Source organism: Pedobacter sp. Bi126, from assembly GCF_918698245.1.
Taxonomy (GTDB): Bacteria; Bacteroidota; Bacteroidia; order Sphingobacteriales; family Sphingobacteriaceae; genus Pedobacter.
This window is the reverse complement of sequence record NZ_CAKKMS010000003.1, coordinates 576,716-692,058: the sequence shown is the minus strand read 5'-3', so window position 1 is coordinate 692,058 and position 115,343 is coordinate 576,716. Positions and strand designations below refer to the sequence as shown.

100 protein-coding genes and 1 pseudogene (2 of these 101 running past the window's edge) are annotated in these 115,343 nt (G+C 38.1%); 53 read left to right on the top strand and 48 right to left on the bottom strand.

The genetic code is table 11. The annotated features are described in order from the left end of the window. Nucleotides 1–374: the 5' portion of a dicarboxylate/amino acid:cation symporter gene (locus LQ201_RS13100; protein WP_230142972.1), read on the bottom strand. Its footprint begins 856 nt before the window's first position; 374 of the gene's 1,230 nt are visible here — the first part of the coding sequence; its start codon is at nt 372–374; its stop codon lies beyond the left edge, outside the window. A 75-nt stretch (nt 375–449) separates the two neighbouring features. After that, nucleotides 450–1,448 (bottom strand): quinolinate synthase NadA, encoded by a 999-nt coding sequence (nadA, locus tag LQ201_RS13095; protein WP_230142970.1) that lies wholly within the window; start codon nt 1,446–1,448, stop codon nt 450–452. 450 nt (nt 1,449–1,898) lie between these two features. Here nadA and nadB point away from each other — a divergent pair, with 450 nt between their 5' ends. Together nadB and LQ201_RS13085 are read left to right on the top strand one after the other, a co-directional pair. Further along, on the top strand, nt 1,899–3,485 hold the full coding sequence (nadB, locus tag LQ201_RS13090) for an L-aspartate oxidase (RefSeq protein ID WP_230142969.1): 1,587 nt from the start codon (nt 1,899–1,901) through the stop codon (nt 3,483–3,485). Between the two features lie 99 nt (nt 3,486–3,584). Further along, a complete protein-coding gene (locus LQ201_RS13085; RefSeq protein ID WP_230142968.1) occupies nt 3,585–4,097 on the top strand; it encodes a gamma carbonic anhydrase family protein in 513 nt (170 codons plus the stop codon). A gap of 93 nt (nt 4,098–4,190) precedes the next feature. Here LQ201_RS13085 and LQ201_RS13080 read toward each other — a convergent pair whose 3' ends face one another. From LQ201_RS13080 to LQ201_RS13060, 5 genes are all read right to left on the bottom strand, one after another. Continuing rightward, nucleotides 4,191–5,831, bottom strand: coding sequence for an Ig-like domain-containing protein (locus LQ201_RS13080; RefSeq protein ID WP_230142967.1), 1,641 nt, complete (start codon nt 5,829–5,831; stop codon nt 4,191–4,193). A 121-nt stretch (nt 5,832–5,952) separates the two neighbouring features. Continuing rightward, nucleotides 5,953–7,815: a tRNA uridine-5-carboxymethylaminomethyl(34) synthesis enzyme MnmG gene (mnmG, locus tag LQ201_RS13075; RefSeq protein WP_230142966.1), complete on the bottom strand. Its 1,863-nt coding sequence runs from the start codon at nt 7,813–7,815 to the stop codon at nt 5,953–5,955. 146 nt (nt 7,816–7,961) lie between these two features. Then, complete coding sequence (locus tag LQ201_RS13070) at nt 7,962–9,824, bottom strand: ABC-F family ATP-binding cassette domain-containing protein (protein ID WP_230142965.1); 1,863 nt, start codon at nt 9,822–9,824, stop codon at nt 7,962–7,964. Between the two features lie 751 nt (nt 9,825–10,575). Further along, nucleotides 10,576–11,013 (bottom strand): rRNA maturation RNase YbeY, encoded by a 438-nt coding sequence (gene ybeY, locus LQ201_RS13065; protein WP_230142964.1) that lies wholly within the window; start codon nt 11,011–11,013, stop codon nt 10,576–10,578. A gap of 188 nt (nt 11,014–11,201) precedes the next feature. Then, nucleotides 11,202–14,519 (bottom strand): DUF4175 family protein, encoded by a 3,318-nt coding sequence (locus LQ201_RS13060; RefSeq protein WP_230142963.1) that lies wholly within the window; start codon nt 14,517–14,519, stop codon nt 11,202–11,204. Nucleotides 14,520–14,829: 310 nt separating this feature from the next. On the opposite strand from LQ201_RS13060, the gene LQ201_RS13055 reads away from it, so the two are divergent. From LQ201_RS13055 to LQ201_RS12960, 20 genes are all read left to right on the top strand, one after another. After that, a complete protein-coding gene (locus LQ201_RS13055; protein WP_230142962.1) occupies nt 14,830–15,216 on the top strand; it encodes an RNA polymerase sigma factor in 387 nt (128 codons plus the stop codon). Further along, complete coding sequence (locus tag LQ201_RS13050) at nt 15,213–15,374, top strand: sigma factor-like helix-turn-helix DNA-binding protein (RefSeq protein ID WP_230142960.1); 162 nt, start codon at nt 15,213–15,215, stop codon at nt 15,372–15,374. The genes LQ201_RS13055 and LQ201_RS13050 overlap by 4 nt, the downstream gene beginning before the upstream one ends. A 103-nt stretch (nt 15,375–15,477) precedes the next feature. Continuing rightward, nucleotides 15,478–16,536: a FecR family protein gene (locus LQ201_RS13045; RefSeq protein ID WP_230142958.1), complete on the top strand. Its 1,059-nt coding sequence runs from the start codon at nt 15,478–15,480 to the stop codon at nt 16,534–16,536. 34 nt (nt 16,537–16,570) lie between these two features. Next, a complete protein-coding gene (locus tag LQ201_RS13040) occupies nt 16,571–19,654 on the top strand; it encodes a SusC/RagA family TonB-linked outer membrane protein (RefSeq protein ID WP_230142956.1) in 3,084 nt (1,027 codons plus the stop codon). Between the two features lie 11 nt (nt 19,655–19,665). Then, nucleotides 19,666–21,099, top strand: a complete 1,434-nt coding sequence (locus tag LQ201_RS13035; RefSeq protein WP_230142954.1) for a RagB/SusD family nutrient uptake outer membrane protein — start codon at nt 19,666–19,668, stop codon at nt 21,097–21,099. Nucleotides 21,100–21,116: 17 nt separating this feature from the next. Continuing rightward, complete coding sequence (locus LQ201_RS13030) at nt 21,117–21,878, top strand: DUF4843 domain-containing protein (RefSeq protein ID WP_230142952.1); 762 nt, start codon at nt 21,117–21,119, stop codon at nt 21,876–21,878. Between the two features lie 24 nt (nt 21,879–21,902). After that, the gene (locus tag LQ201_RS13025; protein WP_230142950.1) at nt 21,903–23,426 is read left to right on the top strand and encodes a PKD-like family lipoprotein; all 1,524 of its coding nucleotides are present in this window, start codon (nt 21,903–21,905) and stop codon (nt 23,424–23,426) included. A gap of 37 nt (nt 23,427–23,463) precedes the next feature. After that, nucleotides 23,464–24,846 (top strand): TlpA disulfide reductase family protein, encoded by a 1,383-nt coding sequence (locus tag LQ201_RS13020; RefSeq protein WP_230142947.1) that lies wholly within the window; start codon nt 23,464–23,466, stop codon nt 24,844–24,846. Nucleotides 24,847–24,899: 53 nt separating this feature from the next. Next, on the top strand, nt 24,900–26,081 hold the full coding sequence (locus LQ201_RS13015; RefSeq protein ID WP_230142945.1) for a TlpA disulfide reductase family protein: 1,182 nt from the start codon (nt 24,900–24,902) through the stop codon (nt 26,079–26,081). Continuing rightward, complete coding sequence (locus LQ201_RS13010) at nt 26,071–27,597, top strand: retropepsin-like aspartic protease (protein ID WP_230146645.1); 1,527 nt, start codon at nt 26,071–26,073, stop codon at nt 27,595–27,597. The genes LQ201_RS13015 and LQ201_RS13010 overlap by 11 nt, the downstream gene beginning before the upstream one ends. Before the next feature lie 4 nt (nt 27,598–27,601). After that, a complete protein-coding gene (locus LQ201_RS13005) occupies nt 27,602–28,735 on the top strand; it encodes a thioredoxin family protein (protein ID WP_230142942.1) in 1,134 nt (377 codons plus the stop codon). 220 nt (nt 28,736–28,955) lie between these two features. After that, entirely contained in the window at nt 28,956–30,461 is a 1,506-nt protein-coding gene (locus LQ201_RS13000) for a glycerophosphodiester phosphodiesterase family protein (protein ID WP_230142940.1), read from the top strand. Between the two features lie 169 nt (nt 30,462–30,630). After that, entirely contained in the window at nt 30,631–33,000 is a 2,370-nt protein-coding gene (locus tag LQ201_RS12995; protein WP_230142938.1) for a phosphocholine-specific phospholipase C, read from the top strand. Nucleotides 33,001–33,114: 114 nt separating this feature from the next. Beyond that, nucleotides 33,115–35,979: a two-component regulator propeller domain-containing protein gene (locus tag LQ201_RS12990; protein ID WP_230142936.1), complete on the top strand. Its 2,865-nt coding sequence runs from the start codon at nt 33,115–33,117 to the stop codon at nt 35,977–35,979. 34 nt (nt 35,980–36,013) lie between these two features. Further along, the gene (locus LQ201_RS12985) at nt 36,014–36,640 is read left to right on the top strand and encodes a response regulator transcription factor (RefSeq protein ID WP_215165074.1); all 627 of its coding nucleotides are present in this window, start codon (nt 36,014–36,016) and stop codon (nt 36,638–36,640) included. Between the two features lie 105 nt (nt 36,641–36,745). Continuing rightward, entirely contained in the window at nt 36,746–37,111 is a 366-nt protein-coding gene (locus LQ201_RS12980; protein ID WP_230142935.1) for a VOC family protein, read from the top strand. Nucleotides 37,112–37,115: 4 nt separating this feature from the next. Beyond that, entirely contained in the window at nt 37,116–37,982 is an 867-nt protein-coding gene (locus LQ201_RS12975) for a helix-turn-helix transcriptional regulator (RefSeq protein WP_230142933.1), read from the top strand. Between the two features lie 286 nt (nt 37,983–38,268). Next, nucleotides 38,269–41,382 carry a TonB-dependent receptor gene (locus LQ201_RS12970; RefSeq protein ID WP_230142931.1) on the top strand — a complete coding sequence of 1,038 codons (3,114 nt, stop codon included), beginning with the start codon at nt 38,269–38,271 and terminating at the stop codon, nt 41,380–41,382. A gap of 11 nt (nt 41,383–41,393) precedes the next feature. Further along, the gene (locus LQ201_RS12965) at nt 41,394–42,851 is read left to right on the top strand and encodes a RagB/SusD family nutrient uptake outer membrane protein (protein WP_230142929.1); all 1,458 of its coding nucleotides are present in this window, start codon (nt 41,394–41,396) and stop codon (nt 42,849–42,851) included. Nucleotides 42,852–43,014: 163 nt separating this feature from the next. Continuing rightward, nucleotides 43,015–43,479, top strand: a complete 465-nt coding sequence (locus LQ201_RS12960) for a nuclear transport factor 2 family protein (protein WP_230142927.1) — start codon at nt 43,015–43,017, stop codon at nt 43,477–43,479. A gap of 194 nt (nt 43,480–43,673) precedes the next feature. On the opposite strand, the gene LQ201_RS12955 is transcribed toward LQ201_RS12960, so the two are convergent. The 3 genes from LQ201_RS12955 to LQ201_RS12945 form a co-directional block, all read right to left on the bottom strand. Continuing rightward, nucleotides 43,674–44,243 carry a DUF2911 domain-containing protein gene (locus LQ201_RS12955; protein WP_230142925.1) on the bottom strand — a complete coding sequence of 190 codons (570 nt, stop codon included), beginning with the start codon at nt 44,241–44,243 and terminating at the stop codon, nt 43,674–43,676. Nucleotides 44,244–44,378: 135 nt separating this feature from the next. Then, the gene (locus LQ201_RS12950; protein ID WP_025141696.1) at nt 44,379–44,564 is read right to left on the bottom strand and encodes a hypothetical protein; all 186 of its coding nucleotides are present in this window, start codon (nt 44,562–44,564) and stop codon (nt 44,379–44,381) included. A 73-nt stretch (nt 44,565–44,637) separates the two neighbouring features. Then, nucleotides 44,638–47,142, bottom strand: a complete 2,505-nt coding sequence (locus LQ201_RS12945) for a glycoside hydrolase family 9 protein (RefSeq protein WP_230142923.1) — start codon at nt 47,140–47,142, stop codon at nt 44,638–44,640. A 116-nt stretch (nt 47,143–47,258) separates the two neighbouring features. On the opposite strand from LQ201_RS12945, the gene LQ201_RS12940 reads away from it, so the two are divergent. The 5 genes from LQ201_RS12940 to LQ201_RS12920 all read left to right on the top strand — a co-directional run bounded on the left by LQ201_RS12940 (nt 47,259) and on the right by LQ201_RS12920 (nt 54,692). After that, a complete protein-coding gene (locus tag LQ201_RS12940) occupies nt 47,259–47,885 on the top strand; it encodes a TetR/AcrR family transcriptional regulator (RefSeq protein ID WP_230142921.1) in 627 nt (208 codons plus the stop codon). Next, nucleotides 47,882–49,201 carry a TolC family protein gene (locus LQ201_RS12935; protein WP_230142918.1) on the top strand — a complete coding sequence of 440 codons (1,320 nt, stop codon included), beginning with the start codon at nt 47,882–47,884 and terminating at the stop codon, nt 49,199–49,201. Before LQ201_RS12940 ends, LQ201_RS12935 begins: the two co-directional genes overlap by 4 nt. A gap of 8 nt (nt 49,202–49,209) precedes the next feature. Further along, nucleotides 49,210–50,289 (top strand): HlyD family secretion protein, encoded by a 1,080-nt coding sequence (locus tag LQ201_RS12930; RefSeq protein ID WP_230142916.1) that lies wholly within the window; start codon nt 49,210–49,212, stop codon nt 50,287–50,289. Nucleotides 50,290–50,296: 7 nt separating this feature from the next. After that, nucleotides 50,297–51,844: a DHA2 family efflux MFS transporter permease subunit gene (locus LQ201_RS12925; RefSeq protein ID WP_230142915.1), complete on the top strand. Its 1,548-nt coding sequence runs from the start codon at nt 50,297–50,299 to the stop codon at nt 51,842–51,844. A 262-nt stretch (nt 51,845–52,106) separates the two neighbouring features. Continuing rightward, nucleotides 52,107–54,692 carry a phosphoenolpyruvate carboxylase gene (locus LQ201_RS12920; protein WP_230142913.1) on the top strand — a complete coding sequence of 862 codons (2,586 nt, stop codon included), beginning with the start codon at nt 52,107–52,109 and terminating at the stop codon, nt 54,690–54,692. 122 nt (nt 54,693–54,814) lie between these two features. On the opposite strand, the gene LQ201_RS12915 is transcribed toward LQ201_RS12920, so the two are convergent. From LQ201_RS12915 to LQ201_RS12890, 6 genes are all read right to left on the bottom strand, one after another. After that, complete coding sequence (locus LQ201_RS12915) at nt 54,815–55,267, bottom strand: hypothetical protein (protein ID WP_230142912.1); 453 nt, start codon at nt 55,265–55,267, stop codon at nt 54,815–54,817. A gap of 155 nt (nt 55,268–55,422) precedes the next feature. Next, on the bottom strand, nt 55,423–55,671 hold the full coding sequence (locus tag LQ201_RS12910; protein ID WP_010599336.1) for a hypothetical protein: 249 nt from the start codon (nt 55,669–55,671) through the stop codon (nt 55,423–55,425). Next, nucleotides 55,671–55,979, bottom strand: coding sequence for a co-chaperone YbbN (locus LQ201_RS12905; protein WP_025141703.1), 309 nt, complete (start codon nt 55,977–55,979; stop codon nt 55,671–55,673). The genes LQ201_RS12910 and LQ201_RS12905 overlap by 1 nt, the downstream gene beginning before the upstream one ends. 14 nt (nt 55,980–55,993) lie before the next feature. Further along, nucleotides 55,994–56,626 (bottom strand): peroxiredoxin, encoded by a 633-nt coding sequence (locus tag LQ201_RS12900; RefSeq protein WP_025141704.1) that lies wholly within the window; start codon nt 56,624–56,626, stop codon nt 55,994–55,996. Between the two features lie 346 nt (nt 56,627–56,972). Beyond that, nucleotides 56,973–59,357 carry an alpha/beta fold hydrolase gene (locus LQ201_RS12895; protein ID WP_230142910.1) on the bottom strand — a complete coding sequence of 795 codons (2,385 nt, stop codon included), beginning with the start codon at nt 59,355–59,357 and terminating at the stop codon, nt 56,973–56,975. Between the two features lie 150 nt (nt 59,358–59,507). Further along, complete coding sequence (locus LQ201_RS12890) at nt 59,508–60,695, bottom strand: hypothetical protein (RefSeq protein WP_230142908.1); 1,188 nt, start codon at nt 60,693–60,695, stop codon at nt 59,508–59,510. A 188-nt stretch (nt 60,696–60,883) separates the two neighbouring features. Here LQ201_RS12890 and LQ201_RS12885 point away from each other — a divergent pair, with 188 nt between their 5' ends. From LQ201_RS12885 to LQ201_RS12870, 4 genes are all read left to right on the top strand, one after another. Beyond that, nucleotides 60,884–62,281, top strand: coding sequence for an aldehyde dehydrogenase family protein (locus LQ201_RS12885; protein ID WP_230142907.1), 1,398 nt, complete (start codon nt 60,884–60,886; stop codon nt 62,279–62,281). Nucleotides 62,282–62,415: 134 nt separating this feature from the next. Further along, nucleotides 62,416–62,940 carry a YfiT family bacillithiol transferase gene (locus tag LQ201_RS12880; protein WP_230142905.1) on the top strand — a complete coding sequence of 175 codons (525 nt, stop codon included), beginning with the start codon at nt 62,416–62,418 and terminating at the stop codon, nt 62,938–62,940. Beyond that, nucleotides 62,937–63,413: a DUF6265 family protein gene (locus LQ201_RS12875; protein ID WP_230142903.1), complete on the top strand. Its 477-nt coding sequence runs from the start codon at nt 62,937–62,939 to the stop codon at nt 63,411–63,413. Before LQ201_RS12880 ends, LQ201_RS12875 begins: the two co-directional genes overlap by 4 nt. A gap of 234 nt (nt 63,414–63,647) precedes the next feature. Further along, a complete protein-coding gene (locus tag LQ201_RS12870; RefSeq protein ID WP_230142901.1) occupies nt 63,648–63,836 on the top strand; it encodes a hypothetical protein in 189 nt (62 codons plus the stop codon). A gap of 43 nt (nt 63,837–63,879) precedes the next feature. Here LQ201_RS12870 and LQ201_RS12865 read toward each other — a convergent pair whose 3' ends face one another. From LQ201_RS12865 to LQ201_RS12830, 8 genes are all read right to left on the bottom strand, one after another. Continuing rightward, nucleotides 63,880–64,599 (bottom strand): heavy-metal-associated domain-containing protein, encoded by a 720-nt coding sequence (locus tag LQ201_RS12865; protein ID WP_230142899.1) that lies wholly within the window; start codon nt 64,597–64,599, stop codon nt 63,880–63,882. 279 nt (nt 64,600–64,878) lie between these two features. After that, a complete protein-coding gene (gene ygiD, locus LQ201_RS12860; RefSeq protein ID WP_230142898.1) occupies nt 64,879–65,703 on the bottom strand; it encodes a 4,5-DOPA dioxygenase extradiol in 825 nt (274 codons plus the stop codon). A 107-nt stretch (nt 65,704–65,810) separates the two neighbouring features. Next, entirely contained in the window at nt 65,811–66,383 is a 573-nt protein-coding gene (locus tag LQ201_RS12855) for a YceI family protein (protein WP_230142897.1), read from the bottom strand. 199 nt (nt 66,384–66,582) lie between these two features. Further along, nucleotides 66,583–67,146 (bottom strand): AraC family transcriptional regulator, encoded by a 564-nt coding sequence (locus LQ201_RS12850; protein WP_230142896.1) that lies wholly within the window; start codon nt 67,144–67,146, stop codon nt 66,583–66,585. Continuing rightward, nucleotides 67,146–67,649 (bottom strand): DUF3347 domain-containing protein, encoded by a 504-nt coding sequence (locus tag LQ201_RS12845; RefSeq protein WP_230142895.1) that lies wholly within the window; start codon nt 67,647–67,649, stop codon nt 67,146–67,148. Before LQ201_RS12845 ends, LQ201_RS12850 begins: the two co-directional genes overlap by 1 nt. 8 nt (nt 67,650–67,657) lie before the next feature. Further along, a complete protein-coding gene (locus LQ201_RS12840) occupies nt 67,658–68,470 on the bottom strand; it encodes a hypothetical protein (protein ID WP_230142894.1) in 813 nt (270 codons plus the stop codon). A 1-nt stretch (nt 68,471) separates the two neighbouring features. Further along, entirely contained in the window at nt 68,472–69,008 is a 537-nt protein-coding gene (locus LQ201_RS12835; protein WP_230142893.1) for a heavy-metal-associated domain-containing protein, read from the bottom strand. Between the two features lie 87 nt (nt 69,009–69,095). Further along, a complete protein-coding gene (locus LQ201_RS12830) occupies nt 69,096–69,497 on the bottom strand; it encodes a hypothetical protein (protein ID WP_230142891.1) in 402 nt (133 codons plus the stop codon). 94 nt (nt 69,498–69,591) lie between these two features. Between LQ201_RS12830 and LQ201_RS12825 the strand changes: the two genes are divergently transcribed. The 4 genes from LQ201_RS12825 (at nt 69,592) to LQ201_RS12810 (ending at nt 73,564) form a co-directional block, all read left to right on the top strand. Next, complete coding sequence (locus LQ201_RS12825) at nt 69,592–70,290, top strand: peptidylprolyl isomerase (RefSeq protein ID WP_230142889.1); 699 nt, start codon at nt 69,592–69,594, stop codon at nt 70,288–70,290. 213 nt (nt 70,291–70,503) lie between these two features. Then, complete coding sequence (locus LQ201_RS12820; protein ID WP_230142887.1) at nt 70,504–71,271, top strand: exodeoxyribonuclease III; 768 nt, start codon at nt 70,504–70,506, stop codon at nt 71,269–71,271. Between the two features lie 99 nt (nt 71,272–71,370). Continuing rightward, nucleotides 71,371–72,612: an imidazolonepropionase gene (hutI, locus tag LQ201_RS12815; protein ID WP_230142885.1), complete on the top strand. Its 1,242-nt coding sequence runs from the start codon at nt 71,371–71,373 to the stop codon at nt 72,610–72,612. Further along, nucleotides 72,605–73,564: a formimidoylglutamase gene (locus LQ201_RS12810; protein ID WP_230142884.1), complete on the top strand. Its 960-nt coding sequence runs from the start codon at nt 72,605–72,607 to the stop codon at nt 73,562–73,564. The genes hutI and LQ201_RS12810 overlap by 8 nt, the downstream gene beginning before the upstream one ends. Nucleotides 73,565–73,798: 234 nt before the next feature. On the opposite strand, the gene LQ201_RS12805 is transcribed toward LQ201_RS12810, so the two are convergent. From LQ201_RS12805 to LQ201_RS12760, 10 genes and pseudogenes are all read right to left on the bottom strand, one after another. Then, complete coding sequence (locus tag LQ201_RS12805; protein ID WP_157255332.1) at nt 73,799–73,957, bottom strand: hypothetical protein; 159 nt, start codon at nt 73,955–73,957, stop codon at nt 73,799–73,801. A 10-nt stretch (nt 73,958–73,967) separates the two neighbouring features. After that, complete coding sequence (locus LQ201_RS12800; RefSeq protein WP_230146644.1) at nt 73,968–74,552, bottom strand: 5-formyltetrahydrofolate cyclo-ligase; 585 nt, start codon at nt 74,550–74,552, stop codon at nt 73,968–73,970. A 303-nt stretch (nt 74,553–74,855) separates the two neighbouring features. Then, entirely contained in the window at nt 74,856–75,416 is a 561-nt protein-coding gene (gene efp / locus LQ201_RS12795; protein WP_029274299.1) for an elongation factor P, read from the bottom strand. Between the two features lie 131 nt (nt 75,417–75,547). Beyond that, nucleotides 75,548–76,108: an elongation factor P gene (efp, locus tag LQ201_RS12790; RefSeq protein WP_029274298.1), complete on the bottom strand. Its 561-nt coding sequence runs from the start codon at nt 76,106–76,108 to the stop codon at nt 75,548–75,550. 461 nt (nt 76,109–76,569) lie between these two features. Beyond that, nucleotides 76,570–77,184, bottom strand: coding sequence for an ABC transporter ATP-binding protein (locus LQ201_RS12785; RefSeq protein WP_230142881.1), 615 nt, complete (start codon nt 77,182–77,184; stop codon nt 76,570–76,572). Nucleotides 77,185–77,189: 5 nt separating this feature from the next. Further along, the gene (locus LQ201_RS12780; protein WP_230142879.1) at nt 77,190–77,672 is read right to left on the bottom strand and encodes a GNAT family N-acetyltransferase; all 483 of its coding nucleotides are present in this window, start codon (nt 77,670–77,672) and stop codon (nt 77,190–77,192) included. Nucleotides 77,673–77,715: 43 nt separating this feature from the next. Next, the gene (gene lpxA / locus LQ201_RS12775) at nt 77,716–78,501 is read right to left on the bottom strand and encodes an acyl-ACP--UDP-N-acetylglucosamine O-acyltransferase (RefSeq protein WP_029274294.1); all 786 of its coding nucleotides are present in this window, start codon (nt 78,499–78,501) and stop codon (nt 77,716–77,718) included. Next, on the bottom strand, nt 78,501–79,913 hold the full coding sequence (locus LQ201_RS12770; protein ID WP_108197090.1) for a bifunctional UDP-3-O-[3-hydroxymyristoyl] N-acetylglucosamine deacetylase/3-hydroxyacyl-ACP dehydratase: 1,413 nt from the start codon (nt 79,911–79,913) through the stop codon (nt 78,501–78,503). Before LQ201_RS12770 ends, lpxA begins: the two co-directional genes overlap by 1 nt. After that, entirely contained in the window at nt 79,903–80,979 is a 1,077-nt protein-coding gene (lpxD, locus tag LQ201_RS12765) for a UDP-3-O-(3-hydroxymyristoyl)glucosamine N-acyltransferase (RefSeq protein WP_029274292.1), read from the bottom strand. Before lpxD ends, LQ201_RS12770 begins: the two co-directional genes overlap by 11 nt. A 122-nt stretch (nt 80,980–81,101) precedes the next feature. Then, nucleotides 81,102–82,324, bottom strand: a pseudogene (locus LQ201_RS12760) (HD domain-containing protein). A gap of 111 nt (nt 82,325–82,435) precedes the next feature. Here LQ201_RS12760 and LQ201_RS12755 point away from each other — a divergent pair. The 4 genes from LQ201_RS12755 (at nt 82,436) to LQ201_RS12740 (ending at nt 86,745) form a co-directional block, all read left to right on the top strand. Beyond that, complete coding sequence (locus LQ201_RS12755; protein ID WP_057931049.1) at nt 82,436–83,989, top strand: PglZ domain-containing protein; 1,554 nt, start codon at nt 82,436–82,438, stop codon at nt 83,987–83,989. 185 nt (nt 83,990–84,174) lie between these two features. After that, nucleotides 84,175–84,591, top strand: coding sequence for a tRNA (adenosine(37)-N6)-threonylcarbamoyltransferase complex ATPase subunit type 1 TsaE (gene tsaE, locus LQ201_RS12750; RefSeq protein ID WP_230142877.1), 417 nt, complete (start codon nt 84,175–84,177; stop codon nt 84,589–84,591). A gap of 74 nt (nt 84,592–84,665) precedes the next feature. After that, complete coding sequence (locus LQ201_RS12745; RefSeq protein WP_230142875.1) at nt 84,666–85,892, top strand: alanine dehydrogenase; 1,227 nt, start codon at nt 84,666–84,668, stop codon at nt 85,890–85,892. A 169-nt stretch (nt 85,893–86,061) separates the two neighbouring features. Then, nucleotides 86,062–86,745: a M15 family metallopeptidase gene (locus tag LQ201_RS12740; protein WP_230142873.1), complete on the top strand. Its 684-nt coding sequence runs from the start codon at nt 86,062–86,064 to the stop codon at nt 86,743–86,745. 166 nt (nt 86,746–86,911) lie between these two features. Here the strand turns inward: LQ201_RS12740 and LQ201_RS12735 are convergent, their stop codons facing one another. Genes LQ201_RS12735 through LQ201_RS12720 form a run of 4 tightly spaced genes read right to left on the bottom strand, consistent with a single transcriptional unit; the run spans nt 86,912 to nt 90,883 of the window. After that, nucleotides 86,912–87,412 (bottom strand): histidine phosphatase family protein, encoded by a 501-nt coding sequence (locus LQ201_RS12735; RefSeq protein WP_230142871.1) that lies wholly within the window; start codon nt 87,410–87,412, stop codon nt 86,912–86,914. 38 nt (nt 87,413–87,450) lie between these two features. Beyond that, on the bottom strand, nt 87,451–88,497 hold the full coding sequence (locus LQ201_RS12730; RefSeq protein WP_230142870.1) for an aminotransferase class I/II-fold pyridoxal phosphate-dependent enzyme: 1,047 nt from the start codon (nt 88,495–88,497) through the stop codon (nt 87,451–87,453). A 1-nt stretch (nt 88,498) separates the two neighbouring features. After that, nucleotides 88,499–89,524, bottom strand: a complete 1,026-nt coding sequence (locus tag LQ201_RS12725) for a glycoside hydrolase family 18 protein (RefSeq protein WP_230142869.1) — start codon at nt 89,522–89,524, stop codon at nt 88,499–88,501. 30 nt (nt 89,525–89,554) lie between these two features. Beyond that, the gene (locus LQ201_RS12720) at nt 89,555–90,883 is read right to left on the bottom strand and encodes a D-alanyl-D-alanine carboxypeptidase (RefSeq protein WP_230142868.1); all 1,329 of its coding nucleotides are present in this window, start codon (nt 90,881–90,883) and stop codon (nt 89,555–89,557) included. A gap of 51 nt (nt 90,884–90,934) precedes the next feature. Here LQ201_RS12720 and LQ201_RS12715 point away from each other — a divergent pair, with 51 nt between their 5' ends. The 5 genes from LQ201_RS12715 (at nt 90,935) to LQ201_RS12695 (ending at nt 97,221) form a co-directional block, all read left to right on the top strand. Then, nucleotides 90,935–92,182 (top strand): aspartyl protease family protein, encoded by a 1,248-nt coding sequence (locus LQ201_RS12715; protein ID WP_230146643.1) that lies wholly within the window; start codon nt 90,935–90,937, stop codon nt 92,180–92,182. Between the two features lie 92 nt (nt 92,183–92,274). Then, the gene (locus tag LQ201_RS12710; protein ID WP_230142866.1) at nt 92,275–94,791 is read left to right on the top strand and encodes a zinc-dependent metalloprotease; all 2,517 of its coding nucleotides are present in this window, start codon (nt 92,275–92,277) and stop codon (nt 94,789–94,791) included. A gap of 262 nt (nt 94,792–95,053) precedes the next feature. Continuing rightward, complete coding sequence (locus LQ201_RS12705) at nt 95,054–95,929, top strand: phosphodiester glycosidase family protein (protein WP_230142865.1); 876 nt, start codon at nt 95,054–95,056, stop codon at nt 95,927–95,929. 69 nt (nt 95,930–95,998) lie between these two features. Then, on the top strand, nt 95,999–96,925 hold the full coding sequence (locus tag LQ201_RS12700) for a hypothetical protein (RefSeq protein WP_230142864.1): 927 nt from the start codon (nt 95,999–96,001) through the stop codon (nt 96,923–96,925). Between the two features lie 104 nt (nt 96,926–97,029). Beyond that, the gene (locus LQ201_RS12695; protein ID WP_025141747.1) at nt 97,030–97,221 is read left to right on the top strand and encodes a cold-shock protein; all 192 of its coding nucleotides are present in this window, start codon (nt 97,030–97,032) and stop codon (nt 97,219–97,221) included. A 222-nt stretch (nt 97,222–97,443) separates the two neighbouring features. On the opposite strand, the gene LQ201_RS12690 is transcribed toward LQ201_RS12695, so the two are convergent. The 4 genes from LQ201_RS12690 to LQ201_RS12675 all read right to left on the bottom strand — a co-directional run bounded on the left by LQ201_RS12690 (nt 97,444) and on the right by LQ201_RS12675 (nt 99,889). After that, nucleotides 97,444–97,926 carry an anti-sigma factor gene (locus tag LQ201_RS12690; RefSeq protein ID WP_230142862.1) on the bottom strand — a complete coding sequence of 161 codons (483 nt, stop codon included), beginning with the start codon at nt 97,924–97,926 and terminating at the stop codon, nt 97,444–97,446. Then, complete coding sequence (locus LQ201_RS12685) at nt 97,923–98,504, bottom strand: RNA polymerase sigma factor (RefSeq protein WP_230142859.1); 582 nt, start codon at nt 98,502–98,504, stop codon at nt 97,923–97,925. Before LQ201_RS12685 ends, LQ201_RS12690 begins: the two co-directional genes overlap by 4 nt. A 428-nt stretch (nt 98,505–98,932) precedes the next feature. Further along, entirely contained in the window at nt 98,933–99,253 is a 321-nt protein-coding gene (locus LQ201_RS12680; protein ID WP_057931064.1) for a multidrug efflux SMR transporter, read from the bottom strand. 69 nt (nt 99,254–99,322) lie between these two features. Continuing rightward, on the bottom strand, nt 99,323–99,889 hold the full coding sequence (locus LQ201_RS12675; protein ID WP_230142858.1) for a Crp/Fnr family transcriptional regulator: 567 nt from the start codon (nt 99,887–99,889) through the stop codon (nt 99,323–99,325). A 136-nt stretch (nt 99,890–100,025) separates the two neighbouring features. Between LQ201_RS12675 and LQ201_RS12670 the strand changes: the two genes are divergently transcribed. Next, on the top strand, nt 100,026–100,391 hold the full coding sequence (locus LQ201_RS12670) for a DUF6249 domain-containing protein (protein WP_230142856.1): 366 nt from the start codon (nt 100,026–100,028) through the stop codon (nt 100,389–100,391). Nucleotides 100,392–100,522: 131 nt separating this feature from the next. Here LQ201_RS12670 and LQ201_RS12665 read toward each other — a convergent pair whose 3' ends face one another. From LQ201_RS12665 to LQ201_RS12655, 3 genes are read right to left on the bottom strand one after another with little or no spacing between them, the layout of a single operon-like run. Further along, entirely contained in the window at nt 100,523–100,945 is a 423-nt protein-coding gene (locus LQ201_RS12665; protein ID WP_086548540.1) for a hotdog fold thioesterase, read from the bottom strand. Continuing rightward, entirely contained in the window at nt 100,935–101,444 is a 510-nt protein-coding gene (locus tag LQ201_RS12660) for a DinB family protein (RefSeq protein ID WP_230142854.1), read from the bottom strand. The genes LQ201_RS12665 and LQ201_RS12660 overlap by 11 nt, the downstream gene beginning before the upstream one ends. Then, the gene (locus LQ201_RS12655; protein WP_230142852.1) at nt 101,425–102,633 is read right to left on the bottom strand and encodes a HAMP domain-containing sensor histidine kinase; all 1,209 of its coding nucleotides are present in this window, start codon (nt 102,631–102,633) and stop codon (nt 101,425–101,427) included. Before LQ201_RS12655 ends, LQ201_RS12660 begins: the two co-directional genes overlap by 20 nt. A 222-nt stretch (nt 102,634–102,855) precedes the next feature. Between LQ201_RS12655 and gltX the strand changes: the two genes are divergently transcribed. From gltX to LQ201_RS12615, 8 genes are all read left to right on the top strand, one after another. Then, a complete protein-coding gene (gene gltX, locus LQ201_RS12650) occupies nt 102,856–104,364 on the top strand; it encodes a glutamate--tRNA ligase (RefSeq protein ID WP_230142850.1) in 1,509 nt (502 codons plus the stop codon). A 165-nt stretch (nt 104,365–104,529) separates the two neighbouring features. Further along, nucleotides 104,530–105,372, top strand: coding sequence for a neutral zinc metallopeptidase (locus tag LQ201_RS12645; protein ID WP_230142848.1), 843 nt, complete (start codon nt 104,530–104,532; stop codon nt 105,370–105,372). 104 nt (nt 105,373–105,476) lie between these two features. Next, on the top strand, nt 105,477–106,610 hold the full coding sequence (locus tag LQ201_RS12640) for a hybrid sensor histidine kinase/response regulator (RefSeq protein ID WP_230142846.1): 1,134 nt from the start codon (nt 105,477–105,479) through the stop codon (nt 106,608–106,610). 18 nt (nt 106,611–106,628) lie between these two features. Beyond that, on the top strand, nt 106,629–110,213 hold the full coding sequence (locus LQ201_RS12635; protein WP_230142844.1) for a response regulator: 3,585 nt from the start codon (nt 106,629–106,631) through the stop codon (nt 110,211–110,213). A gap of 16 nt (nt 110,214–110,229) precedes the next feature. Next, nucleotides 110,230–110,601: a two-component system response regulator gene (locus tag LQ201_RS12630; protein ID WP_131030583.1), complete on the top strand. Its 372-nt coding sequence runs from the start codon at nt 110,230–110,232 to the stop codon at nt 110,599–110,601. A gap of 3 nt (nt 110,602–110,604) precedes the next feature. Continuing rightward, nucleotides 110,605–111,423, top strand: coding sequence for a protein-glutamate O-methyltransferase CheR (locus LQ201_RS12625; RefSeq protein WP_230142842.1), 819 nt, complete (start codon nt 110,605–110,607; stop codon nt 111,421–111,423). Continuing rightward, nucleotides 111,408–111,992, top strand: a complete 585-nt coding sequence (locus LQ201_RS12620) for a chemotaxis protein CheB (protein WP_230142840.1) — start codon at nt 111,408–111,410, stop codon at nt 111,990–111,992. Before LQ201_RS12625 ends, LQ201_RS12620 begins: the two co-directional genes overlap by 16 nt. Nucleotides 111,993–112,011: 19 nt before the next feature. Beyond that, complete coding sequence (locus LQ201_RS12615; RefSeq protein WP_029274261.1) at nt 112,012–112,377, top strand: response regulator; 366 nt, start codon at nt 112,012–112,014, stop codon at nt 112,375–112,377. A 206-nt stretch (nt 112,378–112,583) separates the two neighbouring features. On the opposite strand, the gene LQ201_RS12610 is transcribed toward LQ201_RS12615, so the two are convergent. The 3 genes in view from LQ201_RS12610 to LQ201_RS12600 are tightly spaced (at most 50 nt apart) and all read right to left on the bottom strand, a layout consistent with a single transcriptional unit that may run on beyond the window. Further along, nucleotides 112,584–113,540, bottom strand: a complete 957-nt coding sequence (locus LQ201_RS12610) for a DUF3137 domain-containing protein (protein ID WP_230142838.1) — start codon at nt 113,538–113,540, stop codon at nt 112,584–112,586. Continuing rightward, nucleotides 113,540–114,097, bottom strand: a complete 558-nt coding sequence (locus LQ201_RS12605; protein WP_230142836.1) for a LemA family protein — start codon at nt 114,095–114,097, stop codon at nt 113,540–113,542. Before LQ201_RS12605 ends, LQ201_RS12610 begins: the two co-directional genes overlap by 1 nt. 50 nt (nt 114,098–114,147) lie before the next feature. After that, nucleotides 114,148–115,343, bottom strand: the 3' portion of a protein-coding gene (locus LQ201_RS12600; protein WP_230142834.1) for a hypothetical protein. Its footprint extends 619 nt past the window's final position; the window shows 1,196 of its 1,815 coding nt (coding positions 620–1,815); its start codon lies beyond the right edge, outside the window; its stop codon occupies nt 114,148–114,150.

Sequence of the window (115,343 nt, the reverse complement as noted above, 5' to 3'; positions counted from 1 at the left end):
TCGCCAAACGACTGTATTTTTTCAGGTTCAGTTGGTAAAGGTGTATTTCCTAATTGTTGATGGATAGGAAAAATCCATGTAGCAACCAAGGTTAAAACCGCAGAAATTAATACTGTAGAAAGAAAAACCAAAACCATAATGGTTAATAATCTTCCCAATTTTTTTGTCCGATCGATATTCGCAATTGCTGAGGAAACCGCAAAAAATACCAATGGAATAACAGCTGTAAACAACAGGTTTAAAAATATATCGCCCAATGGTTTTATACTTTCAACGCTTTTCCCAAAAATTAAGCCCACAATACTTCCAACAGTTATTCCTGCCAAAAGCCATAATAAGCCTGAGTAATTTTTAAGGATGTTGTTTTTTTCCATAAATGTTAAATTAGACATCCAAAGTTTTGCTGGCCATAAGCCCTTGTAAACTTCGGATGTCTTTTACACTATCTTTTACAAGCCCAATTCTGCAGAAATATCAAGCATGCGCTGTATCGGTTTACGGGCAAGTTCAATAATATGCTCAGGTACAGTAACTTCAGGCAGACCATTTTTAATACATAAATATAGTTTTTCTAAAGTATTTCTTTTCATGTATGGGCAATCGTTACAAGCACAGCTGTTATTCGGCGGCGCCGGAATAAATGTTTTTGTTGGATTTGCCTTTTCCATCTGGTGGATAATTCCACTTTCGGTAGCTACAATAAATTCTGTAGCTGGACTGGTAATCGTATATTTTAAAAGTCCGGTTGTTGAACCGATATAATCGGCCATTTTCAAAACCACTTCTTCACATTCCGGATGCGCAATAAATTTAGCGTTCGGATGGCGTTCTTTTAGTTTTGTAATTTTCTCCTGCGAAAAAATCTCATGTACCATACAGGCACCATTCCACAATACTAAGTCCCGTCCTGTTTTCTTTGCTACATAAGCACCTAAATTTCGATCGGGACCGAAGATTATTTTTTGGTCTTTAGGTAAACTCTCTACAATTTGAACGGCATTTGTACTGGTACAAACAATGTCACTTAAAGCTTTTAGTTCAGCAGTACAGTTTACATACGTGATGACCAGGTGATCTGGATATTTTTCTTTAAACTTTCTAAACAGATGGGGCGGACAACTATCTGCTAATGAGCATCCTGCTTTTACATCTGGTAATAAAACGGTTTTATTGGGCGATAAAATCTTTGCTGTTTCGGCCATAAAATGCACACCAGCAAACACAATTACATCAGCATCTGTTTTTGCAGCTTCTTGAGATAGGCCTAAACTATCGCCAATATAATCTGCAATATCCTGAATGTCAGGTTCTTGATAGTAATGTGCAAGAATAATGGCATTCTTTTCCTTCTTTAATTTCTCAATCTCAGCAAAAAGATCGAGTGTAGGATCAATTTCTTCTTCTGCGAAACCTTTTTTATTGATTTCTTCTAAGACATCTATGTTCATTTTAAAATTTTCCTTTTTTGAATTTTGACGTTGGCCAAAGATAAAGCTTTCAACGTCTCAATAATTAATAAGTATTTTTAAATAAATAAATCTTGTTTGTTTATTAGTGTGTTAGTATTGTTGGCAAGTTTCGAAAAAAAGTTCTTTTATATAAGTTGTTAATCGTTTACTAACATTTAGATTACATTTCTCTAATATCATGAGTTTGATTTTCAGCACTATCGAAAAGTCGCTCAATTTTTATCAATACCCGAATGTTAATTGTTTATAAGTGGGTAAAAAGTTAATTACTTGTACAAAGGTGCTCAAAAATTACTTAAAAGATTGTGGCAAATTGTCTTTTTAGAGTAGCTTTAAACATTCAAATTTATTTGTTAGGATAATTTAGACACAGAGTTAACATTTATCAACTAGTTGTTAACATCGTGGATAAAGTAAATGTTTTTATTAATGAGGAAAGTAGATTTTCTGGTAATTGGTTCAGGTATAGCGGGTTTGAGTTTTGCACTTAAGGCAGCGAAGTTTGGTAAGGTTTTAATCGTTACTAAGTCGAACGAAGACGAATCGAATACAAAATACGCTCAGGGCGGTGTTGCGGTTGTAGTAGATAAAGGTGATTCTTTTGAGAAACATATCGATGATACTTTGATTGCCGGCGATGGATTATGTGATGAAAAAATTGTGGAAATCGTTGTAAAAGAGGGGCCTCAGCGTATTCAGGAGATCATTGATTATGGTATAAACTTCGATAAGGATAACTCCGGTTTCTATGATTTAGCCAAGGAGGGAGGACACTCCGAACACCGTGTTTTGCACTACAAAGACATCACCGGATACGAGATTGAACGGGTATTGCTGAATGAAATTCATGAGAATAACAACATAGAGATATTAACACATTACTTTGCGTTGGAGTTAATTACCCAGCATCACCTGGGTGAGTTTGTTGATAAACGTACCGAAGATATTAACTGTTATGGTGTATATGCCTTTAACACAGAGCTTAACGATGTGGAAAAGATTGTGGCAAATGTGACTGTGATGGCTTCGGGTGGTGCCGGACATGTGTATTCGGCCACAACAAATCCGGTTATTGCAACAGGCGATGGTATGGCAATGGTTTACCGTGCAAAAGGAAAAGTAAGGAATATGGAGTTTATTCAGTTCCATCCAACTGCTTTGTATCATCCTGGAGAGTACCCATCGTTCTTAATATCAGAAGCTGTTAGGGGTTTTGGTGGTGTGTTAAGACGGAAGAATGGTGAGGAATTTATGCATGAGTATGACGAGCGTAAATCTTTAGCACCACGTGATATAGTAGCCCGTGCGGTAGATAATGAAATGAAGAAATCAGGCGATGACTTTGTTTACCTTGATATTACCATGCGCAAGAAAGCAGATATTCTGAAACACTTTCCTAATATATATGCCAAATGTTTATCAATAGGGATTGATATGACGAAAGATTATATACCTGTTACACCTGCATCTCATTATATGTGTGGTGGCATTCTGGTTGATGAATATGGTCGCTCTTCAATTAAAAATTTATATGCCTGTGGCGAATGTTCTTCAACAGGCTTGCATGGGGCTAACCGTTTGGCTTCCAATTCGTTATTAGAAGCCACGGTTTTTGCACACCGTATTTACCAGGATGCTATTGAAAACTTCAGAAATAATATTATTCCAGATCACATTCCTGAATGGGATTCGAAAGGTGTTACACAAAGTAATGAGGACGTATTGGTAACACATAACCTGAGGGAGCTGCAAAAGATTATGGGCGATTATGTAGGTATTGTCCGTTCTGATTTCCGTTTGGAAAGAGCACATCGTCGTTTATTTTTAATCTACCAGGAAACAGAAGAATTTTATAAAAAGAATAAAGTTTCAGTTAAACTTTGTGAATTAAGAAATGTAATTCAAACGGCTTATCTGGTGATCAAATCTGCCATGCAACGCAAAGAGAGCAGGGGATTACATTATACTACTGATTATCCTGAACATGCGAAGGAATTGGTAGATACTGTTTTTTAAGGTGGATCGTCATGCTGAATTTAGTTCAGCATCTATATACCAGATACACAATACTAAAAAAGACCCTGAAATAAATTCAGGGTGACGCAAAATAGAGTTATGCCTTTAATACTACCCGTAAAAGATAAATACCCTGAAATTGGAAAAGACAATTTTATTGCAGAGAATGCCACAATAGTTGGCGATGTAATAATAGGTGATAAATGTTCAGTATGGTTTAATGCCGTGATTAGAGGTGATGTAAATGCCATTACAATCGGAAATGAATCAAACATACAAGATGGTGCAGTAATTCATGCAACGTACTTAAAAGCTTCTACACACATCGGTAACCGGGTATCTGTGGGGCACAATGCCATAGTACATGGGTGTACGGTCCAGGATAATGTTTTAATCGGCATGGGTGCCATTGTAATGGATCATGCTGTTATAGAAGAGTATTGTATTATTGCTGCTGGATCTGTGGTATTGGAAAATACCATTTGTGAAACGGGTTATTTATATGCGGGTACGCCTGCTAAAAAAATAAAGCCCATTACTGATGAGCAAAGGGCTTTATTGAATAAACTGCCTGATAATTATATCATGTATTCGGGTTGGTTTACGAGTTAGGTTTGTCATTTCGACTGAAGTGAAACTGAATGGAGAAATCTTTCTCGAGATAGATCTCTCCGTTCCACTGCGTTACAGTCGAGATGACGATTTCTACGGTGTTGGCGGAGGGATAACCAATGGATCTTCACGTTCCCAGTTCGGTTTTAAATCCATTAAAGCCTTTAAATACCAAACTTTTTCGGGTTGATATCCTTCTTTTACATTTCCTGTATCCCAGATTCCATTTTTATTCTCATCATAAATTACCCTGAGCATATACTTGCCAGCTGGATATTTAGAAAAAGTAACTTTTGAGTTTTTGCTGACGGGAAAAGATTTTATGATGTCCTTTTTTTCGTTTAGAAACTGCACAACGTATCTTTTAGCGGTATCTGGAACAGTTACATTTAATACCAGGGTAGTATAAGCGTCCGAACTTTCGAGTGAAAAACGTTTGGTTACATCTTTGTTTTTAGCGTTAAATATAGCAGTAAAAGCACCGGCAGCTAGCTTTAAATCATAAGTCCTTTTATTTTTCCAGGGATATTTAATGTAATATTTAAGAAAATCTACACTGTCTTTCACCACCTCAAAAGTTGTCCGTTTTACTGAGTCTTCTAAAAGTGTGATTTTTGATGGATCTGCAGCAGCCATTGGAAACGGAAAGGTTAGCGTTAGCTGTTGGAAAGGGTTTAACTTGCCGCCCAATAAGTTATCAGAAACAGTAACCTCGCGTGTATAGGTGTCTTTTTTACCCCTGGTAAAGTTTAAGGTCTGTAAAACTTTACCTTGATCTTGTATGGCAACTTTAACCGAATCGAAACTCAAATCCTTCAACCATATTTTCGCAGTATCATTATTTTTAGAAAAATGGACAAACTTACCCACGTCAACAGCTGGTGGATCTGTAATGGTTATTTTAGGGCTTTTAAGCTGTTGATTAAAGATGATTGATATACTACCGTCGTTATTTAATTTTCGGTCTAATACGCGGAATTCAGGTGCCAGTTCTTTAAATATCTGCAGATCTATGTTCTCTATATTTTTATCTATTACAATAGGTTCTTTTACAAATCCAATCTCATCCGAAATTTGCTGGTATATTTTATCGCCACCTCCGCTACTTTCTTTAATCGCATACACTTTATAAGTACCTTTTCTTAGGTTATTTAATTTGTAGGTTCCGGCACTATCGGTAGTGGTATATATTGATGGACGTTTTTTTCCAAAAATAGTATCTCTTTCTAAAGGCAGAATAAATACCGTAACTTCCTTCTCCGGTTCGTCAGTTAGTGAATTGATTACCTTGCCGCTTAATGATAACGAATCTATTTCCGGGCCGGTAGAAAAAACATAGGATAAATTTTTAACTACATTTCCTTCATTAACATCGGCTACAGATTTTCCAAAATTTAAAGTGTAGGTCGTATTTTTTTCTAAAGAATCTTTAAGATTAATTTCTAATCTTTTTTGCCGCTTTTTCAATTCTGGAAGTTTTTCCTGATCAGGCGAAATAGAAAATTCTTTAAACTCATCTTTAAGATTAAAATATTCGTCAAACTCGATTACAATTTTTTTAGCATTAAAATTCCTCGTTTGATTTTTTGGAGTCATACTTAAAACTTTTGGCGGCTTGGTATCTTTTGGCCCACCTTGCGGTGTTTGGATACTTGCACAACCAAAAAATAGGAGCAAGCTTGTTACAACCGCTAAATTTTTAAGGTTAAAATACTGAGCTTTTAAATTTGGCATATTTTAAACGTTCTGACGAATTTTTATACTTTTTGGAACCATAACATTAAAAAATCTTTTTTTTAGCTTATATCGCTTTATTTTAAGTCTGTTTTAAAATAGTTAAAGTATTGATTATCAATTACTTATTGATATAGACCATTAAAACTGATATATCTGAAGGTGAAACGCCTGAAATTCGCGACGCCTGACCTAAGGTACGTGGTTTGATCTTAAATAATTTTTCTCTGGCCTCTTTTGAAATGGAAACAATTTTATTGTAATCGAAATCTGGTTTAATTTCCTTGTCTTCCATCTTCAGCATTTTGGCTACAATTTCATTTTCCTTTTCAAAATAACTTTCATATTTAATTTTGATTTCAGCTTGCTCAATGGTTTCATTGTCTAAATCTTTTGTTGCTTCTGCAAGCGCTTTACTTACTTTAATCAGATCGGGTAAACCAACATGAGGCCTGCCAACCAAACTGTGTATTTTTACATTTTGATTTAAGACACTCGATCCTAAACTTTCGAGCATTGGATTTGCATCGCTCATTTCGATACCTTGGTTTCTGGTGAATTTAACCAAAGCATCAGCATTTGCAATTTTCTGATTCACCTTCTCTAAACGTTCATCGGAAATTAAACCCAGTTCGTGCCCGATAGGGGATAAACGGATATCGGCATTATCTTGTCTTAATAACAAACGATGTTCAGCTCTCGATGTAAACATACGATAAGGTTCTTCCGTTCCTTTTGTTACCAGGTCATCAATTAAGACACCAATATAGCTGTCAGATCTTTTCATGATCAGTTCATGTTTATCAGTGATTTTTTGGTGTGCATTTATACCAGCCATGAAACCCTGACAAGCTGCTTCTTCATATCCTGTAGTTCCATTTATTTGTCCTGCTAAAAATAAATTGCTGATCAATTTAGTTTCTAAAGTTAAAGACAATTGGGTGGGTGGGAAGAAATCGTATTCGATAGCATAACCTGGTCTGAACATTTTTGCCTGTTCGAAACCTGGTATTAACCTTAGGGCTTTAAATTGTACATCTTCCGGAAGGGAAGTTGAAAATCCGTTTACATAAATTTCACAAGTATTCCATCCTTCAGGTTCAACGAAAATCTGATGTCTGTCACGCTCTGCAAAACGGTTAATTTTATCTTCAATTGATGGACAGTATCTCGGGCCTAAACCTTTAATTCTTCCAGTAAACATTGGTGACTTTTCGAAACCTTCTTTTAGTGTTTCATGAACATCTCCATTGGTATAAGTGATCCAGCAACAACGTTGGTCTGTCGAAACTTCGGTATCCGTATAGGAGAATTTACCTGGGTTTTCGTCTCCCCATTGTTCTTCCATTTTGGTGTAATCCAAACTTCTTCCGTCCACGCGTGGGGGAGTACCAGTTTTCATTCGGCCTGCTTCCATACCTAGTTCTACCAGTTGTTCGGTAATTCCTGTTGATGCTCTTTCGGCAGTCCTGCCTCCTCCAAATTTCTTTTCTCCAATATGCATTATACCGTTTAAGAAAGTTCCATTGGTCAATACTACTGCTGTACTTTCTATCTCGATACCTAAGGATGTTTTAACGCCATATACCGTATTGTCTTTTACCAACAGTCCAACTACACTGTCTTGCCATATATCAAGGTTAGGTGTTCTTTCCAATGCTAAGCGCCATTCTTCTGCAAAACGCATTCTGTCAATTTGCGCTCTTGGGCTCCACATAGCAGGTCCCTTTGATTTGTTGAGCATTCTAAATTGAATAGTCGATTTATCAGAGATAATCCCTGAATATCCGCCCATGGCATCAACCTCACGAACAATCTGTCCTTTAGCTACACCACCCATGGCAGGGTTACAACTCATCTGGGCAATAGTGCCCATATTCATTGTTATTAATAAAACAGATGATCCTAAATTGGCAGCAGCAGCAGCAGCTTCACAGCCTGCATGACCAGCACCAACAACAATCAAATCGTATTTTGAAAACATTTTATTTTATATTTCTGTAATGTTCCACGTGGAACAATTGGTTTTTATCCTAATATTACGTCGTGCTAAAAATAATTTCAGTACGGCGATTGTTTGATGTTCCACGTGAAACATAACGTGGAAAACATCTTTCAATTATACTTTGGTTATTCTGAAAGTTCGAGCCAACGCATGGTTAACTCGTCAAGTTTTGCCTGAAGCAATTCTATCTCGCTGGAAACTTCCTGAATTTTTACATAGTCGGCTGCATCAATTTTAACCAGGCTTTCGTTAAGTGAAGCTATTTTTTTTTCTGTTTCAGCGATGCCTTTTTCACTCTCTTCTAATTCTTTTTGCTCCTTGAAACTTAGTTTTTTTACTGCTTTAATAGGTGTTTGTTCTACAACAGGAGCAGGTGTTTTCTTGGTTTCTGCTTTTACTTTTGGTTGCTCTAAACTTAAACGATACTCTGAATAATTGCCGTTATAAATTTTAACTACACCTTCGCCTTCCATGATAAATAGTTGATCGCTCATTTTATCAAGCAGGTATCTGTCGTGAGAAACCAGCATTAATATACCTGGGAAGTTCTCTAAAAATTCTTCAAGAACGTTCAGGGTATCGATGTCAAGATCGTTAGTCGGCTCATCCAAAATTAAAAAGTTTGGATTTTGCATCAAGACCTTCATCAAGTTCAAACGTTTCTTTTCACCACCACTTAATTTCTCTACCATGCCATGTTGTTTCTTCGGCGGGAAGAGAAATAAGGTTAAGAGGGCAGAAGCCGTAATCACTGAACCGTCAGCCATCTTAATATATTCAGCATCCGATTTTACAATATCAATTACCCTTTCCTTTGGGTCGAAAGTTAAACCACCTTGTTTGTAATAACCAAAAACGGTTGTATCTCCAGTATCAACTTTACCAGCATCCGGCTTTAATTGACTTGTAATGATATTTAGCAAAGTAGATTTACCTGTACCATTCTTTCCTGCTAAGCCAATTCTGTCTCCTTTTTTAAAGGTATAACTAAAGTCGTTGATGATCGGACGGCCATCAAATGCTTTTTTAATATGTTCGATCTCAATAATCTTCCCGCCTTGACGAGACATCTTCATTTGGAGGTTAATACTCTGATTATCAGACTTTTTCTTTGATTTTTCCTCTAAATCGTAAAAAGCATTGATTCTGGCGTTAGATTTAGTTCCGCGGGCCTGTGGCATGCGTCTCATCCACTCCAATTCTTTCTTTAATAGCTGTTGGTTCTTATGTAAAACCGTTGCGTCTAAAGCTTCTCTTTCCGATTTCTTCTCTAAATAATAAGCGTAGTTCCCATTATAGTTGAAAATTTTTCCTCGATCTAATTCAACAATGGTATTGCAAACGTTATCCAAAAAGTACCTATCGTGGGTAACGAGTAAAATTGTTTTCTGTCCGGTAGTTAATAATTTCTCCAGCCATTCAATGGTATCGATATCCAAATGGTTGGTCGGTTCATCAAGCACCAGAATTTCTGGATCTTCAATTAAAAGCTTAGCCAGGGCCAAACGTTTCTTTTGTCCGCCAGATAGGGTAGATATTTTCTGTTGAAGATGAGTAATGCCCATTCTGTTTAAAATGGTTTTAATCTCATGTTCATATTCCCAGGCATTGTGTTCACTTAATTCTTCATATAAACGATTAAGCGTTTTTTCGTCTGGATTAGGGTCTTCAATTAATTCTTCATATTCCTTAATTAACTGTTGTTGTTTATTCTCAAGAGAGAATATGTGGTCGCTAATAGAAAAACCTTCAGTAAATTGTGGTTCCTGATCGAGAAAACCGATTTTAACAGCTTTATTTTTTACAATTTTACCTTCGAGCGGAGGGAACCTTTCTGCCAATAATTTCAAAAGTGTACTCTTACCCGCACCATTAATTCCAACCAACGCCACGCGCTGACCAGAGTTAATACCTAAGGTTAAATTTTTAAATAGCCATTCGTCATGATAACCATGACCTAAGCCTTCTGCCGCAATTAGTGTGCTCAATTTTTTTGTATTTCGGATTTATAAAGGAAAATTAGTGCAAAAGTAAGTATAAAATATTTGGAACGGCATAATCAAATTGTAAAGGGCTTCTGTATCAGCTAAAAATGGCAGAATATTGATGCATTGGGTTATCTGTTCAGTAGTTCATTTGTTATTAGTTGCATTATTTCGGTAAAAGAAAACAGCGGTCGGACTCGCTCCACCGCTGCTTCAATCATTAACTAAAACTAAACTTTATCTTGATAATGCCTGGATGTAAATTCCAGTACATTATGTAATTGTTCTTTTTTGAATATAAGACTGCGGTTGATTAGAAATGTTGCAGAGAATCTCGGTGTATTATACCAGTATAGTCTAATTGTCGACGAACGCCCGTAACTGTTAGACGAACGGGGCTAAGGGCCAGAAGGTGTGCAAAACAAATGGTAACAATAGATTTAAAATTACCTGTTAAATGTATACTGGGAAGTCTGATTGAAAGAACTGGCAAAAAATTTATGGAGAAATTAACAATTAAGACGGGTTTGGTTCGGAGTTGGTTCGGACTAAAGACGAAGTTGTGACAATGTTACCCGAACAAAGCCTGTTTAAACTCCGAGATTTATGCATTATAAAAGGCAAGCAATGGTTTACTTCAATGGAAGTTAAATATAAGGGGGTCATTTGCTGTGGTCAGTTGGTTCTGCCATGCAAAATATAAAAAGCTAGTAGATAACCTGAAAATGAATAAAATGTGTGGCTAAAGAGAAACTTAGATTAGGCCAACTTCTGCTCTATAGCTTAAATATTCATCTTCTTTCTGCGTCATGAGGCTTTTGGCAGCTTTTCCTTTGTCTTTGTAACCCAGTAAATGGAGCGTGCCATGGATCATAATGCGGCAAACCTCATCAAATTCCAGTGTTTTGAAGGTTTTGGCGTTTTCTTTAACGCGCTCAATACTGATGAAAATATCGCTTACAATCTGTTTTTCTTCTTCAGAATTATCGAAAGTAATGATATCGGTATAAGTATCATGGTTTAAATATTGTTGGTTGATGCCCAACAGGTATTCGTCACTACAGAAAATGAAATTAAGTTCCTGCAATTTAAAGCCTTCTTTTTCAATCGTAGTTTTAATCCACTTCTTTACCTTAAGTTTCTGAGGAAGACTATAGCTAACTGATTCTGTGAAAAATGATATTGCAGGCATATTGTGGTGTTTAAGGCTGCAAATTTAAGAAATATTCCAATAGTTGCCGTCATCTCGACTGGAGTGCAACGGAATTGAGAGATCTTTAATTAAAAAGATTGTAGGCAAGGTTAAAAGATTTCTCGACTCCACTGTGTTCCGCTCGAAATGACGGGTCGATTTACGTCAGGGTGACTCAACGCCTAACATCATCGTTCCATATTTAACGACTTCAAATACTCAGCGATCTTGTTTTTATAGTAATAATTTAAGCTTGGAGGCAGTTTTTGCAGCATATCATTACCGTTTTGTTGCTGTTTTTTAAACTGATCGACCATTTTTTGATAGGATGGAGGGAACTCTTTAGCTGCTTTACTTTCCCGTTTAGCGTCTTCTTCCTGATCGCGTTCGGCTTTTTCTGCTTCTAATAACTTTGTTAAAAGGTCTTTTTGCCTGTTTAAGGTTTCTTGTTGCAAACGTTTGTTAACCAGATCGCTCTCTGTCTGTTTCATTTCTTTAATGGCTTCATTTAGATTACCCATTTTACCTGTGCCATCTTTGTTCTCTTCACGGTTGATCTTTTCGAGCGCCTGACGGATCATTTGTTGTTGCTGGGCCATCTTACCAAACTCCTGGCTCATTTGTCCTTTGCCAACTTTACCTTGATTATCTCCCGATTTTTGCATTTGCTCACGAGCCTTTTGCATGCTTTTGTTTAACTGTTCCTGCATCTGCGAAAGCTGCTTCATCCCTTGTTTTTGTTTCTTTCCACTACCGCCCTTACCGTTTTTCTGCATATTTTGGAGCTGACTCAAGGCCTCACTCAACATCAAGGTTAGATTATTGATAGAAGTCATGGTAAACTGCTGAAAACGGTTAGCCTCAGGGGTTCTTCTATCACCCAAACTTTCCAAACTTTTATCCAGGTTGAAATTGATCTTGTTCATCTCCTCGTTAACTGTCGATTCTATCTGCGGAACGCGCTTGCTTAAACTGTATAAGCTATCGGCGATAGTTTTAAGGTTATCTTTAATGCTGCGCTGTTTCTGAACGTTACTGGTATAAGAAGGATCTGCCGCGGTCATTTTCTTTAAAGCAAGCATTACTTTTTCCTGATCAAAAGAAGTGGTCAATAAGTTTTCCAAGAGGTGTCGCAACTCCTTGGCGTTCAGGTTGTTTTCCATTTCTTCACCCTGCTGCTGCATATCGCTCATTTTTTTAGATAACTTTTCCATCTGCTCGCCAGCTTTTTGTTGTTTCTGGCTTGCATTTTTCGAATCCTTTTTATCTAAAGCATCTTTACTGTCCTGCTGTTCTTTTTGTATATCCTGCACATCTTTTTCAGGATTTTCGAAAGGATTGGGCCTTTCAAGCGACTGATTTTTTTCTTGCAGCTTTTTTAGATCGTCTTTCAGGTCTTTCATTTCCTTGTTAAGCGCATCCTGTTTCTGCTTTAACGATTCATTATCTTGTTTTTTGTCTTTGGTTTGTTCAGCAAGTTCCTTTTGTTCTTTAGCCAGTTCATTTAGCCGATCGATATCGGTTTGAAGGTTTTGTTCAAATTCTAATTGTTTGTAGAGTTCTAGAATCCTGTCGAGTTCATTTTTAAGGGTTTTATTGTCCAGTTGCATTTTCGAGAGCTCATTCTGCGTTTGGTCCTTATTTTTCTCATTCATCAGGTTTTGCAGCTTTTGCAAAAGTTCTTTTGTTTTTTCATCAAGCACATTATCAAACAGGTCTTTAATCTGTTTCTGTTTTTCTAGGAGCTCTTCAGTTTGCTTTTGGTCTTCCTGTTGCTGGATATTTTTATCGTTCTGCTCTTTTATTTCTTTTACAGCCTCATCAAGCTGTTTTTGTTTGTCTAAAAGGGCTTCAATCTGTTTTTTATCTTCGAAAGATATCTGTTTTTTATCGATGAGGCTTTCGGCCACCTTTTTACTTTCTTTTTCGATGGTATTGGCCAGGCGTATGGCCGATTGCATTTTTTGTTTTAAAGCCTGGTTGCTTGCATTTACCTGTTCGGCAGTTTCTTTTTTAGTAGGCTGTTTAAAGGTTTTGATTTCAGATCGGGTAACTTTTGCGCCATTTACACCGTCGTTATCGGCTACTTCGAAATAATATTCAATTTCCTGACCAGGTTTGGCAGCCGCAGTTTTTAAATCCCAGAAATAGAAAAAGCTATTTTCTGTCGCATTGCTTTTAATGGCAATATTTTTGGTAACTGTACCCACAATGCGGTTATTTTCTTTTATATTGTATTTAAAACTTAAGCGGCTAAAACCATAATCATCAGTAACCTGACCGCTGAAATACAAGGCCTTGTTACTTACCGAATCTGATTTTTCTTCAACAGAAATACTAGGAGATTGATCTTTAACAACCGTGATTTGATGCGACAAAGAATCTCTGAGCGTAACATATTGGTTTTTAGGTGTGATGCTATATTTTGAATTATTCCTGATGGTAGTATTAAAGGCCGATTCATTGTCCTCAACTTTTAAAACATTTTCGGTCCCATTTAAAATAAACAGCAGGGAGTTGCTCTGGCCGGTTTTAAAGTTCCAGGTAACTTTTGTGCCTTCGGGTAGAAGCATATCGCCAACATTGGCAATCAGTTCTTGTTTTTTGCCCAGATAAGCAGGGTAATTTAAAGTGGCGGTTGCATTTAGTAGTTCAGGGCGTGGTTTAACCGAAATTGTAAACACAGCTGAGCTAAAGCCCCCCCCTTTAAAAATTAATTTTTTATCGCTCTGTATATTTTTGATGTTATAATTAAACTTACTGATGTTCTCTTTTTCGAGTTTATAGGTGTTTTTGCCGTCTTCAACGTAAATTTCGGCAGGAAGTTCATCACCGGCCAGTTTAACGTTTAGTGTTAAATCATCACCTTGGGTAACGGTTAAACTCTTATTCAAAACTGTGAAACTGAAAGGTGCTTTAGGTGCAATGTATTCATCGTACTTAAAAAAACTGTTTGTGCCCTCGCGCAAAATAGCAGGTGCGATAATGGCAATTAACAGAATAATAGAAAGGGGAACAAAAAGATATTTTAAATACTTCCGGTTATCGTTAATGCTAATGGCCGTGTAAAAGGGGACAGGTTTGAGCTCCAATATTTTCTGATCGATACTGGCAATAATGAGCTGATTATTATTAGGATGATTTTCAGAAAGGCGGTGAAGTTGTAAGGTGTTGAGCAATTTATCCTTAATATCGGAAAAGTGATTTCCGATGATAACCGATGCTTCGTCGAAAGTAAGGTGTTTGCCCAATTTGAGCATTGAAAGTAATGGTTTGATAATTAGAAAGCCAACAAGTAAGGCCCCAACAAGTAAATAAGCAAAAAATACAAAGGTTTTAAAACCAGCGGTTGGATTGAGGTAATAAAGACTCAAAAAAACTAGGAGATATAGGCCTAAAAGTATGGCAGCGGCATAAATACTCCCGCGCAAAATTTTATTCAGGTAAAATTTGCGGATAAACTCATCTATCTTCCGTAATAAATCGCTGTAGTTATTGCTCACCATATCACCGTAAATGTAAAAATAGTTCTAATCAATTGAAAGAAATCTGATATTAGCATAACGTGTTTATTTCAAATCGGTTATCAATTCTGATTATTTGCTGGTTTTTTATCGAAATTCCATCAAAATAATGAAAATGGTAAAAATAAGACAAACGTTTGATCAGATGCTTTGAGGCCGATTCTGTACTAAAATGCATTAAAAGATTAACAATGGGTTGATTCTTATTTAATGAAAAAATATCTTTGGCGTATCATCCGCTCCGAATAACTAGTAAAAACACCCTTTTTTATTTTCTTAGGAATGCCTATTAATGGACTATGTTGTTGATTTAACGTCGGGTTGTTTACAAACTTTTCAAACTGTTTACCGTTTGTTCAACCAAAAACTTTATGGCTATGTACTGAAAAAAACAGGTTCAGTGTACATGGCAGAAGAGGTGGTGCAGCTTACTTTTATCAGGCTTTGGGAAAAGAGGGAAAATCTATCTTCGGAATATAGTTTATCAGCCCAGATTTTCCGTATTGCGGGCACTATCCTTATCGATCAACTTAGAAAAGAGGCTGTTGGCAAAAAGCATTTAACGGTAGTCGAAAATGATTATGCCATGCAGAACGAAGTTAACCAGCCAGAAATGCATCATGCTCTTGAGCAGGCTATCGAACAAATGGCCCCTGTTAGAAAAGAGTATTTAAATTGAGTAAAGTAGAGGGGTATTCTTATAAAGAAATTGCAGAAATGCTTTCTATTTCTCCAAAAACAGTCGAAAATCACATATCGCAGGCCTTAAAACAATTAAGGGCTGCGTTTTCTTCTATTATTTCTTTAGCCGTCATCATGTCGGCCATTATTAATTAAATAATTATTGCCTTTTTTGACCATCAGGACCGCCATTTAAGAAATTACACAAAATAATTTCAATCGAATAGGGGTAAAGCACTTTCAAAAACGTAATGTAGTTATGCAAATCAACCAAAAGCTTGTTGAGAAGTTCTTTGCCGGCCAATGTACTGCCGAAGAAGCCCGCTTGGTAAGTAAATTTTTAGCAGATGGAGACAACCGCGAAATTTATTTAAACAGCGAGGAATGGGCGAATTTTGACCCGAAAGAAAAAGTTGATAGCGAAATATCAGACCGGATTTATGTAAATGTGTTAGATCATATCCATGATAGAATAGAAATCAAAAGAAGCCGGTTGCGTTATTTGGCTTATGCCGCCTCAATAGCATTGATTGCTACAATAGGATTGGTTGTTTATAAGTTTAATAGTACTCAGATTTCTAGATCAAATACTGTTGCTTTAGCTAAACACGGTGTGCCTGCAAGGGTGGCTAAGTTTGTAACCAATACATCGAACACAAAACTAATCCATACCCTTCCTGATGGAACCATTGTTGAACTTGACCCAAACAGTGAGGTAAGTTATTTTCCGTTTGACCAAGGGAAAAGAGATGTGGTTTTAATAGGACAGGCATTATTTAGGGTACATAAAGATAAGACAAAACCTTTTACGGTCTTTGCCAATAACCTCGCTACTACTGCCTTAGGTACGGTTTTTAAAATTACAGCCTTTAAAAAGGGGCTTTACACTAAAGTGCGATTAATTGAGGGAAAGGTAGTAGTTAAACCCCAGCAAAAACTTTTATCAGCAGGGGTTAAAACCGTTTATTTATTGCCAGGGAAAGTATTTACTGTAAATATGCAAACCTATGTTGCAAATGTGAAAGAGGTTAATATACTACCGGCTAAGAAGCTGGAAATTTTAGATCAAAACAAGGCTATTGTTACCGAAAATGCCATCATTTTCGATAACGAATCATTAGCTGGTGTTTTTGATGCACTTGAAACTAAATTGAACATTAAAATAAAATATTCTGCAAGTCAGTTAAACAAAAAAGTATTTACAGGGCAATATGAATTCGGACGCGATGACATTGACTCTTTCTTAAATATGCTTTGTTCTCTCAATAACTTGGCTCCAGAAAAAACAGAGGTGGGATATAACATAAAGAAGAAGTAAACGAAAAACCTAAACAACCAAACTAACTAACTTCATGATTAAAATTTTTACTAAAAGGAACGTTCCAAAACGTACCTTACTGCTACTGCTTTGCCTTTATTATGGCTTTAGTGCCTATGCGCAGGCTCCAGCTGTTAAGGGAATCGTTAAAGATGAAAAGGAGACCATTGTTGGGGCAACAATTGTCGCTCAAAATGTTCAAACGGGAGCTAGAACAACTACATCATCCGATAGGAACGGGGTATTCAGTTTTCCAAAGCTCGCAGCAGGCCCTTACAAGTTTACCATTAATTTTATTGGGTATGAATCTAAAACTGTTAATGGACTGGTTAAGGATGGAGGTACTTTTTCACTATCAGTGATTTTAAAGGAAAGCAGTACCAGCCTTGATAAAGAAGTCGTGGTAACAGGTACAGGTATTACCCGAAATAAAAACACGTTTACGGGAAGTACAGCCACATTTTCTGGTGATGCATTAAAAATGGTTGGAAATAACAACATCATTCAAAGTTTAAGAACTTTAGATCCTTCTTTTATCTTAATTGAAAATAATTTGGCAGGATCTAATCCAAATGTTTTACCGGTTATAGAAGTTCGGGGGAAAAGTAGTGTACCAAGTGCCAGTTTAAAAGACCAGTTTGGCGGCGATCCTAATCAACCACTATTTATTTTAGATGGTTTTGAATCAACCTTACAAACTATAGTGGATTTGGATATGAACAGGGTGGGTTCTATTACTATTTTAAAAGATGCGGCATCAACAGCTCTTTATGGTGCAAGGGCATCAAACGGGGTAGTAGTTATTGAAACAATCAGACCAAAATCAGGTGAACTTCAGTTTACTTATTCAAATGATTTCAGAGTAGAAACACCGGATTTATCTGCATATAATATGATGAACGCGGCCGAAAAGTTAGCATTCGAAAGGTTATCTGGAAGATATTCTGCTGGAGATGGAAGCCCAACACAACAGGTTTATTTAGATCAGCTTTATAATTCGCATTTAGCGAAAGTAAAAAGAGGTGTTGATAGCTATTGGTTAAGTGAACCTATACAAACGGGCTACAGCAACAACTCATCAGTTTTTGTACAGGGTGGAGATAATACTTTTACTTACGGCGTGGGGATGAATTATAAAACCCAAACTGGTGCAATGAAAGGCTCTGGAAGAGATAGTTATAGTGGCAGCATCAATCTTACTTACAGAAAAAAGAAGTTAAACGTTAATAATATTACCTACATCAGAGGATATTCTGCTTTTAATTCACCTTATGGCCTTTTTTCGGACTATGTAAATGCAAATCCATATTTTGAAAAGAACTACTCCGATCGATATTTAGAGATTTCGAGACAGTCGAACGGTACGGAGATTAAAGTTAGAAACCCATTGTATGATGCCACTCTTCCACAATACGACAATACTAAAAATTTAGAGGTTCAAAACAATTTAAATATCAACTACGATTTAACGCCAGATTTAAGATTAAACGGAGCTGTTCAAATTACGAAAGGCAATAAAAAAGGAAAGATTTTTAGAGCGCCAGAAAGTAGCGATTTTGAAGATGTGGCTTTATTAAGAAAGGGAACTTATCAGGATAGTAGTTCCAATAATTTATCTTATCAGGCAAATCTATTGCTAACCTACTATAAAGCAATTGCTGAAAAACATATTTTGAATGCAAATTTTAGGGCAACAGTCAACGAAAGGCAGGATGATAGTTTTATCACCCTTTTAGAAGGTTTTCCGCAAGGAAGCAATGGGAACCCCCGATTTGCTTATGGTTATGCAGAAAATGGAGTGCCTAAAGCTGCTTCCAGTATTTACAGAACGTTAAATGGAACTTTTTCTGCCAACTATGCTTACGATAATCGGTTTTTGGCTGATGCCTCGTACCGCTTAGATGGGTCTACTGCTTTTGGAAGAAATAAGCAATTTTCGCCATATTATTCTTTTGGTTTAGGTTGGAACATCCATAACGAAGAATTTTTTAAGGGAAAAAACTGGATAAACAGACTAAAGCTTTTTACCAATATTGGAGTAACTGGTAATCAGAATTATGGGAATATAACCTCTGTATCAGTTTATAATTACAATAGTAACAGCAATTACAATCAATTTGGACAAGGTATAGATTTAAGTACGCTGGGTAACCCAGATTTAGCACCACAAAAAACAAGGCTAATTAGTGGAGGGCTAGACTTTATGCTTTTCAATAGCAGGTTTACAGGTTATATCAATGCATACAATAAAACAACAGATCCATTAGTTGTAGCGGTCGACCTACCCTCATCTACAGGTGTTTATAGCTATCCTTTAAATGCAGGTACCTTAACTTATAATGGCGTAGAAGTGAAACTAAATTATTCTCCGATTTACAATACAGCAAAAAGATTTGTATTAATGCTTGGAGTAACTGGAACGATGTTTAAGAGTAAATACGCAGGCTTTGGAAACACATTGAACTCATTAAATAAACAACAAGAGTTAAATAAAAGCAAATTGAGATTTACCGATGGCTATAGTGCCGAAACCATTTGGGCTGCCAAATCTTTAGGTATTGATCCGGCAACAGGAAGGGAAGTGTTTTTAACGCCAAGCGGCCAATACTCATTTGATTATAGTGCCGCCAATATATTACCTGTGGGAAATACAACACCAACAGTTGAAGGGGTATTTACCACAAACCTCATGTTTAAGGGATTTACTTTTGGTATTAACATTAGGTATAAACTTGGTGGTGATGTATTTAATGGAGCCTTATTTGATAAGGTTGAAAACATTAGTTTTTCGAATATAAACCTTAACCAAGATAAAAGAGCACTCTACGACAGGTGGCAAAATCCTGGCGACGTAGCTCAGTTTAAATCTATATCACAGACATCGACCACACCAATTTCCTCAAGATTTGTACAAAAGGAAAATACAATAAGTGGCGAGGCGATCAATCTTGGCTATACTTTCGACAATAAGGTTTGGGTTAAAAAATTGGGTATGCGTTCTCTCGCCATTAATGCATTGGCAAACGATATTTTCAAAGCATCAACTGTTAGACAGGAGCGGGGCATTGATTACCCTTTTGCCAGAACGGTATCATTTAGTTTCAGGGCTTCATTTTAATAAATATATAGATGAAAAAGAATTATATAAAATTATTTGTAGCAGCAATTGTATTGTCACTGTTGCTGGGTGCTTGCAAAAAATTCCTTAACGTTCAGCCAGAAGATAAGGTTATAGAAAGCCAGGTATTTGCAAGTAAAGGTGGAATAAATACTGCTTTAAATGGCTTGTATATTAACCTGGCAAAATCTAATTTATACGGAGAAAATCTTACACTTTCTACAGTAGAGATTTTAGCCCAAAGATATAATGTGCCGTCAACGCATAGCTTATATAAAATTGCCTCTTATGCCTACGGGGATAAGCCAGCAACCACCAAGTTCGATGCTATTTGGACGGAAGCCTATTCTACGATTCTAAATATCAATAGTTTTTTAGAAAATCTTGAAATATATACCGGCGTATTGGATACAAAAACCGAATCTCTTTATAAGGGAGAAGCTTTGGCCATGCGGGCTTTACTTCACTTTGATCTTTTACGCCTTTATGGTCCTAAATACAGCTCAGCAGATTCGACTAAACAATCTATTCCTTATTATGAAAACAGTCAATCGAAAATTAATCCACTTTTGCCCGCCAATCAAGTAATGCAAAAGGTTTTGAGTGATCTTCAGCGTGCGGAAGAATTACTCAAAAATGATATCATCATTACGAGTTCGGGTGTTAATCCTCCGGCAGCAAATGCAGAGGTCGATTTTGTAAACAATAGTCGAAACTACCGCTTAAATTATTATGCTGTAAAGGGTTTGTTGGCAAGAGCCCACTTATACCGGGGAGATAAAGTATCTGCACTTTCGGCAGCGAAATCAGTTATACAGCAAGCCGATAAATTTAAGTGGACGACTACCACCAATGCTTTAAGCGAGAAAGTAAACCCCGATCGTGTATTTTCTACAGAGATGATATTCGGTACAATGAATACACAGCTGTACAACAATTACCTTACTTTATTTGATCCTTCAGTTACGGAGGGTAACATTTTAGCACCTGCAGCGGCAAGATTAACAACGGTTTTTGAATCTAACGAAAGCGATTATAGATATAATTTAAATTGGCAGATCCCATCAACAGGGATAAAAAGCTATAGGACCTTTTATAAGTATGCTGATATCGTAGATAAAACCAAAACATTCAGATTTACTATTCCACTTTTAAAAATTAGCGAAATGTATTTCATTGCTGCTGAATGTGAACCTGTTGCATCGGATGGTATTAACCAATTGAATGTGGTACGTCTTAACAGGGGCTTAGCGAACCTTGCTACCACCGCGAATGTAAATACAGAGCTGCAAAAAGAATATCAAAAAGAATTTTTTGGCGAAGGACAGTTGTTTTATTACTACAAACGTAGAAATGTAACCTCGGTAGGAAATGGAACGGGGAGTGGGAATATAACCATTGTTCCTGTAGTACCACTTCCATTATCAGAAACTCAATATCGTTAACCTAAAAGATTGATCCAATGAAAGAAATTAAATTTTATACTGCAGGTTTACTGATACTGATATTCGCAAATTCATGCAAAAAAAATCTGGAAACCTACAGCGGTAAGAACAATATATATTTTAATGAGGCCGGCAGGCTACCCGCGTTTAACGGTGAAGTAATAAGAGATTCTACTGTAATGTCTTTTTCTTTAGCGAAGAATACAGATTCAATAGTAAACATGGTAATTAAAACCACCGGCACAGTGAGTGATAAAGACCGTTCTTATAAATTAATAATGGATCCGGTGTCGACCGCCATAGAAGGAAAACATTATGACGCTTTACCTCAAACTTTTAGCATCAAAAAGAATAAACTTCAAGATACGGTAAAGATTAAATTTCATAAAACTGTAGATATGCAGGCTCAGAATTTTACACTGTTTTTTAAGCTGGAGGCGAATGAAAACTTTAGTACTGATATGGTAGATAAATTAATTAATGCCACAACCGGGCAAAGATTAAGCTTTATCAAATACCGGTGGTTTGTAAATGATATCATTAAAAAACCGGGGAGGTGGTTGGATGGCTATCTAGGTACTTTTACCCGAAAAAAGCTGAGTTTGATTGTTCAAGTATTGGGTATAGATCCAGCTTACATGGACACCTCTATGTCGATTGCTGAGCTTACTGCATATGGTAAATTTATGCAGCGTTATTTAAACGATCAAAAAGCAGCCGGAAAAACTATTTACGAAGACGACGGATCAGAAATGATTATGGGTGCTTCTGTTCAATAAAATCTATCCCTTAAATTATTGATTATGACTTTCAAGAAATACATATTGATCATTGCACTTTGTATTATAGGCACATTTAGCGCTTGTAAAAAGGACATAGGCAATTACAATTACAATGATATAAATGAACTATCAGCTGTTAGCGGTATCGCACCAGATTTAACCGCAGTATACAGCAAACAATTTGTTTTAAAGCCTGATTTGAAGTTTACACAAGATGCTGGAGCAGACGAATCTAAATACAGTTACGAGTGGTCTTACATCGGGCCAAATGGAGTAGGAGGCTCTAAGCTCTTTACTTTGGCCACAACAAGGAACCTCGATTTAAAAATGACAATTATTGCAGGTAGTTATCAATTTTATTATTCTGTTACTGATAAAAGTACGGGAGTAAAATTTAGGTACCCTTTTACGTTAAAGGTTGTAAATGAGATAAATGAGGGTTGGATGTTGATGTGCGATGTATCGGGAAAAGCAAGAGTAGATATGCTATCGTTAAATACAAGCAGTACGTTCGATGTAATTATAGATTTATTGGCCACAACGAGTTCAGACCTAAAACTAGACGGAAAACCTGTATTGGCTTATACCTATAACACCGGTCTTTTAGTCGGGCCCGATCAAATTAGCTATGGTGTTTATTTTGGTACCGATAAAAGTACTCAAAAGGTTGATCCTAATACATTTAAATGGACAAAAACCATGGGCCTAACTTATGAGATGTATGGAAATGTTCCTGAGGGGTTTTATGCAGATGTTATTAAACAACGTGGAGGCAGCTCCGCATATATGATCGGAAACCAGGACGCTTATTACTATGAGCGTGTACAGAACATATATTATTCTGCTCCTATAAATTACATAACAGCCGAACAAAAAGGATTTAAGGTTGCTCCTTTTGTTGGAGGAAACCCAGCTGTTGTTGCAAATGCCCACGCTATATTTTACGACATTACCAACCGTAGGTTTGTAAAACACGTAGGTTCGGCAGCAACTTGTACAACATTGCCAAACCCTCCGGATGCACAGAAATTATTCAATTTCTCAACCGGGATGGATTTAATTTATATGCAATGGGTAGCGTTTAATGGCGGCGAGGTGTTTAGTGTACTCAAAGATCCCAACTCATCAAAACGCTATCTGACCCGATTTAACAGTGGTAACAATGCACAATCTTACTATGCAGAAATTTTAGCCACAGATTTTGCAAATGCAGAATTATATGCTGTGAATCCAGATTTGGGTTATATTTTCTATACCGTTGGCAGTAAAGTTTACGAATACGATATGTCTTTAAAATCGGCCAAACTGATGCTCGATATGGGAACTAAGAGAATTTCTTTCTTACAGTTTTATGAATTTAAGAATACCACAAAATATAAAGACTCAAATAAGTTAATGGTTGCATCATATGATCCGGCATTGCCTGAGGGGCAGAACGGAAGCCTTAGCACTTATACGGTTCCACCTGTAAACGGCGATTTGGTACCATATGCCAATTATAGCGGTTTCGGAAAAATTAAGAGTTTAACCTATAGAGAACGCTAAACAAAAACACTGCATTAAAAACATACAAATTAAACCAATGAAAATTAAAGCATTATTAAGCACGCTTTTGTGCATCGCAACCATATCTGCAATGGCACAACAGCCAGTAGAGGTAAAAGGGCTCTTAAAAAAGAAAAGATCATCAGCTGTAAAACTGTTTAAAGTAAAGGATGGTAAGAGTGTAGAAATTGCCAATACAACCCCAGCTGCTACAGGCCAGTTTGGTTTTTTATTCTACCCTGAATACGAAGGTTTATACGTAATCGGTACTGGTAACGAAAACGGGCCTAATGATAACTATAAATTCTATTTTAAGGGAGGGGAACAACTATCTGTAAATCTATTGGATTCTAGTTATGTGTTAACCGGAAAACTAAACTCAAAAGAAAATGTGGTATTAACCCAGTGGCACGATTTAACTTTTCCGTTAGAGCAAAAGGCCATCAACTTTATGAAAGTGCAGAGTACTTTTGTTGATTATTTTCCGGAACAAGAAGAAATTGTGGCCAAGAGTAAAACTTTCTTAAATGGAAAGGCAACCGGCAACGTTAAATTCGATAAGGAAATTAAGGCAATAATGGTATGGGATTTAGCCAGTTATGCAACCAATTTCTTGAATACTCCCCGATCTGCCCACCCTTCGGTAGAAGAGTACAGCAATTTTTATAGCACCATAAAAGCAGAAGATTTTGCCAAAACAACCAATAAAGTTTATACTTATCCATGGGGTTTCCGTACGCTATCTGCCATCATCAGTGTAAATATGCGCCAGCAGGGAAAAGCCTATAAAAGAGGGGTTGAAGGTGTAGACCTTTTTGCTTCTTTTGTTCCGAACGATACCTTAAAAGGAGACCTGGCTTTAGATAATGCAGCAGGATATAAAACAATAGGTGATTATCAAACCTTAATGGCAAAATATGATAAATACGTGATTACCAAAGCACAAAAAGAGCGTAGCAGTAACATTATGAACCCTTTGTTAACCTATAAACCAGGTACCGATGCTTACGAATTTTCTTATGCAGATAATACCGGTAAAGTGTATAGCATGAAAGATTTTAAGGGAAAAGTGGTGTTGGTTGATACCTGGGCAACCTGGTGCGGACCTTGTAAAGCTGAAATCCCATTTCTTAAAAAACTGGAAGAAGAAATGAAAGGGACAGATGTTCAGATTATCAGCTTATCTACCGATGCAGAAAAGGATAAAGAAAAGTGGCTTAAAATGATCAAGGATGAAAATTTGGGCGGCTTACAGCTTTTTGCCGGCGGACCAGCTAATGAGTTTTCTAAATATTATAAAATTAATGCCATTCCCCGTTTTTTGGTTTTCGATAAACAGGGCAAAATTGTAACCGTTGATTCACCCCGTCCTTCTCAGCCAGAGTTAAAAGCATTATTGCAAAAAACTTTGGCCAATTAGGTCATTGCTTTGCCGCTATATCGGCGGCAAAGCTTTTTACATTTCTTACGTATATGATAACAATAAAAAAACTATTGCTGGCTACGCTTTTGCTCTTTTTTTTACCCAAAGCCTATTGCCAGAATGATAGTATACAAATTAGCGGGCAACTTAAAGGCCTGGGAAATAAATCGGTTTGGATTTCTTTTGCTGATGATGCTGGTGTATCGAGAAGTTATAGAGCAAATGCCATTAACGATATTTTTTCTTTAAAGGTACCCCGCTTGCAAAAACCAGCCATTGCCCGTTTTGATGTTTCGGTATCAAGGGGTTTAAATGCTACGAACAATGACAAAACCGTTTCGAATCCATCTCCCGTTCTTGATTTATTCGTTTTCGATAAAGGGATTAAAATAACTGGCGATGCCTTATTGGTTCAGTTTGCAAAGGTAAGCGGCGATGAAGAAAACAATGTGTTTGACAGCTATAAACAGCTGGTAAAAAAAGAGGAAATGCGTAATTACGAAATTATGCAGTTGCTTTTTAATGGAGAAAAAAACACGAATGCGGCGCAATCAAAGGCGCTTGGCGCTGAGGCTACTGCAATAAACAGAAAATTGGTTAACGTAAAGCGCGACTTTGTTAAAAACCATCGGGATGCCTTTGCTTCTGTATTTTTATTAACCCGAATGCAAAACCTGTATACCGCAGGCGATTTTATTTCCACGTGGAACAGTTTATCGTCCAAATATAAAAACCATCCTATCGCAGAGAGAATCAAGGCATACATCAAAAAAATAAGTGCTACTCCTGAAGGATCGGATGCCATTGGTTTTCAGAAAACCGACAATCATGGCAAAACCATCAATTTGGCTGATTTTAAGGGAAAGACTGTACTGCTCGATTTTTGGGGCAGCTGGTGCGGGCCTTGCCGAGCCAGTAACCCACATCTTAAGGCATTATACGCAAAATACCAATCCAAAGGTTTTGAAATTATAGCCATAGCACAAGAGCAGAAAAAATTACTTAGCGAGGCACGCACAGCCTGGCTTAAGGCTATTGAAGAAGATGGACTCACCTATATCAATGTGCTTAATAATGAGGATATGGATAAGCAGAATTTGGTAAAAGACTATAACATTGTGGCTTTTCCAACCAAGATACTGCTCAGCAGCGAGGGTAAAATAATACTCCGTATTACCTCGAGTGCTACTGATGATATTGACCAGGCCCTCGAAAAAATTTATGGATTTTAAATCCACCAACTCAGATAAAATGAAAATTAAAGCAATACTGTTTTTGAGCGTCTTGGTATCGGCGCTAAACGTGCAGGCACAAAACGCCAAAACGACAATCGAAAGCTTGAACAAAATGTTCGCTCAAAAATCTATTGACCCTGTAATGGAGAGTTTAAGCGCCAAATTTTCTGTTGCTGCTTATTCCAGACCCTCAACCGATAAGATGTTAAAAGCTATTGTGGAGCGTTACGCCTGCGATTCGCTACAATTGAAAAGTGAGGCAAAACAAAACGAAAATATTCAACTTACCGTATTTCCGTTTAACAAAGGAAAGGCAGGCAAAGAAAGCTTTATTTTTACCGACGCGCAGTACAAACTTCTCTACGCTGATATTTTCGACCAACTTTATGGCATGAACCGGTATAAAAAATCGGTATTGATTGCTAAAATCCCCTTCGAAGTACAAGATGGTTCTGTCATTTTAACAGTTAAGGTAAACAATAGCCAGCGACCGCTAAAACTGCTTTTTGATACCGGAGCAGATGGAATGGCCATTACCAAAGCCCTTGCCGATTCTGTAGGTATAAAAGCTACCCGCCAGCAAAGTACATCTGTAGTGGGCGGGAATATGCAAATATCTGTTTCAGAGGGAAACACCATCAAGCTGGATACATTCTTTTTAAAAAACCAAAGCTTTGCTATTTTCCCTGAAATGCACAAAGGAAGCGATGGCATCATTGGCAATAGTATTGCCAAAAACTACATTACCAAAGTAGATTTCGATAAAAAAGAACTTTCACTTTATAATTTTGGCGATTACGAGTACCAAGACCAGGGGAAATCGGTTCCGGTTATCGTGCCTGCCGGGTTGTTTATTATTCCGGGTGAGATAAGCATAATACCTGGCCAGGAACATGCAGGCGAATTTGTTTTCGATACCGGTGCGGCATATAATCTCATTTGTTTCAGGCCATTTGTAAAAAAGAATAAACTATTGGTAAGTGGTTTTAAACCCGAATATAATGGTACCACAACCAGCATGGGTATCAGCACACCTACCTACAGCGGCAGGGCAGCATCGTTTTCTTTTTCAAATATGCCTAAGCTAGCCGATTTTCCGGTTACCCTCATGGCCGGAGGTGGCCAGAGCGAAAACTGGAATCCGGGCTTTGATGGATCAATCGGTATCAGAACCATAGGGCGTTATAATTTCACCATTAATCTGCAGAAAAAGGAAATCCATTTCGTCCCGAACCATACGTTAAATTTCCCTAACGATTTTGTTTTGGGCGCTTATTTATTCGGCTTCGATCAGGATGGAAAATTAAAGTTGTTAAGTGTGGTTGCTCCGGTTGAAAGCGAAACATTAAAAGCGGGGCAGACAATTGAAAGTATTGATGGCGTCGCCGCATCAGTTCTGCTTAAAGACAGCAAGAAAATGCTTGCGGTTTTAGCAGCACCCTCTGGCAAAAGCTTCAAAATTGCCTACACCGCAAATGGAGAAAAACAAAATATCTCAATAACCAAAAAATAGATTTATGAAAAAAATAATCCATACTATTTGTCTGATGTTCGCTGTTATAGGCTGTCTGGCACAAAATCAATCCTTAAACAGCGTATTGAAACAAGCCAAAAAAGAAAATAAACTCATTTTTGTTGATTGTTATTTCACAGGCTGTATCCCATGTGCTCAAATGGATGAAAATGTTTTTCCAAATGTGCTTGTTAAAGCAGAAATGGACAAAAATTTCCTAATGCTCAAAGTAGATATTTTTAAGGATAAGCTTGGCGATACCTTAAAAGTGCAGCATATTTTAAATGGATTCCCAACTTTCCTGGTGTTAAACAGTGATGGAAAATTAATCAGCTCATCATCTGGCTACAAAGATCCGGGGAATTTGCTCGCATTGTTTGCCGATGCGCGCCAAAAAGCAAATCAACAGAAGTTTTTAACTGGTTTTTCTACACAATATGATGAAAAAAAATATCCGTCGTTTTATGTAGAATTCTGTAAAACCAGGAAGGGAATAACCCCAGCTATCTTAGCAACCTATAGCGATACTTTAAAAAACTTTAAGGCTGAGAATGCCTTGTTGCCTTATCTGGTTACCAGATCGGCAGATGAAAAGGCTATTGAAACCATTTTTGCCGATTATAATGGATATGCCTCACTTTATGGTGAAGAAGTTTTACAACCAGTGATAGATTACGGATTGAATCAAAGGCTGGCCAAAGCAATGAAAACAAATTTGAATGATACTGCTTTTGAAGACTTTTTAACTGGCCAGAAAAAATACTTCACAGAAAAAACATGGAAAGTATGCCTCCAAACTTTGGGCAATAAATATTTCTTAGGAATGAAAAAAGATACCGTTGGTTTTCTGAAATTCTCGATAAAAAATCCAGTTTTATATCAATACCATTTTAATGCGCTTTATAGCACTTTATTGGCTAAAAAAGGATTTAACCAAGAGGTTACCACGCTCTTCTGTAAATGGGCCGATGCCATTGTTACTGAAGACAGCGGCCTTGAATTTATGAAAACAGCTGCGGCGGTAAATAAAATAGCGCAGGATGAAGCTGGTTATAACAGGTTTATAAAAATGGCAGCTAGCTATGCCAGCAAGTATAAAATGAAAACAGAACCCATTAATGAAAGCGGTTCAAAATAAATAAGAATTACACCTTGTAGAAGGGGTGCATGTTAAATAGTTAATGATCGAAAAGCTTATCTGGATGGATAAGCTTTTTTGTTTTTATTCATATAATGGTTACATTAACTTTATTTTGTTTTCGGGCTAAAAATCTACTTTTGATCTTCCATTTTATAAAATTGTTTTCAATTGAGATGGAACGATCATGATTTCAGGTCAATCATAATAAAACCAAAATATGAAACGAGTATTTATTTCTGCACTAATGTTGTTCATTTTTACCGCCTCTTTTGCTCAAAAATTTAACTGGAACAAAAACCAGGTGATTGCCCATCGTGGGGCATGGAAGAAAAATAATTTTCCTCAAAATTCTATCGCTTCATTAAACGAAGCTGTAAAGCTGGGTTGTTATGGATCGGAATTCGATGTGTGGATGACTGCAGACAATGTTTTGGTCATTAATCACGATCCTGAATTTCAGGGTTTGGTTATCGAAAAAGTAAACTATGCTGATTTATTGACGAAAACCATGAGCAATGGCGAAAAAATTCCTACGCTTGAGGCTTATTTATTGGAAGGTAAAAAGCAAAGAACAACCAAACTGATTTTAGAGATCAAACCTTCATTAGTTAGTAAAGAACGTGGAATTGAGGTGACCAATAAATGTGTTGAAATGGTTCAGAAACTCAAGGTAGTGGAGTGGACGGAGTATATCAGTTTTGACTACGATTACTGTAAAAGGATTCTAGCGCTCTTACCAAAAGCCAAAGTGGCCTACTTAAAAGGCGAAATCAGTGCTGAGCAAATGAAAGCAGATAAATTAACCGGGGTTGATTATCATTTTAGTGTTTACCAAAAAGATGGGTGGATTGAAAATGCCCACAAGTTAGGCTTAAAGGTAAATGCCTGGACGGTAAACACTGTTCCCGAAATTCAATGGCTTTTGGCACATCAGGTTGATTATATTACCACTAATGAGCCAGAATTGACCTTCGAAGAGCTCAAAAAAACACCTGTTGCAAGGGGTTGGAAATTGAAATGGGCTGATGAATTTAACGATGCGGGATTACCATTAGCAAAAAATTGGAGTTACGATGTAGGTGGAAAAGGTTGGGGCAATAATGAGCTTCAATATTATACCGATGCAGATAGCACAAATGCAATTGTAAAAAAAGGGAGTCTGAATATTACTGCGGTAAAAGCAGACAAGGAAAACAACCATTATACTTCGGCCAGATTGGTAACGAAAAATAAATTCGATTTTAAATACGGAAGGGTAGAAGTTCGCGCCATGTTGCCAAAAGGCAGGGGCTTATGGCCTGCTATATGGGCTTTACCAACCGAAGGGAAATACGGCGGCTGGCCAAAGAGCGGCGAAATTGATATTATGGAACATGTAGGTTATGATCCGGATAGCGTTCATGGAACGGTACATACCGAAAAATTTAACCACGTAATTAAAACGCAGGTTGGCAAGGCCTTAAAGGTTGATAATCCTTATACCGAATATCATATTTATGCGGTAGAATGGTTTGCAGATAGAATAGATTTCTTTATTGATAACCAAAAATACCTCACTTTTAAAAATACCAAAAAAGGATCTGGCGATTGGCCATTCGATCAAAACTTCCATCTTATTTTAAATGTAGCTGTTGGCGGTGGTTGGGGTGGAAAAAAAGGAATAGACGAATCTATTTTTCCCGCAAGTATGAAGGTTGATTATGTAAGGGTGTTTCAGAAGTAATATTTTGTTAGTTCAATGGTTCATCGGCCATTGGTTATTAGTCGACGGTCATAATTAAATTGACTAAGAACTTCATGCTGATGAGCACCATAAATTAACTGTCTACTGAAAATTGCTAATTGGCAATTGAAATTATAACTTGCGGTATCTAAGCTATATTGTATAATTTATGGACTCACGTAGAGAATTTCTAAAAAAAGCGGCCTTGTTTGCCGGAGCCACTGGCATGGCCAATACCTTGCCCAGTTCGGTGCTAAAAGCCATGTCGATTAATCCTGAGCCGGGCAGTACATTTTACGATGCCGAACACATTGTTTTCCTGATGCAGGAGAACCGTTCTTTCGACCATATGTTTGGTAAAATGAAAGGTGTTCGCGGGTTTAACGATCCTCACCCACACATTCAACCTGATGGAAACAAAGTTTGGTTGCAAAAAGACGGTCAGGGTTATACCTATGCCCCTTTTCACGTGGATATCAACAAAACGAAAATCACCTGGCAAGGTGGTTTACCACATTCATGGAACGACCAGGTTGCGGCACGAAATGGTGGCCGTTACGATAAATGGTTGCCGGTTAAAACACCAATGACATTGGCTTATTACGATCGGAATGATATCCCTTTTTATTATGCCATGGCCGATGCTTTTACCATTTGCGATCAGCATTTTTGCTCATCGCTAACCGGAACAACACCAAACAGACTGTTCTTTTTTACAGGAACCGTTCGCGGAGAAAAAAGCGCAAACCGGGTTGCGGTGGTCAATAACGATCAGGCTGAATCGCAAAATAATGTATTTGTAGATTGGCCAACTTTTCAGGAAACATTAGAAGATAATGGTATCGATTGGCGCATTTACCAAAACGAATTATGGACCTCCAAACTTCCCGAAGGCGAAATAGATGATTGGTTGGGTAATTATGGCGATAATCCTGTAGAGTACATCAGCAGGCATAACGTTAAATTATCGGCTTACTTTAGAAAAAACGGCGATAATACCGTTAAACCGGCTCTAACCGCAAAAGAGGTTCAGGAGAAATACGATAAGTTATCACAAAAGGAAAAAAACTTAGTAGATAAAGCGTTTACCACAAACATTTCTAAAAAAGATTATCTCGATCTTGAACCATTTACTTTTAAGAACGACCAAGGTAAGTCTGAAACGATTAATGTGCCTAAAGGCGATATTTTCCATCAGTTTAGAAAAGATGTAGATAGCGGAAAATTACCAACGGTTTCGTGGTTGGTTGCGCCTCAACGTTTTTCTGATCATACCAGCTCACCATTGTATGGAACCTGGTATGTAAGCGAAGCGCTAGACATTTTAACCAAAAACCCAGAGGTTTGGAAAAAAACAATTTTTGTTTTAACCTACGATGAAAATGATGGTTACTTTGATCATCAGCCACCTTTTGTGGTGCCAAACCCTGATGATTCAACCAGCGGAAAGGTATCTGAAGGAATAAACTATACCACTGATTTTGAAGCAAGAAAGGGAAGCCCGATCGGCTTGGGCTATCGTGTACCATTGGTTATTGCCTCACCCTGGAGCAAGGGCGGTTTTGTAAACTCTCAGGTTTTCGATCATACTTCATCATTAATGTTTATGGAAAAATGGCTGGCTAAAAAAACAGGCAAAACCATTAAAAGTAATAACATTAGCGATTGGCGAAGGAATATCTGTGGCGATCTAACCTCGGTGTTCAGGCCGTACAATGGAGAAGAAATTAAATCTCCAGAGCCATTAAAACGCGATGTGGTAGTAACGAATATCGGTAATGCTAAAAATAAGCCTGCCCAGGTTGGCCCTACCGCAATGAATAAAACAGAAGTTGCAAAAATAAATAGATTCGAAGCCTTTTCTGCTGAAACATCTAATCATGCCCCTAGGCAGGAGAATGGAACGAAACATGCCTGTGCCTTGCCTTATCATTTAACCGTTGATGCAAATCTGGTTAACAATGAAATAGTACTTACTTTTCAATCGGCAAAAACCTTGTTCGGTAGCGAAACAGAAACTGTTGGTGCGCCTTTCAACATGAATACCATTGCCAAATTTAAAGGTGTTGCGGGCAAAACATGGGCCTATGCTGTTAAAGCTGGCGATGTGTTAAAAGACAGCATTAAACTGGATGATTTTGACAATGAAGTTTATGACCTTACAATAAGTGGTCCGAATGGTTTTTACAGACATTTCGTAGGCGGCAAAAAAAATCCTTCCGTTATTGTAAAAGCATATCCAGAGCAAGCTGGTTTGGTAAGCAAAAAACTTACGGGTGCCCTGGTTTTCGCTATTGAGAACAAGGGCGCGAGTTTAGTTACGCTTGAAATTGTAGATAACAAATACAAATCAGGGAGCAAAACGGTAACAATCAAGCCAAAATCGGGTACAGATATCTCGTTTAATCTGGCTAAAAATGCGAATTGGTACGATTTCAGTATTGTGCAGACGGGCAATACCACATTTAAACACCGTTATGCAGGTAAAATAGAAACCGGAGAAATTACCCAAACCGACCCATACATGGGTAACGCATAATAATGTAATATCCCCCAAAAAGGGGGATGGCTTTTGAAAGAAATTATGCTTATTTTGTATTACATGTGCAGTAAACTGTCTATAATCAAAATAAATTTCATAGTTTCTTTCATTTTGCTTTTTAGCCTTCAGCTATCGGCCCAAAGCTATAATTTTACCAATTACAGCCTAAAAGATGGCTTGCCTCAATCGCAGGTAATGGTAATTTATCAAGCAAAAGACAGGACGCTTTGGCTTGGTACTTTTGGTGGGGTAAGTAATTTCGATGGCAGGCAATTTACCTCGTACAGCAAAGCCGATGGGTTAGGTTCAAATTCAGTAAACTGTATTGCCGAGGATAACCAAAGCCAAATGCTCTTTGGTACCGAAACAGGCATCAGTATTCTTAAACGCGGAAAAATAAGCACCCTGTTTTCGGGCAAAGGGGTAAGCCATTTGCTTAAAGACAAAGAGGGTGTTATTTGGGGAATAAGTGAACATAAGCTTTTCAAAATTGAAAAGAATAAAATTGTTTTTTATTCCATTGCCAATAAAAATATTAATACCATAAACAGCGATAACGATGGAAACCTATATGCCGCTGTATCAGGAAAAGGGATTTATCAGCTAAAGAATAACAATTGGACAATCTACCAGGAGTTACCGTCAGCCATTAATACTTCATCTATCCGGAAGATTTTATTCGATAAAACAGTAAACAACAAGGCCTATCTCTTAACCGACCGTAGCGGAATTTATGAGCTGGAAAACGGAATAATTAAGCCGTTTTTTAAAAAAGAGGGCATTGATACCTATTACTCAATCGCGCAGGATCATCGTGGAAATATGTGGGTAGGCTCAGAAAAAGGAGCTTACTTGATCAATAAAAACGGGGCGATCATAAATTTTAACGGAGAAAATGGATTGAGCGATAACCAGGTTAACGAAATATTTAGCGATGCCGAAAATAATATCTGGATATCTTGTTTTAGTGATGGTATTTACAAATATGAAGGCGATGCTTTTATTCGTTACAATAGGTTTAAGGGCAAGAATCTGGCTTATCCGATAAGCGGAATAGCGGCAGATAAAAATGATAACCTCTGGTTTGGCACTTTTAATAAAGGTGTTTTTAAGTATGATGGTAAAGAGGTACAAAACGTTAATATTCCCGCCTTTAAGGATAAAAAAATCTACTTCGTTTATGCCGATAAAGCCAAAAATATTTGGTTCTCTACCTATGGTAAAGGCATTTGGAAGTACGACGGACAGAAATTTAGTCAGGTATTAAAGCCAGATAAATTTGATAACAGCTCGATAGCTGAAGACGAGGAAGGAGGGATCTGGATAAACGGTCTCATGTCATCTACTTATTTAAAGGATGGGAAAACCGAACGGATAAGCGGATTTGATGGCTATTTATCGTGTATTTACCCCTTGCGGAAGGATAGCGTGTTTCTTGGCACCTCCAACGGCGTTACACTTATCAAAAACAAAAAGATAGATAAAACATTTCGTATCAAATCGCTCACCAATGTTTACGTACTGAGCATTATAAGGCAGGGTGAAAATTTAATTTTTGCTACGCTTGGCGATGGGATCATCACCTGGAATTTAAAAACAAAAGCCATTAAACGTTATGTTGTTGCCAATGGGTTAAACTCAAATGATATTTATAGCCTTGCAACCGATAATGAAAATAATTTGTGGGCCGGAACAGGGCGGGGGATTAACAAATTAACTTTTAATAGGCAACAACAAAGTTATGAAGTTTTCAGGGATCATCCGTTAATTGTTGAGTGTAACCAAAACGCAATTATCAATTACAAAAACAGCATTTTGGTAGGTACTATAAATGGACTCATTCAATGCAAAACCAATGTACTCCCAGGGAATAAAAAAAATCCTTTTATCCATATTCAACAGGTTAGTGTTTTTCATAAAAATGATCGGGCAAAAGATCTTTCAGTAGACCTGAACGGAAAAGGCGATAAATTTTATAAACTTAACTACAGTCAAAACCACATTTCGATAAGTTTTAAAGGGGTTTATCTCACCAATCCAGAAAGTGTACTTTACCGCTACAAACTGGTCGGGGTAGATAACGATTTCAGCAAACCTGTACCCAACACAGAGATCGAATATTCGGCCATAAGACCAGGTAGTTATACTTTTCAGGTTTATGCTATCGCAAATGGCGAGCAATCAAATATCGAACAGTTTAGCTTTACCATTGTACCGCCGTATTACGATACCATTTTATTTAAGATTGGCGCATTTTTGGTGCTTATTTTCCTGATCTGGCTTATCTTTTACCTCATTTTTAAAACCAGAGAACGTAAAAAACATCAGTTCGAAAAGTTAAAATTAAAAGAGCAGGAAAAAATAAGAAAGCAAACTGCAGAAGATTTTCATGATGACATTGGCAATAAACTGACCCGGATTAATGTTTTATCCGAAATTTTGGATAAAAAGGTAGCTGGAACCGAAAAAGAGCAAAAAGAACTGATCAGGCTAATCAGAGAGAATGCCAGCCTGCTTTATACCGGAACTAAAGATATTCTTTGGGCGCTAGACCCACATAGCGATAATCTTTTTGAGATATTGATGCACATTAAAAATTTTGGAATCGATCTTTTCCAAAACACCGGCGTTACATTTAAAATGGAAGGCGTGTTAAGCAAATATCAAAAACTACACCTATCGATGGAGTTTAACCGAAACCTAACATTAATTTTTAAGGAGATGTTAAATAATGTGTTAAAACATGCCAAAGCAAGCCAGGTATTGATTATGGTTATTGAAACCGATCATGATACAGTAAACATCTTAACAACAGACGATGGCGAAGGTTTTGATCTTGAAACGGTACAGAAAGGAAGAGGATTAAACAATATTCAAACCCGCTGCAAACGTATAAAATCGACCTTTCAGATTTCTTCCATAAAAGGGAAAGGCACCACTACAACAATTTCTACCAGAATTCCTGTTACAAAATAGGACTAAAAGCGTCTTAATTAAAACCAACCACAAAATGAGCCAGAATTTACGAATTGTTCTAATCGAAGATGACGATATTTTAAGAATGGGTTATGAATCGTTATTAAGCGATGTTGAAGATTTTGTAGTCGTTAACGCTTATGCATCATACGATTTGGCCAAAAAATACTTAGAGGCCGATCATCCAGATGTGATTTTGCTCGATATCCAGATGCCAGGCACCAACGGGCTGCAGGCCTTACCTTTTATCAAAAAGGCCTTACCTAACGCGAATATTATTATCCTCACCGTTTTTGATTCGCCCGAATTGGTTTTCGAAGCCCTAACCATGGGCGCAGGTGGCTACCTCACCAAAAATTCGAGCGCCTCAAAAATTATAGATGCCGTAAGAGAAGTGAGTACTGGCGGAGGGGCCATGAGTACAAATGTAGCGCGCATTGTAATGCATTCTTTTCAAAAAAATCTGAATTCTCCTTTAACTAAACGCGAAACAGAAATATTAGATCGGATTGCAAATGGACAAACAAAATCTCAAATCGCAAACGATCTCTTTATTGATCAGGAAACCGTAAGGAGCCATGTAAAAAATATTTACATCAAACTCGATGTAAACTCCAAATCAGAAGCGATTAAAACAGCCAAAGAAAAGCGCTTTATTTAATCTATACCTATATTTTGCTAAAAAATAATGCGAAAATCACCCTTTTTGGGTGATGCTCTGGGTTCAATTTCAGTTTAATTTTACATCATACAATTAAACAAGGCAATGAACCAATCTGTAAAATTCTTTTATGTGCAAGTAAAGCAACTAAATGATGCAGATGCATTTTATGCCAACTGTTTAGGAATGCCGACAGAATCGACAATGATTTCTGAAAAGGAAAAAGGAATCATGGTTAGGGCAGATCACGAGACCAATATTTTCCTGTCAGAACAAAAGCATCAAAACCAGACCAATAAAATTGTATTAACCAGCGATGATTGTTTAGAAGATTATTGCAGGCTAAAATCGAGAGGGGTTATTTTTAAAGACAGACCAGCTTACTTAAGTGAGGGTTTAAGTATCGAATTTTCTGATCCTTATGGTAATCATTTTATCATATTGGAGCAACGTAACTACAATGAGGATTAATGTTATGAGGTACGTAAAAGAATTGAGCAATAGGAATAAAATTATAAGTGAAAGCACCTGTGAGGCCCTTTATGAGCAACAGAACGATGCTTATACCATTAAATTCGTTTTTAACGGAACCGAAAATTGCGAAATTAACAAGCGTAAGTTTAGCATTTATCCCGATACTTTCGCTGTAGTAAATGCCGGAACAAATTTTAGCAGCAAAATAGATTCGATAAGTCCGGTAAATACATTTTCAGTTTCTTTTGGCGAAAAATTTATTAAAGATTTTCACCACACTTTTTCGAACAGCAACGAAAGTTTGCTTGCCGGAAAAGAAGCTGGTGAAACACCTCCTTTTATCGAATCACTTTATCCGTTTTCTGGCGATATGCGCTTTAATGTGCTGCATTTAAAAAGTCAGCTCGATAAAGGTTTGAAAGACGAAATGCTGATTAATGAATACCTGTACCACTGCCTTTTAAACTATTATAAAATTTATGATAAAGAGGTAGCTCAGAAACTGGATAAACTCAGCTTTATCAAAACAAAAACCCGCGAAGAGGTTTTAAAAAGATTAACACTCGCTAAAGAATACATTAGCAGCAATTACAATCAAAATATAACATTAGAGCACATTGCCGAACAGGCATGTTTATCGGTTAACCATTTGCTAAGAACATTTAAAGAAGCATATGAGATTAGCCCATACCAGTTTTTAATGCAGTTAAGATTAAACAGGGCTAAAAAACTATTGCAAACTACCACTTATTCCTTAAACGAAATAGTTGGTTTAGTAGGGTTTGAATGCCCAAGTTCATTCATCAGGTTATTTAAACACACGTTCAATATTACCCCGCTAAAATATAGAAAGAGTAGGTTGAACTAATTATAAATAGTGATTTCTGCATATTTAGAATGTTAGGATGAAACTATTTTTGAAGCTCTTGCAGGACAATTTGTAGAAGTTTTTTCCTGTTTAGGTTAATAATGATTAAAAAAGCAAACTGCCAGGATTGGGGTTTGCTTTTTTGCGTTTATACCGACCGTTTCTAAAATGGTGATTTTCGCACATTTTCGAATTTCGGCAGCGCCTAAATTGCCTGTTGATTTGGTTTCATGCGTATCTGCTAAAACTAAAGAACAAATTATTTACTAACTATTTATTTCGAAACATGAAACAAAAATTACTATTGATTTTAATGGTTGCGGTTTTGTCTTATTTCAACGCCCTGGCGCAGAATAAAACAATAACCGGAAAGGTGGTTGATGCTGATGATGGTTTACCATTGCCCGGCGTATCAATAAAAGTAAAGGGTACTACACAGTTGACGCAAACCACCGGACAGGGAACCTTTTCTATTGCCATACCTTCAGATGCACAAACGCTAGTGCTAAGTTATGTGGGCTATACCGAGCAGGAAGTAAGAATAACCGGCGAAACGTTAAATATTCGCATGGTATCATCAGCTAGAAATCTTCAGGATGTTATGGTTATTGGTTATGGAACAGTAAAGAAAGAAAACTTTACGGGTTCTGCAGCGGTAGTTAAAGAGGACGTTTTCAAAGACCGTCCGGTTACTTCTTTTGAAAAGGTCTTACAGGGTGCAGCTGCAGGTGTTCAAGTTACGAGTGTATCTGGTCAGCCAGGCGCTACTTCTACTGTTAGGATTCGTGGAGTAGGTTCCTTCACAGCTTCGAGTACCCCGCTTTATGTAGTTGATGGTATTGCCATTACTAATGGCGATTTAAGTTCTGTTGCACAAACTTCTGATGTACTTTCTTCAATAAATCCCAACGATATTGCTTCGGTAACGGTATTAAAAGATGCGACCGCTGCAGCTATTTATGGTTCTAGGGCAGCAAATGGTGTGGTATTGATCACAACAAAGCAAGGAAAGGCAGGCCAAACTAAATTGAATCTAAGCTCTAGCACCGGATATTCTTACCAGGCAGTAGATAAACACGAGGTAATGGATGCCACACAATATTACAAAACATTTTGGGATGTTTATTATGCGCAGCGTTTAGCAGCGGGTTTAGCTCCTGATGCCGCAGCTACTGCTGCAAACGGATTAACTAATGCTAAATTAGTTGTAAATCCATACAACACAGTTAATCCTTACACAGCAAATGGAGTATTGGCTAATGGAGCATCATTGCTTTACGATACCGATTGGCGTGATGAAGTATTACGTAGAGGTGTAACTAAAAATATCGATTTATCAGCTAGCGGCGGTAATGACAGAAGTAAATTCTTTGTTTCTGGGGGGTACTTTGAGCAAAATGGTATTGTAATTCGCTCTGATTTTAAACGCTATTCAGGCAAGTTTAACTTCAATACCGATGTTACCGATTTCTTAAAAGTGGGTATTAACAACAGTTTGACCCGTACTGAACAAAACACCCCGGCCGGAAGTACTGGTTCTGATAACCCGGTAAACTTTGCCGATCAAACAGCCAATATTTATCCGTTATATGTACGTGATACGAACGGAAACGTAGTGTACGATGCAGTCGGAAACCCTGTCTACAACTACATTAACCCGGTTACACCAGATTTTAACCCCGTTGGTTTATCTAAACTGAATGAATACAATACCATAACCAACAGGGTTATTACCAGCCCTTATGCGGAGGTTCGGTTTTTAAAAGATTTTGTTGTTAAAACTATGGTAGGAGTTGATTATATCAACAACCGGGAGCGCCAGTTCTACAACATGGAGCATGGCGACGGGGTGAGTGTAAAAGGGCGCGCATACCGTTATTCTAAAGAGGATGTTACTGTAACGTTTCAAAATACTTTAACCTATAACAAAACTTTCAATCAGCATAATTTCGATGTTTTATTAGGCCAGGAAGCGTACCGTTCAAAGCGTGATTTTAACTACTCGCAGGTTACAGGATTCCCTTTCCCAGGTACTAATGAGCAAATAGCAGCATCAACACCATCAACAGTACAATCTTATTATACTCAACAAAGGTTTGCCTCGTATTTTTCGCGTTTGCAATATAACTATGCAGGTAAGTATTATCTATCTGGGAGTTTAAGAAGAGACGGTTCATCTGTTTTTGGAAATGACAATAAATATGGAACATTTTATTCTGTTGGTGGTGGATGGCGCATCGGCAGAGAGAATTTCTTAAAAGATGTAAACTGGATTGATGAATTAAAGTTAAGAGCCAGTTATGGTACTTCAGGTAATGACAGAATTGATCGTTATGCAGCCCAAGGTTTATATGGCCTGGGTAAAAACTACGAAGGACAATCGGGTATTAACTACGTTCAACTCGAAAATGTAAACCTGAAATGGGAACAGAATTCAACTTTAGATATTGGTGTGGAGTTCGCTTTCCTGAAAGGAAAAATTAGCGGTGAAGCCTCATATTATAAAAGAGGATCTAAAGGCTTATTGTTTGATCAGCCTCTTACAAGATTGACTGGTTTTGATAATTTGACTACAAACCTTGCCTCGATGGATAATTATGGTGTAGAGATTTTATTAAACGGAAACCCGGTTAAAACCAAAGATTTCGATTGGAATATCTCCTTTAACATTACTTCTAATAGAAACAAAATCAATGCAATGACCCAAAATGAGGTAATTGATGGTACCAAAAGATGGAAAGTGGGTGAAGATAGATATCAGTGGTATCTACGCGATTATGCAGGGGTTGATCCGGCAGATGGCCGGCCAATGTGGTATACCGACGAAATTGTAAATGGTCAGGCTACAGGCAACAGAATTACCACAAAAAACTGGTCAACCGCAACACGTTATGATGGTTTAGGTTCTTCGCTACCAAAATTCACCGGAGGTTTTAACAATACATTTAGATATAGAGAATTTGATTTAAGCGTATTCACTTATTTTTCTACAGGTGCTAAAATTTACGACACCTTATATGGTAATCTGATGCATAGTGGGGGTTCTGTAGGTAAGCAATTATCAATAGATAATTTTAACAGCTGGCAAAAACCAGGTGACATAACCGATGTGCCCCGCTTTGTAATCAATAATACTGATTTAGGAAACAACCAATCAAGCCGTTTCTTGTACGACGGATCGTTTATGCGTGTTAAAAATATCACCTTAGGCTACTCTTTAAGGAAAAACTGGTTAGAAACCGTCCATTTGTCGAATGTTAGGGTGTATTTAATGGCTGAAAATCCATTTACATGGGCTAAACATAAAGGTATGGATCCTGAATCAGCCCTTACCGGTTTAACTGATAACGATATTCCAAATGTTAAAACATTCACGTTAGGTCTTAATGTTGGATTTTAATTGATAAAGTAATGAGAAAGATAAAAACATATAAAACGGCCTTATATACCGGAGTAATGCTTCTTCTTGTTGGGGCAACATCCTGCAAGAAAGAGTTTTTGCAAGTAACCCCAACACAACAAATAAATGCTAAAGATGCTTTTTCATCAGGAGCAAAAATACAGGCAGCCATGACTGGTATTTACGATCTTACTACCTTTTCGGGCTATACTAATAACATGATATTAAGTGCCGATGTTAAGGGTAACGATGTAATGATTGTCAGCGGTGCTGGAAACTATAACCGTTTTGTAGCACAATATCAGTTTGTAGAAACAGTAAACAACGGCGATGCCTATGCCTGGTGGCAGTACAGTTATAAAGTGATTTCAAATGCAAATCAGTTTGTTGTTAATATTCCGGATGCTCCTATAAGCGATGCCCTAAAAACAGAATATTTAGCGGAAGCACGTGCATTGAGAGCTTATACTTACTTTTGGCTGGTGCGTTGGTTTGCCCAACCTTACAGCGTAAATCCTGAAGCCCTTGGTGTACCCATTTTAAGAAAACCACTTGGACCAGATGAAACATCTCCGGCAAGGGATAAAGTAAAAGATGTATACGCTTTTATTATTGATGATTTGAAATATGCGGAAACAAACTTACCAACAACAGGCAGGACCAGTATTTATAGAATGAGTGTTCCTGCTATACAAGGTATGTTAGCTCGTGTTTATTTAAACATGGGTAATTGGGCCGAAGCTAGTCGCTATGCTAAGTTAGCGCGTGCGGCCAAACCATTAAGTACGGCAGCCGCATTGTTAACAGGTTTTAATAATCCAACTTCTGAGTGGATTTACGCCATCAATGTAAGAACAGATGATAACCAGGGTTTCTTGGCAGTGTCATCTTTTTATGATCCTTATGACTCGGGCTATTCTAGTTTTAGAGTTACAGACGACTTTTTTAATTCTTTTGCAGCAAACGACGAGCGTAAAAAGCAATTTCTGGTTAAAAGTAGCCCAACGGCAGCTGCAAGTACCGCAGCATATAGAAGAAGGGGTGAGGGGTATCTGATCAATAAGTTCGACTTTACAACTACGCCTGCTAATAATCAGGTGCTAATTCGCTCTTCAGAGATGTATTTAATTGAAGCAGAGGCTGAAGCAAGACTAGGTAACGAACCCGCAGCTAAACAGGCGTTATTGGCTATTCAACAACGCGCTGGGATAGCTACAGTTGTTTCTGTGAACACAGGTAATGCTTTAATTGAAGAGATACTAACGGAGCGCAATAAAGAGTTATATGGTGAAGGACATAAGTTTTTTGATTTGTTGCGTACGAAAAAAGGTGTCGACAGAACCGGCTCTACTGTACACTGGAAAATTGTAAACTTTCCGTCTGGCGATAACAGATTGGTTTCTCCAATTCCACAAGCAGAATTAGATGCAAATCCAGTGTTGAAACCACAACAGAACCCTGGATATTAGTTCTTTTTAACAAACAAAATCTAAGCGATAGAAAGCCGTTTCAATTCATTTTGAAAGGGCTTTCTGCTTAATATCACATTTTAGTTACCTCAGCATTATGGTGTTATCGGCATATTATTTTCTTTTATTCCAGCCGACCTTTAATAAAAAAACACAGATAGTTATGAGACTAAAAGCTTTGGTGATTTTATTACTAGGTATTACAATCACAAATAATGTTTTTGCAGCTGAAAAACCAACCGCAAGCCATAAATCGGTTATCAATTATTATATGGACAGCTATATGAATTCTGACTATAAAAAGTTAAGAGCTGTTTTAAGTGAGGATGCTGTTTTTACGTCGAATAGAGATGTGAGGGTAATTAAACATAAAGCAAGTGATGTGTTAAATCAAATGAAGAAAAATGAAGGCGTAATTCAGAAAGCCTGCAACATCAGCTCTTCAATTGTTTCTGAAACCGATGCCCTGGTAATTGCACGCGTAGATATTAATTACGAATTGTTTGATGGCGCACAACAAAACTTTGTGATCATCGAGAAAGATAAAGAAGGCGAATGGAAAATTACCCAGGTTTACAAAGTATTCATCACTGGCGAAAGCGAGGCTAAAAAGCTCGTTTCAAATTAACCTTAAAGCCCTTTTTCGCGTTGGCCAGCTTCCGTAAAAAAGTAAAAGGTTTATCTCCCAATGTTCGGGACTGCGCTTCAGTCGAAATGACAACTGATTTTTATAATCTGTTTAATAGGTGCAAGAAGATAAAAAGCGATTAAAATATAAAGTCCAGGCAAAACCTGGACTTTATATTTTTCTTTCTTTTCGACTTAAAAGTTAATTGGTAATTCTACCTGCGTTCTATCCCAGCCAATAACCAGATTAGCGCCTCCAGTAATCTCTGCAAAGGTTAGGGAGAAATATTCGATCGGTTTAGCCAAGGTTTTAACCGGAACATTTACACGAACAATATCCTTAGCCTGATTGTAAGTAAAAGCACCCCATTTATCGGTTTCGCTATTTACAATAATCGTCCAGGTATCTTTGTTTGGAATAGCGAATAAGCTATAGGTACCTGCTTTGATTTTTTTACCGCCAATGCTTACTTTTTTGAAGAAACGAATCTCTGTACTTTCGTTGGCACCAAAACGCCAAACATTTCCGTACTGTTCTAAAACGCCAAAAATATCACGTCCTTTTTTCTGCGGGCGCGAATAAACAATCTTTATAACCGGTTTTGTTGGATCTCCAGCCTTTGCCTTTGGAGCATTAAGGGGAAAATAAACAATATCTGCAGGACTTGGGTCTGCAACAGGAAATTTTACTTCAGCGGTAGGGGCCTGTTGAGCCTTTGCGCTAAAACAAAGAAGAGCGAAAACAACAATGAAGATATTTTTCATTTGTAGGTTTTTGTTTTCAGTAGCGATGAGCAATCATGATTTTACAGCTATCGGTAAAATCATAACGGCCTCATGTGCTGTGGAATTAAATTTTTAATCCTTAAAAGGATCTAATTTGTATAAAAGGACTAAAAACTAGTATTTTCTTCCTTTTACGATAGCGTTTAAAAATAAGCCTGCTGTTAACAAACCTAAAACACCACCTAACAAAGCGAAAATATAGTTTTGCGTAATGATTGCTCCAGTTAAAACTCCGAAGAATAAACCTAAAGCATAATATAACCAGTTGAAATTATTGCTGCTGTTCTCTTGTACACTCATGTTTTTTTGTTATTTGGAGGCAAAGTTAATATTTATTTTAAATTTTAATTTGTCATTGTAGCCAATATTCTAATTAATTATCAATTCTAGCCAATTTATAATCAGCCTTTTTCAGATAAGTAATCAATTCTGCCAGCCTGTTATAAAATTTATCAGTTCTTCTGGCATCGGTACCGATGTGCAACAACAAGATAAAACCATTTAAACCATTGGCTTTTGTTTCGTTAAAAGTAGTAATCGACCTATATATCTCATCGCTCGACCGATAACTTTTTCCCATTTCGGGGTAGGTGTAATCAGCGTTAGCGCGTGTTCCAGGAGTGAAATTAATCAATTGTAAGCCTTGCGCTTTGGTCCAGTTGGCTATGGTTTGGTTGTACCATTCGTAAGGCGGCAAAAAATAGCCCGCCGCTTCTTTGTTAATCCCAAAACCGGCCATTGCCTGATAATTGTTGCTTAAATCGGTTTCGAAATCTGTTTTTGTAACCAAGAGGCTGTCGCGTTTATTCCAATCGCAGTACAATAAATGTTTATCAGAATGTGGACCCAGGTAATGCCCGTCGTTTTTTAGTTTTTTAATCAATGACTGGAAATTAGGATTCCGATAAAAATTTCCGGTAAGAAAAAAGGATGCTTTAACTTTCTCCTGTGCCAGCACCTTGCTTATTTTTTCGCCGCCATCTGCATATTCGTCACCTGTAAAAACCAGGTAGATTTTCTTTTGGGTAGAATCGCCCCGAATGTTCGCACCCAGGCTATAAGTTTTATGGTTGGGTAAGGGTTTAGCCTGTGCTTCTTTTGCCGCTAATAAGTAAATAAGAGATGCCGTTCCGTCCATTGTAGGTTCATTGGTGCTATAATCTCCATAATCATCGTGGTAAACGGCCAGGTCACTCTGAAAGTCAGCATATTCATCAACGTCATTGAGTTTGATCCCGATTAAACCCTTATAAATATTGGTATAAACAGGTCCATCAACCAATCCGCCGTTAATGGGGTAATTCTTTAAATGGGTAAAAGCCGAGTGCGGATCGCTTGGTGTATCTCCCCATTGAGGTAAGCCATAAACCATGCTCGTTCCCCAGGGGTTACAGCCAAAAAGCCAGTCGAAATTAGCCTGATCCAGTTCCGCATAAGTTTTATCGCCGCTTAGTGCCGAGTACCAGCTACACTGCATGGCAAAGGCAACCGTTAAGTTATTGCTGCACCAAATAAAAGGAATACCACGATAAAAGGCATTGTTTTTCGCACGGCTCCAAACTTGCGATATGCCTTGTTGATAATAGTTGATGGCTGTTTTGTCTGTTGAATCTTGCTTAGCGATTTCGTAATGACCAAGGTTGATAAAAGGATAATATTGATAATGCGCTGCGGTGTCTTTTTGTAGCCAGGGCGTGATACTTTCTTGTTGGGCGTAGCTTAAGGCCTGTGCTATTTTCTTTTGATCGATCTTTTCTCTTCCGAAATTGAATGATGTTTCGGCCAGCTCCATGTCATCAACCCAGTTGTCTTCAGCATAAATGTACGGCGATTTTACAGCGGCTGTTTGCGTTACCCCGGGTTTTTGTAATGCAAATTTATAGGCTGTTTTGGCCTTTTTAACAAGTAATTCGGCGTAATTACGATCTATATCTTTAAATAAAACGGATCCTAAATTAAAAGCACTCGTAAATTTAGCTGCAGTAGAGCTGGTACCGGTGGTGTTGTTCATAAATTTGCCCCGTTGCTGTGTCTCGCCGGTAATAAAATAGAGCGGGCGCTCAAAACCCTTTCCATATTGACTGTCTTCTTTTGGAATCCGCATATTGATGTGGTCACGGTCATCGGCCAGTTGGTTGAACATGATCTTTTTTTGTGGGTGCATTTTCAACAGCCAATCCAATCCCCATTTAGCTTCGTCCAGAACATCAGCAAGGCCGTTTTTTCCATCCAAACCATTTGCCGTTTGCCTATCGCTAAATACCTGAGGGAAGTCGCGATAGGCCATTAGTAGGTGATAGGCTGCATTTGCCGAAGTAGTTGAATATTGGAGGTAATCGCTGGCGTCGTGCCAACCACCAGAAGCATCAAAATGTGTACTGTCTTTAATGCCAGCTTTGGCGCCATATAAAACAAAGCCATCGTGGGTATGGCAGCTATCCTTTAAGTACGGATTAAAACCGCTCCGTTGCTGGCGCATATATTGTAAACAGAAATCTGCTGCACCTTTGTACACATCGTTATTGATCAACAACAGGGGAGAAACAATACCATTTGCCCTGAGGTAGAAACGCCCTGTGCTTTTAAAATCACTAAAATTTAATCGGGCAGTTTGACTAAAAGGACCATAGCTGCCGAAGTTTTTAATATTGGTCGAGGTATAAACAATTTTATTGGTTTCCTTTTCTATAATTTCAAATTGGGTAGGAATTTCGCCTGTTTTGCTTGCCCATACCGCAACTTTAATGCCCCCGGTGGGGTAACCGAGCAAATTAATTCTGATCCAACTCTGTTGGATTTTTCTCTGGCTACCAATAAATGAACAAAAGAACCATAGGGCAAATGAGAAAGTTGAGGCTAAAAAGAACTTATTTTTCATTGTGACTGATGATTATTTCATTTAAAAATAGGGTTTTATCAAGATAATGTAAAAGAAGTAGGTAAACATTTGGAAATTAATCAATCGTTTGATTAATTTTGTGCCGTCAAAAAGAAATGAAAACAGAAAAAGTAGATAAAAGACAGGCCATTCTCGAGGCAGCTGAAAAGCTGTTTTGCGAGACCGGGTACGAAGGTACTTCCACCCGCCAGATTGCCAAGGAATCTGGAGCAAACATGGCGATGATAAATTATTATTTCGGTTCTAAGGAAGGGGTTTTTGTAGAGATCATGAACGAGCGCATTGCAGGTTTTGCTTCTCAGTTAAAAATCATCAATGAAGATAAGATTTCGGCATTAGAAAAATTGCACAGGGTTATAGAGGGCTATGTAAATAGAATACTGAATAACACGGCATTTCATAAAATGATGCACAGAGAGCTTTCTTTAACCCAAAGGCCAGAAATGTACGATAAGATAAAAGACGCCATGAGCCACAACATGCAGCTTATCGATCGCATTATTACAGACGGGATTGAAGATGGGACCTTTAACAAGGTAGACGTTCGGATGGTAATCGCCACCATTATGGGCACCATAACTAACATTGTTATTGCTCCCCACAAGGTGATATCGTGCTCCAACTTCGATTTGAACAATCCGAAAGATAAAAAAATGATTAAGGAGCGGACAATTGCTCACTTACAAGATCTAACAACAGTTTATTTAACAACAAAAAAATGATACCCAGATCAATAAGATTAATGCTTGCGGCATCATTAATTCCGACAGCTTTATTTGCACAGAGCCAGAAAGAATTAAATATCAACCAGGCAATAGAACTTGGCATAGCCAATAGTAAAAACTTAAAACTTTCTCAAAACAAGATCGATCAGGCTGTTGCACAGCTGGAGGTTGTAAAAGACAATGTTTTGCCTACGGCAAACGCAAGTTTTATGTACAATCACGCTGAAATACCAACCACTACTTTTACATTACCCGGTAGCGAATCGTCTTTCCACTTGCCTAAAAGAGCCGATGCTTTTGTAGGAACGGCAGCGGTACAAGAATTGGTGTACGGTGGAGGTAAATTAAGATATGCAAAAGAATCGACCAAATTATTGGCCGATGTGGCACGTTTAGATGCGGATAAAAGCAAAGAGGAAATTACTTATGCTGTTATTAATACCTATTACGCTTTATACAAAGTATTGCAGAGCAGAAAAGTGGTTGATCAGAATATAGAATCAATTGCTGCACAGATTAAACAGGCACAACGTTTCTTCGAACAAGGCATTGTAACTAAAAACGATGTGTTGCGTTTCCAATTGCAACAGGCAAATGTTACGCTAACACAAATGGATATCGAGAGCAACCGTAAAGTGATTAATTATAACCTGGATATCTTGTTGGGTTTACCAGAAGATACTGAAGTTAAAATTGTTGACCCAACGGCTGGCTTAAAAACGCCAGGCTCGTTAAATGAATACATTAATCAAGCAATGGCTAACCGCCAGGAGTTAAAACAACTTGATGTGCAGAACAAAGTTGCCGATTTTAACATTAAAACAATCAAGGCAAATACATTGCCTACCGTTGGTGTTGGTGCAAACTTATATTACATTAATCCAAGCGGCAATTTTATCCCGCCAACCAACCAGTATTTAATGCCCATTACATTAGGCGCAACGGTTTCCTGGAATTTCGGCAACCTTTGGACAAACAAGAACAAGGTAAGCGAAGCGAAGGTTCAGAAAAGTGCAATCACCATTCAGAAAGACATTTTGTCTGATCAGGTAAAAACAGATATCAACAAAAACTTTCAAGGTTACCAGGTGGCGATGAACAAAATCCAGGTATTGGAAACTTCAATTGCACAAGCAACAGAAAATGATAAGTTATTGGCATCTAAATACAAAAACAATGTGGCTTCGGTTACCGATCGTATCGATGCTGAAACCTTATTGTACCAGGCAAAAATTAACTTAGAGATAGCTAAGGCAGACGCAGGTTTGGCTTACTATACCCTATTAAAATCAACAGGAAAAATAACGCAATAAATACAGCAATGACAACTGAAAAGAAAAAAAAGAACAAAGTAGTACCCATCATTTTAGGTGTTTTACTAGTAATAGGCATAATCTTCGGGATTACAGAATGGAATTATTATAGCAAACACGTAGATACGGATGATGCTCAGATTGATGGCGATATCAGTCCTGTTGTTGCCCGTGTTGGTGGTTATGTTGCAGCGATTAATTTTGAAGAGAATACACATGTAACCGAAGGACAGGTTTTGGTGAAGCTCGATGATAAAGACTACAAAGTTAAGTTGGAGCAGGCAGAATCTGGACAGAAAGGTGCAAGTGCGGGTGTTGGTGTTGCCGAATCGCAAATTGTAGCTACCCAGGCAAATACCGGTACTGCAAAAGCAAACGTTGATGCTGCAAAATCAAATGTTGAAGCTGCAAATGTAAAATTAAATTTAGCGCAGAAAGATTACAATCGTTACGAAAACCTGGTGAAAGACGGTTCAATCACTCAACAAGCTTTCGATCAGGCTAAGGCGAGTAAGGAATCAGCAGAAGCGGCCAGACAATCTGCTCTGGCAGCATATCGTGCGGCGCAAGATCAATATAATGCTGCGGTTAAACAAGTTGGTACTACACAATCGCAGTTGGCCGTGAGTAGCAATGTAATCAGCCAGCGTCAAAGTGATATCGATTTTGCAAAGCTTCAATTATCATATACTGATATTAAAGCCCCTGCAACCGGTATTGTATCTAAAAAGAATGTTCAAAAAGGACAACTGGTTCAGGCTGGTCAATCTTTATTCTCTATCGTGAATGACGGAAGCATTTATGTAACGGCAAACTTTAAAGAAACGCAGTTAGAGAAAATTAAAGAAGGTTCTAAAGTAGAAATTGAGGTTGATGCTTATCCAGACGAAAAAATTGAAGGCGAAGTATATAATTTCTCTCCGATTACTGGTGCAAAAGGGTCTTTATTACCTCCCGATAATGCGACTGGTAACTTCGTTAAAGTGGTACAGCGTGTTCCGGTAAAAATCAAAATCCATCCATCAAAAGAACTGTTGGCTAAGTTGCGCCCAGGAATGAGCGTTAAAGCATCAGTATCTACTAAATAATATTAAAATGGCCGAAGTAGGTTTAAAAAAGTGGATTATTACGTTTACGGTAATCACAGCTTCTTTGTTGGAGCTGATTGATACCACTATTGTAAATGTGGCAATCCCTCAAATACAGGGAAACCTGGGCGCTACCCTTGAGGATATCGCCTGGTTATCTACTGGTTATGCCGTTGCGAACGTGATCATCCTGCCTATGTCGGGCTGGTTGGGCAGTCGTTTCGGGCGTAAAAATTATTTCTTAACCTCAATTATTGTTTTTACACTCGTTTCATTTTTGTGTGGTAACGCAACTTCATTAAACGAGCTTATTTTGTTCAGGATTTTACAAGGTGTAGCCGGTGGTGGTTTAATTTCTACCGCTCAGGCAATCTTGATCGAAACCTGGCCAAGAGAAGATGTGGGTATTGCAACTGCATTATTTGGTTTAGGTGCCGTTGTTGGTCCAACCGTGGGCCCAACGATTGGCGGTTATATTTTGGAGATAGCAGATTGGCCTTGGATATTTTATGTAAATATTCCCGTCGGAATCCTCGCGGCCTACTGTACCATAACTTTTATTCGAGAGACACCGAAAGATGGAAAAGGAAAACCCGTTGATTGGTGGGGTATTGCATTATTGGCAATCTCAGTAGGCAGTTTACAAACCTTATTAGAAAAAGGTGAAAGCGAAGACTGGTTCTCTACACCTTACATTGTTGCCTTGGCTGTATTATCGGTTTTTGGATTGCTTCTGTTTATCTGGAGAGAAATAAGTACCGACCATCCAATTGTAAACCTTAAGATCATGAAGAAACGAAGTTTTTCTATCGGAATGTTTACGTCATTTATTTTAGGATTCGGACTTTATGGATCTGTATTTGTTTTTCCGGTTTTTGCCCAAAATCTTTTAGGGTTTACGCCGTTACAAACCGGAAAGCTATTTATTGCCGGAGGTATTTGTACCATTGCTATGATGCCGTTTATTGGTATAATGCTTAAGAAAGGCGTACCAGCTCAGTTTATGGCTACAGGTGGGATGTTTTTATTCTTCGTTTTCTGTTGGATGTTGAGTAAATCAACATTGGCATCTGGAACGGGCGATTTCTTCTGGCCTTTGGTAATCAGAGGGTTTGGAATGGCTTTGCTATTCGTTCCGTTAACAACATTGGCTATGCAGGATTTATCTGGCCCTGAAATTGGACAAGGTTCTGGATTAAACAATATGAGCAGACAATTAGGTGGTTCTTTCGGAATCGCTGCGTTAACCACCTTGATCCATATACGTTCAGGTTTTCACAGAAGCAATCTGTTGGCGAACATAAACGAATTCAACGCTGCATTTATGCAACGGGTAAATGGCTTAACCAGTAATTTTATGGCTAAAGGCGCTTCGTTTATGGATGCAAAATTAATGGCAATGAAAGCAATAGAGGGTGCGGTAACCAAACAAACTATGTTGCTTACTTATAACGATGCCTATTGGGTTGCAGGACTGATCATGTTGTTTTCTATACCTTTGTTGTATCTTCAGAAATTTAAGAAGAATGCAAACATTGTGACAGATGCGCACTAAAATTTGCAAAGAAATGCCCTAAAAAATGGCAAAAAACAAAAACAGCCGGTGTATTTTATTACATCGGCTGTTTTAACCCAAAAAATTAACAATCAATGCAATGCCCTTAAACATTGCAAATGTTCTTACTTAACCACATAGTGGCCAAATAAGATTCTAAAATTAAAATTTATTCTACAATTTTCCAAATTGTAAGCCTTAGAATTTTAATACCTTACGCATTTTTTGTAGTATTACGGTATACAAAACTATTGCATAAGCTATGCCTAAACTTCGTTTAACTACGCAACGAGAATCTATTTTTAATAATGAGGTAATCTCAAAATTCGAACTATTTAACAGTTTATTTCTCACCTTGCCTTTCTACAAAATTAAAGATACCGGAACATTGCTTCCGCTGTTTTTTAAGAGCTGTGAAGAAGGCATTGCAAACGGAGAAAAACCTGCACAGATTATCGAGGAATTTTTTGCCAAGTATACCAGTTATACCGACCCTAAGGATATTGTTGACCTGCTTTTCCGTTTTATCCAGTATATCGAACGGCAGGTGGTACTTTTTGATGCCGTAGAAGATGCTTCTTTTACCAAGTTAAATACAACTGATGAACAGAGTACATTGGCATTTATCTTAAAAAAGAATGCCGATAACAAACCGATGTTATCAAAAATTGAGAAGTTGATTGATGAACTTTCGCTCCGTTTGGTTTTAACCGCGCACCCAACCCAGTTTTATCCTGGAAGTGTATTGGCCATTATTACCGATTTAACTAAGGCCATTCGTGATAACGACCTTACTTCGATGAACTCCTTATTGCAGCAATTGGGTAAAACGCCGTTTTTTAATAAAAAATCGCCAACACCGGTTGATGAGGCCTTAAACCTTGCCTGGTTTTTAGAGAATACATTTTATTTTGCTGCGGCAAATATTCAGGAAGAGATAGACCAGAACCTTGATGAATACAACCTGGAGACCAAGAAAATTTTAGAGCTGGGTTTCTGGCCGGGGGGAGATAGAGATGGAAATCCGAACATTCATGCTGATACCACCTTGGAAGTTTCTAAAATGTTGCGCCAGATCCTTTTCCGTTGTTATTACCGCGATTTCAGGGTAATTAAACGCCGTATCACCTTTAGAGGTGTTGAAGAAAATATCGCAAAACTGCACGATGTACTGTATCTGAATGCTTTCGACCAGACCTGTGAACTTCATGATATTTCTGATGAACTAAGGGATAACCTGAATAAAATTAAAGAAACATTGTTAGCCGAACATGAAGGTTTGTTTGTTGACCTGGTTAACGATCTGATCCGTAAGATAGACTTATATGGTAACTACTTTGCGTCGCTAGATATTCGTCAGGACAGCCGCGTGCTCAGAAACGTGCATACTTATTGCCGCGCAAATAAGCCGATTTCTTCGCTGTATCCTGCCGATTATGATAAACTATCGGAAGCAGAGAAATTAGCTTTGATTTCTTTTAAAGAGGCAACAGTTGTTTACGCCAGTGAGCCTGATGCTTTGACAAAAGATACCATTGAAGTAATCAAAGAAATTAAAGGCATTCAAAGACGTAATGGCGAAAAAGCTTGTCACCGTTTTATCATCAGTAATTGCCAGCAAGCGAGCGATATTTTGCAATTGATTGAGCTTTTCCTTTGGAACGGCTGGAGTAAAGAATCGTTGACTATTGATTTTGTGCCGCTTTTTGAAACCGTTAACGATTTAAAGGGAGCAGCTGCAATTATGGATACGCTTTATAGTAATCCATTCTATAAGGCACATTTAGCCAGCCGTGGAAATAAACAGGATATTATGCTTGGTTATTCTGACAGCACCAAAGATGGTGGTTACTTAATGGCCAACTGGTCTATTTTTAACGGAAAAACATCATTATCTGCGGTTTCTGCAAAACACAACATTCAGCTTGCGTTTTTTGATGGCCGTGGTGGTCCGCCTGCACGCGGTGGAGGTAAAACACACCGTTTTTATGCTTCTATGGGTAAGGAAATTGCGAACAAGAACATGCAGTTAACCGTTCAGGGGCAAACCATCAGTTCTCAATATGGTTCGATAGAAAGTGCTGAATTTAATATCGAGCAATTAATCAATGCAGGACTTACTTCCGGATTAAAAGAGAAACACAATATTCTGTTAGATCCTGAGAATAAAACGCTGCTTGACGAAATGGCTGAAGAAAGCTACAAGGCTTTTGTCGACTTGCGCGAGCACCCATTATTTGTGAGTTATTTAGAGAAATTGTCTCCTTTAAAACTATTGTCGCAAGCTAACATTAGTAGCCGCCCGGTTAAAAGAAACGGTGGAGGCGAAATGAAACTCGAAGATTTAAGGGCAATCAGTTTTGTTACCGCCTGGAGTATGCTGAAACAGAATGTTCCTGGCTTCTATGGAATGGGAACAGCTTTAAAAAATCAGGAAAAAGCTGGAAATTGGGATAAAGTGCTTAAAGTTTATCAGGATTCTGATTATTTGAAAACGATTGTAGATAACTGTATGATGAGCATGAGTAAATCAGATTTTACCATTACAGCGCATTTGGCCGCAGATAAGGAGTTTGGTGCTTTTTGGACTCAATTACATAACGAATTCGAATTAGCTAAGGAGATGCTTTTAAAACTATCCGGACAGCCAACATTAATGGCTAATTATCCTGTAGATAAAAAATCAATCGCCACCCGCGAAAAAATCATCTTGCCATTGGTATTGATTCAGCATTTCGCTTTAGAAAAACTGCAACACGATCAAAACGAGAAAGATCAGCATGCTTTAGAAAAGTTGGCGGTAAGAACGGTATTCGGTATTGTAAATGCGGGTAGGAATTTGGCTTAATTAAGCGAAACCTTCAGGTTTTGAAATATAATCCAAGGTCTGTGTCCTCACGGACCTTTTTTACTGTTCTAATAATTTCATCATTGCGAGGAGGAGCTACGAAGCAATCTTACTGTGATGGGTTATGAAGATTGCGGTAAGATAGATTCTTCACTGGCTAGTTTTTCTGGGTTAAAATATTTTTTTCTAACAGGTTTTGTTAAATACAGAATTAGGGTAAAGAAGTAGAAAAATTCTGGGCTTGTTGAAATTTTAATAATCCTTCTGTATGGATATATATTAGAAAGATAAGATGGCCAAAAACCAAAATCCATACTTGTTGGACTGCTAGCAATTAAACCCCATGTAAATAAATTATATAATCCGAAAGCACATAGGGTAATCATAAACAACCACGATAGCCAATTGCGATGGAAAATTAAGAGAGTTATAAACAGCATTAGCGGAATATGTGAGTAATATAATGTCCATTTTAAGAGACTTTCATGTTGAAATGCATGTATAGTTTCTAAAACCGCAACAACTATAAAAACTGCCATCCAGTACCACTTGCCTATTTTGAGTAGCATGTTCATATCCAAAAGTATAATTAATTTAATCGTCTTCAAGTTTGCTTAGCAGATTCTTCACTGCGTTCAGAATGACAGATTGCTAACAAACAAAAATCCCTCGCTGATTTTCATCAGCGAGGGATTTTATATTATAAAAGTCAGATTAAGCTTTAAAACGATTATCGATCAATCGATCCCATTACCTTTTGGCCGAAAGCATTTAATGCGTCCTTTTCGGCAGCACCTTCGCTTACCATCTGGTGTACTTCTAAGGCACCACAGATATTGGTAATCATTTCACCTGCAACATCAACCTCGTGCTCACTAACCCCTCTAAACTCGCAAAAAGCCTCTAAAACCTCCAAAGTGGTCTCCAGTTGTGCTGGAGTGGTGTTTTGAAATAATTGTCTTATAACCGGAATCTTCATTACTTTATCTTATTAAATAGTTCAATTAAACCTTCTGCTTTGTTGGTTTGCACCTGATCTACCAAGCTACCGCCTTCAAAAGCTGCGAAAGTTGGTAAATTATCAACGTTTGCAAATTTGCGCGAGTTTGGAAGTTTTTCGGCATCAACAATCAAGAAAGCTACATCTTCATTTTCTGAAGCCAATTTTTTAAACTTCGGTTTCATGATTCTGCAGTTTCCACACCATGATGCAGCATACTGAACCATAACCTTTGAGTTATCGGCCAAATATTGTTGAAGATTATCTTCTGTTAATTCTAAAAACATAACGTTTTGTTTAATTAGTTAGCGGCTAAATATTCAGCAACGCCAGTTCTGTTCGCATTCATTGCTTCTTTTCCTTCTTCCCAGTTTGCAGGACAAACTTCACCGTGTTTTTGAACGTGAGCGTAAGCATCGATTAAACGTAAATATTCTTTAACGTTTCTACCTAATGGCATATCGTTAACACTTTCGTGGAAAACTTTACCAGTTTCGTCGATTAAATAAGTAGCTCTGAAAGAAACATTTGATCCTGAGAAAGATTCGTTTCCTTCTTCGTCATAGTTAACTTCCTGATCTAAAATATCAAGGATGCCAGATAACTGTCTGTGGGTATCAGCTAAGATTGGATAAGTAACACCTTCAATACCACCGTTATCTTTTGGTGTATTTAACCAGGCGAAGTGAACTTCGTTGGTATCACAAGATGCACCGATTACAATTGTATTTCTTTTTTCAAACTCAGGTAAAGCAGCTTGGAAAGCATGTAATTCTGTAGGGCAAACGAAAGTAAAATCTTTTGGATACCAGAACAATAACACTTTGCTATTTTTATTTACAGCCTCTTCAAATACATTGATTTTCAAGTCATCACCCATGTCTGACATTGCATCAATACTAACACTTGGGAATTTTTTGCCTACTATTGCCATAATTTTTGTCTTTAATTTTATGCCACAAAGGTAAGGCTAAAACAGGTGTTAAGCAACCCAGTTTTACTAATTGTTAATTGTATTTATTGATAACGATATAGATGAAAACTATATTGTTAGGGTGAAATATAGTTGTGTGCTATTTGGGTTCTTGGCTGCCATGCTGAGGTACGAAGCATCCTTTCGTAGGTTGAAGATGCTTTGTGGCTACCCTAGGCGATTAAATGCAATGTTGTCATTGCGAGGTAGCAAGCAATCCTAATGTAAACGCGCTAGGAGCGGTCGTTGTAAGATTGCTTCCTCGGCTGAAAAAGCCTCCTCGCAATGACGAATTATTTATGGGAGGCTACTTCTTCAACGTATTTTCATACAGCTTAAATATTCTCTTATACTCATCGGTCCAACTGCTTGGCTCGATAAAACCATGGTCTTCAACAGGATAAACGGCAAGTTCCCAATTGTTTTTGCCCAACTCTATAAAGCGTTGACTAATACGAACAATATCCTGAAAGTGAACATTCACATCAACCATTCCATGCGCCATTAAAAGGTTGCCCTTTAATTTATCGGCGAAATAAATCGGCGAGCTTCTTTTGTAAGCAATAGGATCGTTAAACGGTTCATTTAAAATGTTCGAAGTATAGCCGTGATTATAGTGCGCCCAATCGGTAACTGAACGTAATGCTGCACCACTGGCAAAAACATCCGCTTCATTGAACATTGCCATCAAAGTAATAAAGCCGCCGTACGAGCCGCCGTATAAACCGACGTCCTGAGGATTAATACCATATTTCTCTATCAAAAACTTAACGCCATCAACCTGATCGGTTAAATCTTTTCCACCCATATGGCGGTAAATGCCTGTACGGTGATCGCGACCATAACCAGAACTTCCGGTATAATCGATATCGATTACTGTGTAACCGTTATCGGCCAGTAAATTATTGAACATAAACTCACGGAAGTAGGTGCTCCAGCCGAAATGTACATTTTGAAGATAGCCTGCTCCATGAACAAAAACTACCGCAGGATGGTTAGCATGTGGATTATCAGATTTATACACCCTTGCATACACGTCTGCACCATAACGGTTTTTAAAGCTTACCATATCCGGTTGACGCCACTTGTAAGAATTAAATTCGGCAGAGGTAGATTGGGTAATTTTTTCGGCTTTGGCACCAACCTTATTTGGCTGAAGATATAATTCTCCAGGCTTATCCATAAAGGAATAATTAATGGCGATGTATTTTTCGTCAGGAGAGAGGGTGATATCATTTAAGCCTTTCATGGTGGTAATCTGAACAAGCTCACCACCGTTTACACTGATTTTAAACAAGTTTGTAATCCCTGGGTGCTCCTTATTTGTTTTAAGATAAAATGTACTTCTATCCTTTGAGAGCTGAACAGATTGTACCTCCCATTTGCCAGATGTTAGTTGTTTTTTATCGCCTGTGGCAACATTCGCTACATAAAGGTGTGAGAATCCGGTAGCTTCGCTTTGGTAATAGAAGCGGTTATTGTCTATCCATCCGGTGCTACCTTGGTAAAAGCCACTAATGCCCGGGCCACCAATCCAGGCTTCATCCCGTTGACGGTCTATTAAAGAAAACTTCCCTGTTGATGCATCTAGTTTTAAGATCCAGCGGTCTTTATTGTCGGTTGAAGTGGCAACTACAATTGCGGTACTTCCGTTACCGTTCCAAAGTGGGCCGAAGAAATTTACAGGTCTGTCTGCGTTTTTCTTTTTTAGCGTATCCAATTCTTTAGGATAATCTTTAAGGTAATCGGGTAGATCTTTAATGCCCGGTATGGTAGCAGTCTGAATGGCATAAACAGAATCTTTTTGAGTATCGTAGATAAAGCCCTGCGAAATATTTTCATTTTCCCCAACCTTTGTTCTGCCAGGAATATCTTCGGTATAGCCTGATGATGTGATATAATTCGGAACAACAGTGCTATGGTTATTTTGGGCTGGCGTGGTTAGCTTATAAGTAATAAAATGGCCATCAGGACTAATGATTACACCATTTAAAAACTTATCTTCTGTATAAAGCTCTTTTAATGGTTTTGAATCTGCAGATGTTGTGCCAGAACGGCCTCTACCACCACGGGCGCCACTTCTGGTTTCTGCATTTCTTTTTTTAATGATATCAAACAATTCGGTTTGCTGTGCCTTTAACCATTTATCCTGCTCGGTAAGCGGCTTGGTTTCTGGTCGGCCTGCTTTTTTACCTTTAACGAAATTGGTGAGTTGTTTGGTTTCGGCAGATTTTAGGTCCACTTCGAAAAGATTATCGCCCAATTGATAAACGATATTTCCGTTGGTTAAAAAAACAGGGCTGTTCTCTCGCTCTTGTGTGCTGGTTAACCGCGTTTCTTTATTGTTTTTAAAATTCTGTAAATAGATATCGCCACTTTTTTCGATTAAACCGAGCGAGCGGTCAGTGTTATAGGTATAGTTTAAACTTAAAAGCTTTTCATCTTCCTTTTCTGCCGCTTTAACGGGTTTGGTAGCTGTTGCCGAAACTTTAAATAACTCTTCTTTAGCTTTATTTTCAGGGTTCCAGTTGAAGTACAGGGTTTTGCTATCCGCAGTCCAACGGAAATTAGTCGGTGCAACGCCCATCCACTTTGGATCGCGCATTATCTTTTCGACGGTTAAAGGTGCTAATTGTTGCGCAAAAGCATATTCGCCTGTGCAAAGCAAAAGGAAAAGTAAATATTTCTTCATGAATTTTAGGTTTGGCTGCAATTTAGGGAATGGACTTGCTAATTTTAACAGGAAATGGAAATGTTACAAGTGCCGTTTTTAATTAACCACAGATAAAAAGGATGAACACAGATGAAATTTTAAATTAGATATCAGATCTGTGGTTTAGTCCTAGCGGATTACTCCTCCAGTTTTATCTACATTCACATCATCGAAAGGTTTTAGGTACTCGTTGATGATTACTGCAAATTCTCGTCTGGTTAATACTTTTTTAAGCTCGTATTTAGAAGTAAACTTGTAGTTTTTGTTCCACTTTTTTTGCAGTTCGGTTTTGATTGCCTCAACCGATTTATTGCCCACATAACAAACCATCGCAATGGTATTTTCTAAATTGATGGGAATATGCTGATGATCATCGAACCAGATCTGGGCTTTGTAATAATAATCTTTGATCGGTTGCTTAATTTCATCGTAGGTAACATCTTTTTCGGGATTGAAATATGCTTTATCCTGTTTTATTTCCGCTTTGATAATTCCCGTTATACCCACTTTTTGGATAGCCAGCCAGTTAGAATCAATCGCTTTTACATCTTCAAAAGGCATTAACGTATGTTTATAGGCTAATAACTCACCCTGGATCCTTTTTAAATTTGATAAACTGGTTTTGGTGTCGAAAAATGCAGCATAGGCTGCGATTGCACCAGCAGCAGGGCCAATTTCGAACTGATCGGCAGAAATATATAAAAGGTTTTCTTGGTTCGGAATGAGCAAGCTGTATAATGATAAAAAACTGGCCGCTTTGGACGAAACACTTGCTACTGTTGTTCTATATAAGTTTTCATTATAATTTAATTGGCTTGAAACCGCAGGGCTTAGACTAGTGATTTTTAATGCAGCCAATAATTGATCTGATTTATCGGCCAGTACAAGAATCTTGGCTTTAATGCTTTTGTTTTTTGTGAGTTTCACTTCCCAACCACTGCCTGATCGTTTGATTTCGATGTAAGGAATACCATTGATTACATTTAAAAGCTGAGTGCTATCAACTATCACTTTTAGTGGTTTCTTTTTGTCGGGCTTTGGTTTAGGTGCATCTAAGTTTTTAGCGTTTTCAATCTCCCTTTTTAAAAAGCTTTGATAAAAAAGAGTTATTTCTTTGGGCTTGCTTTCAGAAATTTTCTTAAGATCAAGCTGTTCCTTTTGCGTAAGCAGAATTGTTTTAACACCTGATTTGAATGATTGAAAAGATGCTGAATAAGCGGCATCGCCACTACCAATAACCAATACATCTGTTTTTAAGGTTTGGGCATGTATAACCATCGGAATTATGAATGCGAAAACAAAAAACAATCTTTTCATCTTGAATATTAAAATTTGCTGCAATATGCTTTAAATGAATGAATTTTTAATGAAATGGGTGCATTTTAACTAAAATTAACGCACAACGGCTAGCCAGCTCAAATAATCACTTAATTTTCATATAACCTTACGAACCTTATATTTTCTTAAATTGCTTAAACAATAAAAATTATGAGGCTTTGGTAATTATGGAAGAACAGATAAAATCAGTTTTCGCTTTACAGCAGCAACATAAATTCGGGTTGCGCAAAACGGATGCTAAAACGCGCATTGGAAAACTAAGGCAGCTTAAACAGGCGTTAGAAAATGCCGAGGAAGAAATATTTGTCGCATTGAAGCGTGACTTGCGCAAAAACCGTTTCGAAACCGCAGTAACTGAACTGTTTTTTACTTATGCCGAAATAGATCACGCCATAAAAAAGCTGCGTAGCTGGATGAAACCAAAATCGGCAGGCAGGACCATGAGCAATCTTTTTGCCAGCAATAAAATTTATTATGAACCAAAAGGTGTTTGCCTGATTATTGCACCCTGGAACTATCCACTGCAATTAATCATGAGTCCATTGATTTCTGCCATAGCAGCAGGGAATTGCGTCATCCTAAAGCCGTCTGAATTGAGTGCTGCGACGGCGGGTATAATGAACAAACTGATCTCCAATACATTTGATCCAAAAGAAATTGCCTGTTTTGAAGGTGATGCCGAAGTTTCGACAGTGCTGTTAAAACTTCCGTTTGACCATATATTTTTTACCGGAAGCACTGCAATTGGTAAAGTGGTGATGGAAGCTGCGGCAAAAAACCTGAGCTCGGTTACCTTAGAGCTTGGTGGTAAATCACCAGCTATTGTAGATGAACCCTGTGACCTAAAAAGAGCCGCAGAAAAAATCGCCTGGGGCAAATTGGTTAATGCCGGACAAACCTGTATTGCCCCGGATTATGTATTAATTAAAGAAAATAAGCTGGCCGATTTTGAAATGCACTACAAGTCTGCGGTTCAAAAAATGTTCTTTAGCGAAGCGGAAATTAACAAAAAAGATTATGCTAAAATCATCAACACAAAACAGTATCTGCGCTTAAATAAATTGATTGAAGAAGCCCTTCATGATGGTGCTGTGCTAGCCTTAGGTGGAAAATCGGATGAGCAAGATTTAACCATTACACCAACGCTTTTAACTTCGGTAGCCGAGGGCAGCAGGATTATGCAGGAAGAAATTTTTGGACCAATTTTGCCTGTAATTACTTACAACAATCTACAGGAGGCAATTGATTTTGTAAACAGGAAAGAAAAGCCTTTGGCGCTTTATATCTTCTCAGACAATAAACAGAACCAAAATAAAATTATTACTGAAACAAGTGCAGGCGGAACCTGCGTAAATGATGTATTGGTCCATATCGGTAATCCTAATTTGCCTTTTGGCGGGGTAAGCAATAGCGGCATAGGCAGTTGTCATGGTATTTTTGGTTTTAAAACCTTTTCGCACGAAAGGGCAGTCGTTTTCCAGTCGAAGTTGGGGTTAACCAAAATGATTTATCCGCCTTACGAAAAAAAAATAGGCTTGTTAAAATGGCTGAAGAAATTGATGTAGATTTAGTATCCAGCAGATGTGAGGAGATATACGCGATTTGTGTTTACAGTATGCGACCACCTCTGAGTACGCTGCGCCTTCCTCTCTGTGATCTTTGCGGTTAATAACCCAATAATTCTCCTTATTTTGGGTTCATGGATTTAGAACAGCTTAAATATCCGATCGGTCAATTTTTGATGCCCGAAATTTTCGATCAAAAACAAATCGACGTATGGATTTCCGAAATAGAGGCTTTGCCTAATCAGCTTAGGAAAGCTACCGAAAATTTGACCGAAAAAGAATTAAACCAAACTTATCGCCCGGAAGGATGGACGTTGAGGCAAGTTGTTCACCATATTCCCGATAGCCATATCAATGCTTATATCCGTTTTAAACAAGCCATTACCGAAGATGTTCCCGTAATCAGGCCTTATTACGAAGAACGCTGGGCCGAAACCGGGGAAGCAAAAAATGGTGATATCAAATTATCTGTTGATTTATTGGCTGCTTTGCACCAGCGTTGGGTTGCTTTTTTAAAAACATTAAAACCCGAAGATTATCAGCGAAAATACATTCACCCAGCTCAGGGAAAAGAACTTACATTAGCAAACATGTTGGGCATGTACGCATGGCATGGAAAACATCATTTGGCACACATTACAAATACAATAGCAAAATGAAAAGAACTCGTTTAATTTTTATGGCCTTAATTCTTATTTGCTTTTGCACTGATGTTATCGCACAAAAAAATCCTTCAAAAACCTTTGCTTTTATTATGGGCTCTTGGGAAATGCAAACCGCCAAGGGTAAAATAGTAGAGCAGTGGGTGCAAAATCCAGATAAAACACTCAGCGGCAAAAGCTATCGAATAAATGCCAAAGGTGATAGTGCGCTTACCGAAACCCTTAAGATCAAAAAGATTGGAAAAGATACTTTTTATTGTTCAACTGTAACAGGACAGAACGAAGGAAAAGAGACTTGTTTCAAACTTATTGCCACAAAAGATGAGACCTATGTTTTCGAAGACAAAATACACGATTTTCCGCAGCGGATAGTTTACCAAAATCAGGGCAAAAATGATTTGCTCGCCTGGATTGAAGGCGAGCTTAATGGTAAAAGCCGAAAATCGGAGTTTAGGTATAAACGGCAATAGTTGTGATCTTATTTTACCTGTAAATGCATATATTTATAGAGCAAGTTGAAATTAATAGTACGCTCTGAAAGAATACTATTTTAACATTTTATTTTAGGATCGTCACCCTGAATTTATTTCAGGGCCTTCATATGAGGAGATGCTGAAATAAATTCAGCATGACGACCGCCGCCTAGCGCGAACCCTAAAATGATATGTTAAAATATTAATCAGATTCATTTAATAATACTAATTATGAATATCAAGCAAACATTAACAATAAGGCCAGATAAACAGCGTTCTAAACGAGTAGAAAATAATAGGCTAGAAGAGAAATCTATTTCGTCATCGAAATTAAACGGTGTAGTGGGAGCAATTGAATTACCCAATGATTTTGACGAAGAAATAGAGCTCCGTGCTTATTTTGAAAGCAAACACTTATAGAATAAATTTAAGTACCTTCTCTGATGGGTTTTAACTAATTTGATTACATCAAAATCAGCATTGCTGCGCTCATAGCAATCATAATGGCATCTTCAACAATGGTTACGGTACTCATGGGTAGGTTAAAGACTGCCCCCAAACAGGCACATTGAATCTTTTTCTTGTTTAAAACACTTTCCAAAACACCAAGGATGCTTACCGTCATTACAATTAGCGTAACCCAGTTTACGATAACAGGAGATAAGCTTAAAGCAAAAGATAAGCCTAATCCGAGTTCGATAAAAGCATAGATATATCCCCATACGCTAAATTTTTTGGCTACAATATCGTACATGGCATAACTTTCGGCAAAAGCTTTCAGATTAAGCATTTTAAAGAAAGAGAAGGTGAGGAAGAAACCCGCCATAAAAACGCGCATGAACACCATGAAATTAATTCCGCTTGATTGCCACGAAACCACAAGCGATATGGCAGTAACATAACCGAATATCAATAAAATGGGTTTATAAGTTTCGGCCCACGATTTTGCTTCTTCAAGTGTTTCGCTATTGTGTGTGGCAGAAATTTGATATTTGCTTTCTGATCCACCCAAAGCTTGTTGGAGTGTATCTAAGCCAATATGTTTATCCATGCTAATGGTAGCAGAATTGGTATCTTTCGAAACCTCAACAGAAGTTACATCTGGTAAAACGAGCAGGTTACTTTTTACTTTATTTTCGCAACCGCCGCAAGTCATGCCGGTAAGTTGATAGGTATGTGTCATGATTAAAATCTTTATACAAATTTACCGCTTCATAGGGCCATAAGCGTTACAGAATAATCATAAAGTTTTATAGAATTTTAGGCTGCTCTTATTCTGAACGCAGGAAAGAATCTCTATCTGCTGCGGGCGGTTCTCTGTGATTGTGCGATAATTCCCTCACCGTTTAAATAGTTATCATTAAGAAATTAAGGTCATTAAGGTTTGATCAACAGTTTATAAACAAAGCAAACAAGCCACTAGACAAGTTGTTTCCCTAAACCCTAAACCCTAAACCCCTTCTTATCCCACCAAAACCGAAGTCATGGTTAACGAACCGCCAACAGCTTTGTCATTAAAGAAAGAAACTTCTTCCTTGTCGTTTTTCATTCCGAGGGTATAAATCAGGGGTAAATAGTGCTCTGGTGTAGGGATGGCCAACATCGCATCGGTACCCAGGTTACGATAGTTGATCAAAGGTTTATGGTCGCCGTTGGCAATTAAATTTTTAAACTTATCGTTCATTTCAATTGCCCAATCATAACCGCCACCATTAATCATTTCCCAGCTTAACATGCGGAGGTTGTGTACCATGTTTCCGCTGCCCAAAACCAATATCCCTTTTTTACGGAGCGCATAAATTTCTTTGGCGATTTCGTAATGCTGTTCAGGCGATTTGGTATAATCGATACTTAATTGCAAAACTGGAATATCGGCATTTGGGTACATGTGTTTTACCACTGTCCAGGTGCCATGATCCAAACCCCAGTCATGGTCTAAACCAACGGGAGTGGAGTGAATTAAATTCGGAATTTCTGCGGCCAGTTTTGGATCGCCGGGTGCCGGATATTGTACATCAAAAAGTGCTTGCGGAAAACCACCAAAATCGTGAATGGTGCTCGGGAAATCCATTGCAGTAACAAAGGTTCCATGTGTGTACCAATGCGCCGACACCACTAACACTGCTTTTGGCACTGGAATATTTTTTGCCAGCTCTGCCCAACTCTGGCTAAACTCATTATTTTCGATACCGTTCATTGGGGAGCCGTGACCAATAAAAAGTGCAGGCATCAGCTCGGTTTGAGGTAAGCGCTGAGTAAAACTTCTGAATTGAGATAGTGTAGACATGATTACTGGGTTTGCCTGATAGAAATTTAAATAATCGTCCTCCTGAACCTGTTTCAGGATCTGATGAGAAAGATTCCGGGCCAAGCCCGGAATGACGATCTCCTTAATTATTTCGCCTGAACAAATTCAAGGTTTAATTTAATGGCTACATCTTTTGCAACGCCGGCACCAGTTGGATCATATTTAATGTTATAATCTAAACGGTTTATGGTCGTTGTAGCACCAAATCCGGCTTTAGTGTTTCCTTGTTGATCTTTAGCTGTACCACCATAAACTACAGCAAATTTTACATCTTTGGTTACATCACGGATGGTTAACTTTCCACTTAACTCATAGTTGTTTCCACTTAATTTTTTGAAAGAAGTGCTTTCGAACTTCATCGTAGGGTAAGTCGCCACATTAAAAAAATCGTCAGTTTTTAAGTGTCCGTCTCTCATGTCAACACCTGTAGTAATGCTGTTTACATCAACGCTAAAGCTGATTTTAGCATCCGTCAAATCTGGTTTAGAAGCCGTAACCGTTCCGTCGAATTTTTTAAAAGAACCGTCAACGAAAGAAATACCCATGTGTTTAACCGAAAAGTTAACAAACGAGTGCATCGGATCTATTTTCCAGCTTGTTTGTGCAAATGATGCTACACTAATTGAGGTAGCGATCAGAAATAAGAATAACTTTTTCATAAGTTTATAATTTAGTTTTAACTGTGATGAAGCTATCAGATTTTTCACCGATGTGGTTTGAAAAATCATGATGGTTTCATAATAGTAAATTTATTTAGATACAAATGTAGTTGAGTATCAGCCAATCAGTCTTGACGTATGATAAGAAATTTGGGGTGAGTATATGGCGTCTTATAGACTATCGACCATGAGCGATCAACTATTTCACTTCGTCCAGTGTTTTCCTGCTATCCGTTGATGCTGCTTTATAAGCGGAGGGTGTAATTCCGGTTACTTTTTTAAACTGTGCCGATAAATGAGCAACACTACTGTAGTTTAGTTGATAGGCAATTTCGCTCAAGGTAAGTTCGCCATAAGTAAGCATCTCTTTTGCTTTTTCTATTTTTTGAGCAATGAAATACTTCTCGATAGTTTGGTCTTCCACGTCTGAAAAAATGCTGCTTAAGCTCGTGTATTCCAATTTTAACTGCTCGCTGAGATGGGCAGAAAGATTGATTTTTAATGGCTCTTGGGTATAGTGTACCAGATTAATAATGGCGGTTTTAATCTGCTCTGCAATCTGGGTTTTCCTATCCTCAAGTAATTCGAACCCAAAATGAGTCAAATTATCCGATATCTTGATTTTATCCTCTGGAGAAATGTTTTCAGCCAAGGTAACCTCGCCAAGTTCAACCAATAATGGTTTAAAGCCGAGCTTTTCCAGCTCAGCTTTAACCACCATTTTACAACGGTTGCATACCATGTTTTTGATATGCAGCTTCATTAGTTCGATTTTATGGTTTCAGAAACGTCACCGCAATCAAACATCATACTTCCATAATATGGATTTTCGATGTTCTCTTTTTCGTTTAACCAGCTTGCCTTTGCCATTGGGCAATGTTGAATGTAAACGGTCTTGCTATTAAACTTTAAACCCTTTAAGGTTTTGATCATCGCATAAGAAATTCCTTCAAAGGCTTTTCTTTGTGTTTTAATGTCATTAGAACCTGCAAGTTGAGCGGCTTTACTTTTGATGATGGCCGCTTGTTCCATAAATGTTTTATGCTGATCTGCAGGTAGATCTTTATGGTTCACCGCATTTACTTTTGCCGATAAAACCTTTACTTTTTCGATGGCTAAGTCTTTTTTGTCGGTTGCTAAAGCATTTTTCACATCGTAATAAGCTGTTAGCACCTGATTTAAAGCTAGATCTGTTTTGCTTTGTGCGTAAGTGAAAGCTGTTGTTGCGATTGTCATGATGGCAACTATTCCTAATATTTTTTTCATCTGTTATTTTATTTTAAAACGTTAAAGAAATTAAATTCTGCCCTAAGCAGGTACATATTTTTGGTATATCGGTTATCCATATTTCCAGTCGCCTGAAAACGGTAGCCCAAATCGATACGGGTTGTGCTATTTAAAATCACCTGTATGGCTGGGGCTATATCCAAGTAAGACTGGCCGCTACTTGGATCTGTTTTTCCCAATAACTCTAAATATACATTAAAGTTTGGCTGCTTGTAATCCTTGTAAACCACTGGCAAAACCAGATAACCCGATGATAAACTGTAAGAAAGCATTTTGTCAGGCTGAGGTGTATTTAATCCCAAAACCTTATCAGTAATGATGGCATCAGCGTAACCCAATGTGGCCGAAAGCGCTAGTTTGTGCAAAAGCTGCGTGAAAATTAAGCCTGTTTGCCATCCGCTGTTATCCCCCTCTAAGTTAATATCTCTCGTAAAATTAGGGCGATTACTTGAACTTATTCTCCCAAAAGCTGCAGCCCTGAAGTGGCTATGTGCTTCATCCAGTGATAAAAACCGATACTTGGCGTAAAGACTCCCACCTTCTAAACGGTATTTTCCGTCCATATCAGATAAAAAACCTTGTGCATGCATCATCAGGTTTTTATTAAAGCCAATCATTACTTCCGGAATGGTCCTGCTAACAAAATCTGGATTGTTAAACATGCCTTCATTCGTAATTCTTACACCTATTGATTTGGTAGGCATATTACTGGCAGGCTCGGTAAATACATAGAGTTCTTGTGCAAAACCATTTGTATAGGCGCCAATAATCATCAGCGCCAATACGAGTATCCTTTTCATTTTAAGAAAGAACTAAATGATAAATACGTGTTTTTTTGCCGTTAACCACTCCTGTGCCGCTCGCATAGGCATCAGAATTAGCTGTTGTGGCTTGCTTCTTAAATGCTGAACCAGAAATGAAGTTTTTATCAACAACACTGGCTTTTACAGTCCCATTAAGTGTTTTGCTTTTCGCATTTACAAAACGATATACATTGCCATCAACAACTGCCTGACCTTTATCGTCTATTTTTACCTGGTTAAAATTGAAACTTGCGGTTAGACCACCAACCGAAAAACCAGCATCCTGAACCTTTTTGCGAACCAGATCAAGATTGATATTGGCATCTTTCTTAAAAGTTAAAACGAAGATATTTTTGTTCAGATCGGGTTTTACGCTACTGATAAAGTTTAGCGTTTCTAACGATTTTTGCGTTGCGTTAGAACACATGGAACAGGTTAAACCGGTTACCTGTAAATCGGCTGTAGATATTTGTTGTGCCGAAGCCTTAACGGCAAAAAATAGCATAATGATGCTGAATATTTTTATTGTTTTCATGATTTTTTTGAATTAGAATTTAAGAAAATGTCACATTGAGCCTGTCGAAATGCAAAACGATGCATTGACGAGCCGATGTTTAAAATCCTAATTCCTAAAAATACAATTGAAAATATGCAAGGCAACCCGCGAGGAGAGTGGAGGAGCTTTATTCGATATTTTACTGAAAAACTGCGGGGTAATATTAGTAAGAAATTCTAAAACAGGTGGATGAAGAAAAAGCTGGATCGAAAACAACTTAGGTATTTGTACTTGTGCCGCTGTTTGGTGACTATCTTTAACTTTTACCGTTACCTGCGTATTTTTGCAGCAACCATCATCTTTCTTTTCTGCAGGAATGTCTTTGCAGAATTTGCAGGAAACCTCATTGCTGAAAAGTTTAACGTTTTCTAATTTGCCTCCACAGAAATGGAGACTTAAAGCCAAACCCATAACACTAACTGCATAGAATACAGCCAAAGAAAGTGCTATTTTTTGTTTTAACTTCATTAATACAAAGGTAAAGGAAAAAATATCGAATAATGCCGGTAATTATTTATTGAATTTCATTTTTTAGCTTACTTTAGCCTTAAACACCAATTAAATGAAGAAAATATTATTATTCCTCTGCACCTTTTCGATACTTTCAGCCTTTGCTGCAAAGCCCAAAAATCAATATGTACGCATTAAAACCGAATTTGGAGAATGCATTGTTAGGCTATATAATCAAACTCCTTTACACCGCGATAACTTTTTGAAATTAACCAAATCGGGATATTACAACGGTGTTTTATTTCACCGAGTGATTAAAGACTTTATGATTCAGGGCGGTGATCCGGATTCTAAAAATGCCAAGCCTGATTCTTTATTGGGTGAGGGTGGACCTAAATATACCATTCCAGCTGAGTTTAATGATAGCTTGTTCCACAAAAAAGGCGTTCTGGCTGCGGCTAGGGAAGGAGATGATGTTAATCCGGCCAAAGCATCGAGTGGTAGTCAGTTTTACCTGGTTCAGGGAAAAGTTTTTACCGACCAGCAATTGGATAATGTTGAAGAAAAACGACTTAAATTCAAAATTCCTGAATGGCAGCGTGAGGTATATAAAACGATAGGTGGCACGCCTCATTTAGATAGAAACTATACCGTTTATGGCGAAATAGTAGTTGGTTTGGATATGGTTGATAAAATAGCTGTTCTGGCAACTGATAAAAACAACCGCCCTAAACAGGATGTGAAGATGGAAGTCACGGTTTTAAAAAGAAGAGCGGCGAAAAAGTTAGAGAAACGACTATTGATGGGTTGATCAAAGATAATCGTCATTTAGATGATAATTTCCCTGGTTGGCGTCATCTCTAGCGGAGTGCAACGTAGTCGAGAGATCTATTGAGGCAGATCTCTCCATTCCACTGCGTTTCAGTCGAGATGACGGTTGCTAATAAATATCATTAATTGAATCACTAAGCATTTATTCAATTAATTTCTAAATTTACCGCCCACAACAATTGAAATTTACTGAATGAAGATTATTTCCTATAATGTTAATGGGATTAGGGCAGCAAGTACCAAAAACTTTTTTGGCTGGCTACAGGCTACGGATGCCGATATGGTCTGTCTGCAAGAAGTAAAAGCCTTGCCATTGCAGATTCCTGAAATTATTGCCCTGATTGAGCAACTTGGCTACCATCATTATTGGTTCCCTGCTGAAAAAAAGGGATATAGTGGGGTGGCAATTCTGACCAGAATTAAACCGAATCATATCGAATTTGGCTGCGGTGAAGAATGGATTGATAAAGAGGGTAGAATTTTAAGGGCAGATTTTGATGATTTTTCTTTAATGAGTCTCTATATGCCATCTGGCTCAAGCGGAGATGAACGTCAGGTTAAAAAGTACGAATTTATGCGGTTTTTTGACGTGTATATTGGGGGATTGCGCAAAGAAATCCCAAATTTAATTGTAAGTGGCGATTATAATATTTGTCATACGTCCATCGATATTCACAACCCAAAATCAAACGCCAATTCATCGGGCTTTTTGCCAGAAGAACGGGAGTGGATGCAGTTATTTTTGGACAATGGTTTTATCGATACTTTCCGTCATTTTAATAAAGACCCACATCATTATACCTGGTGGAGCTATCGTGCCGGTTCGAGAGGAAAGAATTTGGGTTGGCGGATCGATTACCATTTGGCCACCAGGCCTATGGAAAGCCGATTGAAAAATGTTAGAATCTTACCCGACGCAATACATTCAGATCATTGTCCGGTTCTTTTAGAGATCGATTAGGTCTTTGGTTAACTGGTTAATTGTTTAAATCGGTTAACTGTAACCAAAACTCAATTAACCAATTTGCACAGTTTAAACAATTAACCTTAATCTAACCAAATGCTAATCACAAATATAAAAGGCCTGGTAGGCTTACATTCTAAAGATAAATTAGTGCTGCGTGGCGGTGAATTAGATTCGTTACCAGTTCTTGAAAATGCCTGGCTTTTAATTGAAGATGATCTGATCAAGGATTTTGGTAAGATGGATTCAATCCCATCTCATATCTCAAATCTCTCCTCCCATGTCTCCGCAGAAGGCAGGTATATTTTTCCTTCATGGTGCGATAGCCATACACACATTGTTTTTGCTGCTTCGCGCGAGGAAGAATTTGCAATGAAAATCCAAGGCAAAAGCTACGAAGAAATTGCTGCGGCGGGTGGCGGGATTCTAAATTCGGCTAATAAACTCCAAAAAGCTTCGGAAGATGAATTGTTTGAAAGTGCATCTGTGCGGTTAAAGCAAATGATCCATCTGGGAACCGGCGCCGTTGAAATTAAAAGCGGATATGGATTAACCAAAGAGAGTGAAATCAAAATGCTCAGGGTGATCCGAAGGCTAAAAAATCAGTCCCCGATTCCTATAAAAGCAACTTTCTTAGCCGCTCATGCTTATCCGGCTGAATTTAAAAACAACCATCAAGGTTACATCGATTTAATTATTAATGAAATGTTACCTCAAATAGCAGAAGAAAAACTGGCTGATTATATTGATGTTTTTTGCGAAAAAGGGTTTTTCTCTGTCGAAGAAACCGATCAGGTATTAAAGGTGGGTGCAAAATATGGATTAAAACCAAAAGTACATGCCAATCAGCTTTCCGTTTCGGGGGCAGTAGAGGTTTCTGTGCAAAATAGCGCCATTTCAGTTGATCACCTCGAAGAAAGTGATGAAGAAACGATCCGAACGTTAAGAAATGCTGATACCATTGTAACATTACTCCCTTCTTGTTCGTTTTACCTGGGTATTCCTTTTGCTGATGCCAAAAGCTTTATAAGAGCAGATTTGCCGGTTGCTTTGGCTACCGATTACAATCCAGGTTCAACACCCTCAGGAAATATGAATTTTGTAGTGTCACTCGCATGCATTAAAATGAAGATGTTTCCTGAACAGGCGATAAATGCTGCAACATTAAATGGTGCGGCAGCAATGGAGATGAGTGAAGATTATGGAAGCATTACCGTTGGTAAAAAAGCGAACCTGTTTATAACCAAACCGATGCCTTCAATTGCCTATTTGCCATATAGTTTTGGTGAAACTCAAATAGAGACAGTTATTTTAAACGGTGAAATTTATAATGGATAACCTTAAAATATATTCGCAGGGCGATATCGACCGTTTAATTATTACTCGTAATGGCGAAACCAAACTGGGTGAAAAAGTTGCTGTCCTATCCTCATGGGATGAACTGGAAGGGGCAGGTGCGAAATTTGTATTGCTGGGGATTCCAGAAGACATAGGCGTGCGTGCAAACTTAGGTATTGCGGGCGCGGCCTCTATGTGGCGGCCAAGTTTGGTGGCTTTTTTAAATACCCAGAGCAACCGCTTTTTAAACGGCGAGGAGGTTTTGGTTTTAGGTCATTTGGAAATCGATGAGCCCGAAGATTCTTCTTTAAAAGGTTTAAGAAACAAAGTAGCGCAGATTGATGAGCTGGTTTATCCCCTAATTGAAAAAATTGTGGCTGCAGGCAAAATACCTATTGTAATTGGTGGTGGTCATAATAATGCCTACCCAATAATTAAGGGTACCTCCTTAGCCTGTAAAGGCCCAATTGATGTATTAAATGTAGATGCGCATGCCGATTTAAGAGAACTGGAAGGTAGGCATAGCGGGAACGGATTTTCTTATGCGTTAAAAGAAAACTACCTGAATAGTTATTTCATGTATGGCTTGCATCAAAACTATAATAATGAGGCTATTTTAAATCAAATAGATACGAACCCAAAGCTTAAGGCTGTGTTTTTTGACGATATTTTAACCGGGGCTGACTTTACTGACCTGGTGAATGAAATAGGTTCAGTTGCGGGTTTGGAAATCGATCTGGACTGCGTTCAAAATGTACTTTCCAGTGCCGAAACACCATCTGGTTTGGCAGTTAACGATATTAGAAAGCTAATTTTGACTAGCGCAAAGAAGTTTTCTTATTTGCACTTAAGTGAAGGCGCAGCCCGAATGTTGGACGGGAGGGTGAGTAGGTTAACCGCTAAACTGGTTGCTTATCTGGTGAGCGATTTTGTTAAAGCACAGAGTTCTTAGGCCTTTTATCCTTAGCCACGGAGGCACAGAACGCACGGATTATTCCTGTGGTGAGTTGTTCGCCAAAGCCGTCATTTCGAGCAGGGTGTAACGTAACCGGGAAATCTGTCTCGAGCTACTTTTGATTTAGATCTCTCCGTTCCAGTCGAGATGACGAAAAATCGGGGAAGGGTGAAGACTTTTTTATAAAGCACCCAGACCAAAAAATTAAAGGCCACTGAACTACTGAGCACCTTACAGGTGCTCAGCTTCGTACTTCTCACCAGCCTTCAGCATTAATTCAATCTGTTTCAGGTCTTCAGCGGTTAATTCCTCCTTTTCCTGTAACTCGAATACCGCAATCATATTGTCTTCGTATTGTTTTTCTGTTTTGATAACGATTTCCTGTGGCATGCTGGTAAGCTTAAAATTTTATGATTTCTGTTGGCGTAATGCAAAAATCCAACCTGATGTCGTGTTCATTTACATCATCGATTTTTTCAATAGCAGGGTACAAAGATAAGCCTATTTTTTGAGCATTTATATCCTGTAAAAAACGATCGTAAAAGCCCTTGCCATAGCCCACCCGGTAGCCTTGTTTATCGAAAGCTAAAAGCGGAATAACAACAAGATCTACTTCGCCCTCATGTAGGTTTCCTTTTTGCGGTTCCAGAATGTTATAAAGGTTTTTCCTTAAATCGCCTACACCTAAATATTCATGATTGGTCATTAAAGCGGTTTCAAAATCGGCTTTAGGTACAATGATTTTAATTTCTGGGTGATTTTTATTAAGCCATTCGATCAGTAAAAAAGTATTGGGCTCCTTTTTTTCTGTAATGGGCAAAAAGATATGGAGGGTTTTGATTTGGCTAAAATCGATCGATTTAAACTCATTTAAGAGGCTTTTGCATAGACTTTCGTATGCTGTATCGCTCAGCGATAACCTTTCTTTTAGCGCTTGCTTTCTGATTTCGGCTTTTAACATAATAACAAAGATAATGTTTTTCAAACCTCGCAGGTTTCGAAAACTCGCTAGGTTTTGTGGCCTAAGATCTAAAGGCTTTGGTTAAATAAACCCGATAGCAGCGTAAAATCCGAAGGTGAGGCACGAGCCAAGGTTTTGAAGCGAATAGCGGGACTGTCGTAGCCCAAGCGCACGAACCTTGCTTTTCTAAAAAATGACCACCTTAGTCATCCTAGTACATCTAAGAAATACTGTTATTTGACATTATGGGTTTAAACCTCACAGGTTTATAAACCAAAAAGCCTCTGAAGAATTCACTTCAAAGGCTTCGATTTATTTTGCTTAAAATTATTTTACACGCTCAACGTACTCGCCGGTACGGGTATCGATTTTAATTTTATCTCCCTGGTTTACGAACATCGGAACTTTCACCTCAACACCGTTTTCTAATGTTGCGGCTTTTAATGCGTTTGTAGACGTATCGCCTTTAACAGCTGGTTCCGAATAGGTAATTTCGAATTCAGCAAAGTTTGGCAATTGAGCCATAATCGCTTCTTCACTTTCCATAGAAACGATGATATTCATGCCTTCCTTTAAGAATTTAATAGCCGAACCGAATAGTGATTTCTCAACGTTAAACTGTTCGTAGTTGTTGTTGTCCATTACTACCAGATAATCACCTTCTTCGTATAAATATTGATAATCATTGGTTTCAACGCGGCAGATTTCTACAGCCTCGTCGGTATTCATACGTGCTTCAACGATTCTGCCCGATTTGATGTTACGGAATTTACCGGTGTAAAATGCTCCGCCTTTTCCTGGTGTACGGTGATTCCATTCGTCAACAGTAACCAGTTCGTTGTTTATGCGAAGAATGTTACCTGTTTTAATTTCTGATGCTTTTGCCATATTGTGTTATCCTAAATTGGATTTATATTTCAGTTTTTCGTGACGGCAAAGGTAAAATTATTTTGATAAAAACCTATAAAGGTTTAAGGTATAAGGCTTAGTGTTTAAGGAAATTTAAACCCTCAACTATGCTATTTTACCCGCTCCATATATTCGCCGGTTTTAGTGTCAACTTTAACCTTATCTCCCTGGTTAATAAATAGAGGCACTCTAATTTCAGCGCCGGTTTCTACAGTGGCATATTTTTGTGCACTGGTAGAGGTATCGCCTTTTACAGCGGGCTCAGAGTAGGTAATTTCTAGCTCTACACTATTAGGGAGCTGTGCAACAATCGGTTCGTCACTTTCAAAAGCGATGGTTACATTCATGCCCTCCTTTAAAAACTTAATTGAGCTTCCGAAAAGCAGCTTGGGGATATTGTACTGCTCAAAAGTATTGTTGTCCATCACCACCAAATAATCGCCGTCTTCATAAAGATATTGATAGTCGTTGGTTTCTACACGACAAATGGTCACCTCTTCATCGGTCCGGAAACGGTATTCTACAATTTTTCCGGTTTTTACATTGCGCATGCGGGCCTGATAAAAAGCCCTTAAATTTCCTGGAGTACGGTGAATGTACTCTTCTACACTTACTAACTCTCCGTTAAAACGAAGCACATTTCCGCTTTTTACTTCTGATGCCTTTGCCATTTTATAATGAAATCTAGTTTTGTTAATTTTTGAGCACCAAAGTTAAAAAAAGGAATGATGATTTTGAAAGGAAAAACCGTAGTTCATTGGTTCAGTAGCCATTAGTTCATTGGTATTGATGCATTCGCATGATGATTCAGATTTTTGTCTTATTGACTATTCACCGAAAAAAATCCCGTATAAAAGAAATGCCTTTGGGAACCACTCCAAAGGCATAATCAACCTAAACCTCAAACTAAACTATGAAAAACTCTTTGCCTTTTACGGGCTATATATTTTGATTCCGAAATACGGAAAATATGATCTTTTACTTGAAGAGATAAATTAAATAATGTTTCTCTTTTTGGTGGTGCAAAGGTAAGTATAATTAGTGAATTACAAAATGTTTCTTAAAAAATTTATTTTTAATACAAATGTATGACAAAACAGACGTTTTGTAGGGAGTGGATTTTGTGTTTAACCTACTTGTAATCAGATATTTGTATCTGATTTGTGCAAAAATCGTATTCCTGTATTTGGTTGGAGCCAATTATCGTTAGGCGGTCCTTTCCAAAATTTTCAATCAGTTCGCGGTACCAATTTATTCCCTGAACGTCTAAATTGCTCGTTGGCTCATCTAAAAATAAAATTGGTGTATCGGTACAACATGCCAAAGCTAGTTTGGTTCTTTGCTTCATTCCCGATGAAAAGTACTTGATTTCTTTGTTCGCTGCTTTTTCTAATCCCAGTATGGTGATCAGCTTTTTTGAATCAAGTCCTGAGGCAAAATTTTTGAACTTAAAATGGAAATCTATACTCTCTCTTAAGGTAAATGTTTCAACCAGTTCGAGATACGGTGCAGCCAGGCTGATGTATTTATAGATATTTTCTACAGAAATCTCTTTGATGTCTGAGAATGAAATTTCTCCTTCCGAAGGAGATAAGCTACCCGTTAAAACGCTTAATAATGTCGATTTACCAGAGCCATTGGGTCCTAATATTGCATAACTATTGCCAGAGGTGAATTCAGTACTTAAATTTCTAAAAATCCATTCCTTATTAAACCTTCTGCCAACATTTTGTAAAGTGATATTCATTTGGTTTAAGCGCTAGGCGTTTGGAGTTTGACGGTGATCGTTTTTACCATGCAAACGCTATTATCGACACCAATGTATTGTCCGTAGTTGGGCGTGATGTGATAACCCACCTTTTGGTAAAGTGCAATGGCTTCCGGCTGTTTTTTGCCTGTTTCTAAAACACATGAAGTAAAACCGAGTTCAGCAGCCCAGATTTCTAATTCATTTAAAACTTTAGCAACTATACCTTGCTTCCTATAATCCGGATGTACAAACATTCTTTTAACTTCGGCTTCTGTTGCTGAAAAAGGCTTTATAGCGCCACAGCCAACTGGGGCTCCATTTTGATAACCTACAACAACCTCTTTAATGGCATCAACCTTATTAAATTGAGCATAAAAAGAATGATCGTCACCATCTCTAACAGCTAAATCTTTATCCAATAACGCGACCAATGTTCTAAAATCGGCATTGTCTGAATCGGTTCTGATTAGCATTAAATCACTCATGAATATTTATTTTGCTTTAAGCTTTGGTCTTTCTGCTTTAAGCTTAACTGCCCATTCCAAAGCCCTTCATTACACCACGGTTAGAATTACGGATAAAATCTACAATTTCATCACGGATTTCCGTTGGTTTAAATTCGGCTTCGATCATGTCTAAAGCTTTGGTTACGTTATTGTGTTTTACAAAAAGTACACGGTAAATCTCTTGGATTTCGTCAATCTGCTCATTGGTAAAACCTCTTCTGCGCAATCCAACAGAGTTAATTCCTGCATACGAAAGTGGCTCACGGGCTGCTTTTACATAAGGGGGAACATCTTTGCGTACCAATGAACCACCAGTAACGAAAGCATAGGAACCCACTTTAACAAATTGATGTATCGCAACCAAACCTGCCAAAACCACATTGTTTCCAATGGTAATGTGGCCAGCCAAAGTAGTGCTGTTCGAGAAAATACAGTTGTTGCCAACTTCACAATCGTGCGCGATGTGTGAGTACGCCTGAATTAAACAATTGCTACCGATAGTAGTTTTCCATTTATCTTTTGTACCACGGTTAATGGTTACGCATTCGCGGATAGTCGTATTGTCGCCGATTTCTGCAGTGGTAACCTCACCTGCAAATTTTAAATCCTGTGGTTCGCCAGAAATAACAGCACCAGGAAAGATACGGCAGTTTTTGCCGATACGTGCGCCATCCATAATGGTTACGTTCGATCCGATCCAGGTTCCTTCTCCAATTACAACGTCTTTATGTATCACTACAAAGGGTTCGATTACCACGTTTTCGGCAATCTTTGCCTGGGGATGTATGTATGCTAAAGGTTGTATCATTATTGGGCGGGTTCTGCTTGTTTAACTTTTGAAATTTGAGCCATCATTTCGGCTTCGACAACGATTTTTTCGCCAACCATACCTACACCTTTCATCTGGGCAATACCCCTTCTGATTGGTTCAAGTAAATCGCAGCGGAAAACAATAGTATCGCCAGGAAGAACCTGGGCCCTAAAACGTACGTTATCTATTTTTAAGAAATAGGTTAAATAATTTCTAGGATCTGGAACGGTACTTAACACTAAAATACCACCAACCTGAGCCATAGCCTCAATTTGAATTACGCCCGGAAAAACCGGTGCACCAGGAAAGTGACCTTTAAAAAACTCTTCGTTCATGGTTACGTTTTTAACACCTACCACGTGATTTTTAGAAAGTTCTAATATTTTATCAACGAATAAAAATGGCTGGCGGTGAGGCAAAATATCCATAATCTGAACAACGTCATATAATGGTTTTGCACTTGGGTCGTAAACCTTTTGTATTTTTTTGTTTTTCTCTTTTTTAATCGCTGCTTTAATTTTTTTAGCAAAGGCAACGTTTGCTGCATGGCCTGGGCGGGCAGCCATAATATGGCCTTTTAAATGCATGCCAACCAAAGCTAAATCGCCAATCATATCTAATAATTTATGACGGGCAGGCTCATTTTGGTAACGCAATTCCATGTTGTTCAAAATTCCCTGTGGGGCAACATCGATATCTTTACGGTTAAATAATTTGGCCAAATGGCTCAATTCATCTTTGGTAACCTCTTTATCTACAATTACAATGGCGTTATTTAAATCGCCACCTTTAATTAAATTGTGCGATAACTGATATTCCAATTCGTGTAAGAAACAGAAGGTACGGCATGAAGCAATTTCTTTCTTAAACTCTGCAATGGTATTAATGCCAGCATGCTGACTGCCCAAAACAGGAGAATTATAATCGATCATACAGGTAAAACGATAGTCGTCAAGCGGCATTGCCACAATTTCTACCTTTCTATCTTCTTCGGTATAGGTAATGTTATGGGGGATAGTAAAGTACTCGCGATCTGCATTTTGCTCAACTGTACCAACTTCTTCCAGTAAATCAACAAACTGGATAGAGCTCCCGTCCATAATCGGGGTTTCGGGTCCGTCTAATTTAATCAGTACGTTATCGAGGTCCATACCCACTAACGATGCCATTACGTGCTCTACGGTGCTCACGCTGGCGCCATTTTGGGTAAGTGTTGTTCCACGCGAAGTGTCTGTAACGTTATCTGCATCGGCTTCGATAATCGGGTGGCCATCTAAATCAATACGCTGAAATTTAAAGCCATGATTTTCGGGGGCCGGGCAAAATGTTAAAGTAACATTAGCGCCTGTGTGTAAACCAACACCAGATGCTGATATTTCTTGTTTAATCGTTTTTTGTCTAACGTTCATTGTGTATTGTATTCTTTTCCAGTTCAGCTGTGAGCTTTTTCAATTCCTGTTCGAGCGCGTTTATTCTTTTTTCTACATCGGGAAGATGTTTGAAAATTACTGAGGCACGCATCCAGTTGCGTAATGGTTGCGCCGGACTGCCATGCCATTGTTTATTTTCTTCTGTAATATTAAAATTAATACCGGCCTGTGCACCAATCTGAGTGCCCTTAGCTAATGTTAAGTGCCCAGCTATACCAACTTGCCCGCCAACAACACTGTTAGGGCCAATTTTTGTACTTCCTGATATGCCCGACTGTGCGGCTAAAACCGTGTTCTCGCCAATCTCTACATTGTGCGCAATCTGGATCAGGTTATCGATTTTTGCACCTTTTTTTACAATTGTTGACCCCATTGTTGCACGATCTACAGTTGTATTTGCGCCAATTTCTACGTCATCTTCGATTATAACGTTTCCAATCTGGGGGATTTTATTGTAAGTGCCGTCTTTTTGCGGGGCAAAACCAAAACCATCGCTTCCGATAACGGTATTGGAATGAATAACAACCCTGTTGCCGATTATTGAATTGTGATAGATTTTTACACCGGGAAAAAACGTACTGTTTTCGCCGACTTTAGAGTTCGCGCCGATAAAGGTTTGCGCATTTATTTTACAGCCATCTGCAATTTCTACATTTTCGGCTACATAGGCAAAAGCATCTATAAACACGTTTTTGCCAATTTTCGCCGTAGGGTGAACAAATGCAAGTTTATCAATTCCAGATTGTGCAGTCTGGGCATTAACGGCTTCATTATATTTATCCAACAAGATTGTAAAAGCGCTATATGGATTTTCTACACGTATTAATGTACTGGTATAGGGTTGCGTAGGGGCGAAATCCTTTGATACGATAACGACTGAGGCCTGAGTGGAATACAAAAAGTTTTCGTACTTAGGGTTCGAAAGAAAAGACAAAGAGCCTTCCTTTCCGTCTTCTATTTTAGAAAGTTCGGTAACGGCTACATCAGGGTTACCATCAATGGAACCGTTTAGAAACTGACTTATCTGCGTGGCAGTAAATTGCATCGTACAAAGGTATATGTTAAATTGATATGAACAAAAAAACCTGCTCGGGTTAAAGGGTGTATATTTTACACAATAATAAGACTTAAAACGGCACTAAAAGTTAAATATTTTGTTAAATAACCTTAAATCCCTCTGGGGTAACAGAGGATATATTTCTCTACAGTTTTTTGCAGCGACTCGAGATTAGACAAATCAGACGCCTTCGCAATATCAACAATATCGTTATTTTTCATCAAAATCTTGATATTTCCAACCCCTGCGTTATATGCGCGGTTTTGAATCGAATCGGTAAAAACAAAATACCTTGCTTCTTCGGGTTTGATTTCTAATAAATTAACAGCTGCATCCTGTAAAAAATTTACGCGGTCGGGATTGGCCATTTCGTTGCCCATTTCTACCTTATAAAGATTTCTGGAAGTAAGCATTTTACATAACGTAGACAAAATTTATCGGGATGTTTGGCCCAAACCTTAACTGCTGCATAAATGTCCTGGTCATCCAGGTTGGTAAAATGCTCGAGATTTTCGTGTTGAGAGAAGAAATTGGCCTCGTTGATATCGTTTTTTAAGAAATAATTCAATGATGGTGAAGCAAATAAATCGGCTCCAGCGGCTGATAGTTCTTTTGCCCGCTCTAATAGCTTTACCAAAATCATCTCGCCAGCAATAACAGTTTTGTGCAGATAAACCTGCCAGTACATCAGCCGGCGGGCAATTAAAAATTTCTCTATAGAATAAATGCCTTTCTCCTCAATCACCAGATCATCATCGTAAACGTTAAACATTTTAATGATCCGGTCGAAACTGATTACGCCTTCGCTAACGCCTGTAAAAAAGCTGTCGCGGTTTAAATAATCCATTCTATCGAGATCTAACTGACCGGAAATCAGTTGATGAAGAAACTTTTTAGGGTAGGTGCCATTAAAAATTTCGATGGCATGGGTTAACCGCCCGTCAAAGTGCACATTTAAATCGCGCATTAGTTTTGCCGAAATATCTTCGTGCCTAATTCCAGTTACTAAAGAATGTTCTAATGCGTGAGAAAAGGGACCATGGCCGATATCGTGCAGTAAAATAGCCAAAATGGCGGCTTCTTCTTCGCCATCGGTTATGATATGTTCTTTACTTCTTAAAAGATTTATGGCCAAACTCATTAAATGCATGGCCCCTAAAGCATGGTGGAAACGTGTGTGTAATGCACCTGGATAAACCAAATGAGTCATTCCAAGCTGTTTGATGTAACGCAAACGTTGGAAATAAGGATGTGAGATCACATCGTAAACTAATTCGGACGGAATGCTGATGAAACCGTATACCGGGTCATTGATTATTTTCTTCTTGTTCAATCGTTAAAAATAGTTAAATAGATAGATACGGTACAAAAATTGCTATTTTTATTTATAGTTTGATTTACCTGCCAAAATTAAAAGGCAATACTTACCTATTTTTACAATAACATGCAAGAAACTAAAATATTATGGGCCGATGATGAAATCGACTTATTAAAACCTCATATATTATTGCTCAATGATAAAGGTTACCATGTAACTACATTTACCAATGGGAACGATGCGTTGGAGGCATTTGGAAAAGCTCATTTTGACCTGGTTTTTTTGGATGAAAATATGCCGGGGATGAGTGGGATTGAAACCTTATCGGCCATTAAAAACCTGAATCCGGATGTTCCTGTTGTGCTGATTACCAAAAGTGAAGAAGAAAATTTAATGGAGGATGCGATTGGTAGTAAGATTGACGATTATCTGATTAAACCTGTAAATCCTAAACAGGTGTTGTTAACCATTAAAAAACTAATTGATAACAAACGCCTGGTAAGCGAGAAAACTTCTATGGCTTACCAACAGGATTTCCGCCGATTGGGTATGACACTGGGCGACAGGCTGAATTACGAAGAGTGGGTGGATGTGTATAAAAAAATCGTTTTTTGGGAGCTGGAACTTGAAAAACTTGACGACCCGCAAATGCATGAAATTTTAACCATGCAGAAACAGGAAGCCAATACACAGTTTACTAAATTTATCGAAGAACATTATTTAGGTTGGATTAAAGAAAAAGATAAAGCCCCCTTGCTTTCTAATGAGCTGTTAAAGAAAAAAGCCTTCCCTCATATTAACGATACCACACCTGTCTTTTTTATTCTGATTGATAATTTACGTTACGATCAGTGGAAAATCATTAATCCGCTAATTTCTGAATATTTCAGGATCGATGAAGAAGATATGTACACGAGCATTTTGCCAACAGCAACACAATATGCCCGTAACGCCATCTTTTCGGGCATGATGCCTTTGGATATGGAGAAACGTTTTCCACAGCTGTGGCAGAACGATGATGATGAGGGTGGGAAAAACATGCACGAAGAAGCTTTTCTGGCCGATAACATTAAACGTAGTTTAAGAAAAGATTGTAAATTCAGTTATAATAAAATCCTCACTTTTGAGCAGGGGAAAGATCTTGTTGATCAGACCAATAACTTGTTGCAGAACGATTTCAATGCCATTGTATTCAACTTTGTTGATATGTTAAGTCATGCCCGTACGGATATGCAGATGATCCGCGAGCTGGCTAATGATGATGCCGCTTACCGTTCGTTAACCTTATCCTGGTTTGAGCATTCGCCACTTTGGGACTTATTGAAAAAAATCTCACAGAAAAAGGTAAAAGTGATTATTACAACCGATCACGGAACCATCCGTGTTAAAAAACCGGTTAAAGTAATAGGCGATAGAAGCACAAACACCAATTTGAGGTACAAACAAGGTAGAAACCTTAATTTTAATGCAAAAGAAGTGTTTTTGATTAAAAATCCTCATGATGCATTGTTGCCTAAAATCAACATCAGCAGCAGTTATATTTTTGCAAGAGAAGATAGCTATTTCGTTTATCCGAATAATTACAATCAGTTTGTGAATTATTATAACGAAACCTTCCAGCATGGAGGTATTTCACTCGAGGAAATGATTATTCCAGTGGTGACGTATTCGCCGAGGTAATAAAAGAGAATTGAGATACTAGATTTGAGATATGAGCCCAGTCGTTTTTAATAAGACCGTCCTCCTGAATTTATTTCAGGATCTGTTATGATGGTAGGGTCTTCGACAGGCTCAGACTGACAAATCACAAAATAATCAGGCAAAAGCAATGCAATTATGTATTACTTTTGCCTTTATTTTTTAAAATGGATATCGAAGTTAACAGTTTAGCTGATTTACCTGCTGTTGCACAACAGCTTTCAGATTTTGCCAGTGGCCAAAAAGTCTTCATTTTTGAAGGTGATATGGGTGCTGGGAAAACAACCTTCATTAAAAATTTCTGTAAACATTTAGGTGTTGATGATGTGGTTTCGAGTCCTACCTATTCTATCGTTAATGAATATGAAAGTCCTAAGGGCCCGGTTTTCCATTTCGATTTTTATAGAATAAAAGATATTCACGAAGCTTATGATTTGGGCTATGAAGAATATTTTTATGGTGGTGGAGTTTGTTTAATAGAATGGCCTGAACGAGTGGAAGAGTTACTACCCGAAAAACATATTAAAATTGAGATAAATGTGCTGGATGAAAACCGCAGATTATTCAGGTTTTCGAAGGTATAACAATTAGTTATCAATAAATTAACAGATTTTCCTTATCTTGAACAACCTAAAACTATCAAAATTTTAAATTCAACATGGCTACAGGATTACGCGAAGGAATGGCCGATATAGCTCGTCAGGGTTTACTACAAACGCAAGAGGCAAAGCTAGAAACCAGAAATAAAAAAAACAGTCTATATATAGGAATACCCAAGGAAATTTCTTTCCAGGAAAATAGAATTGCATTAACCCCTTTATCTGTTGCATTATTGGTAAACAATGGGCACCGTGTTGTGCTGGAAAGTGGCGCTGGCATTGGGGCTAATTTTTCTGATACCGAGTATGCTGAACAGGGGGCTAAAATTGCCTATAACAAAAAAGAAGTTTTCGATGCCGATATCCTGGTGAAAATTGCACCGCCCATGTTGGAAGAGATTGAGATGATGCATAAAGGGCAAACATTAATTTCTTCGTTGCAAACCGGAACGCTAAAGCAGGATTATCTGAAAGCGCTGATGCATAAAAAAATTAACGCATTATGTTTTGAGAATCTTCGCGATGAAGGTAATGTACTCAGCGTGGTACGCGCCATGAGCGAAATAGTGGGGTCGACCTCTATTTTAATTGCTGCAGAATATTTGAGCAATGTAACTGGCGGAAAAGGTTTAATGCTTGGCGGCTTTACTGGCGTTCCTCCAACAGAGATTGTAATTTTAGGCGCAGGGACGGTGGGCGAATATGCCGCCAGAACAGCTTTGGCATTAGGAGCCGAGGTTAAAGTTTTCGATAGCTCCATTTACCGCTTACGCCGCCTTCAGAATAATTTAGGAAGCAGGGTATTCACTTCGGTAATGCAACCTATTGTGTTGAATAAGGCTATTGTAACCTGCGATGTAGTAATAGGCGCCATCAGAGCTAGCCACGGGCGGAGTCCGTGCATAGTAATGGAAGAGACGGTTGCCCGGATGAAACCACATTCGGTGGTAATTGATGTAAGCATTGATCAAGGAGGCTGTTTTGAAACTTCTGAAGTGACAAACCACACCAATCCGGTATTTAGAAAATACGATGTAATCCACTATTGTGTGCCAAATATTGCTTCGCGTGTGCCAAGAACGGCATCTTACGCTTTAACGAACATTTTTGCGCCTATTTTATTGGATATCGGTGAATTTGGAGGTTTAATGAACATGGTATGGAATACGCCCGGTATCCGCGAAGCATTATATATTTATCAGGGAAACTGTACCAATAAAGATCTGGCTGATATGTTTAATCTGCCGTTTAAGGATCTTGAATTATTGGTTGTTTCGAATCAATAAAACTTTGCAGTAACGAGACTATTAATTTAGCTGATAAATCAACGAAATGTCGTCCTGAGCTTGTCGAAGGACATTTTGTTGGTTATCAAATGTAAAGGTCTTCGACAGGCTCAGACTGACAACCGTTTTGACTTAACAGCGGTAATGACCTATACCAAATACCAATTATATGAAACTCAATCTCTTTACGTTATTTTTCTTCCTCTCAGTGGTTGTTAGCGCCCAAAATAAACCTTCCGCGATAAAAAAACTGGTGGTGGTGAGTTCCTATAATCAATATCTGGCATCGGTAAAAACGGATCCGAATAACGAATTGGTTGAAATTAAAAAAGCCATTCCCAATATCAAATTAGATATCCGCTACGCCACTAAGAATAATTTTATGCAGCAGGTAATGTATAAACAGGCAAGGGCTTTTGCCCGAAAACCAGTAGTAGAATCGTTAAAAAAAATCCAAAAGGAATTAAATAAAAAAGGCTATGGCTTGAAAATATTCGATGGATACCGGCCTTACGCTATTACCATTGAGTTTTATAAAAAGGCCAGTGATAAAAACTTTGTGGCTAATCCGGCAAAGGGATCTAAACACAACAGAGGTTGTGCGGTAGATTTAACCCTGATTGATCTGAAAACAGGCAAAGAAATACCAATGCCGACACCTTACGATAGTTTTTTGGCATCTGCTGCGGCAAAATATGAGAAGGTATCGCCAGAGGCTAAAAAGAACCGCGATTTTTTAATTGCAATAATGGGTAAATATCAGATGAATGTACTGGAGAACGAATGGTGGCACTATGATTTTGCCGGTTGGAAAAAGTACGATTTAATGGATATTCCCTTCGAAAAACTTTAAGGGCTAATGGGTTCATTAGGCAGGGAGCTTGGTTGCACTCTCTCCAAGCGGTTGCCAGTCTGAGCGTAGTCGAAGACTTCTGGAGCATTTTCGTGGTGTAAGATGTTGCCATCTTACACTAAATTTAGCGTTTCAATCGTCAGGTGGTAACGCCTAACATTACAAACTACAAATGATGCGGCCTCCCGTATTGTTCCATTTTTACCTTCGCTTTATCCTCTTTTACAGCCAGTTCAAAAATGTAATCGTAATCATCATCTGTTAACTCCTCTTTAGGCTTTTTGCCGCCAAGGGCTTCAATAATCTCGAGTACGGTATTAGAATGGCCTGCTACAATAATGGTTTTGCCAACGTAATTGGTTTTAATGCTGTCTACAAGCGATTTAACGTCTTTATAATCGATTACCTTCGGAACCACTAATGAATCCAATGTTTGGTGCGTTCTTTTCGTCGGCGTGGCAAAAGCAACATCAAATTTTACCTTTTTTAGGTAAGTTGCTAAATCTCCTGCACGAACTTTTCCCTCATCAGAGAGATTGGGGTTGGTATCCTGTGGGTTCGATTTATCTTTCTCTGCGTGCCTAACAATCCAAACCGTGGTAGTTTGTGCAGAAATTATGTTGGCAAAGAGAAGCGTTAACGACAGTAATACAAGCAGTTTTTTCATGTTATAAATATTCAAAAATTAATTGGATAAGAAAAGCTTTAAAAAGATATGGCAGCGATTAGCTCTTCAATATCCTCCTTTTCATGCCAGGCAGAAAGTACTATACGGTTTAAAGTTTCGTCGGTAGGGTTCGGATAAGGGAAAGACGAAATCAGGATCTGCTTTTGCAAAAGACGTTGTGAAAAATTTACATCACCCAGTAGATACACAGGGAAATCCCATTCGTGTTTCCAGGTAAGATTTGATGCTTTTTCAAGCATTACCATGTTGTTTTTCAGTTTATTTAGGGCCTTTCTATATATATCTTCAGCATGGATAAATGCATAAAGTGCGGCGGGACTTGACGGAGAAGCGCCAATAAAGGTATTTGTACTTTTAAGTTTATTGATTATTTTATTGGAGGCCAAAACAATGCCCGCATCTACACCCAGTGCTTTTGCCATAGAGGCAACCACTACATTTTCGATATTTTCTTGTTTGGGAAGATTTACGATGGCACCCATACCATCGTTGTTTACGCCTATTCCATGCGAATCGTCAACAACAAGAATTATGTTTTTATCCTTACTGATCTCTTTTAAAAAGTCGAAGTCATAAATTTCGGGGACGAGATTATTCATGGAATTACTAATCAAAATCCAGGTTTTTTCTTCAGATGAATTTATTCTTTCAATCGTTTCTAGTTCCCAATCTCGAAATAGTTTTACGTTTTTGGTTTGATTTTCTACCAACCAAAGTGCAGGATGTGCTGCAGGGCCATAAATTACTTTTCCTAATCCGGATAAATCCTTAACGGTAAGCTGCGCAGCTAAATATCCGCTTGAAGTAATCAGCGCAGCTTCTGCTCCATATCGTGCTGCTGCTACTTTTTCAGCATCATCATAAATGCCAAGCTGAATGTTGTTGGTACGGCTTGTTCCGTTGTTTAAACCGAAATTTTTAATCCCTTCGACATATAGATTAATAAAGTCCTGATTTTTAGGAATGCCCAGATAAGCCGTCCCCCCGAAATATAAATAGGTGTTTCCTTCAATATTTATGTTATTAGAAAAAGGTTGATCAATCGATTTAAAATTAGGCTTCATATTAATTATAGTTTCGTCCAAGCTCATCATTTGCAGCGCGGATAATAGATTTATCGCCATTGTCATCATGGTAAAATTCCCAGAACATGATTCCATTTGCAATATCTTTAGCGAGTTTAGCTTTTTTCTTGGTGGTTATGGTTCCATTAAAGTAAAATTGAACGCCATCAATTGATGCATTATCTAAACTTACATCAGCCCCCGCTGTTACAAAATCGCGATAGGCCTTGGCCGAGTTATTGGCATTTTTACCATAAGCCGGGATACCCAAAACGGCTTTCTCTCTTGGCATACCGCGTGTGCTTAGCCAATAATTTAAACTGGCAACGGCCATGTTATAGGATGCATGTTGTATAGGCTCATTTTTATCCCAGCCAATGCCATCGTACACCATAATATTAAAGAAATCTACAGCAGGAAAAACTTCCGATTTTAATCCATCCCGGATACTGCCGGCATATACACCAGGGGTTATGGCCGCACTTAAAAATTTATGGTATTTGTGTAGCGAATCTGAAAGCTCTTTCATTAACAGCACATAATTATCTGCAGATCCATCGCTGGTGCTTGGATATTCCCAATCCATATCTACGCCGTTCAGATTATTTGTTTTGGCAAAAGTTAGCACATTTTTTACGAACAGGTTTCTGGCCGTTGCAGATGCCGCCATGGTTACAAAAATACTTTTCGTACCCGATATAGAAATGCCTGTTTTAACGCCATTTGCCCTTGCTTTTTGCATTACAGTTGTAAATCGACCGGGTTGTTCCAACGCAGCTAAACTTCCATCGGTATTGGGGTTCAGAAAAGCATAAAAGAGGTGCGTAATCATTTTGAACTTCGAATCTGCAATACTGGCTGGATCTCGGTAACTTGGGAAATAGCTTACAATTTTAAAGCTATTGTCGGGTATATATGGTGTAGTAGGGATAGGAGGTTCTATAGGATCTGTTATGGGATCATTTTTCTTACAAGCTGATATAATCAGCATGGTAGAGATGCCAATCAATAGGTAGATTTTTTTCATAGGTTAGGTGTTATTTGATGTTACATATGCTTAAAAAGTATTGTGTATATAAGTGATTATCCTTACCATTTCTGCACGTACCTCGGCAGTTGGTTTTACAAAACTGTTGTTCATGAAAGAATAAATATACGTTTTGCCCTTTTTTGTGAGTACATATCCACTTTGATTATGAACGCCACCGAGCGAACCTGTCTTTCCGAAAACAAAAGGTTTGTCGGTTTTGGGGTAAGCATTTTTTAATGTGCCACTTTTACCGCCTGCTGGCAGCAGACCAAAAAGCTTTTCCGGATTGTTCACCAACCTGTAAATGGAATCAAGGAGGTATACATTATCACGCGGCGTAAATAAATTCTGACGGGACAAACCAGATCCATCAGCCCATTTTACTTTATCAGGCAAAAAAGAAAGGTAGTTTTTCGTAATATAATCAATGGCTTTTGTTGTACTCAATGTATCGCCAATCTGATCGGAGCAAACCAATAACAAATGTTCGGCGATAAAATTATCGCTGGGGAGCATCATGTGTTTTAAAACTGAATCACGCTTTGCGCCAGATAAAGTTTTAGCATACGATGGTATTTTTAAGTTTATAATGCCGACAGGTTTGTGCAGGGTATCTGATAATATTTCGACGGTAACCTGTGCACTGGTTTTATATGGGTTTTGCTGATTGTAGCCCGGTTGTACTGAAACGGCAGGATAATGGAAGCGGTTGCTTAAAAAATCTCTGCTTACCTGAAAACTGCCTGCTTTTTTTGTAGAATCTATTTCGAAACAGGAGGCAAACACCTTTGGTTCGATATTGATTTTATTTGGAGTGGCATAAGTAGAAGTAACCATGTTATCCATAATTGGCATTTCGGTAATTTCTGGCTGATAATAATAATCGTAATCATCCCACGACCAGCCATCGCCAAAAAAACTGCCCAAATATCGTCCGGGAGAAAAGAATAGTTTTTTGTTCGAAGCCAAAAGAAAATTGTAAGCCGATTTGTCTTTTACTGCAAACTGTAAAAAAGATGGATCGCCTGTACCCCAAAAAATCAATGAATCATTCCGTTCAATATATTTTAAGGCAGGCATTAAATCGGGCAGCATTTTTAAGCTTGCAAAAAAAGTATAAAGTTTGGTGTTAGACGCTGGGGTGAAATATTTACCGGCATCTTTCTGAAAAATCATTTTTTTATCTGTAGGATTATAAAGGGCGAAACCAACCTGATATTGTTTGATTACCTGCGAATTTTTAAATTCTTTAGCTACTTTTTTTGAAATGATTTTATTGGTTGAGCAACTTGTTAACAAACAAATAGATAGTGCAAATGCAAGAAAAATAAAATTATGATTTTTTAAAGTAAACATGTTCTAAATTTAGGGGACATAATTATCAACTAATTTATTAAATTTAGTTTAATGTTAACCAAGTATAACCCCGGTGTAATAATCTGTTTACGCAAACTAACAATTTGTTTGGGGTTGGTATTTCTTGCTTTTTCTGGATTTGGCCAGGAATTCCTTTTTAAAAGAAACAGGCAAAAACAGTCAATTACTTTTAAGTGCATCAAAAACCTGATGGTTATTCCGGTGTATGTAAATGGTAAGGGGCCGTATGATTTTGTTCTTGATACCGGAGTCGGACCAATGATTATTACCGATCCATCGATTATCGATTCTTTGAATTTTAGTAAACTCCGTAAAATTAAAGTATCTGGCTTGGGCATTGAAACAGTTGAGGCCTATGTTTCTCAAAGTCTGGATGTTAAAGTAGGCAGTACAAGCATTAAGAATATACCAACGGCAATCTTAAAAGAAGATCTCTTTAACCTGTCGGGGCATTTGGGACTGAAAATTTACGGCTTGCTGGGCTTCAGTTTTTTTAACAGCTTTATTGTTGATATAAGATACAGTGAAAATAGGCTGATTATTTATGATCACGATGCCAAAATCAAATACCGTGGCAAAAAAATACCCATTGAGATTCAGAATCAGAAACCGTATATTTTAGGTACTGTTGATGTTCCTGGCGGTAAAACCGTTGAGGCTAGGTTTTTAATGGACACAGGAGCTAGCCATGCTTTATCGCTCGAAATGCTCCATGGAACCGAATTCCCGCTGCCCGAAAAAAAAATCAAAGCAAATTTAGGGATGAGCCTTAGCGGCCAGATTAAGGGATATATTGGCCGTGTAGGCAAGTTTAATGTAGGCGGCCATGTTTTTAAAGACGTTGTTGCAGGATTTCCTGATTTTAAGAGTATTGCGGATAAGATCGATTTATCAAAACGGAACGGTAATGTGGGAGCGGATTTGCTGCGGAAATTTAATATCCAGTTTAACTACCAGGGAGGTTTTATTTATGTTAAGCCTAATGGTTTAAGCAAAACTCCTTTCGAGCATGATATGGTAGGTATGGTAATTTACCTCGATCAGAAAGAGTATAAAAGAGTTCTGATTGGTGAAATAGACGAAAATAGTCCGGCAGAAAAAGCGGGATTATGCCCTGATGATGAAATTATCGCGGTAAATTTCAAAAGTATAGATACCTATTCTTTAAATGAGCTTACCGAAATGTTTAAATCAAAAGCAGATAGGAATGTAATTTTTGAGATTTTTAGGGATAATCAAGTCTATTTTAAAGTGGTTCGCCTTGAAAAGAGGATCTAAAAAGCGTAATTTTCCAGTTACAAAAGAATTGTCGTGTAACAAGGTTCTAACTTTAACCTCTTATTGCCAAGCAAACTAACTTTTATATACACATGAAGAAAAACTTTAAGGTACTTGCCCTCGCAGGTATCGTAGCACTTGGTGTAGCCGGATCAGGTTCGGTATATGCCCAGAAAAAATCTAAAACAACAAAAGGAGCTACTCCTGCAGCTCCAACTGCAGCCCCGGCAGCAGCACCAAAAAAAGAAGGAATTAAACCTTTTTCTGAAGTAATTACCGCAAAAGCCAGAACAACAAACGGTTTATTCAAAACACACAAGGTAGACGATAAATGGTATTTTGAGATACCAGATTCAATGATCAACCGCGAAATGCTTGTAGTTACCCGATTGGCAAAGGTGCCAGCAGGGGTAAAAGTTGGTAACCAGCAATATGGCGGGGAACAATTAAATGAGCAGGTATGGAAATGGGAGCGTAGAGGCAAACAAGTTTACATCCGCGTACCAAGTTATGCAACAAAGGCTGATCCGAACAGCGATATGTACGAATCGGTGCAAAACTCTAATCTTGCACAAATTTTAGCCAGTTTTGAAATTAAAGCCTATAATAAGGATACTACTGGTGTTGTGATTGATGTTACTGATTTTTATAACGGTGATGTAATGGCAATTGGTGCTACCGATCAGATCCGTAAAGCTTATAAAGTTACCATGTACGATGTAACACGTTCTTATATCGATACGGTAAAAACTTTCCCGATCAACGTTGAAGTAAAAACCGCTAAAACATACCGGGCAGCAGAATCTCCGACCGATAACAGTAATGGAGCTGTTACTTTCGAATTCAATACGTCGATGTTATTATTGCCAAAAACCCCTGTGAAAGCCAGGATAATGGATAGCAGGGTTGGTTTTTTTGGTCAATCTCAAATTGATTATGGAAGCAACGCACAAAAGGCAGAGCGTACAGCCTACATTCACCGATGGAATTTGGTTCCAAAAGATACCAATGCCTATAAACGTGGCGAACTGGTAGAACCGGTAAAACCGATTGTAATTTATATCGATCCTGCAACGCCTAAAAAATGGGTGCCGTTTTTAATCCAGGGGATTAATGATTGGCAGGTAGCTTTTGAGGCTGCAGGTTTTAAAAATGCCATTATAGGTAAAGAAGCGCCAACGCCTCAACAAGATCCTCAATTCAGTGTAGAAGATTCCAGGTATTCAGTTGTTCGCTATTTTGCATCAGATATTGCCAATGCTTACGGCCCGCATATTAGCGACCCACGTACCGGACAGATTTTAGAAACGCACATTGGTTGGTACCATAATGTAATGAATCTATTGCGTAACTGGTATTTTGTACAAACAGCAGCCATTAATCCTGAAGTTCGTAAAGCTAAATTTACGGATGCGCAAATGGGCGAATTAATCCGTTTTGTTTCTTCACACGAAATTGGCCACACTTTAGGTTTACCACACAACTTTGGCTCGAGCTATGCTTACCCGGTTGATTCATTACGTTCAAAAGCATTTACAGATAAACATGGTACTGCACCATCTATTATGGATTATGCGCGTTTTAACTACATCGCTCAACCTGGCGATGGTGTAACCAAGCTTCACCCCCAAATTGGAGAATATGATAAATGGGTAGTGAAATGGGGTTATTCTTGGATTCCTGGAAACAAAACTGCAGAACAGGAAAAAGAAATTTTAGACCAGTGGACATTGAAAAATGCAGGTAATCCTTTGTATTTCTATGGCCGTCAGGGAACTTCATTAGATCCTCGTTTGCAGAGCGAAGATTTGGGCGACAACGCAATGAAAGCAAGTACATATGGCATTGCCAACTTAAAACGTATTTTGCCTAACGTAGAAAAATGGACCTATCAAAAAGGAAAAGATTACAGTGATTTAAAAGAAATCTACACCGAAATTGTTGGCCAGTTTAACCGTTATATGGGACACGTGGCAACAAACGTTGGTGGATTAAGCGAAAACTTTAAAACCTACGAGCAAAAAGGGCCAGTTTACGCCTATTTGCCTAAAACAAAGCAAAAAGAAGCCGTTGCTTTTTTCAATCAACAATTATTTACTACCCCACTTTGGTTAATCAGCAATGATCAACTCAGTAAATTTGATAATGGTGTATTGTTAAACCGCATTAAAAGTGTTCAAGCGAATACTTTAGGTAATTTATTATCCGCTTCACGTATTGCTCGTTTGTTAGACAACGAAACTAAAAACGGTGCAGCAAAAGCATACACCTTACCTGAATTATTTACGGACTTAAGATCGTCGGTTTTTGTTGCAGGAAGAGCAGATGCATTTAAACGTAATTTACAACGTGCTTATGTAGACCGTTTACAGGATTTAATGACCAAAGAATCAGAACTTCCGGTTGGGTTTCCTGTAGATTATGCAGCAAGTTACGGTTTAACGCCAATCAATGTTGGCTTATCTGATATCAGACCATTGGTCAGAGCAGAGTTAAAAACTTTATTGGCTACTACAAAAGCCAGAGCAGCAGCAGGTGATGCCATTACCAAGGCACATTATGAAGATTTGAATATCAGAATTAAAGATATTTTAGATCCTAAGAAATAAATGATTGAATGATAAAATGAGTGAGTGATTGAATGAAAGCAATGCACCATTCAATAACTCACTCATTCAATCATTAAAAAAGCGGAGCAGGTCATTAAATTGATTGCTCCGTTTTTTTATAAGTCAAACCTAGCAGGTTTACAATCAAAAGATCGTCGTCTTCGCTCGAAATGACGAATCTATTTAATCCCCTTTGTATAATTTTTGATGCTTTAAGCTAAACACATGGCAGTTTTTTAATTTTATGGTTAAAACAGCTATTATGCTCAAAAGATTATTATTTGCCCTTACCTTATTTACATACAGTTTATCTGCCTTTGGTCAAAGTGCAGATTCGTTAACGGTTATAAAAACCAAATGGCATAAAAACAGAATTGCCAAACAGGTGACTTTATTCCAGCATCATTTTGATCAGAAAAACCTTTTCGCTGCAAACGAAAACATTTCGTTCTTAGAAATAAAAAATACAGGCCGGAAGGCGGTTTTTGCTATTGGAGCAGAAGAGAGAGAACTAATTACTACCAGTAATTTTGGATTACGCGATACAGCAATTGCTGCGGTAAATGGTAACTTTTTCGATGTAAAAAATGGAGGTTCAGTAGATTTTGTTCGTGTTAATGGAAAAACCATTAATACTAACCGCTTGGATAAAAATGGAAATCGGGCAAGGCATCAAGAAGCGGCGGTTGTAATTGAGAACGGAAAAATTTCGATCCAAAAGTGGGATGGGACAAGTGACTGGGAAACAAAACTGGCCGCTAAAGATGTTTTGTTAAACGGCCCCTTATTAACTCTAAACGATATTGATGAAAAGCTGGATACGACTGGATTTAGCCGTTTGCGCCATCCGCGTACTTGCTTAGGCGTAAAGCCTAATGGCAGGGTGATTTTGTTAACTGTTGATGGAAGAAATGAAAACTCGGCAGGCATGAGTTTGTTTGAGCTAACCAAATTAATGCGTTGGCTAGGCTGCGCCAGTGCCCTAAATTTTGATGGTGGAGGTTCTACAACTTTGTGGGTAAACGGAATGCCCGATAATGGTGTTGTCAACTATCCAACTGATAATAAAAAATGGGACCATGAAGGGCAGCGCAAAGTAGCTAACGTCATTTTGGTGAAAAAACAAGTACGGAGATAAACCTGTATCTATTACAGCATGTTTAGCTCTGGTTAAAAAAACTTATTTTAGCCAAAGATTTTTGTTGAAATGATTAAAAATACGATATACTTTTTCTTTTTTGTACTGATGCTTTCTGCCTGTAAGTTTGGCACTAAAACCAGCGACCCAACTTTAAGAGATTTTACTTTCGAGCCTGTAAAAGGCATCCGTTATCAAGAGGTAAAACGCCGTTTTAAAAACGGACTTTCTTTTAATACGGAAGGTTTTATGCAAAAACCATCCTGGATCATTGAAGTGGTTAAGGAAGATACCATGTCGGCCTGGAGTCCACAGAAACAACGAATGCAAAAATTCTATATGCAGTACGATCACGGGAATGTATATAATTTTGCTGCGGAATTTTTTAAAGTAAAACACATCAGTAAGGATAGTTTGGTTTTTCAGCGGATTCAGGTTGATGGAAAAGTAATTGCTTCGGATGTTCGCTCGGATGTAAATATGACTTTTTACGCGCAGGATTATATTAAAAACAAATTGAAGGCCAAGGCTGCCGATCTGCAAAAACCAAGCAAGGCCGATACTGCTTTTATAGAGAAGCGTGCTGCCAAAGTTAATTTAAATAGCGATAGTGCTTTTGCTGCAACAGATCCGGTTCAGTTTATACCAAAAAGTAAAATTGTAAGGGTAGAAAAAATCAGTACGGTTGATCGGGCCAATAACAGGACCGAAGCTTACGATTATATGTTTCCGCAGTATATTATCAGGATAGATCGGGCTTATAAAGATTTTGCTTACCAGGTTGCAGCGGTTGTAGATTTTCAGGGAAGGATACACGTAAAAACGATTTATAATGTGCTTCCCGAGAACGTTGAAACTAAAAAAAAGGTGGCTCAGGGGATAGCAGATATCTATGTTAGAAACCTTTTTGATGTGGCTCCCGGAACGACACTCGGGATTCCGCATAATAGTGAAATTACTTTAACAATAATTGGGAAGGCAATTAAAAAGCCTTAGTAATCTGCTATTTACAAAATTTTAACGTTAAAAAAATGTTAAAATTTATTTTGATTTTAAAAATTAAAACTTACCTTGCATACTTAATTTTAATATTTAATACAATGCAAGAAGGCACAGTAAAATTCTTCAATGTAACTAAAGGTTTTGGCTTTATCGTACCTGCAAATGGCGATAGCGAAATTTTTGTTCATTCAACAGGTCTTATCGACGAAATCCGTGAAAACGACAAAGTACAGTACGAAGTTGCTAACGGTAAAAAAGGCTTAAATGCCGTTAATGTGAAAGTAATTTAATTTATTTATCATATTTACAGAGAAGGCTGCTTTCTTGCGATGGCGGCCTTTTTTTGTTTTATTTTTCGCTGCCTGAATTCATTCAGGATCTATTCTCACTTTTTATGACCTACTATTTTATTGTTCCTGGTTTGGGTAATTCAGGCGCAGATTTCGTGGAAAGCGCAGATGAGCATAAATCTGCGTAAACCAATTTGATCTGCGGGAATAATTTAAGCGTTCTTACTTCTGCGCAACCTTCTTCCTTAAAAACTGGTCGAGAAAAATTAATCCGATCACCAGATCTGCAAAAAGAAAGGCATAAATAGTTGTAGGCGTAATGTATTTCTCTAAATTGAAATCGAAATTCACTTTTAAATCGAATTGAGGCATTTCAAGGTTAGCGTTATAAAACACATAACCCAATAAGGCGAGTAACGAGACCACAAAAAAGCCTCCAATGCTATAAATAATCTTTTTATCAACCTTTGTTTTCATCGCCATAGGGGCAGGAACTAAGGCAACACTTTCCATCACATTTCTGGTGAAAGACATAGAGGGTTCATCAAGATCGAGCCCATCAAAAACTAAATTAAGCTTAAGCAGATCCTCGTACTGCGATTTAAGCTCGGCATCCGATTCAATTTTTTCTTCGATGGCTTTTTTTGAAGCATCATCCAAATTCCCATCAATATAATCCCAAAGCTGTTGTTCTATTGTATTCATAGTAACTCCTTTACTTCATCTTTTAACAAATATTGTAATTTTTCTTTAAGTCTTTGCCTGGCCCTATGCAACTTTACTTTTATCGTATTGGGTTCCATATGCAGCGCTTCGCCAATTTCTTCTAAACTCTGTTCGCCTTTGTAAAATAGGGTAATAATAGCCGCATCATCCGGTAAAAGCTGGGTAATGGCAATATTTAAAAAAGCATGGATATCCTGCCGCTCATAGCCATTTGCATTAAAACCCGAGGTATGGTTTTCGAGCTGTAAAATGGTGCTTTCATCATGTATTGACGTAGTATCTAAACGGTTTTTCCTTAAAAAAGTCATCGCCGTAGTATAGGTTATCGTGTACAGCCAGGTACTAAATTTAGCTGTTTGTTTAAAGGTGCCCAATGCTTTATATGCTTTTACAAAGCAATCCTGCGCAATTTCTTCGGCGTCTTCCCTGTTTTTCGAAAACCTTAAAGCAAGCGTAAATACAAATCGCTGATGGCGCTTTACCAATAAAGCATACTGATCGGTTTCGCCGTTCAATACTTTTTGGATCAGCTCTAAATCTGTAGGTTTTTGCTCCATGTTTAGCAATAAGACTACATTAAAGATAAGTAGGTTACACGAGAAACATCATTAAGAAGGTTTATTATTTATCCGTTGCAGGTGAATAATGTAATAGGTTAGTTTTTCGGAAATGAAAGGGCCGTTTTTAATAGGAAATTGAAGCCCTGCTGTTCGCTGTAGCCCTCATGCTTCGGGGCTGCCGCTGCCATCAGGTTTATGAACAACGTGGGTGCGCCCTGCAGCCTTAAAAATGAAATGCTGTTTTGGCCATTTAGACTTGGGTGAAGCGGTACTCTGCAGGCTGAGGAATCCCGATTTTTCGGGAAAGTGTACAAGCGCAACACGGGAACCAACTTGATTAACTGCACAGACATTGCGCTCCAAAAAAGGAATTAATCATTTTTTGCTCACCAGCTAGTGAATATAATTAACTTCGCAAGTGCTCGCTAATGTGAAGCGAAAAACTTTAATCCTGCAATTGATCCTATAAGTGTGCAGATAAAAAATATCCGCCAGAAGGTTGCTGGTTCATTGAAATAAAAAATTCCGATAATTACTGTTCCTACGGCACCGATACCCGTCCAAACAGCATAGGCAGTTCCCATTGGTAAAGTTTGGGTTGCTTTATTTAGTAATAAGAAACTCAAAATAATACAGACAAAAAAAGCCGTACTCCATTTTATATTCGAAAAATTGTTCGATAATTTAAGGCAGGTGGTAAAGCCAACTTCAAAAAGGCCGGCAATAATTAAGATAATCCAGTTCATGATAAATGTGTTTCTGCAAATTTAAGGCACATTCATCAGGCAACATTTTACAAATGTTAAAAAATGAATTTATTTATGAGCTGCTCTTATTCTGCTTAGGGTAACCTGTGTTACACCCAGGTATGAGGCAATATGTTTTAAGGCTACTCTTTTAATCAGTTCGGGAGATTGATCTAGAAAATCCTGGTAACGTTCTGCTGCCCCTTTAAAAGCCCGGTCTATTAATCTTCTTTCAGTAGCAATTAACTCCTGTTCTGCAATTTTTCTGCCCCAATTGGCAATTTCTAAATGTTGATCGTAAAGCGAAAAAAGATCGGTTAACCTGATTTGAATTAAACTGCAATTTTCCAATAACTCAATGTTTTCGTACCCGGGGCTATTATTAATATAGCTGTTAAAAGAAAAAAGAACGGCACCACTTTGTCCGAACCAAAAGGTTATCTGCTGGTTTTCTCCGTCAGAGTAGGCTCTGGCAATGCCACTTTCGAGGATATAGAAATAAGGCTCTATTTTATCTGCATAGATTAAAATCGCTCCTTTCTGATGTTCTACCCGCTTAGAAACAGCAGCTAACCTTTCTAAAGCTTCATTGCTGAGCGGCTTAAAGATTTCTATATTTTTTAACAGACTGTACAAGTGAATTTTTAATGTTTGATAAAGCTATCGATTTTTTTTCAGCAGGGTGTAACCTGGTTAAAAAGTATGTAGTCATAATACACAGAACACGGTTCAATTTAAACAATAGAATATTTACAAATTAAAAATTATAATCATGGAAGGTATATTAGTCCCAATCTCGCTTTTTTTAGGTGCATTCGCAATGGTATTCGGAATCCGCTACCTATCAAACAAAGAGAAAATGGCAATGATCGAAAGGGGGATCGATCCGGGTGTGCATAAGGCCACACCAAAACCGTTTTTAAGTTTAAAGTTCGGTTTGCTTTTGGTTGGTTTAGGAATCGGCCTGCTGGTAGCGCTATTTACAGTTAGAGGAGTGTTCGGCAGCGACATGACACGTAGTGAACAAGGACAATCGGTAGCCATTTACTTTGGTTTCATCGGAATTTTCGGCGGACTGGGTTTAATTGTTTCTTACCTTGTAGAGAAGAAATGGCTGGATAGCAATAAAATGCTTTAATATCAGAGAAGCCAAGTTTAATGGCCACATCGCTATAAAAACTTGACTTCTCTTTATTCTTGTATTGTCAGCAATAGATAATTTGCTTTTAGATTTAAATAACAGTCAAATGGAAACATCTGACAGCACATTTACTGCGGCTTATTAATAATCGCTACGGTTAAACGGCTAATGCAGTTCATCTTTCCACGTTCATCGTAAATTTTGATTTCCCAGACCTGGGTTTTCGCCCCAATATGTAAAGGTTTGCAAATACCTTTTACCAAACCACTTTTTACTGGCCGTAAATGGTTGGCGTTTACTTCTAAACCAACAGCAACATACTTCTCAGGATCTATACACATATAAGAAGCTATACTGCCCAATGTTTCTGCCAAAACCACCGAGGCGCCGCCGTGCAAAATCCCTGCAGGTTGATGTGTACGTTCATCAACAGGCATGGTTCCGATAATAAAATCTTCACCAATTTCAGTAAAGCGGATATCGAGCAGCGCACCTAAATGATTTTTAGGGCGGTTGTTCAGCTCGTCAACTGTAAAGTTTTTAAACCACATGGTAACGTTCTTTTAAAATGTAAACATGATGGATAATATGGCCGCCCACAATAAATAAAATAGATTTTACATTAATTTCTCTGCCCGAAGCAATTCCCTTTCTGTTCAGTTCTTCTTCGTTTAAAGATTTAAAAAGGTATAAATTGGCTTTACGGAGTGCAATAAATTCTTCAATCAGATCTTCCAGATCTCGCTGGGCAAAGCGGGCATTGGTTACATAGTCATCTTCCTCGAAACCCGGTAAAGGTTGCTGTTCTTTTCGGGCAAAACAGGTAATCCGAAAGGCAAAAACACGTTCAGTATCAATGATATGGCCTAACATTTCTTTTAGTGTCCATTTGCCTTCAGCATAGGCGTAATCAGCTTTATCGGCGTTTGCCCTAAACAAGGCCGGCAGACTTAGCATCTGTTCGTTTAAAATTTCGAAAATATCTCGATCTACTTTACTGATATAGGTTTCGCCCCAAGTTGGATATTCGTTAGGCTGTGGTCGGTTCATATCTTAAACTGCTTTTTAATATTATTCTAAAAGTTGTGCCTTTACCCAGTTCAGAGTCTTTTACAAAAATTTCTCCGCTGTGGTAATTTTCTACAATACGTTTGGTAAGCGATAAACCCAAACCCCAGCCGCGTTTACGTGTAGTATAGCCAGGTTGAAAAACCGCATCGAACTTAGATCTCGGAATACCCTTCCCGGTATCGCTCACATCAATAAACACCTGTTCTTTGGCTAAATTTTCTATAATGTTGATGGAGATCGACCCTTCGTTTTCGATGGCGTTTGCTGCGTTTTTTAAAAGGTTTTCAATTACCCAATCAAATAATGGAACGTTTAGCATGGCCCTTACCTGCTCATCGCCGGTAATGCTGAATTTAACCTTATCTGAGGTGCGTACTTTAAAATAGCGGATAAAATCGCTGATTACAATGTAAACCGTATGATCTTCGAGTATAGGTTTAGAACCGATTTTAGAGAAACGGTCGGTAATAATTTCCAGGCGCTTAATATCGTTCTCCATTTCGGCAATCAATGGATCATCTTCTGCATCAAATTTCGATTTCATCAATTCTGTCCAAGCCATGAGTGATGATATTGGTGTACCCAGCTGGTGAGCCGTTTCTTTGGCCAAACCTACCCAAACATGGTCTTGTTCATCTTTCCGGGCCGAACTGAATGCTGCATAAGCTGTTAAAAGGAAAAGGAAGATAACGCCCATTTGGATGTATGGAAAATACCTCAATTGTGTTAAAATGAAAGAGTCGCGATAATATGCCTTAAACTTTTTGCCCAAAAAATTCATTTCATCTGGTGGATGCTGCGCTTTCATCTGCCTTAACTGCCTTACAAAATATAAACTATCGTAAGTGAGTTTGGCATCTGCAACGGGATAGTTGGTTTTAGTGCTGTCTAAACCAAAGAAAGAAGTAATCGTTCCTGCAGAATCGACCATGATTACAGGTGTTTTGGTGGTTGCACGTACCGTTTCTACAATTACACGATAATCGTCATTATCGTAAAGAAACATGGCCCGTTCTTGAATTTTCACCCAAAGGTGAAACTGGTCTGCCTCTTCGCGTTCCATTTTTTTTACAAAAGAATCGGTGTAAAATACTGAAGCAATGCCAATTAAGATGGCAAAAATGAGAAGGAAAAACTTCCAGCGGCGTTTCTTTTGATAAGGATTCATGCTTTAGCTAGCCAAATTACAATAACAAAACGAAAAAAACATAAAACCATTATGCTTTTTCACAAACCTTAAAGCAATCATTTCAAATGCCTAATCGCTTCATCGCAGATGAAACGCTATAAAATGGATGAAAAACATATCTTTGCAACGTCTTGCGTTTTGCGCAGAGCGGTAAGCGCTAGAGCGCCCAACGCCTAACGCCAAGCGCTCAACAAACCAATTATGGATAAGAAAGTTAGAGTAAGATTTGCCCCAAGCCCAACCGGAGGTTTGCATTTAGGTGGTGTGCGCACTGCCTTGTTCAATTATTTATTTGCAAAAAAAAATAATGGAACTTTTGTACTTCGTGTAGAAGATACCGATCAAAATCGCTTTGTAGAAGGTGCAGAACAATATATCGTTAACTGTTTAGATTGGTGTGGCATTACACCTGATGAAAGCCCTAACAGCCCAAGTGCTTATGGCCCGTACCGCCAAAGCGAGCGCAAACCCAGCTACCGTAAATTTGCCGAACAGTTAATTAGCGATGGTTACGCTTACTACGCTTTCGATACTCCGGAAGATTTAGATGCCAAACGTAAAGAAATTCCAAATTTCCAATACGGGCAGGCCACACGTATGCAGATGCGTAATTCTTTAACCCTTACCATTAGCGAGGTTGAAGAGTTATTGGCAGCCAAAACGCCACATGTTATCCGTATTAAAGTACCGACTGATGAAATTGTACATTTTAACGATTTAATCCGTGGTGACGTAAGCTTTGAAACCTCGTTGGTTGATGATAAAGTATTATTAAAAGCTGATGGAATGCCAACCTATCATTTAGCCGTTGTGGTTGATGATAAGGCGATGGAAATTAGTCATGCTTTTAGGGGAGAAGAATGGTTGCCGTCAGCTCCGGTTCATATTTTACTCTGGAAATATTTAGGTTGGGAAGCGGAGATGCCTGCATGGGCACACCTACCTTTAATCTTAAAGCCAGATGGCCATGGAAAATTAAGTAAACGGGATGGCGACCGATTAGGTTTCCCGGTTTATGCCATGAACTGGACCGACCCAAAAACTGGCGATGTAACCAAAGGATTTAAGGAAATGGGTTTTATGCCCGAAGCTTTTATCAATATGCTGGCACTTTTAGGCTGGAATGATGGTACCGATCAGGAGTTATTCTCGTTAAAAGAGCTGGAAGAAAAATTCTCGATAGAAAGAATTAGTAAAGCAGGCGCAAAATTCGATTTCGAAAAAGCCAAGTGGTATAACCATGAGTGGATTAAATCGCAGGGCGCAGCGCGCTTGGCGACAAGCGTTAAAGTGGAGTTGCAAAAAGTTGGCATTGAAATAAACGATGATGCTTATTTAAATACCGTTATTGATTTAATTAAAGATCGCTGTACCTTATTGCCTGATTTTGTGGCACAGAGCAGTTACTTTTTTACTTCACCTTCAGAATATGATGTAAACTCGGTAAAACCAAAATGGACAGCCGAAAAAGCTGATTTTTTTAATGCTTTTGCTGATGGTTTAGCACTAACCGATGCGGGATCTGCCGAAGCAGCTTTTAAAGCCTTGGCCGAAGAAAAAGGGTTTAAACCAGGCGAATTGATGTTGCCTTTCCGCATTATGCTGGTGGGCGGTAAATTTGGGCCCGGTGTTTTTGAGATTGCTGTGTTGTTAGGCCTAACAGAAACTAAAACAAGGATAGCAAAAGCAATTGCCGTTTTTAATGGTTAGCATTCATTCTGCGAATGCAAGAAGATAATACGGAGAAGTCGGGTTTAAAACCTGGCTTCTTTTTTTTGCAATAATCCAAAAGAATAAATCAATAAAAATAATTTATACTTTAGTATAACAATTGTCCCATAATTAAGGTTATTCATTAAACTAAAAAAGTAAATTATGCAATGGTTTGGTAAAGGCAGTAATAATGTAGAAGACGGAAGAAGCGGTGGTGGAGGGAAAACCATCCTCGGTGGGGGCGTAGGTATAATAATCGTGGTGCTCGGCCTAATTTTTGGCAAAGATTTAACTGGATTAGTTAGTCAACTCCCGGCTACTACAGGCACCGAAGAAGTTAAGCAGGGCGTTCCAGCTAACGATCCACAGGCACAGTTTGTAGCGGGTGTATTGGAATCAACCGAGCAGGTATGGGATAAAGAATTTCAGGCGATGGGCAAACAATATGAGTATCCTAAGCTCAGGCTATTTAGAGATGCGGTGCAAACCGCCTGTGGCAATGCAGGAGCTAACGTAGGGCCATTTTATTGCCCTGGCGACCATAAAGTTTATATCGATTTATCATTTTATGATGATTTAAAAAACCGTTTCGGTGCTGCCGGAGATTTTGCACAGGCTTACGTAATTGCACATGAGGTAGGCCATCACGTTCAAAATTTATTGGGAATTTCGGAAAAACTAGATCATGCACGAGGCCAGGTGAGCGAAAAAGAATATAACCGTTTATCGGTGAAATTAGAGCTGCAAGCCGATTTTTTTGCTGGACTTTGGGCGCATAATGCTCAAAACCTTAAAGATTTTAAATTGGATGAAGGAGATATAGAAGAAGCATTAACTGCTGCCAATGCCATAGGTGATGATAAATTGCAAAAACAGGCTACAGGCGATGTTCAGCCAGATTCTTTTACCCATGGTACCTCCGCACAACGGATGTATTGGTTTAAAAAAGGCTTCGAAACAGGCGATATTAGACAGGGCGATACTTTTAATTCGAATAATTTATAAAAAATAAAAACTTTTTTAAAAGCACATTGTTTGTTTACAGTTAATGAGGTTTTTATCTCAAAACCAAACATAATTATCCCGGCTTCTTATTTGTTTTAATAAAGATGATCCTTATAGTTGATGACAGGCCAGAAAACCTGATCTCGTTACAGAAAGTATTACAGGCACACAGTTTTGAGGTTGATACCGCATCGTCTGGCGAAGAGGCGCTGAAAAAAGTTTTAAAAAATAATTACGTCCTGATTATTCTCGATGTACAAATGCCAGATATGGATGGCTTCGAGGTAGCCGAAACCATTTCTGGTTTTAGTAAGGCAAAAGATACCGCCATTATATTTCTTTCTGCTGTAAATACAGAGTTAAAATTTATCACCAAAGGGTACCTGAGCGGTGGACTGGATTACATTACCAAACCCGTTGATATTAATGTGCTGCTCCTCAAAATAAAAACGTTTTATCGCATTTACGAGCAGAATAGAAAGCTTAACGAGGTGCAGGAAAAATTGCTTGAAGAAATTGAGTTCCGAAAACAGGCCGAACATAAAAAGGACGAATTTATCAGCATCGCCAGTCATGAGCTAAAAACACCTTTAACCAGCGTAAAAGGGTACATTCAGTTGCTACAGCGCAGCCTTAACAGAGATGATAAAACCATGGCCCAGAACCATCTCGAAAAAGCGAGTACCCAGCTCGAAAAACTAAACGAATTAATTGTCGATCTGCTCGATATCTCAAAAATTGAAAGTGGAAAGATGAAGTTTAACATGAAAAGTTTTTATGCTGATAACATGGTAAACAATGCCATCGAGATGTTGCAGCAATCTAATCCTGATTTTAAAATCAGCAAACTGGGCAAAACAGACGAAATGATATTTGGTGATGAAATGCGCTTGGAGCAAGTGGTCATCAATTTTATTACGAATGCCATTAAATATGCTCCGGGTACCAATCAGGTTAATGTAACCACGAATATTAAAGATGAAAAACTTTATCTGGCCGTAAAAGATTTTGGTATTGGTATTTCAAAAGAGCAGCAAGATAAGATTTTTGATAAATTTTATCGGGTAGAAGACAACAGCAACCGGTTTAATGGTCTGGGAATAGGTTTGTATATCTGTTCGGAAATTATTAACCGCCACGGAGGCACAATTGGGGTGAAAAGTGTGCCGGATGAAGGTTCTGAGTTTTATTTTATCATCCCCACCACAGAAGAGGAAATCCTTAAAAATCAAATCTAATTATCCTTAATCCATATAATGAAAACAACTCTTAAAAATAATTTACGTTTAGGCCTTGGCTTATCGCTAATTATTCTATTTATCAGTTCGCTGGCTTCTTATGTAAGTATTGGCAACCTTATTAAAAGTACCGAGCTGGTTAAACACAGTGATGAAGTTATTTTAAATACGGAGAATATTATATCCTATTTAAAAGATGCCGAAACTGGTCAGCGGGGCTTTTTATTAACTGGAAACAAGGTGTTTTTAACACCTTATTATGGTGCCAGCGATTCGGCCGCTTCGATACTCAAAAAAGTTGAACTCGATACCAGGCATAATAGTGTTCAGCAAAAAAATATAGCAGCGCTTAAAAAAATTCTTTTTAAAAGAATGGATATCATTAAATCGACCATCGAGATTAAAACCTTAGGCGGCGTTATTGATCCTACGGTTTTGTTTCAAGGCAAGGTTTATATGGATGAGGCCAGATCAATTGTAAGTAACATTATAACCGAAGAGAAAAGGCTGCTTGAAGAAAGAACCAACGAATTAAATAAACTTACATCTTATACTCCAATACTGATTTTAATTGCAGCGCTCCTTGCCATTCTGATTACGTTGTTTTTTTACCGGAGAGTATCAGTCGATTTCGATGAACGTGTTAAACTTCAACAGGAAATTGAAGATAAAAAATCCGAGATGGAAAAACGTATTGTTGCCATTAAAGAAATTGCCTATCAAATTTCTAATGGAAATTATGGCATTAAACTCGATAGCCAAACCCAGGATGAGATTGGCGAGCTTTCCGAATCGCTAAATGCAATGTCATCATCATTGAAAAAATCTTTCGATACTTTAGAAGAGAATGAATGGCTGCAAACTGGTGTAGCTAACTTAAACGTAAAAATGGTTGGCGAAAAAGATGTTTTCCATTTAGCAGAAGATATTATTGAGTTTCTGGCCAATTATACCAAAAGCCAGATTGGTGCCCTTTATTTATTTAAGGATGATGGATACCTGCATTTAAAAGGGCAATATGCTTTGCAAGGACAAAATTTAACCCAAACCTTAGAACTTGGCCAAGGATTAATTGGCCAGGCGGTTAAAACAGGTAAGCCAATATTATTGGATGATGTTCCACAGAGCGAATTAACCATTACACACGCTACAGGGAATATAAAACCAGCCCAGTTAATTGTGCTTCCAATTGTTAGAAATGAAATTTCAATAGGTGGTTTAGAATTAGGCACTATAGGTAAATACAGCGACCTGCAGTTACACTTTTTAAACTTGGTTTTATCTGATGTGGGTACCGCATTGTTGGGCGCACAGAACAGACAAAAGCTTCAGCAGTTATTAGAAGAAACGCAGGCGCAATCAGAAGAATTGCAGGTTCAGCACAATGAGTTAGAAGGCTTAAATGCCGAGTTAGAAGCACAGGCACAGAAACTTCAGGCCAGCGAAGAAGAATTGCGTGTACAGCAAGAAGAATTGTTGCAAAGCAACCAGGAGCTGGAAGAAAGAAGCAGCCTATTGGAAGAAAAAAATGAACTGATTGAAGAACGTAATATAGAAATTCAGCAAAAAGCAGAAGCTTTAGAACTGAGTACGAGGTACAAATCAGAGTTTTTGGCCAATATGTCGCACGAGTTAAGAACACCACTCAATTCGATATTGCTATTATCGAGATTAATGGCCGAAAATGAGGCGATGGATCGTGAGCATCAGGAATATGCAGAGGTTATCCAAAGTTCAGGTCAGGGTCTTTTAAGTTTAATAGACGAAATTTTAGATCTTTCTAAAATTGAAGCTGGCAAAATGGAACTCGATCGGGCAAATATTAAGGTTGATGAGATTATCCTAAACATGCGTTCGCTGTTTAATCCTTTGGCTAAAGATAAAAACCTAAACTTTGTTATCGAAAAATCTGCAGATGTTCCTGAGTTTTTTCATACCGATAAAATGCGTTTAGAGCAGATTATTAAAAACCTGCTATCAAATGCTATTAAATTTACTACCGTAGGTGCGGTAACCCTAAATATTGCTAAAAATGAAAAGTTGGGGGCGCTGGTATTCAAAGTTACCGATACGGGCGTAGGTATTGCACCCGAAAAGCAAGGCATGGTATTCGAAGCTTTTCAACAGGCCGACGGCTCAACACGGCGCAAATTTGGTGGCACAGGCCTTGGACTCTCAATTAGTAGAGAGCTGGCAAAACTATTGGGCGGATATATTGATTTAAAAAGCACAGAGGGAGAAGGAAGTATTTTTACACTTACCTTGCCCATTGATAGAAATAAAGGTTTTGATGGTGCTGTACCTCATGTAGAGAAGCCTGTAATCGCTTTAGAGGCTCCGGTAAAAAAAGTGAGCCACTTAACGGTCGAAAATATTCCGCAAGAGATTGAAGATGACCGGGATAATATTCAGCCTGATGATAAGGTAATTTTAATTGTTGAAGACGATACCCCTTTTGCCAAAACACTTTTAGATTTTACCCGAAAAAGAAATTATAAGGGTTTGGTTGCCGTTCGTGGCGATGTTGGTATTGAAATGGCAAAAACCTTTAAACCACTTGCCATTTTACTCGATATCCAATTGCCTGTTAAAGATGGTTGGCAGGTAATGGAAGAGCTGAAATCGGATCCTTCAACACGTCCAATTCCAGTGCACATCATGTCTTCTTTACAGGTTAAGAAGGAAAGTTTGTTAAAAGGTGCGGTAGATTTCATAAATAAACCTTTTGCCTTTGAGCACATGCAAGAAATATTTTCAAAACTAGAGCATGCTTTAAGCCGTCACCCTAAAAAGGTACTTATTGTAGAAGAAAATGAACAGCACGCCAAGGCACTAAGTTATTTTTTAAGCAATTTTAATATCCAGACAGAAATTGTTAACCAGGTAAACGAAGGTGTTTCAGCCCTGCATAAGCCAGAGGTTAACTGCGTGATTTTGGATATGGGTATTCCTGATAAACATGCTTACGAAACCCTCGAAGTGGTAAAGAAAACACCTGGTTTAGAGAATTTACCAATCATCATTTTCACCGGTAAAAACCTTTCAAAGGGTGAAGAAAACCGCATCAAACAATATGCTGATTCTATCGTTGTAAAAACGGCGCATTCTTATCAACGTATTTTGGATGAAGCAGGTTTGTTCCTTCATCTGGTAGAAGAAAAAAGCAAGGAGAAAGGCAAAACGCCTAAAAAGTTTTCCGAGTTACAGGATGTATTGGTTGGTAAAACGGTTCTGGTAGCGGATGATGATGTGCGTAATATCTTCTCCTTAACAAAAATGTTAGAGCAACACCAGATGAAAGTGGTAGCAGCTACCGATGGTAAGGAAGCCCTTAAGCTATTAAATGAAAACCCTGAAATTGATGTTGTTTTAATGGATATGATGATGCCAGAACTGGATGGTTATGAAACTACAACAGCCATCAGGCAGGATATCAAATACCGGAACCTGCCTATTTTGGCCGTTACGGCAAAAGCCATGATGGGCGATCGCGAAAAGTGTATTGCTGCAGGTGCATCCGATTATATCAGCAAACCAGTAGATATGGATCAGTTGATATCTTTGTTAAGGGTCTGGTTATACGAAAATCATCATAAATCATAAACCATTTTTTATTTTTATGCCTCAAAAATTAATTCTCATAATTGATGATGATAACCGAAACATTTTTGCTTTAAAAGCTGTTTTAAAGGCCAAAGGTTTCGATTGTTTATCAGCTATAAGTGCCCAAGAGGGGTTTGCTGTTATGGAGAAACACGACAATGTTGCCATCGTTTTAATGGATATGATGATGCCGGACATGGATGGCTATCAAGCTATTGCAGCGATGAAAAAATCAGCTAAAATGCAGAATATCCCTGTGTTAGCGGTAACTGCCCAGGCCATGGTTGGCGATAAGGAACGTTGCTTAAGTGCAGGTGCATCGGGTTATGTTTCAAAACCGATAAATGTTGACGAGTTATTAATGCAAATCGAAAATTTTACAAAATAACAGGTGATCAGTGATGCGATAGATAATGAACAGGTAGAAATCCTGTTGAATGATGTTTTGGAAAGCCATGGGTATGATTTTCTGGAATATTCTCATGCATCAATTAAAAGGAGAATTATACGTCTTTACGGACTGGATAATTTTGTGAGTTTCGCCGAATTTCGTTACACGGTTAAAACAGATAAGCAATATTTTAAGCGTTTTTTAGAGGAAATTACGGTTAATGTTACCGAAATGTTCCGCGATCCTTCTTTTTATAAATCTTTGCGGAACGATGTCCTTCCCGTGCTGGGTACCTATCCGTTTATCCGCATTTGGGTGGCAGGCTGTTCTACCGGAGAAGAGGCTTATTCGCTTGCCATTGTTTTAAAAGAACTTAATCTGCTTAATAAATCGCTTATTTATGCTACTGATATTAATCCATCGGTTTTAGATAAAGCAAAAAAAGGGATGTTTCCCTTAAATTATTTAAAGCAGTATTCGGAAAATTACCTGCAATCGGGTGGCTTAAAAGATTTTTCTGCTTATTATACGGCGAACTACTCTTTGGCAAAATTTGATGAAAGCTTAAATAAGAAGATGATCTTTTCTACGCATAATTTGGTTTCCGATCATTCTTTTAATGAGTTTCAGCTGATTTTATGTAGAAACGTATTAATTTATTTTGATAAAGACTTGCAGCATAAAGTATTTAACCTTTTTGATAGTAGCATCGAGAAATTAGGATACCTTGCTTTAGGAAGTAAAGAAAGTTTGGAGTTTTGGCCAAAAGCCAAAGAATACAAAAGGGTTAAAATGGAAAAAATATGGCGGAAACTTTAGATTCTACGCCTTGCGGAGCATTAATTATTGGCGGCTCGGCCGGTAGTTTAGATGTGTTGCTCGAAATTTTTCCAGCCCTAAGGAAAGATATTGATTTCCCTATTATATTAGTAGTTCACCGTAAAGCAAGTAACGAATCTCTTTTAACCGATTTGTTAAAATCTCATACTATACTAGCGGTTGGTGAAGCAGAAGAAAAAGAGTTTTTAAGCCCTGGCAAAGTTTTTATTGCGCCTGCAGATTACCATATGCTGATAGAGGAAGACCAAAGTATATCTTTAGATTATTCGGAAAAAGTAAATTATTCCCGACCATCAATTGATGTTACCTTTCAATCAGCGGCCGAGGTTTTTAGAGAAAAACTAGTCTGTATTCTACTTTCAGGGTCTAATGCAGATGGAGTAGAGGGATTAAAAAGTGTAAACAATTTTGGAGGTAGAGTGGTTATACAGAATCCAAATACGGCCATAATGCCGTATATGCCGCAACAGGCAGTGCTGAATGTTGAGCCGCATGTGATATTGGATAGCCACGATATGGCTGATTATATAAATAAGTTAAATGGTTAATTGCTTTTCGGAGGTTAATATGATAGTTACAAAAAAAATATTTGTTTTTGATGATAATAGGGATATCCTTGATCTCTGTACATTTATTTTGGAAGATGCGGGGTATGAGATAAAAACATCTGAAAATGCCAATAACATAGAAGAACAGGTTGCCGCATATATGCCTGATTTAATTTTTATGGATAATTGGTTGCCCGATCTGGGTGGCATACAAGCTACCAAGGCATTAAAAAACCATCCTGATTTAAAACATATTCCCGTAATTTATTTTTCGGCCAATAATGATATATCTTCATTAGCCGATGAAGCTGGTGCTGATAGTTACCTATCGAAACCATTTGATATTGCTGCACTCGAAGAAATTGTGAAAAAACACTTGAGCTAGCGCCTAAGACTCACGAAGTTTCAAATGGCTGGTGCGCAGGAAAAACTTCGTAAGTCTATACCTGGGCTTTGCTAAACTTCCGAAGTTCTAGGGCTCGAAAGATCGTCATTTCGAGCGGAGTGCAACGAAGTCGAGAAATCTGTCTCCATAGATCTCTCCATTCCGCTCCGCTTCAGTCGAGATGACGAATTTCTGTTTGAAATCTGTTATTCCTTACCCCAAATCCTTGTATTCAGATCCAGCTCCTTAACAATATCATACATAAACTTTATGGTGGAGATATCTTCATTTACGGTATCCGGACTTAGCAATGATTTAAAAACAGGTGCTTCGAAATAGTTCCGGTTAAGCGGGAAAGCGATATACATCCTCGATTCAATAAAGGATAAACTGATGTTATATTTTGTTTGATGGTTGAGGTTTAATATCCGCTCCATCATGGCAGGCGTAAGGATGTATCTGGATTCGACCTGATCGGAGCCATAAGTCACAAAAGTCTTATCAAAGTCTATATTCTCCAGTTGAATAACATCGTTACTACCAAAAGAAAACAGGTTTTTTGAAAACCATGCACCAAAAGCTGCCCCGAAATCTTTTGGCCTTACAATGGTTACGCCATTAAATTTCTTGTTAAAATCGGCAGTAAAGATAATTCCTCTAAAAATGTCGTGCCACTCTGTTCGGGTTCCGTTTTTTGTTTGGGTTACTGTTTTATATTCGGCATGTACCTCAGCAAAATAAAACCGAGTTTTATCAGCACACCCAGTTACCAGATCTTCTGTTTTATAACGATCAGGCTCAGTGCTAAACAACTGTGTGTACATAAACTCCGAGGCTTCAATTCCCTGGTAAGGATTAATCGATAAACTTTCGTCTAAAAATTTAAGGGCAGCACCAATTACACTGGTTTTGTAGGCATTTTGGTAAGCTGTTAAAGCATCGTTGATTTTAAATAACAAAACACCACCATAAATAAGGGGTATTAAGCCACCAATTACACCAGGAATAGGAAAACCTAAGAAAAAGCCTAGAACAGAGAGCAGAATGCCCGCAACAATAAAAATATAACCTTTGGTTTGGGTACCGGCAATTCTTTTGCGCTCTACCTCCATTGTAGCCAAAACCTGCTGTAAGGCTACATTATTTGCAATATCGAACGACATTAATTATTGAAAAGCTCTTTTGCGCTAATATTTTTACGCTCTTCAGCTGCGGTTTCTAAAACGGCAATGGGCTGGAAATTTAACATTCCGGCAAATAAGCTGCCCGGAAACATCATAATCGCATTGTTGTAATCGGTTACCGAAGCATTATAAGTTCTTCTGGCGGCGGCAATCTGTTCTTCGCTTTCAGTCCAGGTGGTTTGCAGGTTAATAAAATTGGTATTGGCCTTTAAGTCAGGATAATTTTCGATGTTAACCATTAAACCTTTCACACTACTGCTCAATTGGGCATCTAAATCTGCTTTTTCTGCATTGCTGATGTTTGGTGAGCCTGCTTTAGCTCTTAGTTCAACTATTTTGGTCAAAGTTCCCTGCTCGTAAGTAGTGTACTGTTTTACCACTTCAACAAGATTTGGAATAAGGTCGAACCGTTTTTTAAGCATTACATCAATGGCCGAGAAGGCATTGGTTACCTGGTTTTTCTTCCCGATAAGCGAGTTGTAAAAGAAAATCCCGATAAGGAATATAAATCCGATAATAACGAGGGCAATAATCATAATTTTAGTTTAAGGTTTAGAGAATAAAGATAAGAAAAGGTTACAAAATGTTATCGCTTTTCATTTTGTTGCCGTTCACGCCTTATCCGCCGCTCTAAGCGTTTCTGTTTCCTATGCATATGATTGGCCCGCATGGCCTTAAACTTTGCAATATGCTCACGTACTTCATTCTGCTTTTCTTCCGTAATACCAATGCTATATTTTATGCCCGTAAAAAGGCTCTTCCAGATCATGTTAAAGAAAGATGTATTTGCCGGCCTGCTGTAATTAACGGTTACAGGTACCAGCTTTCCGTCTACACCGGGGTTTTCTGATTTAATGATTAAAGCATTGGCTAAGAAAGAAAGAAAACCGCGGGTAACCAGGTGATCTTTTTCAGGATCGTTTTTCATCAGCGCTACAGAAAGGTCGTAGTAAGAGAACGCTACTGTACCTTTTGCGCCTAAATCGTTCGCTTTAAAGTTAAACTTCAATTTATCTACACTCCCACGGTTAATGCGGACCAAGCCCAAGGGTTTGGTAATCTGATTTAAAACCCGCGCATTAAAATTGTGTAAAACCCCATTGTAAGAAAAGGCACCATCTTTAGCGGTAAGATCAAATATAAAGTTTACATCAAGCTTTCCTTGCCCAAATAAGTAAGTGTTTAGGTTAACCTCCATAATGGGGTTTATGGCTTTAATTTTCTCGAGGTTGGTGGCGTTTTTTATAATGCCCGAGGTATGCTCGAAACTAATCTGCCCCTTTTGGTTACTCTCATTGTTGTAAACCGCGTAATTCACGTTGATATCCTTCAGCTGGATTTTCTGGACCAGAATAGGCGCATCAAGAAGTTGCAAAAGCTGGTGGGGAAACTTTCCGACTTTGCTTTCCTGGTGTTTTTTTGGGAGGCCATTATGGTTAAATACTGAAACGAAACCGTTGGTAATGGCCATTTCCTTTGCCCAAAGTTCTTGTTTGCTAATGTATAAAGGCAAATCAATCCCATTAAGCATAATGTCGCTCATCTTGATGTTGAAACGTTCCTTCGCAAAACCGGCAACTTTGCCAAAGCTCATCTCATCGTGCAGTGGTACTAAAGCAAAACTGTTAATCCTTAATTTACCTGTTGTTGCCCTGAAATCCAGCTTATCTAATTGGATATCGTACATCTTGTCTGGCGTACGGTATACATAGTTATTCAGATTGATCACAATATCTTTAAGCAGGTAAAATCTTGTAGGATCTTCAGCAGACGTAGAATCTA

Excerpts from the sequence above, each read along its gene's own strand:
- nadA (WP_230142970.1), bottom strand. The coding sequence starts at position 1,448 with ATGAACATAGATGTCTTAGAAGAAATCAATAAAAAAGGTTTCGCAGAA.
- nadB (WP_230142969.1), top strand. The coding sequence starts at position 1,899 with ATGAGGAAAGTAGATTTTCTGGTAATTGGTTCAGGTATAGCGGGTTTG.
- LQ201_RS13085 (WP_230142968.1), top strand. The coding sequence starts at position 3,585 with ATGCCTTTAATACTACCCGTAAAAGATAAATACCCTGAAATTGGAAAA.
- LQ201_RS13080 (WP_230142967.1), bottom strand. The coding sequence starts at position 5,831 with ATGCCAAATTTAAAAGCTCAGTATTTTAACCTTAAAAATTTAGCGGTT.
- mnmG (WP_230142966.1), bottom strand. The coding sequence starts at position 7,815 with ATGTTTTCAAAATACGATTTGATTGTTGTTGGTGCTGGTCATGCAGGC.
- ybeY (WP_230142964.1), bottom strand. The coding sequence starts at position 11,013 with ATGCCTGCAATATCATTTTTCACAGAATCAGTTAGCTATAGTCTTCCT.
- LQ201_RS13060 (WP_230142963.1), bottom strand. The coding sequence starts at position 14,519 with ATGGTGAGCAATAACTACAGCGATTTATTACGGAAGATAGATGAGTTT.
- LQ201_RS13055 (WP_230142962.1), top strand. The coding sequence starts at position 14,830 with ATGGACTATGTTGTTGATTTAACGTCGGGTTGTTTACAAACTTTTCAA.
- LQ201_RS13045 (WP_230142958.1), top strand. The coding sequence starts at position 15,478 with ATGCAAATCAACCAAAAGCTTGTTGAGAAGTTCTTTGCCGGCCAATGT.
- LQ201_RS13040 (WP_230142956.1), top strand. The coding sequence starts at position 16,571 with ATGATTAAAATTTTTACTAAAAGGAACGTTCCAAAACGTACCTTACTG.
- LQ201_RS13035 (WP_230142954.1), top strand. The coding sequence starts at position 19,666 with ATGAAAAAGAATTATATAAAATTATTTGTAGCAGCAATTGTATTGTCA.
- LQ201_RS13030 (WP_230142952.1), top strand. The coding sequence starts at position 21,117 with ATGAAAGAAATTAAATTTTATACTGCAGGTTTACTGATACTGATATTC.
- LQ201_RS13025 (WP_230142950.1), top strand. The coding sequence starts at position 21,903 with ATGACTTTCAAGAAATACATATTGATCATTGCACTTTGTATTATAGGC.
- LQ201_RS13020 (WP_230142947.1), top strand. The coding sequence starts at position 23,464 with ATGAAAATTAAAGCATTATTAAGCACGCTTTTGTGCATCGCAACCATA.
- LQ201_RS13015 (WP_230142945.1), top strand. The coding sequence starts at position 24,900 with ATGATAACAATAAAAAAACTATTGCTGGCTACGCTTTTGCTCTTTTTT.
- LQ201_RS13010 (WP_230146645.1), top strand. The coding sequence starts at position 26,071 with ATGGATTTTAAATCCACCAACTCAGATAAAATGAAAATTAAAGCAATA.
- LQ201_RS13005 (WP_230142942.1), top strand. The coding sequence starts at position 27,602 with ATGAAAAAAATAATCCATACTATTTGTCTGATGTTCGCTGTTATAGGC.
- LQ201_RS13000 (WP_230142940.1), top strand. The coding sequence starts at position 28,956 with ATGAAACGAGTATTTATTTCTGCACTAATGTTGTTCATTTTTACCGCC.
- LQ201_RS12995 (WP_230142938.1), top strand. The coding sequence starts at position 30,631 with ATGGACTCACGTAGAGAATTTCTAAAAAAAGCGGCCTTGTTTGCCGGA.
- LQ201_RS12985 (WP_215165074.1), top strand. The coding sequence starts at position 36,014 with ATGAGCCAGAATTTACGAATTGTTCTAATCGAAGATGACGATATTTTA.
- LQ201_RS12980 (WP_230142935.1), top strand. The coding sequence starts at position 36,746 with ATGAACCAATCTGTAAAATTCTTTTATGTGCAAGTAAAGCAACTAAAT.
- LQ201_RS12975 (WP_230142933.1), top strand. The coding sequence starts at position 37,116 with ATGAGGTACGTAAAAGAATTGAGCAATAGGAATAAAATTATAAGTGAA.
- LQ201_RS12970 (WP_230142931.1), top strand. The coding sequence starts at position 38,269 with ATGAAACAAAAATTACTATTGATTTTAATGGTTGCGGTTTTGTCTTAT.
- LQ201_RS12965 (WP_230142929.1), top strand. The coding sequence starts at position 41,394 with ATGAGAAAGATAAAAACATATAAAACGGCCTTATATACCGGAGTAATG.
- LQ201_RS12960 (WP_230142927.1), top strand. The coding sequence starts at position 43,015 with ATGAGACTAAAAGCTTTGGTGATTTTATTACTAGGTATTACAATCACA.
- LQ201_RS12955 (WP_230142925.1), bottom strand. The coding sequence starts at position 44,243 with ATGAAAAATATCTTCATTGTTGTTTTCGCTCTTCTTTGTTTTAGCGCA.
- LQ201_RS12950 (WP_025141696.1), bottom strand. The coding sequence starts at position 44,564 with ATGAGTGTACAAGAGAACAGCAGCAATAATTTCAACTGGTTATATTAT.
- LQ201_RS12945 (WP_230142923.1), bottom strand. The coding sequence starts at position 47,142 with ATGAAAAATAAGTTCTTTTTAGCCTCAACTTTCTCATTTGCCCTATGG.
- LQ201_RS12940 (WP_230142921.1), top strand. The coding sequence starts at position 47,259 with ATGAAAACAGAAAAAGTAGATAAAAGACAGGCCATTCTCGAGGCAGCT.
- LQ201_RS12935 (WP_230142918.1), top strand. The coding sequence starts at position 47,882 with ATGATACCCAGATCAATAAGATTAATGCTTGCGGCATCATTAATTCCG.
- LQ201_RS12930 (WP_230142916.1), top strand. The coding sequence starts at position 49,210 with ATGACAACTGAAAAGAAAAAAAAGAACAAAGTAGTACCCATCATTTTA.
- LQ201_RS12925 (WP_230142915.1), top strand. The coding sequence starts at position 50,297 with ATGGCCGAAGTAGGTTTAAAAAAGTGGATTATTACGTTTACGGTAATC.
- LQ201_RS12920 (WP_230142913.1), top strand. The coding sequence starts at position 52,107 with ATGCCTAAACTTCGTTTAACTACGCAACGAGAATCTATTTTTAATAAT.
- LQ201_RS12915 (WP_230142912.1), bottom strand. The coding sequence starts at position 55,267 with ATGAACATGCTACTCAAAATAGGCAAGTGGTACTGGATGGCAGTTTTT.
- LQ201_RS12910 (WP_010599336.1), bottom strand. The coding sequence starts at position 55,671 with ATGAAGATTCCGGTTATAAGACAATTATTTCAAAACACCACTCCAGCA.
- LQ201_RS12905 (WP_025141703.1), bottom strand. The coding sequence starts at position 55,979 with ATGTTTTTAGAATTAACAGAAGATAATCTTCAACAATATTTGGCCGAT.
- LQ201_RS12900 (WP_025141704.1), bottom strand. The coding sequence starts at position 56,626 with ATGGCAATAGTAGGCAAAAAATTCCCAAGTGTTAGTATTGATGCAATG.
- LQ201_RS12895 (WP_230142910.1), bottom strand. The coding sequence starts at position 59,357 with ATGAAGAAATATTTACTTTTCCTTTTGCTTTGCACAGGCGAATATGCT.
- LQ201_RS12890 (WP_230142908.1), bottom strand. The coding sequence starts at position 60,695 with ATGAAAAGATTGTTTTTTGTTTTCGCATTCATAATTCCGATGGTTATA.
- LQ201_RS12885 (WP_230142907.1), top strand. The coding sequence starts at position 60,884 with ATGGAAGAACAGATAAAATCAGTTTTCGCTTTACAGCAGCAACATAAA.
- LQ201_RS12880 (WP_230142905.1), top strand. The coding sequence starts at position 62,416 with ATGGATTTAGAACAGCTTAAATATCCGATCGGTCAATTTTTGATGCCC.
- LQ201_RS12875 (WP_230142903.1), top strand. The coding sequence starts at position 62,937 with ATGAAAAGAACTCGTTTAATTTTTATGGCCTTAATTCTTATTTGCTTT.
- LQ201_RS12870 (WP_230142901.1), top strand. The coding sequence starts at position 63,648 with ATGAATATCAAGCAAACATTAACAATAAGGCCAGATAAACAGCGTTCT.
- LQ201_RS12865 (WP_230142899.1), bottom strand. The coding sequence starts at position 64,599 with ATGACACATACCTATCAACTTACCGGCATGACTTGCGGCGGTTGCGAA.
- ygiD (WP_230142898.1), bottom strand. The coding sequence starts at position 65,703 with ATGTCTACACTATCTCAATTCAGAAGTTTTACTCAGCGCTTACCTCAA.
- LQ201_RS12855 (WP_230142897.1), bottom strand. The coding sequence starts at position 66,383 with ATGAAAAAGTTATTCTTATTTCTGATCGCTACCTCAATTAGTGTAGCA.
- LQ201_RS12850 (WP_230142896.1), bottom strand. The coding sequence starts at position 67,146 with ATGAAGCTGCATATCAAAAACATGGTATGCAACCGTTGTAAAATGGTG.
- LQ201_RS12845 (WP_230142895.1), bottom strand. The coding sequence starts at position 67,649 with ATGAAAAAAATATTAGGAATAGTTGCCATCATGACAATCGCAACAACA.
- LQ201_RS12840 (WP_230142894.1), bottom strand. The coding sequence starts at position 68,470 with ATGAAAAGGATACTCGTATTGGCGCTGATGATTATTGGCGCCTATACA.
- LQ201_RS12835 (WP_230142893.1), bottom strand. The coding sequence starts at position 69,008 with ATGAAAACAATAAAAATATTCAGCATCATTATGCTATTTTTTGCCGTT.
- LQ201_RS12830 (WP_230142891.1), bottom strand. The coding sequence starts at position 69,497 with ATGAAGTTAAAACAAAAAATAGCACTTTCTTTGGCTGTATTCTATGCA.
- LQ201_RS12825 (WP_230142889.1), top strand. The coding sequence starts at position 69,592 with ATGAAGAAAATATTATTATTCCTCTGCACCTTTTCGATACTTTCAGCC.
- LQ201_RS12820 (WP_230142887.1), top strand. The coding sequence starts at position 70,504 with ATGAAGATTATTTCCTATAATGTTAATGGGATTAGGGCAGCAAGTACC.
- hutI (WP_230142885.1), top strand. The coding sequence starts at position 71,371 with ATGCTAATCACAAATATAAAAGGCCTGGTAGGCTTACATTCTAAAGAT.
- LQ201_RS12810 (WP_230142884.1), top strand. The coding sequence starts at position 72,605 with ATGGATAACCTTAAAATATATTCGCAGGGCGATATCGACCGTTTAATT.
- LQ201_RS12805 (WP_157255332.1), bottom strand. The coding sequence starts at position 73,957 with ATGCCACAGGAAATCGTTATCAAAACAGAAAAACAATACGAAGACAAT.
- efp (WP_029274299.1), bottom strand. The coding sequence starts at position 75,416 with ATGGCAAAAGCATCAGAAATTAAAACAGGTAACATTCTTCGCATAAAC.
- efp (WP_029274298.1), bottom strand. The coding sequence starts at position 76,108 with ATGGCAAAGGCATCAGAAGTAAAAAGCGGAAATGTGCTTCGTTTTAAC.
- LQ201_RS12785 (WP_230142881.1), bottom strand. The coding sequence starts at position 77,184 with ATGAATATCACTTTACAAAATGTTGGCAGAAGGTTTAATAAGGAATGG.
- LQ201_RS12780 (WP_230142879.1), bottom strand. The coding sequence starts at position 77,672 with ATGAGTGATTTAATGCTAATCAGAACCGATTCAGACAATGCCGATTTT.
- lpxA (WP_029274294.1), bottom strand. The coding sequence starts at position 78,501 with ATGATACAACCTTTAGCATACATACATCCCCAGGCAAAGATTGCCGAA.
- LQ201_RS12770 (WP_108197090.1), bottom strand. The coding sequence starts at position 79,913 with ATGAACGTTAGACAAAAAACGATTAAACAAGAAATATCAGCATCTGGT.
- lpxD (WP_029274292.1), bottom strand. The coding sequence starts at position 80,979 with ATGCAATTTACTGCCACGCAGATAAGTCAGTTTCTAAACGGTTCCATT.
- LQ201_RS12755 (WP_057931049.1), top strand. The coding sequence starts at position 82,436 with ATGCAAGAAACTAAAATATTATGGGCCGATGATGAAATCGACTTATTA.
- tsaE (WP_230142877.1), top strand. The coding sequence starts at position 84,175 with ATGGATATCGAAGTTAACAGTTTAGCTGATTTACCTGCTGTTGCACAA.
- LQ201_RS12745 (WP_230142875.1), top strand. The coding sequence starts at position 84,666 with ATGGCTACAGGATTACGCGAAGGAATGGCCGATATAGCTCGTCAGGGT.
- LQ201_RS12740 (WP_230142873.1), top strand. The coding sequence starts at position 86,062 with ATGAAACTCAATCTCTTTACGTTATTTTTCTTCCTCTCAGTGGTTGTT.
- LQ201_RS12735 (WP_230142871.1), bottom strand. The coding sequence starts at position 87,412 with ATGAAAAAACTGCTTGTATTACTGTCGTTAACGCTTCTCTTTGCCAAC.
- LQ201_RS12730 (WP_230142870.1), bottom strand. The coding sequence starts at position 88,497 with ATGAAGCCTAATTTTAAATCGATTGATCAACCTTTTTCTAATAACATA.
- LQ201_RS12725 (WP_230142869.1), bottom strand. The coding sequence starts at position 89,524 with ATGAAAAAAATCTACCTATTGATTGGCATCTCTACCATGCTGATTATA.
- LQ201_RS12720 (WP_230142868.1), bottom strand. The coding sequence starts at position 90,883 with ATGTTTACTTTAAAAAATCATAATTTTATTTTTCTTGCATTTGCACTA.
- LQ201_RS12715 (WP_230146643.1), top strand. The coding sequence starts at position 90,935 with ATGTTAACCAAGTATAACCCCGGTGTAATAATCTGTTTACGCAAACTA.
- LQ201_RS12710 (WP_230142866.1), top strand. The coding sequence starts at position 92,275 with ATGAAGAAAAACTTTAAGGTACTTGCCCTCGCAGGTATCGTAGCACTT.
- LQ201_RS12705 (WP_230142865.1), top strand. The coding sequence starts at position 95,054 with ATGCTCAAAAGATTATTATTTGCCCTTACCTTATTTACATACAGTTTA.
- LQ201_RS12700 (WP_230142864.1), top strand. The coding sequence starts at position 95,999 with ATGATTAAAAATACGATATACTTTTTCTTTTTTGTACTGATGCTTTCT.
- LQ201_RS12695 (WP_025141747.1), top strand. The coding sequence starts at position 97,030 with ATGCAAGAAGGCACAGTAAAATTCTTCAATGTAACTAAAGGTTTTGGC.
- LQ201_RS12690 (WP_230142862.1), bottom strand. The coding sequence starts at position 97,926 with ATGAATACAATAGAACAACAGCTTTGGGATTATATTGATGGGAATTTG.
- LQ201_RS12685 (WP_230142859.1), bottom strand. The coding sequence starts at position 98,504 with ATGGAGCAAAAACCTACAGATTTAGAGCTGATCCAAAAAGTATTGAAC.
- LQ201_RS12680 (WP_057931064.1), bottom strand. The coding sequence starts at position 99,253 with ATGAACTGGATTATCTTAATTATTGCCGGCCTTTTTGAAGTTGGCTTT.
- LQ201_RS12670 (WP_230142856.1), top strand. The coding sequence starts at position 100,026 with ATGGAAGGTATATTAGTCCCAATCTCGCTTTTTTTAGGTGCATTCGCA.
- LQ201_RS12665 (WP_086548540.1), bottom strand. The coding sequence starts at position 100,945 with ATGTGGTTTAAAAACTTTACAGTTGACGAGCTGAACAACCGCCCTAAA.
- LQ201_RS12660 (WP_230142854.1), bottom strand. The coding sequence starts at position 101,444 with ATGAACCGACCACAGCCTAACGAATATCCAACTTGGGGCGAAACCTAT.
- LQ201_RS12655 (WP_230142852.1), bottom strand. The coding sequence starts at position 102,633 with ATGAATCCTTATCAAAAGAAACGCCGCTGGAAGTTTTTCCTTCTCATT.
- gltX (WP_230142850.1), top strand. The coding sequence starts at position 102,856 with ATGGATAAGAAAGTTAGAGTAAGATTTGCCCCAAGCCCAACCGGAGGT.
- LQ201_RS12645 (WP_230142848.1), top strand. The coding sequence starts at position 104,530 with ATGCAATGGTTTGGTAAAGGCAGTAATAATGTAGAAGACGGAAGAAGC.
- LQ201_RS12640 (WP_230142846.1), top strand. The coding sequence starts at position 105,477 with ATGATCCTTATAGTTGATGACAGGCCAGAAAACCTGATCTCGTTACAG.
- LQ201_RS12635 (WP_230142844.1), top strand. The coding sequence starts at position 106,629 with ATGAAAACAACTCTTAAAAATAATTTACGTTTAGGCCTTGGCTTATCG.
- LQ201_RS12630 (WP_131030583.1), top strand. The coding sequence starts at position 110,230 with ATGCCTCAAAAATTAATTCTCATAATTGATGATGATAACCGAAACATT.
- LQ201_RS12620 (WP_230142840.1), top strand. The coding sequence starts at position 111,408 with ATGGCGGAAACTTTAGATTCTACGCCTTGCGGAGCATTAATTATTGGC.
- LQ201_RS12615 (WP_029274261.1), top strand. The coding sequence starts at position 112,012 with ATGATAGTTACAAAAAAAATATTTGTTTTTGATGATAATAGGGATATC.
- LQ201_RS12610 (WP_230142838.1), bottom strand. The coding sequence starts at position 113,540 with ATGTCGTTCGATATTGCAAATAATGTAGCCTTACAGCAGGTTTTGGCT.
- LQ201_RS12605 (WP_230142836.1), bottom strand. The coding sequence starts at position 114,097 with ATGATTATTGCCCTCGTTATTATCGGATTTATATTCCTTATCGGGATT.